Raw genomic sequence first — 112,407 nt, forward strand, 5'->3', positions numbered from 1 at the left:
GGATGCGTCCACGACGCGGGTGTATGGCGGTTCGGGTCTGGGGTTGGCGATCAGTCAGGCCCTGGTCGAGATCATGGGGGGCCGGATCGAGGTGACGAGTACCGTCGGGGTCGGCTCCACCTTCGCATTCACCATCGCCTGGCCGCTCGCCGCTCGCCCGGAGCGGCGAGCGGCGACCGGCGTCGACTGGCTGAGCAGCGGTCGCCCCGAGCGCCGACGCCGGGATGACGCCGCGACCCACGAGAGTGCCGGGCGGGAACGCCCGGGGTCCGGGCCGGCAGACCCGTCCACTCTGCCCGGTCGATCCTCGCCGATTCCCCCCACCCCGGGGCCGCGCATCCTGCTCGCCGAGGACAACGTCATCAACCAGAAGGTCGCTCAGTTGATGCTCGCGCGCGGCGGCCACCGCGTCGACACCGTGAGCGACGGGCTCGAGGCCGTGCAGGCCGTCGGAGCCGTCGCGTACGACGTCGTGCTGATGGACGTGCACATGCCCGTCATGGACGGCCTCGAGGCCGCGCGCCGGATCCGGGGTCTCGGTGACAGCATCCGCCAGCCCGTGATCATCGCTCTCACCGCGAGTGCGACCACGGAGGCGAGGCAGGCGTGCCTCGAGGCGGGCATGGACCTCTACCTCACCAAGCCGATCCGGCCGGCCGAACTCGCGGAGACGCTGGCAACGGTGACGGGGGCGGGAACCGTTCTCGGCGACTGCCCGGATTCAGCCCCCATCGCTTCCCGTCCTGACGATGCCGTTATCGACTACGAAGTCCTCGGCTATCTCGACGACGTCGGCGCGGAAACCAAGGGCTGGCTGCTCCGGAGCTTCGCAGGCCAGGGCGAGAGCAGGCTGCGCGCGATCAGCGCCGGGATCGAAGCCCTCGACCACGAGCACGTGGTGGAGCTGGCGCACCGCCTCCGCGGGAGCAGCGCGACGGTCGGCGCGAGCGCCCTCGCCGCCGTGTGCGCCGAGATCGAGGCGGCGGCGACGCGGCAGGAGCCGATCACCGCGGGGCAGGCCGCCCGGCTCGGCACGGCGATGGACCGCACGCTCTCGGCCCTTGAACCGTTCATGCACCCCGTCCGTGAGCCAGAGCCCGAGCCGGAATCGGCCTGAGCCGAGCCGTCAGCCCGTGCCGATCAGGCCGTGCCGATCAGGCCGTGCCGAGCAGCGCGCACTGCTCCTGCAGGCGCGAACGGATGCCGGCGTCGGCGCACAGCGCGATCGCCCGTTGGTAGGCGACCCGGGCATCCCTCACCCGGCCGGCCTGGGCGAGCAGGTGTGCGCGGGTCGCCCAGACCGGTTGGAAACGATCGGCGCCCGGCAGCACGGCGACGGAATCGAGAGCGGCCAGTCCGGCCGCTGGTCCCTCGACCGCGCCGACGGTCGCCGCGAGCGCCACCCGGGCGCCGAGGGTGGGCGCGATCCGCACGAGCGCGCCGTAGAGGGCCAGAAGCGCCGGCCGGTCGGTCTCGCCCGAGCGAGCCCGGTCGCAGTGCACCGACTCGATGGCCGCCTCCACCTGGAATCGTCCGATCCGGTCGAAACCGTGGGCCCGCCGGAGCAGCATTTCCCCCTGCCGGATCAGCTCGCGATCCCACCTGGCCGGATCCTGGTCGTCCAGGGCGATCGTTGATCCGTCCGGTGCGGCGCGTGCCGGTGCCCGGGACAGCGAGAACGACAGCAGCGCGGCAAGGCCGAGCACCTCGGGCTCGCGCGGAAGCAGGGCCGCGAGCACGGTCGCGAGGTACAGCGACTCCGCCGCAAGCGACTCACGCACACTCGGCCCGGCTACACCCTGCCAGTCGATCGCATAGGCGCCGTAGATCGCCTCGAGCACCGCGGAGAGCCGCCCGGAGAGTTCGCTCAGCCCCGGCACGGTGAAGGGGATCCGCGCGTCCCGAATCCGCCGCTTCGCCCGCACGAGGCGCTGCGCCATCGTGGATTCGGGCAGCGAGAAGGCCACCGCGATCCGGGCCGCGTCGAAACCGAGCACCGTCTGCAGCATCAGGGGCGTGCGAATACCGGGATCAATCGCCGGGTGCGCGCAGACGAAAAGCAGTTCGAGGCGCTTGTCGGGGATCTCATCGGGGTCGACGTCGTCGAGCGAGAGCGGTGCGGGCGGATCGAGCGACCCAGAGAGTCCGAACAGCACGGTCGGGTCGAGCGGCACGGTCCGGCGCACGGCGGTGGACTTCCAGCGGTCGCGGAGACGATTGCGCGCCACCGTGAGCAGCCACCCCTCGGGGTTGCCGGGAATGCCGGCCGCCGGCCACCGGGTCAGCGCCTCGAGGAAGGCATCCGCGAGGGCATCTTCGGCGGACGGGATGTCGCCGCCCGGCGCCGCGAGCAGCGCGAGCAGCCCGCCGTAGGACTCCCGGGCGACGGATTCCGCCCGCGCCCTGGCCGCGTCCCTGGCTGCGTCCGTGGCTGCGCCCGCGGCGGCTGCGTCGTGCGCGCCCGCTGCGGTCATTCCTGGCCGCGCCATGCTCCGTCCCGGAAGATGATTGCCGACGGACGGATCTCGACAGCCCCGTACTGGGCGGCGGGGCACTGTTCGGCCCATGCGATTGCCGCATCGAGGTCTGGCACCTCGATCACGAAGGTGCCGTTGAGGCGCTCCTTGGTGTCCGCGAACGGGCCGTCCTGCACCCGGAGCGCGCTGTCGCGCACGGTGACGGTCGTCGACGCGGACACGGGCTGCAGGATGTCGGCCGAGATGAGTACCCCTGCGGCGTCGAGCGACTTCCCATAGGCATCGAAGGCCGCGCGTCCCCATTCCATCATCTCGTCGCTGATGTTGGCGTCTTCGGCTTCCTGGCTGATCACGAGCAATGAGTAACGCATCAGACTTCCCTTCGTCGTTGTGATACTGACACCACAATGACGAGCGAGCACGCCCCGAATCGACACCTCAGCGGGCGCGCAACCCGATCGACGTCGTGATCGCCTCATGCTGGCCACCGGAATGCACAAGATGCAGGCCGTCGCCGGTGACCGTGAGCTGGCTCCGGTAGCAGCGCAGGGCGGCCGTCGTCACGGCGCGACGGGCCTCGAGGTCGAGCCATTCGGCATCCGCTGCCGGTTCGAGCACGATCTCGGCGAAGGGGGTCTGCCCGGCGAGGCATGCCGCACGGGCCGCCTCGTGCATGCGCACGTGGTCGGGGTGGCCGTAACCGCCGCCGTGGTCGTAGCTGATCACGAGGGCGGGCCGCACGTGCCCGATGAGCGCCACGACATCGGCCGTGACCTCGTCGAGGGGAGCGACATAGAGGGCATCGGCGTCGGCGTCGGCGGCCGGACCGGCGAGTCCCTCCCGGATCCAGCTCATGCCCGAGTCACGGTAGCGGCGCGGCGGCCGTCCTTCGGCGCGCGCGGGAGCCTGGCCGAGCCAGAACCGGTCGGCGATCCCGAGGACCTGGGTGGCCCTGTCCAGCTCGTCTTCGCGAACGCGTGCGAGCGCCGCGGTGCCCTCGAGCCCGGACAGCGGCCCGGCGACGACTTCGCCGCGCTCGCCACGGGAGGCGGTCAGGAGCGACACCCGGGTGCCGCGCGCGACGAGTTCTGCTGCGAGGGCTCCGGTGGTGAGGGTTTCGTCGTCGGGGTGCGCGTGCACGAGCAGGACGACCGGGAGGCCGTCGAGGATGCTCACGCGATCCGCAGCCCGCGTCGGTCGTCGTACTCGTCCGCGGAGCACGGCTCGAGCAAGCCCCGGTACACGTCCAGAAGACCCCGCGCGCTGCGCGGCCAGTCGAGGCGTTCGGCGCGGGCGCGGGCGTCGACGGACAGCCGGCGGGCGAGGTCGGGATCGCCGAGCAGGGTCGTGATCGCCGCGCCCCAGGCCTGCGGGTCGCGGGAGCCGAGCACGATCCCGGTGTCGCCGTCGAGCACGGCTTCGCGGAGGCCCCCTGACGCGGAGGCGACGACGGGCACTCCGCTCGCTGCCGCCTCGAGGGCGACCAGGCCGAAAGTCTCCGAGTGGGAGGGGATCAACACGACCCTGGCGTCGCGGAACAGCGCCGCGAGATCGGCGCGGGTCTGCGGGCCGAGGAATCGTACGGTGTCGGCGATCCCGTTCCGTTCGGCGAGGTCACGGAGGCCATCGATATAGCCGTCGAAGTCGCCGGAGGCGTCGCCCGCGATGATGAGCTCCGGCCGGAGTGCCGCAGGGACCGCCGCTATCGCCTCGACCGCGAGGTCGAGTCCCTTGAGCGGCTGCAGGCGGGCGGCGACGATCGCGTAGCCGGGGTCCTGCTCGGCAGTGCGGATGCCCGGCGCCGGGTGGAAGAGCTCGGCGTCGACCCCGGGGGAGACCACGAAGATCCGCTCGGGCGAGCCGCCGAGCCTGGTCACGATCGTGTCGGCCTCGGCGTTGCTGATCGCGACGAGGGCGTCGGATTCGCGGGCGAGCCAGGCTTCGCCGCGCATCCGCCCCGGTGACTCCGGCCGTTCGCCGGCCGAGAGCGGCGTCGAGGGGTCTGCGGCGATGCTGTGGAAGCTCTGCACGTGCGGGATGCCGCGGCCCTGGGCGAGCGGGAGCGCGGCCATGCCGGAGAACCAGTGGTGCGAGTGGATCACGTCGTAGTCGCCGAGGGCGGCCAGGCCGACCCGGAATTCGTCGATGACCGCCTCGTGCGCCCCCTTGCTGATGGGTTTCGCCGGCCCGGCCTGAAGGAAGCGGAGGGTGAGGCGCGGTGCGAGGACGACGGCGTCGGGAAGTGTGGCCGAGGACCGGCGGGTCACGATGTCGACGGTGTGGCCGGCAGCGGCCATGGCCTCCGCTTGCTGGCGCACCACGACGTTCATGCCGCCGGCGTCCCCGGATCCAGGCTCGTCACCCGGCGAGGTGTGCAGGGAGACGAGGGCGATGCGGAGGCGGGAGGCTGCGGGGGACACCCGTGAATCTTAACGCAGTCGCCTGAACCCGCCCTGCCGAACTCCGTCGAATGGGTCAGCGGGCGAGGGCCGGCACAGATCGCGGCCGCACGAGCCACCACAGGGCCGCGCTCGCGAAGACGGCGCAGGCGAGCATGACCGCTCCCATTCCGAATGCGTCACCGGTGATGAACACCCCGACCAGCGGAGTGACGATTCCCGCGACGGTGAAGTTCATCGCGCCGAGCAGCGACGCCGCGAGTCCGGACTCCGCCCCGTGGGGTGCGAGGGCGAGGCCCTGCACGCAGGGAATGCAGACCCCCACGGCCATGATCGAGAACCAGAGCGGGATGACGACGAGCGGAAGCCCCCAGCCCCAGACGGCTGCGGTGCAGATCACCAGGGCGGACACCACGAGCACGGTCGTGCTGAGGACCAGTAGCCACTGCGGGGCCAGCCTGCCGGCAAGGCGCGCCCCGAGCTGGGTGCCGAGCACGAAGCCGAGGGCGTTCACCGAGAACAACAGCCCGTACTGCGCGACCGAGAACGCGTAGACGCCCTGGAACAGAAACGGTGAACCGGCGAGGTAGGCGAACTCGCCTCCCCAGACGAAACCGCCGACCAGGGCGAGTCCGAGGTAGCGGCGGTCCCGGAGCAGCCTGCCCATCCGACCCGGCAGCGCACGGATGCCCGACTGGATCCGGTTCTCGATCGGCAGGGTTTCCCGGATGCCGATCACCGAAGCGAGGGCGATCACCGCACCGTATGCGGCGAGCACCACAAAAATACCCCGCCAGTCGATCCACTGCAGCAACTGCGAACCCAGGATCGGCGCGACGATCGGGGCGAGCCCGTTGACCATGCCGAGCCGGGACAGCATCCTGAGCATCGGGATTCCGGAGAAGAGGTCACGCACGAGCGCGAGCGACACGACGCCGCCGGCCGCCGCCGCCGCGCCCATCAGGAACCGGAAGGCCGTCAGCGCCTCGACGTTCGGGGCGAACGCGCAGGCAAGAGACGCGAGGACGTGGACGAGGGTCGCGACGATGAGCGGCCGGCGCCGACCGATGACGTCGCTCCAGGGGCCGACAACGAGCTGGCCGACGGCGAGGCCGATGGTCGTGGCCGCGAGGGTGATCTGCACGGCCGACTCGGAGGTGTGCAGTGCCGCCGCGACCGCGGGGAAGGCGGGCAGGTACAGGTCGATCGTGAACGGCCCGAGCGCGGTCAGGGCGCCGAGGATGAACACGTACCGCAGGCGGTGACCCCGGCTGAGCAGTTCGCCCGGGTGCGCGGACGCGGTCATGCCCACTCGTAGTACGACTCGTCGACGCGACGGCCGACCGAGAGAGAGTCGATGGTCGCCATGTCTTCTGCGTCGAGTTCGAAGCCGAGGATGTCGATGTTCTCCCTGATCCGGCTGGCGGACGCCGACTTGGGCAGGGGAACGGTACCGAGCTGCAGGTGCCAGCGCAGGATCGCCTGCGCCTCCGTGACCCCGTGCGCCCGCGCGATCGAGGCGATCTCGGATGTGCCGAGGGCGAGGCCGCGGCCGAGCGGCGACCAGGCCTGGGTCACGATGCCTCGCTCGGCGTGGAAGGCGCGCAGCTCCGGTTGTGAGTGCAGGGGGTGCAGTTCGATCTGGTTCACGCTCGGGACCGTCCCGCCGAGCGCGATCACCTCCTCGACCTGCTCCCGCGAGAAGTTGGAGACGCCGATCGACCGCGCGGCACCGGAGCGGTTGACGTCTTCGAGGCCGTCCCAGGCCCGCAGGTGCGTTCCGCCGGAGGACACCGGCCAGTGCACCAGATACAGGTCGACGTAGTCGAGTCCGAGGCGATCGAGGCTGTTCCTGGCTTCCTGGCTTCCTCGCCCGCGGTCAGGTGGTGCGTGTTCCAGAGTTTCGTCGTGACGAAGAGCTCCCCGCGGGGAATACCGCTCCGGCGGATGCCGATACCGACGCCGCGCTCGTTGAGATAGACGGCGGCCGTGTCGATCGAGCGGTACCCGGCGGCGATGGCCGCTTCGACCGCACGAGCGGTCGCCTCGTCGTCCATGGCGAAGACGCCGAAACCGAGTTGCGGGGTCGTCGCCCCGGTATTGAGAGTGATCCTGGGGAGTCGGGTCGGCGGCATGGGGCGCTCCGTTCGGTCGCATTATTATCGGACGAGCGTCCAATATAACGCGAGCCTAGCGTCTTGCCGCGTGGGCTCAGGCCCGGATGCGGGCAATCAGGTCGTCGGCGAGCTGCTTCTGAAGCTCCGGAGTCATCAGGTCGGGGAACAGTACCGACTGCAGCGAGATCCCGTCGATGAACACCAGGATCTGGTCGACGAGCAGTCCGAGATTCGTGTCGACGGCCAGGTGCCCGCCCGCCGCGGTCGACGTCAGCACCCCGAGCCACCAGTCCCGAGCGACCTGCGCGGACTCCTGCCGGACCAGCTTGAGGCGGGGATCGTTGAGCGCCCTGCCGATGTAGCTGATGTCGATGACGGCCTCGATCCGCCGGTTCTCGTCCATCGGCAGCGTCTCATACAGCGTGGCCCTGAGTGCCTCGATCCCGGTTGACCGGCCGATCTTCTCCTCGACGCGGCGGAAGACCCGGTCATAGGCCAGGCGGTGGGCCTGAACGAGGATGTCGTCCTTGTCTGCGAAATAGTGGGCGAGCACGCCGCTCGAAACGCCGGCTTCCTTCGCGATCTGGCGCACCGTGGCCGCGTCAAGTCCGCGGGTCGCGATGACCCGCCAGGTGGCCTCGAGCACCTCAGCGCGCCGCTCCTCGTGGTCGACAATCTTCGGCATGTGTTGTGTCTCTTCCTCGTTCGCCCCAGTCGACTGCGGGAACCCATCGGCGAGTCCCCGGTTTTTGGACGCATGAGTTAATTTACTCGCTTGTAACAGGGCAGAAACTTATTTCGGACGCGTGTCATAAAAACTGTGAGGACAGCACAGACGAGGAAGTGAGCCAGGGATGACCATCACAGCACCACAACAGATCGAACTGCCCCTTGACGCCGCCCTGCGAGCCCGCGCGGGGAAGGTCATCCCAAGCGGGATGTACGGGCACATGAACGTGACCCTGATGCCGTCGGGGTTCCCCCAGTTCTATGCGGAGGGCAAGGGCAACCGCCTCTGGGACGTCGACGGAAACGAATATCTCGACTTCATGTGTTCCTTCGGCCCGATGATCTCCGGCTACGCGAACCCGGTCGTCGACGCGGCAGCGCTGGCCCAGCAGACGCGCGGCGACGCCCTCGGTGGCCCGACCGCACGCATGGTCGAGCTCGCCGAACTGATGGTCGACACCGTCGCACACGCCGACTGGGCCATGTTCGCCAAGAACGGCACCGACGCCACGAGTCTCGCGGTCACGATCGCCCGGGCGGCGACGGGTCGGAAGAAGCTGCTCAAGGGCGGCACGGCCTACCACGGCGCGAATGCCTGGTTCAATCCGAACCCGCTCGGCAGCACGCCGGAGGACCGCGCAAACATCATCGACTTCGAGTTCAACGACCTCGCCTCGCTCGAGGCTGCCGCAGCCGAAGCCGGCGGTGATGCCGCGGCGATCATCCTCTCTCCATTCCGGCACGACGCCCCCGGCTCCACAGACCAGTACATCGTCGACCCGGCCTTCGCCAGGGGAGTGCGGGCGCTGGCCGACCGGATCGGCGCCGTGCTGATCATGGACGAGGTCCGCACCGGCTTCCGGCTGCACACCGGCGGCGCGTGGGAACCGCTCGGCATCGATCCAGACCTCACCGCCTTCAGCAAGGCAATGGCGAACGGCTACGCGATTTCGTCGGTCGTCGGCATCGACTCGCTCCGGCAGTCGGCCGCCGACATCTTCGCGACCGGATCGTTCTGGTACGCGGGTGCAGCGATGGCGGCCGCGATCGCCAACATCGGCCTGCTCAAGGCGACCGACACCCCCGCCCAGATGAACCGGGTCGGCCAGCTCCTGCGCGACGGACTTCAGAGCCAGGCCGCCGCGCACGGCTTCACGGTCTTCCAGAGCGGGCCGCCCGTGATGCCGTTCCTGCGCTTCGAGGACGACGAAAGCCTCGCGACAGCCGCGGCCTTCACCGACGCGGCGGTCCGGCGCGGCGTGCTGCTGCACCCCGCGCACAACTGGTTCCTCTCCACCGCGCACACCGAAACGGATGTCGCGTGGGCGCTCGAGCGCACCGACGACGCGTTCGCCGAGACGCGCGCCCTATTCGGCTGACCCGTTCGACTGACCCGTTCATCTGCCACCATCGCCACCCTTCCACCATCAGCACCCAGGCTCCGACGCTGCAGCCACCTTGAGAACCGGCGGGACGGCCGGGTCCGCAACCAACAGAGGAGACTCACGTGCACACGAAACAACGCTCCACCCGCTTCAAATGGCGCTCCCTCGTCGCGATGGCCGCGACCGCAACCCTGCTGCTGACCGGCTGCAGCGTCGGAGCGGCCACGACGGCTGTCGCGAAACACGATCTCGTGATCGCGAGGGCGATGGACCTGACGACCCTCGACCCCGACCGCGGCTACTGCGACACCTGCCAGATCGTCTTCACGGCACTCTACGACCGGCTCGTGATCGTGAGTCCAGAGGACTCGAAGACCCTTCAGCCCGGGCTGGCCTCGACCTTCACCGCGAACGCCGACAACACCCAGTTCACCTTCGGACTCGACCCAGCGGCGACCTTCTCGGACGCCTCGCCCGTCGAGCCGAAGGACGTCAAGTGGAGCCTGGAGCGCCTCGCCAACATCAAGGGCAGCGCCTCCTACCTGCTCGCGGGCATGTCCTCGATCGACACCCCCGACGCGAAGACCGTGGTCGTCAACTTCGCGGCGCCGAACTCCGCGTTCCTCGCGATCGTCGCGGCGTCGTACCTGGGCATCGTGAACAGTGACGTCGCCAGCGAGCACGGTGCATCCGCCGCGGCCGACGCGTCGACTGCGGACACCGCAGAAGACTGGTTCCTCTCCAACTCCGCGGGAAGCGGCCCGTACATCCTCGACAGCTACACGGCCAACAGTGCCGTGAAGCTCACGGCGAACCCGAACTACTGGCGCACCAAGCCGACCTTCGACACCGTGACGCTCAAGGAGGTCACCGACTCGAGCTCGCAGCTCCAGCAGCTTCAGCAAGGTGACGTCGACATCGCCATGCAGATCAGCCCAGACGCCCTGGACCAGCTCAAGAACACCCCGACGGTCACGACGGCGGCCGTCGATTCGTTCAACTACACATACATCGCCCTGATGCCAGGTGCAGAGGGCGGGGCTCCCCTCGCCGATGTCCGGGTGCGGGAGGCGATCAAGGACGCCATCGACTACGACAACATCGTCAAGACCCTCGTCGCAGGCTACGGGAAGCTGCAGGGCTCTCCGATCCCGAACGGCTTCGAGGGCAGTGAGAAGGTCGCCCTGCCGAGCTACGACGTCACGAAGGCGAAGGCGCTGCTCGCAGAGGCCGGCTACCCGGACGGCTTCACGATCAGCTCGACGTACCCGAAGATCGTTGCATACGGCGTCGACCTCGACCTGCAGATGCAGGCCATCCAGCAGAACCTCGCTTCGGTCGGCATCACGCTCGAACTGACGCCGGTCGACTTCAGCCAGTGGGCCGACGTCATCGGCGGCAAAGGAACCCCGATCACGGCCGTGTACTTCGCCCCTGACCACACGGACTCGAGCCAGTACGTGCAGTACTTCGGCCTGATCCCGAACGGCGGATACGTCGCCAACTTCGCCTCTCTGGCCGGCAAGACGGTCAACCAGGCCGAGGTCGACGGGCTCACGACTGCGCTCGCCCAGACCGGAGCGGAGCGCACGGCGAGCTACCAGGCGCTCGCCCAACTGATGGCCGACGACGTCAATATCCTGCCGATCGTCAATCCGCAGTTGATCATGGCCCACGCGAGCGACATCACGGGGGTGACGTACAGCCCGTGCTGCAACGTCGACCTCGGGGCGCTCGGGCTCACGAAGTAAGCCACCGCCCAGCGACAGTGCGGGGCGCGGACCCGGTCCACGCCCCGCACTGTCTCCCTGTACCGTCGCCCCGCACTGTACCGTCGCCCCGCACTTTACGGAGTTCCAGATGCTTCGCTTCATCCTCAAACGGATCGCCATCCTGCCGCTGCTCCTGCTCGGCATCGTGACGATCGCTTTCGTGATCTCGCGGCTGTTGCCGGCGAATCCGATCGCCTCGCTCGTCGGCGAACGCAACCTCAACAATCCCGAGATCGTCGCCGCCGCCAAGGCGCGCTGGGGCCTCGACCAGGACCTCTTCACGCAGTACCTGAACTATCTCGGTCACCTTTTCCAGGGCGACCTCGGCACCTCCTTCAGTACCAAATCGAGCGTGACGAGCGACCTGCTCAGCCGTCTTCCGGCCACGATGGAGCTCACGATCGTCGCCCTCCTGATCGGCACACTCGGTGGCATCGCCCTCGGCGTGATCTCGGCGAGCCGGAAGGACCGCTTCGCCGACCACCTGAGCCGGTTCTTCTCCCTGCTCGGATCGTCCCTCCCGGTCTTCTGGACCGGCCTCGTCTTCCTCTTCGTCTTCTACGCCCAGCTCGGCGTTCTCCCCGGCCCCGGCCGGCTTTCGGCCAGGATCGAACCTCCCGCGAACGTCACGGGCTTCTACACGGTGGACTCACTGCTCGCCGGCAATATTCCGCTCTTCCTCGACGCGGTCAGCCACCTGATCCTCCCGGCGTTCATCCTGGGCTGGGGGCTGGTCGGCACGATCAGCAGGCTGGTCCGCGCCTCGATGCTCGATGAGATGCACGCGGACTACGTGCGCACCGTGCGCGCGAAGGGCCTCAGTGACGGGTTCGTAATGCGGCATCATGTGCTGCGCAACTCGCTCACCCCGGTCGTCACCATCGTCGGCTTCGCGTTCGGCGCGCTGCTCACCGGTGCCGTGCTCGTGGAGCAGATCTTCTCCTGGAACGGGATCGGCTCGTACGCCGTCGGCGCCACCCGCACCCTCGACTACCCCGCCATCAACGGGGTCACCCTCGTCGGCGGTGCCATCTTCCTCCTGGCCAGCCTGGCCACCGACATCGTGTACGCCGTCGTCGACCCGAGAGTGAGGCTCGCATGACCGCGATCTCGTTGCCCAGCCTGGCCGGAAACGCCCGCGACCTGTGGAAGCGCGGGTCGGCATCCGCCTGGCTGCGCCCACCGATGATCTTCGGCTACGTCGTGCTCGCCTTCTGGATCGTCGCCGCCGTCGGCGTGCAGTGGATCGCGCCGTACGACCCGATCAAACAGGTGGGCGAACGGCTGCTCGCGCCCAGCGGGACGCACTGGTTCGGCACGGATGCGCTCGGTCGCGACGTTTTCAGCCGCACCCTCTACGGTGCCCGCTATTCGCTCCCGATCGCCGCGGTCGCGATCGTCGTCTCGGTGACGATCGGCAGCGTGCTCGGCGCCGTGGCCGGCTACTTCGGCGGCTGGGTGGATGCCGTGATCATGCGTATCGCGGACATGACGATGGCGTTCCCCGCGATCCTGCTCGCGATGGCGGTCGCCGCCTCGCTCGGCCCCGGCCTGAACAACGCGTTGATAGCGATCGTGATCGTCTGGTGGCCGATCTATGCCTGGCTGATGCGCGGTCAGGTGCTCTCGATCAAGCAGCGGGAGCACGTCGAATCGGCCGTGGCGATCGGGGCGAGCGGTCCACGGATCCTGTTCCGGCACATCGTGCCGCAGTCGCTGACGCCGATCCTGGTCAACGCGACCATGGACCTCGGCCAGGTCATCCTGCTGGTCGCCTCGCTGAGTTTCCTCGGCCTCGGCGCCCTGCCGCCCACGCCGGAGTGGGGTGCGATGATCACTGACGGCGCCAAGAACTTCTATCAGCCGTGGATCGCCGCGGCCCCCGGGTTCGCGATGCTCACGATCGTGCTCGCGATCAACTTCATCGGCGACGGCCTGCGGGACGCCCTCGACGTGAAGGCCACCCGCCGCTGAGTCGCCGGCAGCACAACAGGAAGCGGCGCCCGGACTGTGTCCGGGCGCCGCTTCGTTGGTCCGGCGGGGGTCAGCTCGCGATGCGGGCGCCGGGGATCGCGGCGAGCAGCTCCCGCGTGTACGACTCCCGGGGCGAGTCGAAGATCTCCTCCGGGGTGCCGCTCTCCACGATGACGCCGTTCCGCATCACGTGCACGAAGTCGCTGATCTGCCGCACGACGGCGAGGTCGTGGCTGATGAACAGGTAGCTCAGGCCGAATTCATGCTGGAGTCGCATCAGCAGGTCGAGGATCTGCGCCTGCACGAGAACATCGAGGGCGGACACCGCCTCGTCGAGCACGATGAGTTCCGGCCGCAGCGCGAGCGCGCGTGCGATGGCGACGCGCTGGCGCTGGCCACCGGAGAGTTCGTGCGGGTAGCGGTCTGCGGTCTCTGCGGGGAGGGCGACCGCGTCGAGTAGTTCGAGCAGCCGGACAGCCCGGGATTCCTTCGTGCCCCAACCGTGGACGACGAGGGGTTCGACGATGGTCGCGCCGACCGTGAAGAGTGCGTCGAGCGAGGCGAACGGGTTCTGGAACACCGGCTGGACCCGGCGACGGAAGTCGAGGAGTTCCTTCTTCGTGAAGCCGCTTGTCTCGGCGCCTTCGAAGGTGATCGACCCGGAGGTCGGTGCGTCGAGCCCGAGCACGAGTCTCGTCGTCGTCGACTTACCCGAGCCGGACTCGCCGACGATCGCGACGGTGCTGCCGCGGGGGATGCTGAAGGTCGAGCCGGCGAGGGCGACGAACCGCTGCGGGCGCGACAGGAACCCGCTGCGCACGACGAACTCCTTGCGTACCTCGGAGAGCTCGATGATGTTATCGACATGGCCCGTTCCTGCGGCCTGATGCGTCGCGTAGGGCGTCGCCGCCCGCGTCTCCCCGCGGCGCACGGCGAGGCTCGGCGCCGCCAGGAGCAGGCGCTTCGTGTATTCGTGCTGGGGATCCTCCAGGATCTGGCGTGCCGGGCCATGCTCGACGATGCTGCCACGGAACATGACGAGCACCTCGTCGGCGCGCTCGGCCGCGAGGGCGAGGTCGTGCGTGATCATGAAGAGCGCTGTGCCCATTTCCTCCGTCAGTGCCGAGAGCTGGTCGAGGACCTGCCGCTGCACGGTGACGTCGAGGGCACTCGTCGGCTCATCAGCAATGAGGAGCTGTGGGCGGCAGGCGAGCCCGATCGCAATGAGCACGCGCTGACGCATGCCGCCGCTGAATTCGTGCGGGAACTGCCGGAAGCGGCGTTCGGGCTCGGGGATTCCGACCATCCTGAGCAGCTCGATCGCCCGGATGCGTGCGGCGGAAGGCGTTGCGCCATGCGCCTCGAGGGCCTCGGTGATCTGGTGGCCGATCCGGTAGACCGGGTCGAGGTTCGACATCGGGTCCTGCGGCACGAGGCCGATGCCGGCCCCGCGCACCCCGGCCATCTGCGCCTCGGAGGCGTGGGCGAGGTCGACGCCGTTGAAGAGGATTTTCCCGGAGGTGATGGTCGCGTTCGGGGCGAGCAGGCGGTTGATCGCCGCGGACATCGTCGACTTGCCCGAGCCCGACTCGCCGACGACGGCGAGCGTGGACCGTGCGGACAGCTCGAGGTTCGCGTCGGAGACCGCGGTGAACACCCCCTGGGCGGTCCGGAAGGAGATGGACAGGTTCTGGATCGAGAGCAGCGGCCGCCCGATGGCGGTTTCCGGGGCTGCAGTCGCCGTGGCAGTTTTATCGGACATGCGTCCAACATAAACGCGTCGCGTTTCGGCGAGTCAATGCAGTGTTTCGGACAGGTTTAATCTGGAAGAGAGGCCGGCGCGGGGTTCTGGTGACTGAAACCGTCATTCATCGGAAACATCCTCGCCACGCGACCTCCCTAGATTTAGGCGCATCCGAATCCGCACCTAGTCGCGGAGCAGCATGCCGTAGCAAAGGGGTATTCATGAGTGGAAACAGCGCCCGCCGTCAAGCGATCAGGGATGTAAGGGCTTATGTTCCTCCGGCCCCGAGCTATACAGCGACTGAGACGCCGGGAGAGATCTTCGGCGAAAACGTCTTCAACAAGGTCGTCATGCAGAAGCGGTTGCCGAAATCCGTCTATAAGTCCGTGATGGCGACGATCGAAAACGGCGCCAGGCTCGATCCGCTCGTAGCGGATGCCGTCGCATCCGCGATGAAGGACTGGGCGCTCGAAAAGGGTGCGACCCATTACGCCCACGTCTTCTACCCGCTCACCGGGCTGACAGCGGAGAAGCACGACAGCTTCTTCGAGCCCGTCGGCGATGGCACGGCGCTCGCCGAATTCGCGGGCAAGACCCTCGTGCAGGGCGAGCCCGACGCATCGAGCTTCCCCAACGGCGGCCTGCGCAACACCTTCGAGGCTCGCGGGTACACCGGCTGGGACGTGACGAGCCCGGCATACGTGCTCGAGAACCCGAACGGCAACACCCTCTGCATCCCGACGGTCTTCGTCTCGATGACCGGCGAAGCGCTCGACCACAAGACCCCGCTGCTGCGCTCGCAGCAGGCGATGGGCGAACATGCCGAACGCATCCTGCGCCTCTTCGGGCACACCGATCCTGCCCGCGTCGTCTCGTTCTGCGGCCCCGAGCAGGAGTACTTCCTCGTCGACCGGCACTTCTTCCTCGCCCGCCCCGACCTGCTCAACTCCGGCCGTACCCTGTTCGGCGCGAAGCCGCCCAAGGGCCAGGAGTTCGACGACCACTACTTCGGCGCCATCCCCGAGCGGGTGCTCGGCTTCATGATGGACACCGAGCGGGAGCTCTTCAAGCTCGGGATCCCCGCGAAGACCCGGCACAACGAGGTCGCCCCCGGCCAGTTCGAGATCGCGCCGATGTTCGAGCGCGGAAACATCGCCGCCGACCACCAGCAGCTGCTCATGACGACTTTCAAGTCCGTCGCCAAGAAGCACGGGATGGCCTGCCTGTTCCACGAGAAGCCCTTCCAGGGCGTCAACGGCTCGGGCAAGCACGTCAACTTCTCGCTCGGCAACAACGAGCTCGGCAGCCTTCTCGTCCCGGGAGACAACCCGCACGACAACGCCCAGTTCCTGGTGTTCTGCGCCGCCGTCATCCGCGCGGTGCACAAGTACGCCGGACTTCTCCGCGCCTCGGTCGCCTCCGCGACCAACGACCACCGCCTCGGCGCCAACGAGGCCCCGCCGGCGATCATCTCGATCTTCCTCGGCGACCAGCTCGCCGACGTCTTCGAGCAGATCGCCCAGGGCCCGGCAACCTCGTCCAAGGACAAGGGCTCGATGGTGATCGGCGTCGACACGCTCCCGGTGCTGCCGACCGACCCGGGCGACCGCAACCGTACGAGCCCGTTCGCGTTCACCGGGAACCGGTTCGAGTTCCGTGCCCCCGGTTCGATGCAGACCGTCGCCGGCCCGATGGTGACGATCAACACGATCATGGCCGAGTCGCTCGATTACGCGGCGACCGAGCTCGAGGCCGCCGTCGCCGGTGGCACTGACTTCGACACGGCCGTGCAGAGCCTGCTCACCCAGATCATCACCGACCACGGCGCCGTCGTGTTCAACGGCGACGGGTACTCCGATGCCTGGCCGATCGAGGCGGAGAAGCGCGGGCTCGCAAACCTGCGCACGACCCTCGACGCGCTGCCCGAACTCATCACCGAGTCGGCAATGGACCTGTTCGACAAGTACAGGGTCTTCAACCACCGCGAGATGCACAGCCGTTATGAGATCGGCCTCGAACAGTACGCTCTCACCATCGGTGTCGAGGCGCGCCTCACGCTCGAGATGGGGGCGACGGTCATCCTCCCCGCCGCCGTGCGTCACCAGACCGAACTCGCGATCAACATCGGCGCCCTCACGGCCGCCGGCGTTGAACCCGACCACGCCGCACTGAGCGAGGTGTCCGCCCCGATCACCAAGCTCCGGTCCGCGCTCGCCGTGCTCCGGGACGCGCTGGCCGGCGGATCGGAAGAGACCGCACTCGGCGAGGCCGAGCACGCTCGCGACGCGCTGCTTCCGGCGATGTCCGCGGTCCGCGCCGCCGCAGATGCCCTCGAAGAGATCGTCGCGGACGACCTGTGGCCGCTCCCGACCTACCAGGAGATGCTCTTCATCCTGTAACCGCAGAGCACGTACGTCCTCCGCCCGGTCAGCCTGTTTCTGCTGGCCGGGCGGATGCGCGTTCTGACCCGATCAGATGAACAGCGTCGTCGTCGACTCGGCCGCCTCCCCGAGGAAGGTCGCGACGCCGCCGAGTTCGACGCCGTCCATCAGGTCGGTCGGAGCGATCCCGAGCAGGTCCATCGTCATCGTGCACGCGATCAGGCGCGCCCCGCCGGCCTGCGCGGACGTGATGAGATCGGGCAGCGACGAGACCGAGTTGTCCCGCATGACCTTCTTGATCAGTGCCGCACCGGCACCGAGCATATTCATCTGCGACAGCGGCATGCTGCCCGCGCTCGAGGGCATCATGGTGGCGAACATCTTGTCCATCAGTTTGCGTTCCCGCTTGGGCGGGTCCGTGCGGCGCAGGGAGTTGAGCCCCCAGAACGTGAAGAACATCGAGACCTCTTCGCCCATCGCGATCGCCCCGTTGGCGATGATGAAGGCGGCCAGCACCTTGTCGAGGTCGCCGGAGAACACCACGAAGGAGGTCTTGTTGGGTGTCGGCGAGCTCACGATGCCGACGGATGCCGCAGGCCGGGTCGCCAGAGCGGCCCCGCCCTTCCGCATGGTCGCGACGTAGCCAGGGCCCTCCGGCGAAATGGCGACGAGCTCGTGTCCGTTCCGCCTGGCCCAGGCCGGAGCGTCACTGGCGAACCCGGGGTCGGACACGTGCACGACAACCTCGTCGCCGGCATCCAGTGTCTTCATCTTCTCGGATAGCTTCATGATCGGGCCTGGGCAGGCGAGTCCGGAGCAGTCCAGGTCGACCTGCACGCCGGTGCCGTTGGCGAGCAGGGCGGCCTGCGCGGCGGCCTTCGTTGCAGCGGCCGTGAACTCGGCTGCTTCGGCGTAGGTGGTCATCGGCAGCGGGGGTTCGTCGCTTTCGGGCTCGACCTCGTGCCACGACCGGAAGGTGTCCGACCCGCCGGAGAGAGTGGCGACATCCGTGAACCCGCGTTGCACGAGCGCGCGGTAGGCGAGGTAACTGCGGAACCCGACCGCGCAGTACAGGCGCAGCGGCCCGGTGCGGTCCCAGAGCTCGCATTCGAGGCGGATGCTTCCGAGCGGCACGTTCTCGGCGCCCGGCAGGTGCCAGATCGAGAATTCCTCCGGGGTGCGCACGTCGATGAGCCGAGCCCCGGCAGTCGCTTCCGGGTAGTCCTGGGCGTACCAGAGGGTGAGGTCGCCGCGGAGCACGTTGCTCGCGACGAAGCCGGCCATGTTCACCGGGTCCTTCGCGGAACCGAACGGGGGAGCGTACGCGAGCTCGAGCTCCTCGAGGTCGTAGACGGTCTGGCCACCGCGGAGGGCGGTCGCGAGCACGTCGAGGCGCTTGTCGACGCCGTCGAAGCCGGCGGCCTGCGCGCCGAGGATGCGCCCGGTGTCGGGGGCGAAGAGGACCTTGAGCTGCATCATCGCGGTGCCGGGGTAGTAGCCGGCGTGGCCGGAGGGGTGCACGTGCACGGCCCGGTACGGGACCTCGGCGGCGAGGAGTTGCCGTTCGGTGGCGCCCGTTCCGCCGGCGACCATGTCGAAGATCTTCACGATCGAGGTGCCCTGGGTTGAGCGGTATTCGGTGTTTCGGCCGCAGATGTTCTCGGCGGCGACCCGGGCTTCGCGGTTCGCGGGTCCGGCGAGCGGGGCCAGCCAGCGCCCCGGCAGCACGGTGTGCGGCGTTTCGACGGAGTCGCCTGCCGCCCAGATGTGCGGGTCGGAGGTGCGCATGTGCGTGTCCACCGTGATCCCGCCGCGGGCGCCGAGCTCGAGCCCGGCCGCCTTCGCGAGCGTGGTGTTCGGGCGCACCCCGGCGGAGAGGATCACCAGGTCGGCCGCCAGGACGGTCGAGTCCGTGAGCTCGACGTTGAGACCGCCGTCGGGGCGGGCCGCGAATGCGGCGGCCGCAGTCGACAGGTGCAGGGTGATGCCGCGACTGCGGAGGTGGTGTTCGACGGGGACGGACATCTCGTGGTCGAGGGGCGGCAGGATCTGGTCGCTCATCTCGACGACGTCGACGAGGGCGCCGCGGTGCTTGAGGTTCTCGGCCATTTCGAGGCCGATGTAACCCGCGCCGATCACGACGGTGCGCACGGGTCCGCGGGCGCCCGTCGCGGCGAGGGTGATCGCGGCATCCAGTTGGGCCTTGATGGCGTCCATGTCGCCGATCCGGCGCAGCACGTGCACGCCGGGCAGGTCTATCCCCGGCAGGGGAGGGCGGAGTGGTTCGGCGCCCGTGCAGAGCGCCAGTTCGTCATAAGGTTCCTCGTAGCTGCGGCCGCCGTCGACCTCGCGGACGGTGACGGTCTTCGCGGCACGGTCGATTCGCAGCACCTCGTGTCCGACCCGCACGTCGATGTCGAGGGATTCGCGCAGACTTTCCGGCGTTTGCAGGAGCAGGCGGCTGCGATCAGCAATCACTTCGCCCACATGGTACGGCAGACCGCAATTCGCAAACGAGACGTGATGACCGCGCTCGAGCACGACGATCTCAGCGAACTCGTCCAAACGGCGGGCGCGGGCGGCGACGGATGCGCCGGCTGCGACCCCGCCTACGACAACGATCTTCATGGGGTGCCTTTCGTCGGCCGGGACAGCGATTTGGTCGACCCGGCATATACCCCCGTGGGTAATTGGGGGACTGATTCTGACACTACACCCGCGGGATACCGCGGACCGTGCACTCTCAATACCCATGGGGGTATAGTGAGTGCTTTCACCCACGAAGGAGCTGCCGATGTGCCACGCCAAGACCTGTAAGACCTGCGGGAAGACCACCTGGGCCGGCTGTGGCCAACATGTCGACCAGGTCATGCGCGGAGTGCCGAAGTCGCAGCGCTGCCCCGGGCACGAGAACGAACAGGCGTCCGGTGGCTTCCTGTCCCGGCTCTTCGCGGGCCGCTGATCTGTGCCCCTGAGTTCGGCACACGCCTGACAGCGGAAGCGCGCCTGCGTCTCCCTCCTGCCTGCCGTCGCACATCACCCGATCACCGGAGGTCAGCACCTGATTCTTTCCGCTGACCTCGGTATCCTTTGTCGCCCTGCAGCGATTAGGGTCCAGAATAGGACCGCGGAGAAGCGGGGGCACGGTGGTGCCACAAACATTGGGGGATGGCCATGCGTGCTCTAACAGGTTCCGCTGCGTGTGCCGTGGCTTTGACAGTGCTGGTTCTGCTTTCCGGCTGTGCGGGGCCTGGGCCAACCGCGCCGGGCGCTGCTCCGGTCACTGAAATGTCAACCACGACTCCGACGCCGACCGCTTCCACAACAGTGCCCGCCGGGCAGACCCGACCGGTCGGTGTCTTCGGCGGCACGTGCGACGCACTCTTCACCGTCGACGAAGTCAGCGCGGCCGTTGGCGCGGTCGTGACGAGTTCGGAGAGGGCCAGGGCCGTCTCGCTTGTGTTGGATCCCTCCTGGGCAGCGGTGCCCGCACGCGGTGGTATCGACTGCCTCTGGTCCGAAAATGAGAGCCTCACGGGCGCGTACTTCAGTGCCGTCGTTTTGGCTGCTGCCTCGGTGACGACCGTTCACGCGGATGAGGTCTACTGCTATGGAGCCGACGTGGTCGACCCTGCGCAGTCCGGGTCCTGCCGGGTCAGTGCCACCGATGGTGGTTACTGGCTCAGCGCCGTCGTCTACACGGCGGTCGGAACGATCAATGACGACACCCGGACCGCAGTTGCAACGCTCCTCACCACGTTCTCGGGTCGCGCACGGGCCGCGGGCACGCCTGTAGCCGTCGTCACTCCGAGTGGCGCCTGGAAACGCGAGGATTGCGCCGCACTGTCGGATACTGCACACGTCACGGACGCCATTTCCAGTCCCGGACTCACTGTCTCTTCTGCTGACACTGCCAGCGGCGAAGCCGCCGAGGGACGTTACGCGGCCCTCGGGAGCGCAGGCGTATTCGCGTGCAGCTGGTCACAGTCGCCGGCTCCGGCTGGCCAGATTGAATCCTTCAGTATCATCCTGTTACCGGGCGGATCCTGGGCGCAGGAGGATGTCGCGCGGGAGACCGGGGCCGAGACCGTGTCAATCCCCGGGGTTGACCTTGTGACTCGGATTCCGAATGAGGCTGGCGGCTATACCTTCGACGCATTCGACGGAGTCAACTGGCTGCGACTTTCGACGAATGCCTCGACAAAGTCGGATCTGGACCAGTTGACTCCAGCGATCCCGGCTCTCGTCAACGCTCTCAACGCCGCGTGAACGGATAGAGCGGAGGCGAGCCAGAACGGTCCGGTGAATCACGTGTTCAGTCGCGGTTGGGTGGTCCGGTGAGGACCTGGTGGGCGCGGTGCCGGTTCGGTGGCCGCCAGAGTCGTAGCGGGTCGATCAGCCCAGGGGCCCGGACTTGTGGTGAGCCTTTCACCATTCGGATCTCCCACCCGGAGGTGTCGATGCTGTGGTGATGGAACCAGCACAGTAGGACACCGTTGTCGACGGTCGTGGGCCCGTCCTTCGCCCAGGGCTTCACATGGTGTACTTCGGCCCAGTGCGCCGGCGCCTTGCAGCCGGGGATGATGCAGCCGCCGTCCCGGGCGGTGATCGCCCGGCGCTGCGACCGGTTGAAATAGCGCCGCTCCGGCCCGAGCTTGAGGACCTCGTTGTTCACCCCGAAGAGGACCCCTTGGAAGCCGCCGTCACAGATGCGCTGGTGCACCGTCTTCAAAGACACGGGGGCCTCGACGCCGTCGATCCACCCCACCCCGACCCCGGAGGCGAGGTCCGCAGCGTTCACGTGCACCATTACCGTCGGGGCTGACCCGCCCATCGACGGGGTGTCCGTGTCGCGGGCGGCGTGTTCGAACAGGGCCCGGAGGATGTCGGCGCGTTTCTCCCCGCTGGTGCGGGTGTCGGCGCGGCGCTCCCGGAGCTCTGCTTCGATCACGTCCAGATCCGGGCCCGTGTCGGCGCCGCCGTCCGCGGTCTCGGCGCCGGGGATCAGCTGCCCCGAATCCATCAGCGCCTGTTCCTCGGCGGTGGGGAACGCCGGGCGGGCGTGGAAGCTGAGGAAGGCGTCGAAGAGGGTGTTCATCACCCCGAACAGTTCCGGTGTCACCCCACCCTTCACCGGATACAACCCGTTCTTGAGTTGGCCGAAGCCGATGTTCGACTTCGCCTCGAACAGGTCCTCGGTCGGGAGGACCCCGTCGGGGTCCAGGGCCGCCTGCCACTGCGCGACCATGCCCCGGATCAGGTCCGTCGTCACCGGCACACCCGCCCCGGCCAAATCCTCCGTCTCCCGGGTGATCAGCCCGGCCGCAGACGCGACCAGGGCCCGCTCCGCCGTCAACAGGTCATCCGGCGCCACCCGGTGACTGATCACCTGCAACCCCGCCACGATCAACTCCGCCGTCTCCACCCCGATCTGCCCCGCCGTCAGCGCTGCCCCGACGGTGGGGAACAAGGGCGGCAACCAGGCACTGCCGCCACACGGCCGCGGCAACACCGCATCGCCGAGCTTCGTGCGCCGCTTCACCTCCCGGGCCGACACCCGCGTCACCCGGGTGACGACATCCCACGGGCCCGTGCAGCCCATCTTCCACGCCAGGCCCTCCCGGCCGAGGACCCGGGCCCGCCGGTCCACATCCGTCGCGGTGCTCACCCGGGCCGCATCCACCGTCCGACCGATCGCCTCCACGGTGCTCAGCGCCGTCACCGCTTCTGTGTCACTGAGCAGCCCCACCGGGATCGCCGCCAGGGCGTCGGCGAGAACCGCCTGCGCCTCGGCGAGCCGGGCGACAGCATCCGCATGCACCGACGGCACCGACCCGGCCAAACCCTCCGCGCCCTCGAACCCCTCGGCAACCGCGACCGGATGGGCCGACTCGACACCAACGGTGGGCTGATCGCCCGCAGCCCCGGAACCGGGTGTCTGCGGGGCGTGTGACTGGGGATCCGAAGCTCCTGCCATACCCCGATTCTACCCCGAATCGAACACTAATGCGAGATCTGCTCACTTTATTTGGGCTATCGAGCTTTAATTTTCAGACTTAAATATGATGCTGAGCGCAAATTCGAGAGTCTCCTGAGTGGCCGGGAAAGTTTACTTGACGCTTCAAGTAATGCTGCTAGAGTATTGGTTGTCGGTTCAACTAAGCGGGTTGGGCATGACTTGTGAGCCCGACGCGACCGCAGGAGACGAACATGACACTGACCACTGACCTCACCGGATCCCGCGCCGCCACAGGCGACCTCCTCGCGGCGACGACAGGCATGGATGCCGTCACGCTGCGCGTCGGCGACCTCGCGTTGATGTCCTCCTACTATCGCGAGGCGTTGGCGCTCGACCCGATCAGCGCACAGGGCACCACCGTCGTGCTCGGTCGCGGCACGACCCCGCTCGTTGTGCTCGAGCACACCCCTGGCCTGCCGGTTCCCGCCCGCAGTCAGGCCGGACTCTTCCACACCGCCATCCTGTTCGACACGAGCGCCGGCCTGGCCGCGACCGTGCTCCAGGCCGCCCGTGACCAGCGTTCGAGCTTCGTCGGCAGTGCCGACCACATCGTCAGCAATGCCTTCTACTTCACCGACCCTGAGGGTAACGGGATCGAGCTCTACGTCGACAGGGACCGGTCGGAGTGGGTCTACAAGAACGGCCAGGTCCAGATGGACACGCTTGCGCTCGACCCGAGCGCCTTCCTGCAGAAGAATCTGCCCGCCGATGGGGGAGAAGCCGCCGTCGGTCCGGCCAAGGTCGGCCATGTTCACCTCCAGGTCGGTGACCTCGAGATGGCCCGGCGCTTCTACGTCGACGCCCTCGGCTTCGAAACGACCCTCGACTTCCCCGGCGCGCTGTTCGTGAGCGCCGGCGGCTACCACCACCACATGGCGATGAATGTCTGGAACAGCCGCGGCGTCGGTCCGCGTGCCGCGACCCTCGGCCTCGCCGACGTGGCGATCACCGTTCCCGGCCGCGCTGATCTCGATGCTGTGGCCGAACGACTCCGCCACCGCGCGATTCCGCTTCACGACGACGGCACCAGCATCCGCGTCGACGACCCCTGGAAGACCCGCGTCACCCTGACCGTCGGCGAGGCCTCGGCGTGAGCCCCGCCATCGAGATCACGGCCCGCCGCGACGGCGTCGACCCCGCGCTCCCGTCGACCCGCCCACTCCTGCTGCTTTTGCATGGTTACGGTTCGCACGAAGGCGACCTGCCGAGCCTCGCCGCCTACCTGCCCGACGCGTTCGACTGGGTGTCGCTGCGTGCGCCGCTCGGTCTGCCGACCGGCGGGTTCGCCTGGTTCCCGATCACTGTGCCGGGGCGCCCGGGCGCAGAGTCCGTCATCGAGGCAGCGGATGCCGTACTCGCGTGGCTGGACGCCCACGTGCACCCGGGCACGCCCGTCGTTCCCCTCGGCTTCTCGCAGGGCGGCCTCATGGTCACCCAGCTTCTCCGCCAGGCTCCCGGGCGATTCCCCGCCGGGGTCGTCCTCTCGGGATTCACCCTCGACGCCACGCTCCCAGGCGATGAGGTCCTTGCGGCCACACGCACGCCGGTGTTCTTCGGCCACGGAGATGCCGACCGGGTCATCTCCGCGGAGACGACAGCACGGGCGAGCGCCTGGCTGCCCGGCCACAGCACCCTGACCGAGAAGGTCTATGCCGGTCTGCCGCACTCGATCTCCGCAGAAGAACTCGACGACGTGTCGCGGTTCCTGACGGAGGCCCTCGTCTCAGCTGGCTGAACCACCCGCAACGGCGTATGACCACAGCTCGCTGCTCACACCGACCGGGCGCGCAGCGGGCTTCCCGTCCTGCGGGGCCTCGCTGCGGTGCCCGTGCGCGAAGGCGGGCGACGTGGACCACGCCTGGAAGGACTCCTCGTCGGCCCAGCGCGTGATGACCAGCCAGGTGGTGCGATCGTCGGTCGGCTGCAGCAGTTCGAAGCCTTCGAAGCCCGGGGCGTCGTCGACGGCCCCCGCGCGGGCGGCGAACCGGCGAGCCAGCTCATCGCCGTTGTCGGCTGGGACAGTAATCGCGTTGATCTTGATGATCGTCATCGGGCTTCCTTCTGTCGTGAATGCGGTGGTGACCGCGTCGTTCGCCCCATGCTGCCACCGCTGGCTGCATGAACCCTCGGTGGCTCGCCTGACTCCTAGATGATCGCGGCGCGCAGCTCCGCGGCCGAGGCGGCGGGGTCGGCGGCGCCGTAGATGGCGCCCCCGGCGACCGCAACGGTGGCGCCCGCGCGCTGGACTCCCCGAATCGTGGACAGGTTCACGCCACCTGCGACGGAGAAGGGAACCTTCGCGGTCTCGCCGTCGTTGAGGAGGGTCTGGAAGGTGAAGCCAGGCTCCGCCTGCTCGTCGAGACCGGCGTGCATCTCAACGAAGACCGCTCCGAGGCCGGTGACCTCACGGGCCCTGGTGACCTTGTCGGCCACACCGATCAGGTCGACGACGATGCCCTTGCCGTGAGCGGTGGCGGCCTTGACCGCACCGACGATCGTGCTGTCTCCGGCGGTGCCGAGCACGGTCACGTAGTCCGCTCCCGCGGTGAAGGCCAGGTCGGCCTCGAGCTCGCCGGCATCCATCGTCTTCAGATCGGCGAACACGAGCTTGTCGGGGTGCGCGTTCTTGATGGCGGTGACGGCGCGCAACCCTTCGCTCTTGATGAGCGGGGTGCCGAGTTCGATGATGTCGACGTGCGGCGCGACCTGGGCGGCGAGGGTGAGGGCGGCGTCGAGAGTGGTGACGTCCATGGCGACCTGCAGTTTCATTGCTGATTCCTTACTTCGGTTGTGCTGGGTTCTTCCTGGTGCACCGCGGTCGCGGCCCAGGGAGGCATTCGGTGGGTGTTATTCGAGGTTCGCGTGCCGGGGCCAGAGCTCTTCCGCCGTGGCGCCCGACATCTTCCAAAGCGCGTCGAAGAGCGCGTCTCCGACGAGGACCAGCGACTGCTCGAACAGTCCTCCGGAGTACTGGGTAGAGAGAACACCGGCGTGGTCCTGTTTCGTTGCGGCCGGGATCACGACGATCACGTCCGCGAGTTCCCCGAGAGGAGAGGTCCGGTCCGTTGTGATGGCGACGACGCCTGCTCCGACGCCTGCCGCGGTGGAAGCGGCGCGGACGATTCCGGCCGTCGTTCCCGAGCCGCTTGCGACCAGGAGCACGTCCTGGCCAGTGATCGCCGGGCTGGTCGCCTCGCCGACCACGTGCACATCCAGGCCCAGGTGCATCAGGCGCATTGCCGTCATCTGCAGGGCCAGGCCCGAGCGCCCGGCACCGAGCACGAAGACCCGACGTGCGGTGCGGATCCGCTCCGCGGCCCGGTCGAGATCGCCAGGGGACTCCGTGACGATCCGCTTCACTATGCCGTCGACTTCGCCGGAAATCCGGCGCAATGAGTCGGTGGTAAGAGCGAATGAAGTGGAAGGTGTCATCTCTCGATCGTGCGCTGCACCGTTCGCGTCTCAGGCCACCCGAACGAGCGGATGTGACTACTCCTTCGGGTAGGTTGCCGCACTTTGAGTAGGGTTGATCTATGTCAGAAGCGAGTAGGTCCCCTTCGATCGAGTTGCTCATCGAGCTCCGGCAGGTACTCGCGAGCCCGCTGCTCGGCATTGCGGGGGCCTTCTCCGCCCTGCTGCAGCAGCGCATCCCGCACGGAGCCCTGGTGATCTTCACCGAGGACTGCACGGGGCGCCCACAGAAGAAAGCCGGCCAGGCGGAGGTCATCGACCACGTCACCATCGCGGAACTCGACATTCTCCGCGATACCGTTGCGGCGCGAGGCGGATCGATATGGACCGAACGGGCGATGCTGGCCCGGTCGGGGCGAACGATGTCGGCCTGGATCGCTTCGACAGGTGCCCTTCTGGTCCTGACCGATCCCGACCTGACCGGGGCGACCCCGAGGGGAGTTCGTGAAACGAGGGACCTCGTCGCCGCACTCTGGGAACTGGTCGCGTCGGGCATCCGCAACCAGGTCGTCGTGGCCGCGCCGGACTACCTGCGCGATTCGCGGATGGCGTCGCGAGACCGGGCCACGCTCATCGCCGAATTGACGGATGCCCACTCCACGACTTTGGAGCTGCTGCTCGCGGTTCTGCGTTCGCGCCAGACCGGAGACGCGGCCGCGCGGCAGACGGCGATCGACCTGGCCGTCGCCGCCATGGTGCAGCTGCGCGCGGTGAGCGACCGCGACCGCGTCCTGTCCGAGGAGCCGGTCGCCCGGGCGTTCGAGCGGCTCCGAAACGACCTGAGGCCCCTGGCCCGCTTCGGGGACCTCGACGTTCAGTTCATCGAACCGCCCGTCAACGGCCGCGCGTTGCCGGGTGAGGTCGCCCACGCCGGGCGCGCGATCGTCCGCGGTGCCGTCCTCGCCCTGGTCGATCAGCCCGGGGTGGCCCGAGTGCGGGTGCAGTGGGACTGCGACGGCCACAACCTGCTGATCAACATTCGCGATGACGGTCCGGGTGACTTGTCCACTGAGACGCCCAGCGTACGCCAACTCGTCGCCCGGGTGGCGGCACTCGACGGCGACTTCCACGTGGATGCCACGCCGGGGTGGGGCTCGGACATCGTCGTCTCTCTACCCCTCGACCCACCCTCGTCAGCCACTGCGCCGGCGGCCGGATGGGGCCTGACAGTACGTGAGCAGGCCGTGCTCGACCTCGTGGCAACCGGGGCGCGGAACCGCGCGATCGCGGAGGCCCTGTCGATCAGCGAGAACACGGTCAAGTTCCACGTCGCAAACGTGCTGCGCAAGATGGGGGCAGTGAACCGCGCCGAGCTGGCTTCCCTCGTCCGCCAGGCAGAGACGCCATCCGCCCTGGTCTGACCGGGTATTCACGCCCTCAGAATAAAGCGGCATTGACCGGCGATTCGTGTGATGCTTGGCGGACAGTGGTTTCGGAATCGGGGAAGGATTCTTCATGACTGCAGGTGGCTTGATGATTGTGCTGATAGCGGGTGGGGGACTGGTGCTGGCGGTCATCGTTCTTGCCTCGTTCTACCTCCTCTCTGCCCGGCCGCGTGCCAGGGCGGCGGCTCGCGAGCTTAGGGGTTCGAATCCCGAGCTGTCGAAGGCGTTCGCGCAGTTCCAGGCGGATGTCGAAAAAGGCCAGAGAGGCCTGTGAAGGGATCGAGGATGGCCCGCACCCTGACTCCCGCCCGCGGATTCTGGATCGGTCTGGTTCTGACCGTTCTCGGACTTGTCGCAGTCAGGTTGCTGTACACGTCGCTGTTCGGCGCCGTGAACCCGGACTGGCTGTCGAGTGATCTGGTGCGGCTCGTGGGAGTGCTGTTCCCCGGCGTTCTGCTGCCGTTGGGGATGGCCCTGATGGTCGCGTCCGTGGTCGTGCGCGCTTTGGCGGACAAAGCAGTGGTCACCATCAGGGATCCACTGGAAGCCGCGGAAGATGCGCCGACCTGGCCGCTGCGGCTCACGTCTCGCGCCGCACTCATTCTCGGACTCGTGCTCGCGGCGATCGGCTTTGTCGTCCAGCTGAACATCTCGACGTGGACCCAGACGATTCAGGGAGATTCGACCTTCCTGAGAGACTTCGTCGTCTACCTGGGCGGACCGCTGAGCGACCTTCTGCTTCCACTTGGCGTGCTTCTGATCGCCGGAGCCTGGATACTCCGGACGATCGAAGATTGCGAAGGCTCTGACGCGGGGACGCGCGGCGGGGACGAGACCCGCTAGGTCTCCGCGCCAGAAGGTGTATCCCCAGCAACGTCAGGATCGGTCAAGCGGGGCCGGCGACGCCGATGAGGTTTCCGGCGGGGTCCCGGAGGTGTCCGATGGTGATTCCAGCACCCTCATTGCGTTGCGGCCCGAGAGCGACGGTTCCACCCAACTGCTGGGCCGCCTCGAGCGTGTCGCTCACGCTCGCGACGCCGACGTAGAAGATCGAGTGCGGGGCGAATCCCTCGCCCCCGCCGATTCCGCCGGCTGCCGGTGCCCAGCCGGGTTCCGGGGTGATGAACGAGTATTCAGCGGATGCGGAAATCGCGGGTGCCACCGGGGCGCCCGCGGGTGCATCCCAGCCGAACAGCGCCGAATAGAATTCACGCAACCGGGCCGGGTCGGGACCGATGAGTTCGAAGTGCACGACGGGATTGCCCATGCGCTCAGCCTGCACCGGAGGCTCGCCCCGCGCTAGCCTCCGTGCATTCCGTGCATTCCGTGGCTCATCGGGCCAGCGTGTGCCGCTCGCAACGGTTCGAGGACGGTTACGGCTGCTTCACACTGACTCGAGCCAGGCGGCTACGGCGTTCCGTGCTGCTGCTGGCTGTTCATGAAAGAGCAAGTGACCGGCGCCCTCGATGATGGTGACTGTGGCTGCAGGCATTGCGGCGGCGGTCTCTTCGGCAGCGTCGCGGGCGATCAGACGATCCGCGGCTCCATGGATGATCGCCGTGGGACAGGTTATGGACGGCAGTATCGAGCGGAGGTCAGCGCGCTGAACGACGGCACGCTGCTGGCGAAGGAAAGCGGCCGGGCCGACGGGCGCCGTCATGGCTCGCCACGTCGCCAGCAGCGTTTCGTCAGACTCGTTGTCTGCTGAGACGACACCGGGGAAGGCGGCGTCGACGAGAGCGTCGAAATGTCCGTTCTCGACGAGTGTGGACTGCCGGGACCGCGCGGTGATCTGCTCCGGGGTGTCGGCTCGGGCGGTCGTGCTCACAAGGGCGAGGGCAGTGACCCGGTCGGGTGCCTGCCGGACCACTTCCAAGGCGACGTACCCTCCCATGCTTGTTCCGAGAACAGCGATTTCACCGGCGTTCTCGCGGAGGATTCGTTCCGCCATGGCAGCGATCGTATCGTCGTGACGGGTATCGGCCAGGGTGACCTGACCGCGCGACCAGACCGTATTGATCACCGGTGCGTAAGCGAGGGGAGAGCAGAGCAATGGCGGAACCATGACGATCTTCATGTGTCCAGTGTCTACCGGGCCACCGACAGTCGGGTCGGGCTCCGCGCGAGGTCGTGAATCTGACAGCAGTCTTCTCAGGTCATGTCGCCGGTCTCCGGGGTCGAACCCTTCCAGCCGTAGCGCAGGAGAATCGTGCCCTTCTCCGACGGAGTCCCGGCGCCGAGCAGTTCGAGGGACGCAGGCGGCCCGTCGGGTGGGAAGAGGCGCTTGCCCGCACCCAGCACGATCGGGTACACCCAGAGGTTCAGCTGGTCGAACAAGCCGTCCGCGACGAGAGTGCGGGCGAAGTCGATGCTGCCGATCACATGGATCTCCTCGTGCCGCTCGCGCAACACCGCCAGCTCAGCGGCGAGGTCGCGACCGAGCAGGTGCGAGTCGCGCCACGTGAGGTCCGGCGTGCCCCGGGACACGACGTATTTGGGGATCGCGTCGAATTTGCGTGCGATTTCGGACGCGGACCCGTCGAGCTGGTCTGGCCAATACCCGGCGAAAATGTCATAGGTCCGCCGCCCCAGAAGCAGGGCGTCCATGGTCTGGATTCCTGCCATTATCTGGGCACCGTCTGCTTCGTCGATCAGGGGCGCCTGCCAGCCTCCGAACCTGAACCCGCCGTCGGTGTCTTCTTCAGGGCCCCCGGGAGCCTGGGAGACTCCGTCGAGCGTGGAGAACAGGTCGATGTGGATGCGACCGGTCACGAGAACTCCTTCCGTCGCGGCGCTGAGCCGCCTCATCGAGCACCATGCAGGCCAATCGCCACCGTGTCAAGAACCCCCAGGGGGCCGGCCGGCTTGGGGATGAGGTTACAGGTAAGCGCGAGGCGGTTCCGTAACGCCTCGTTGCGTAACTCGACGACTTCAGTTACGTTACTAATAGGAACGTAAAAGGGAAGGCGGTTCTGGTGTCCGAGTCACCGATGGCGCCGCGCCGGCCCGGCGGTCGGGGCAGCGATGTGGGCCGCCCACGCGATCCCGGCACGGACAGGTCGATTCTGCGAGGCACGATCGAATTGCTCGCTGAGGTCGGCTATGCCCGCCTGACCGTGGCGGAGGTCGCCCGGCGGGCCGGCGTGAGTAAGCCCGCCATCTATCGACGGTGGTCGCAGAAGTCGCAGCTCGTCGTCGAGGCGATGGTGACCCAAATGCGTCCGGCACGGAGCAGCGCGACCGGCAACGCCGCCGGCGACCTGCTCTTCTTGACCGAACAGCTCATCGACATCCTGACCCGGACTCCGCTGGGGCGCGTTCTGCCCGGCCTGGTGGCAGAGATGGCCGCCGACCCCGTGCTCGCCACCAGTTATCGCGAGCTGATCATCGAGCCCAACCAACTCGATTGGCGCTCTGCCGTCGAGCGCGGAATCGCCTCCGGCGAGCTCGCCGCCGATACGGACACCGACTTCGTGCTCAACTCGCTTGCCGGGCCGTTGTATTTCAGCCTTTTGATCACGGGTGCGCCGATCGAACCCGGCTACGCGCGCGCGGCCGTCGATCTGGTGCTCGCCCGCTTTGGGACGGGCCCCGGCGAATGACCGGCAACTCGACCACGCGACGTCTGCGCACTCGTGTAGACCCCCTTCCCGTTTACCGAGTGCGGGCGGTGCTCCCGTGAGGACCCTCGCGCGGTGGTTCTTCGTCCTGATCCTGATCGCACACGGATCGCTCCACCTCCTCGGCGCTGCCCACGGTCTTGCCTGGGCCGAGGTGGCGACGCTGACCGAGCCGATCGCGCCGGCGCTCGGCGTGGTGTGGCTCGCCGCCGCGATCATGCTCGTCGCGACAGGAGTGCTGTTCGCGGCCCGCGCACGGATGTGGTGGGTCGCCGGAATCATCGGCCTGCTGATCTCCCAGACCGTGATACTGACTTCGTGGAGCGACGCCAAGGCGGGAACCCTCGCCAACCTCGTGCTGCTCGCGGCGCTCGGCTACGAGTTCGCGTCGAACGGACCGAGAAGCTACCGTGCCGAGTACCGGCGTCGTGTCGCAACCGCGCTGCGTGAAGCCGAACCCGACACGGGCGCGCTGGTGTCGGAATCTGACCTGGCTCATCTCCCGGCACTGGTCGCCGAGCATATTCGCCGCTCCGGCGCTGTCGGCAAGCCCCGGGTTTCGACCCTGCGTGCCACGATCCACGGCCGGATCCGCGCAAGCGCGACATCACGGTGGATGACCTACACCGGCGAGCAGGTGAACACGTACGGCCCAACGCCCAGTCGATTGTTCTGGATGGACGCCACGATGTTCGGCCTGCCGGTCGACGTACTGCACGTGTTCGTCGGCCGGTCCGCCACGATGCGCGTCAAGCTGTGCTCCCTGCTGCGGATGGTGAACGCCGCTGGGCCTGAGATGGACCGGGCGGAGACCGTGACCCTGTTCAACGACCTGTGCATTCTGGCCCCGGCGGCACTCATCGACGCGCCGATTGCCTGGCAGCAGATCGACGACACTCATGCCAAGGGCGTATTCACGAACGGTGCGCAGACCGTGAGCGCCGACCTGACCTTTCGCGACGGCGATCTCGTCGACTTCCGCTCGGACGACCGGATGAGCACCTCGCGCGATGGCTCGACCTTCACGCCGCAACCGTGGTCGACGCCGGTACGGGACTATCGTGCGTTCGGCTCCCGCCGACTCGCCGCCCATGGTGAAGGCCGCTGGCATCCAACCGCCCCGTCGGGCGAGTTCGTCTACCTCGAATACAACCTCGACGCCATCACCTACAACGCCGGTACCGCAGCGACGCGCGTGTGATCTCTCCCGGGAACGCGACCGACCCCGCCCTTGCCGTCCGGTCCTGCTCGGGTATCAAATCGACTACAACGGTGCGGGAAAGTCGAGACAACGACGTCAGGAGCTGCTCATGTCCGGAAAAGGCACACACGGCTCGTCCAACGGGACGACGGCACCACCGGATCGTCCGGAGAAGATCCGAAACGTTGCCCTGGTCGGCCGCTCGGGGGCTGGTAAGACGATGCTCTCCGAAGCGCTCCTTGTGGCCACCGGCACCATCAACCGGATGGGGTCGATCCTCGACGGCACGACGGTGAGTGATTCCGATTCGTCCGAGATCCACCAGCAACGTTCCGTGACGCTCTCGGTGCTTCCGCTGGTTGTCGACCAGGTGAAGGTGAATCTGCTCGATACCCCGGGCTACGCCGATTTTGTCGGCGAACTGCGAGCCGGCCTCCGGGCGGCGGATGCTGCGCTGTTCGTCGTCTCCGCCGTTGACGGTGTCGACGCGGCCACATCCGCACTCTGGGCGGAATGCGAGAGCATCGGGATGCCGCGCGGCGTCGTGATCAGCCGGATCGATCATCCGCGGGCCCGCTACGAGACGGTTCTGACCGAGCTCCAGCGCGCCTTCGGCTCCTCGGTGGTGCCGGTCTACGTGCCGATCCGCACAGCCGGGGAGATCACCGGGTTGCTGGGGCTGCTCTCCGGAACGGTATCGGACTACTCGGCGGGCACCCCGCGTCCCGCCCGTCGGCAGGCGAACGACGTCGAACGCGCCGACTCCGAGTCGGCGCGAGCCGTCCTGATCGAGGGCATCATCGCCGAGAGCGAGGATGAGACGCTGATGGATCGCTATCTCGGCGGCGAAGAGATCCCCCTCGATACCCTGATCGCGGACGTGGAAATCGCCGTTGCTCGCGGGTCCTTCTTTCCCGTGCTGGCGGCATCCGCTGAAACCGGGGTAGGGGTGGCTGAGGTGCTCGACCTGTTGACCGGGGCCTTCCCGTCGCCGGTGGAACGCGGCGTGCCGGCGGTGGCGGAGCTGGACGGTCGGCCGATCGAGACTCTGGCGTGCGATCCCGCTGGGCCGCTGCTCGGCGAAGTGGTGCGCACCACCATCGATTCCTTCCTTGGGCGGGTCTGCCTGGTGCGGGTCTTCTCCGGCACGATCCGGGAGGACTCGACCGTGCACATCGGTGGATCGGGGCTGGTCGATCGGGGCCGAACGGACCACGACAGTGATGAGCGAGTGACGCACCTGCAGTTCCCGATGGGGTCTTCCCTCAGCCCGGCACCGTACTGCGTTGCGGGTGACATCTGCGCGCTCACCAGGATGTCGAGCGCCGAGACCGGCGACACCGTGTCCGCGCCGGAGAGGCCGATGCTGGTCACTCCCTGGGAGATGCCGGAGCCGCTGATGCCCGTCGCCGTGCAGGCGGCGACGCACGGCGACGAAGATGCGCTTGCGAGGAGCCTGGCGAAGGTCGCCGCCGTCGACCCGACACTGCGCGTGGAACGGAACGCCGAAACCCACCAACTGATCCTGTGGTGCATGGGGGAGGCGCACGCCGAGGTCGTGCTCGACAGGCTGCGCGGCCAGGGTGTGAAGGTGCAGACCGTCGGTGTCATCACGCCGCTGCGGGAGACGTTCGCCCGGCCCATTGCCGCGCGGGGACGGTATGTCAAGCAGTCCGGTGGGCACGGGCAGTACGCCATTTGCGACATCGAGGTCGAACCGCTCGAACGCGGTGCGGGCTTCGAGTTCGTCGACAAGGTCGTCGGCGGGGTGGTCCCGAACCAGTACATCGGGTCGGTCGAAAGAGGCGTCCGGGCACAAATGCAGAAGGGCGTTTCCGCCGGGTTCCCGGTCGTCGATATTCGGGTGAGATTGGTCGGCGGCAAGGCGCACAGCGTCGACTCCTCGGATGCCGCATTTCAGGCCGCCGGGGCGCTGGCGTTGCGCGAGGCCGCAGCCGCGAGCCGGATCCAGCTGCTGGAACCGGTCTCCGCGGTGACGATCAACGTGCCGGACAGCTATGTGGGCACGGTGATGACCGACCTGTCCACCCGCCGGGGTCACCTGACCGGGGTTACGTCGGTCGGAGAGGAACGGAGTGAGGTCACCGTCGAGATTCCGGATGCGGAGTTACTGCGGTACGCGATGGATCTCCGGGCCCTGACCGCGGGAAGTGGACGATTCCGTCGCGCCTACCTGCGGCACGAACCGGCGCCGTTGAATGTGGCGGCTGATTCCGTGACCCTGTGAGTCGGTCAGGTCTTCTTCAGTTCTTTTTCAGTTCCTCAGCGAGCATCACGATGATGCCGCTGGGACCGCGGACATAGGTGAGTTTGTAGACGTCCTCATAGGTCGCGACGCCGCGAAGCGGAAAGCATCCGTGCGTCGCGGCTATCGCAAGGGCTTTGTCGAGGCTGTCGACGGAAAAGGCGATGCGATGCATGCCGATCTCGTTGGGACGAGTGGGCTCCGTCTCGATCGCTTCGGGATGGATGTACTCGAAGAGCTCGAGACGCCCGTGACCGTCTGGCGTCTGCAGCATCGCGATTCTGGCGTGGTTGCCATCGAGGCCGACGGCGGTGTCGGTCCACTCGCCACTGACTTCGTCACGGCCCATGACCGTGAGACCGAGGTCGGTGAAGAAGGCGATCGTTGCTTCGAGGTCGCGAACGGCGATGCCGACATTCTCAAGCTTGATGGACATGCGTTTCATGCTACTGAACCGGATCGATCCCGGACCCTGCGGTCTCGTCGGCCACCCTGAACGCCCGTCGTATTCCGCCTCGCGCGAGCATGAGAACGATGATCAGCACAGTGACTTGAAAGAAACCGCCGAGACGGACGGCATCTCCGAATGCCAGGGCGACCAGTTCGAGCACCAGGAGCTTGCTCCCCGGCAGCAGCAGCACCAGAGTGATTACGTTGACGATTCGAACCCAACGAGTTTCCGCCGAGCGGATCCGCGCGACGATATTCTTCTTGACCAAGAGCACGAGTTCAAGGACGACCTTGAGCAGGATCGCCGTCAGCAGTGCCAACAGGAAGCTTTCGGAGATGACGTCGGGAAACAGCTCGATGAACATTCCCAGCACCACGAGATAGACCAGCACGTCGACGAGGTCTATTGGGCGGATCCGCATGCCGCGAGTATAGCGACAGCGCCCGGACCGCCTTCGGACCCGACCTATTCGTTCATCTTTCGCTGAGTTCGCCGATAAGGCGGAGTTCGTCTTCTCTGCTGAGTCCCGCTCGTCGCTCTCGGCCCAGGCCGCGAATTCGTTCGTCTGCGAGTACATCGTGCACGGTCTCGTGGATGCTTCGTTCCATCGCCCCGGATTCGAGGAACCGTTGGCGGCTGCGTTGGAAGAACGCATCCGCGCTGCGGGGAAGCCAAAGGGGCAGGGAGCGGGGCCCAGCCCAATAGTTGACTCCGTGTGCGACCAGCCAGTCGTCGTCCGCCGAGATGAGTTCGCCATCGTGGCCTGCGACCTGCTGTGCGGCAGCAAGAACGTCTGCGAGCTCCCGTTGGACGCCGACAGCGTTGTAGGTGCCCGTGAGACCGAGGTGACCGGCAGCGATGATCCACGCAGCGAGGTCCCTGACGTCGATGAACTGGGCGGCACGGCCATGAGCATCGGGTACGAGAACAGGCTCATGCGAGGCCAGGGCCAGGCGAGCCACCCAGTAGCTGAACCTGTCACTGGTGTCGCCCGGCCCCACGATGAGACCGGGTCTGGCGATGAGGAGACGGTCGCCGACGGCCCGGGATGTGACCCGTTCGGCGGCGACCTTGGCGTGGGCGTACTCAGCCGGGTCGGTTGGTTCGGCGAGATCGGCGTCTTCATCGGCATCCGCTTCACTGTTGCTTGCATACACGGAGACGGAAGATACCAGCGTCCAATGCGGGGTGGTGCCGGCCAGAGCCTCCAACGCCCCGGTTACGAGGCCGGCTTCGCAGCTGAGCTCGATGACGTCATCCCAGGTGCGATTCCTGACTGCATCGTAAGCGTCCGACGCTCGCCGGTCCGTGCGCACGAGGGTCGCGCCCGTGGCTACCGATCCCGACTCGCCGCGCGCCAGGCAGGTGACGTCCTCGCCCGCCTCAACCAGCTGCTGGGCGATCTCGCGGCCGAGCCAGGCCGTCCCGCCAAGGATGAGTGTGTGCGTCACGCTCAACAGCTAAGTGCATCAGACATGCGAAGACCGGGCGGTTCGCCACGAGCGCACAGCTCGGAGGAACCGAAGGCGACCGTGGTTCGGGCCTTCGATAACAACGGAGCATGGGTGGGTTTCCTCCGGGGGCACGCGGAACGCGACAACGGGGGATAGTCGTCAGGTCAGGGCGCTCACTAGAGTGGCCTCATCGTGTCGCTCGCGCAGAGTGCGAGCGCGGGGACTGTGCGATTGCACCGCGGCGGCGTCACGAAGATTTCAACTTTTCTTGGGGGACGAAGTGGCAGAACATGAACCGTGGTTTGGTCCGAAGAATCTGGGTGGCGGCTGGGGTCCGCGCACGTGGCAGGGATGGCTGATTCTTGCCGTTTTCACCGTTGCGGTGGTTGTGGTCACGATCATTGCGACGACGCACACCTAATGCGAATTCAGTTCGCGGAGCATCCGGCTAGGAAGGACAGGCCACAGACGTAACCCGTAGACGGAGCGGACGTCTATAGCTCCGCCACGGTCATCCTCTTCGAATTCAAGGCCGATCTTTTCCGCGACGCCTCTTGAGGCCCGGTTATCGGGGTGGATGATCGCGACCAGGTGAGCTGCCCCCAAGACGTTTCGGGCGAAGTCGAGGCAAGCCGAAGCGGCCTCGGTTGCGTAGCCTCGTCCCTGCATCTTTGCCCGCACGTGGTAGCCGACCTCAAGTTCGGGTCGGCCGTTGACGGCCTGCCAGGTGAGGCCACAGTCGCCGACGAACTCACCCGCTTTCGTCTCGATGACCCACAAACCATAGCCACGCTCGAGGTAGTTGCGCTTGTTCCAGTCGATCCACCCCTGGGCCTCCTCGCGGCTCTTGGGTCGTGGGTAGTACTCCATTACGTCCGCGTCAGCCAGCATGGCGGCCATGTCATCGAGGTCAGCATCGGTCATGTTCCGAAAGATCAGCCGGTCTGAGTGAGGGAAGGACATGCTCCGACCATAGGAGGCATCCGTGCCCGAGGGAAAGGCCGACTAGCTCTTGAGCGGCTTCCAGCGTGGTACTTCCTGCACAGTGCGCGGAGGCGCTTTTCGCAACCGGGTGGAGGACCTGAAGTACAAGAACGCCAGTGATGCGTCGACCATCGCGCTGATCGCGACGTTGAAGATCAACTCCGGTGGCCCTGTGGTCGCAACGAGCACGCCATTGGCGGAGTTCAAAACAAACAGGGATCCGATGATGTACCCGGCTCGTGGCCGGGACGTCATCCTCCACCAGGCGCGGGGTGGTTCTAGCGGTTCGCCCAATCCGCGGAAGGACCGCACCCCTCCGAAAATGAGCAGGATGCTCAGCGAGTTTGCCACCACGGCGTACAGCGGATTCGGCAACCTGAACGGCTGGATCGCAATTTCGATTGCGGCCAGCGCGATCACCCCGATAAGGATGTATGCGACCTTCCAACGCGTCTTACGCAGGCGAATCATGGCTTGAGCCTACTGGCGAGGACGATCGCCCCAGTCCCAGCCTGGAATGCTGGCTCAAGCGCCACCAATCCAACGCGACTGCGGCACACTAGTACCACACGAGAGCGACCTGTTTTCAGTTGGCAGCACTAGCCATCTTTTCGGTTGGTGTTGACAGGCCACCCTCACTCTCGGCCTCGAACACACCCCGCACCATGAGGAGCGATGAACATCTTCACTGGGCTGAGCGCCTTCCCCCTGACCCCGTTTCAGAACGATGCGGTCGACGAGCACGCGTTTGTCGGCTTGATCCAGAGGTTGAGCGTTGCGAAGGTGGACTCGATCACGACGCTGGGCTCGACCGGCTCCTATGCCTATCTCACCCCGGACGAGCGTGCCCGCGTCGTAGGTCTTGCCGTCGAGCATGCTGGCGAGACGCCCGTTTTCGCGGGTGTGGGGGCGCTGCGCACCTCCCAGGTCCTCACGAACATCGACCATGCCGAACAAGCCGGAGTCGCGGGAGTGCTCCTGGCTCCAATGAGCTACCAGCCCCTCACCGACGATGACGTATTCGAGCTGTTTCGCACCGTCACCGAGCACACCGAGCTTCCCGTGATCGTCTACGACAACCCCGGTACCACCCACTTCACATTCAGTACCGACCTCTACGCCCGCATCGCCCGCCTGCCGGGGATCGCGTCGATCAAGATCCCCGGCGTACCTCCCGACCCCGCCGCAGCCCGCGCCCACGTCTCGGCGATCCGGGCCATGGTGCCCAAGCACGTCACGATCGGCGTGTCCGGTGACGCATTCGCCGCGACCGGGTTGAATGCGGGATGTGATGCCTGGTACTCAGTCATCGGGGGTGTCCTCCCTGCGGCCGCACTCAGAATCACGCGAGCCGCGCAGGAAGGCCGGGCGGCGGACGCGGCGGCAGAATCAGAACGGCTCGCGCCGCTGTGGCGTCTGTTTACCGAGTTCGGAGGCAGTCTGCGCGTGGTCGCTGCCATCGCGGAGTACCTCGGCCTCGCCCCGCACGCGTGCCTGCCGCTCCCGATCCTCGGTCTGACCGAGGCGAAACGGGTACGTATCGCCGAGGTGGTACGTGAGCTCCGACTAGACCGATAGACCCACTCATCCGGGCCCGTCCGCGGACCTGAAGTTTTGGTCACGTTAGTGAATGCTGGCGACCTGACGCAGAGGGAAGCCGAATCACTATTCTTGAGTTGAGGTCCTGGGCTTCAGGTACTGGGCTCCCCGGACCTAAACACGGAGCGAGTTATCGCGCCCAAGTATGCACACGCATCAGTCGTTCTGCATGAGTCCTGCAATGCGTCCATCCGGAAGCAATCGGATGTTGCGCGAGGCGGGCACTCTTGGAAGCCCGGGCATGGTCAGTACGGATCCCGTCATCGGAATCAGGAATCCCGCCCCCGCCGAAAGACGAACCTCCCGGACCGTGATGATGAAGTTACGGGGGCGACCGGCAATTCTGGGGTCGTCAGTGAGGGAGAGGTGAGTTTTCGCCATGCAGATGGGGAGATTCGCGTAGCCCAACTCCGCGATTCGGGCGATGTCCATCTCAGCAGTCGGGGTGAACACCACATCGCTGGCGCCGTAGACCACCGTGGCGATCTTGCGGATCTTGTCGTGCGGGGAATCCGATTCGTTGTAAATGAACCGCGGCTGCGGAGGTGCCACGTCGGTGGGATCGACCACTTCGCTCACCACCCGGGCGAGATCCAGCGATCCTTCGCCACCGCGCGCGAAGCCGTCGGCTCGGGCGAATCGAACTCCGCGCTCAGCGACGGCTTCTTCGACCAGTAGAAGTTCCGACTCGGTATCGTTCGGGAAGAGATTGATCGCGACTATCGGCGTGAGGCCGAATGCGCTCGCCGTGGCGAGATGATGCTCGAGGTGTTGCAGTCCTTTGATGAGCGTGGCGGTATCTGGCTCACCGCAGATCGCGACCGGCGCGCCCCCGTGCATCTTGAGAGCCCGCAGTGTGGCCACGATGACGACGGCGCGTGGCCAGATCCCTGCGAGACGGCACTTGATATCGAGAAATTTCTCTCCACCGAGATCGAACCCGAACCCTGCCTCGGTGATCGCGTAGTCGCCGAGCTTCATCGCGAGGCGTGTCGCGACCACACTATTGCAGCCATGCGCGATGTTGCCGAAGGGCCCGCAGTGCACGATCGCGGGGCCGCCCTCCTCGGTTTGCACCAGATTCGGTCGCAACGCGTCGCGAAGCACCACCGTCATTGCGCCCGAAGCCCGGAGGTCTCCTGCTGTGACTGCTTGCCCGGCATGTGTTCGCCCCACCACGATGCGAGACAGGCGGTCCTCCAGATCCTTTAGACCTGACGCGAGGGCCATGATCGCCATGATCTCGCTTGCCGCCGTGATGTCGAAGTGTTCCTGACGCGAGACGTCGTCGGTCTTGGGATCAATGCCAACAATGCTTCGCCGGAGAGCACGGTCGTTCATGTCGAGCGCGCGTCCCCAGGTGACCTGACCGGGATCGATCACGCCCCTGCCAGGGATCTCTTCTCGAAAGAAGATTGCGTTGTCGACGAGCGCCGACAGCAGATTGTGGGCGGTGGTGATCGCATGAATGTCGCCGGTGAAGTGAAGATTGATGTCGTCCGCGGGGGTGAGCGAGGCTCTGCCGCCTCCAGTGCCTCCGCCCTTCGCGCCGAACACCGGACCGAGTGATGGTTCCCGCAGAGCCAGCACGGCGTTCCGTCCCAATCGACGCAGACCCATCGCCAGGCTGATACACACCGTGGTCTTGCCCTCACCCGCAGGCGTCGGGTTAATCGCGGTAACGAGCACGAGTCGACCCTTGCCGTTCGCGGGGCGGTTGAGCAGGTCGAGCGACAGCTTTGCTTTTCCCCGACCATACGGCTCGAGGTCGTCAACTCCGAGACCCAGCTCATCCGCCAGTTCGGCGATGGTCTGGGGAGCGAATTGCATAGCCAAACGTTATCAACGCCGATTGTCAATGGCCAATTCGGATCATCAGGAGCTGGGGATGCACACCCGGGGCCAAATCTGGCCTTGCGAAAGGCATCCGTCGTGCGCACAGGAGCTCGACGCTCAGAGCACTCCACGAGCAGAACTAAGCCACAATTTTCAGCGCCCACTTGTGCCGCGGTCGATGCGTGTGGATCGATACGGGCCTGTGACGCCCACATGCGGTTTGGACAAGATCGTCCGAACTATGTGGCAAAATTCCGAGCTAACGTGCCACGCGACAGTGTGCCCCCAGGCAGATTCGAACTGCCGCCCCTGCCTCCGGAGAGCGAATTGGGCCGTCTCACCGCCTTGCTAATTAAGGGAAAGTCCTGATTGAGGGAACATTATGATCACACCGTATAGGTCTGAATCAGGGTGGTTTTCCCTCAAGTGTTGCCATTTTGTTGCCACAAAACGAGCCTCTGACGAGGACGACTTTGTCTTGCGCCGGGATGAAAGCGGCTGTGGCAACAACGCCTACTCGGGAGGCGCCATGCGTTTCTTCCGGTCTTCTTCAATCTGCGCGAGGGCACTTTGCGTTAACTCTCTGAAGACGACAATGCCCGTCAGCACGGCCGTAAGGGTGAATGGCAACGTCCACGCGATTGAGTAATCGAATACGAACACACCAATCGCAACGAATATGCCGAGAACGTTGAAGCCGAGGAGGGTTGGACGCCACCATGGATGAAGCAACTTTCGCCAGACGGACATGCGCCTAGGATGGGCCGGATCAGTCAGGTTGTCCAGTGGTTTGGCCATCGAGTATCGAATGCTTCCGCCATTGAGATCGGTGCTGCACCGACCGCGAGAACTGGTTGCCTGAGCAAACCGGCCGACTTGCCTCAGAGAGCGAGACTCCGTAGCTCACCGTAGGTTCTTTGGAGCCTCGGGATAGATTGGCGCCATGACTGGCGGACGATTCGTTTCGTGGATACAGAAACACTGGGTCGGATTCTACTTCGCGACCGCCGGCGTCTGGCTCGTGTTCTCCGGAATTCAGATCGCAGCGATTGTCTCTGGTGGTCCGGGAACAAACGGGGTATCCGTCTTTGCGCTCGTCGGTGGGTTTCTTTGTACGGTCCTCTTCGCGGCAGCCGGCGTTCTGACCCTCATCGCCAAGAAGCGAGACGACAGAGTGCGCTCAGGTGATTAGGTGCGTGCCGTTTGCATGACAAGAGGGTGCCGTCTGAGACCGGAAAGGCACCGCCCATGAAGGACCGACATATCTACCTTCGCGTCGCGGGCCTGATTACTCGCCTGGCCGTTTTCGTCGTCGCGCTGTTCGCGTTGTCTACTTGGCCGAGTTTGCCTTGGGGAGTGCTGGTGATCGCGGTGCTCTTGATGATCGCGAGCCTGTCGATCGACGAAATTCTGCGACGAGCCTCGTGAACAAGGCCAAAAGATCCTTCGCGGCCTAAACCAGTCGACGCTGGCCAGTCAAGGCATGAAACCGGATAGGTCGTTCTGCGAGAATCTGCGACGCGAATGATTTAGCTCGAGGGCTGGCATTTCTGTCGAGGACTCGCCATCGCCTTCACGAGAAGTCCGGTCGTGGCGGCCGTGGAAGTGTCGACGGGAGGCCCCGCGCAAAGATTCGTTCGAGGAGCAGCACAGCGCGTCCGGTTAGAGCGTCTCCTGGATAGAAGTCCTCAAAGAGCTGCTCTGCGGCGGCGACGGTGTGGATTTCATTTAGGACGAGGAGGTTAGCGATATCTTCGGTGTCGCGACCGGGCCTCGCGGCGTTGAGCTTCATCGCCAGAAGAGCTTCGATGGGTGCAATCCAGATGGACACGTTCCCGTCGTCGAAGAGCGATTCCCATTCGACTGAGCGCCCCCAGCGTGGGATGAATATGGTCGCTTTGTCATTGAGCCAATCGGCCGGCCAATCCCGTTCGCTGGCGATCTGCCTGATGATGGGCTCGAGCTGCGGTTGGATCTGGGCATCAATGTCGGCGGTCGTCGCACGTTCGAAGTAGGCGATCCGGAGCGCGGCTCCGCCGACGATCCGGATAGACACGTCACGGATGCCGGTCTCACGCGCTCGCTTCACGACCTCACGGAGACCCGAAACCAGGTCATGGAGATCGAATGGGCCAGCCATCTCCCGCCAGACAGCGAGGCTTGTTACCGCCTGCGTCGACCACGTTGTCGAGTCAAGAGCTTCAATCCAGGTAGGCGCACCGGTTCTGGTGAATATTCAACATGATGCGACGGCCCCAATTCGTCTTGGAGTCTTGCAGCGAGCTGAAGGCCATCGGCTACAAATCTTCTTGCTTCCAGCTCAGAGCGGAAGCCACCCATGTCCGGCCAACCCTCGAGCACGGCACGATAAACGGAATTCCACGCTTCGAGGTCAGCCACAAGTTGGGAGCTAATTGGCTCATCCGTCAACATCACATCGGTGTGGCCAGTGTGGCCAGTGTGGCCAGTGTGGCCAGTGTGGCCAGAGTGGGCAACGGGCGAACCCGTAAGGGATGCGCGGACATTGATCCAACGCCGAGGCGTTGGCCGCAGGAGTAGCTCCTCGGCAGCGGCTACGATCAGGCGTTCTAGTGAGGCGCTGCCTTCGGGGTGGTCCTGCAACTCGGATGCCAGCCCAATGAAGATGCGTAAATCGCCACCTTCGTTCACGTCGTATGAAGTCGTTCGCCAAATGTATTCGGCACCAGACGCCGGGCTCTGGGTCCCTGCAACGATCGCCCGCGCCGTTGACCGGGTCAGCTCCCAGAGAGCGTCATCGGTATCAGGAAGGGAGATATTCAGTTCCGTGAGCGTCCTGATGAAGAGATCGCGTGATTCTCGCACATCGCCTTTCTCCTGACCCGCGAGAACTCGAAGGGATGGACTGTCCACACCCCTCACCAGAGCGTCTGAGGCCAGGTCTGGCAAGTCCTCCGACCTAAGGTCTCCCGCGACTAAGTGGCACGCGGCGATCTCGAGAGGATCGACCTCGTTTCTTTCAACTGGTCCGACCATCAGATGCTCGCCAGGGTCGCTTGTTCGAGGAGGACGTTGCGACGTAGGAATGCAAGCGGCACATTCGTCGGATCGGGCTCAAGGTCGTACTCGCCGAGCTGCGGTGACTGCGGGCTCCGAAGAAAACGTTTCGGATCGTTGATCCAGCGCGCCTTGGGCAGCTTGCCCTTACTGAGCCAGTGCTCAGCGACGGCGGCCAGGGTGGCATCCCACACGGCGGACCCGGTCGGGGCTGGCTCGACGAAAGTCAGGATGACACGGTCGGCACCGGTCACGCGTGCGAGCTGGTCGGAGTAATCGAGGAAGGCACGCAAAGCGGCATCTCGGCCCGACCCGCGAAGAGCGCTCGCGATGCGATCGGCTGTCTCGACAGCATCCGGCCCGATGCCCGGGACGGCAACGAGACGGTGGCCGGTTTGCTGCAGCAGACGTTCCAAGGTGTCGACAGTGGGGACTCTGCGGCCGCTCTCGATCGATGACACGTCGGGCTGGCTCGTGAGGGCGCGGGCGGCGAGATCGGCCTGGCTGATGCCGCGACTCTGGCGCGACGCACGGAGCAGAACTGATGCGCTCATTCGATCACGGGCCTTTCCTTCCATATCTAAGTAGATATACCAGTGTAACCGGTCGGGCGTGTTGCTGACCGGAGACCTGTTCGTTTGGGTATTCGTTTGGCTATTCGTTGAGAGCGAATAGGCAAACGAATGGTTTGAGAGGTTATTTACCTGATCAGCCACCACACCCTCGCTGCGCTCGCTTCCCAACCCCCCACACCCAACGGCATTGTGTGGGGGGTTGGGAAGTAAAGGTGTGGTGGCTGATCAGGGAAATGGAAATGGAAAATGAGGAGGGAAATGAGAAGAGAAAAAGAAGAGAAGAGAGAAGAAAGAAGGACGAAAAGAATGGAAGAAAGTAGAGAAATGCGAGTGACGTTATGCGGACGACATGAAAGGCGATGCGGTGTTGATTTTGAAATTGAAGTGAAAAGTTGCGATAGGCAAGCGGGGTGTGTCGGGCTCTATAGCTCCTGACCGCAAACTTGCCGAGACTGGAGGTGGTTACGGGAACTGCGATTGCATCAATGCGAGTGCTGTGTTCGCCCGTGACTTGGCACCGTTCCACCGTTGCTGATGCTTGAGTTCAAGTCCGAACATCAGCATCATGCGGTCCATGACCGTGATGCAAGATGCCGAGATCATTCCCGCATACTCGACGACGAGCTCCCTGGGTATGCGGAACTGGACCAAACCAGGTGCCCCAACCAAGAACATTCCGAGCGCAGCCGTTTCGCCGTGGGCAACTCCAGAGAGCTGCGAGTAAAACTTCCGGCCCATGCCGGTATTCGCGCTGGCGTCAAGGAGAGCCGATGCCAGCTTTGTAACGCCGAGATCAGGACCGGTGATGAGCGGAAGATTCAGATCGCTCAGCAATCGCTTCTGGCCGGCGAGGAACACCTCGATGTCGGCAATTTCGCCGCTCTGTGTGACGAACTTATTGTGCTTTCGCGATGCCGACATCTCTGAAATGGCGAGCGACACTTGTCTGGAGAGTAGCTCGCCAGGATCGTCCGTATTCATGACAAAGTACGATTTTGCAAAGGCCTCGAGCGCGCCTCGTGTCAACGTCGCAAGCGAGAAGCTGAACTTCTTACTATTCACATTGTTGATGAATGCCCGAGCGTGTTCCGTGCCAGCCGAGTTCGCGAATATCAATGAAGCGTGCGCGGCGCGGATCGGAGAGGCTTCCAGGGCAGTCGTTTGATTCCACGCAATTTGCAGCTGTGCGCCGGCGATCGAACCTTCCGGCGGCCAGCTGCCGGTCGCAATATGCGAGAGGTCATCCGCCACGGTGACGAGTTCACTCACCAGACTTCTAACCAGACGGCGATCCGCGGCCGACACCGGACCACCCCTGCTTGCCCCGCCAAACTCTAGGAAATCGCCTTCTGCCTGCATAAACGCAATCTAGCGGGTGATGCGGTGCCTTTCGATCTGGGCGTCGGTCGTTTCGTCCCTTCAGCGCGAGGTCTGGGCCGCTTAGTGGGACCCGATCGTGTCTAGTCTTTGCGGAGTTCGTCGATGAGGCGGAGCTCGTCTTCTCGGGTGAGGCCTGCTCGTCGCTCTCGGTTGAGGCCGCGAGCCCTTTCGTCCGCAAGTACATCGCTCAAGGTCTCATGAAGGCTTCGTTCCGTGCCGCCGGATTCGAGGAATCGTTCGCGACTGCGTTGGAAGAACGCATCCGCGTTGCGGGGGAGCCAGAGTGGCAATGAGTGGGGCCCGGCCCAATAATTGACTTCGTGTGCGACCAGCCAGTCGTCGTCCGCCGAGTTCAAGTCGCCGTCGTGGCCTGTGACCTGTTGCGCAGTAGCCAGCAGGTCTGCAAGCTCTCGTTGGGTGCCGACAGCGTTGTAAGTGCCCGTGAGCCCGCGGTGACCGGCAGCGATGATCCAGGCAGCGAGATCCCTGACGTCGATGAACTGCGCGGCCCGGCCATTGGAATCGGGTACGAGAACAGGTTCATGCGAAGCCAAGGCCAGGCGAGCCACCCAGTAGCTGAACCTGTCACTGGTGTCGCCCGGCCCCACGATGAGACCGGGTCTGGCGATGAGGAGCCGGTCGCCGACGGTCTGGGAAGTGGCCCGTTCGGCGGCGACTTTGGCGTGCGCGTACTCAGTCAGGTCGGTTGGTTCGACGAGAGCGGCGTCTTCATCGGCATCCGCTTCATCGTTGCCTGCGTACACGGAGACGGAAGACACCAACGTCCAATGCGGGGTGGTGTCAGCTAGAGCCGCCAGGGCCCCGCCGACGAGGCCGGCATCACAACTGAGTTCGATGATGTCGTCCCAGTTGCGATTCTTGACTGCATCGTAAGCGTCCGACGCGCGTCGGTCAGAGCGAGCGAGGGTTGCGCCCGAGGCCACCGACCCCGACTCGCCGCGCGCCAGGCAGGTCACGTCATCACCAGCTTCAATCAACTGCTGGGCGATTGCTCGACCGAGCCAGGCCGTCCCACCGAGAATGAGTGTGTGCGTCACGCTCAACAGCTAAGTGCATCAGGCCTGCGAAGAACGGGCGGTTCGCCGTGAGCGCAGCGATGGGTGGAACCGAAGGTCGGCATAGATCAGGCTTTTCGATAACAAAGCAGTTCGCAACGGGTCTCTCGCAGGAACCACTGAGAGCTGTACGACGGGGATAGCAATCTGGTTTGGCGGCTCAGTAGTGTGGCGTCACCGTGTCGGTCGGGCAGCGAGTGCACGCAGGGAGTGTTTGTCTGCACCGCTTCGGCTCGGCACTACCTAATTTCAACTTCAGGGGGACGCAATGGCAGAACATGAACCGTGGTTTGGTCCGAAGAAACTGGGTGGCGGCTGGGGTCCCCGCACGTGGCAGGGATGGCTGATTCTTGCGGCGTTCACTGCTGCGGTGGTTGTGGTCACGATCATTGCGACGACGCACACCGGTTGACTATTCGACCCCGTTCCGGCGATCGATTGAACCCGACTCTTGTCGGACGTTCGGGGGAGGATGTCCTCGACATCGACTCGGACAGGAGCTGGATCGTGGGAAGCATCACCGCCTATCAAGTGGCCTCGGGCAAACGGTATCGGGTGCTCTATCGCCGGCCGGACCATATCCAGACACAGAAGCGCGGATTCCGCACCAAGCGTGATGCGGAACTCTTCCTCGCGAACATCGAGGTCAACAAGAGTCGCGGTGCCTACGTCGATCCCTCGAAAGCGCGGGTGCTCGTGGGGGAGTGGCTCGACCTCTGGATGGACAGCCGCTCGGACTGGCGGGCCACGTCCAGGGAGCGGGCGCGCGGCATCGTCGTTCGGCACATCCGGCCGCAGCTGGGCAACTACCCGCTCGGCGCGCTCAATCACCAGGCCGTGCAGGCGTGGGCGAGTGGGCTGTCCAGAACGCAGGGACCGGCGAGCGTGCGCAAGATCGTCAACGTGCTGTCCGGAAGCCTGCAGATGGCCGTCAAAGACGGCAGGCTCGCGTCCAATCCGGCGCACGGTCTCAACCTGCCGAAGGTGCACAAGGCATCCAAGCGCTACCTGACGCATGAGCAGGTGCGGGACCTGTCCGCGGCGGTCGACGCGATCGGGCGAGGCATGTATCTCGGGCAGTCCAACGGCTACGGGCTGCTCGTGAAGGTCCTCGCCTACTGCGGGCTGCGCTGGGGCGAGGCCTCCGGGCTGCGGGTGCAGGACATCGACTTCGTACGTGGCCGGCTCGAGGTGCAGCACACCGTGGTCGAGATCGATGGATTGCAGATCGAAGGCCAGCCCAAGGACTACGAGGCCCGCTCGATCCCGGTGCCCGCGTCAATCCTCGCGGACCTTCGCGTGCTCGTGGACGGTCGGCAGGGCGGCGAGCCGGTCTTCGCGGCCGCTCGCGGTGGATGGCTTCGGGGGAGGGTGTTCCGCCGGGGCTGGCTCGACGCCGCCGCGGAGCAGGTCGGCATCGCCGGGCTGACGCCGCACGAACTGCGACACACAGCAGCGAGCCTGGCGATCAGCGCCGGGGCGAACGTCAAGGCGGTGCAGCGGATGCTCGGACACGCATCCGCCGCGGTGACCCTCGACGTGTACTCAGATCTCTTCGACACCGACCTGGATGCCGTTTCGTCGGCACTTGATCAGCTCATCGTTGAGAAGAGCGTTGCACGAAGCAGATCCGGCGTTGACGCACGCGATAGGAATTAGATTCTGGTCACGTTTCGGCCGGAAGGCGTGGATGACTTAGTCTGCCGTGCGATAACGAGCTCTGGACAGGGGCAGTGCCGCGCACAATTCCGTAGCGAACGTGTCGCCAGGCTACGGTTTCAGAAGACGACCCAAGGAGTCTCGTGACCCTCACCGAATGGCTAGACCGTCAAATTGACATTGCCTCTGCCAAACACGACGCCGACAATTCCACCGCGAGCGTTGTCAATATCAACCAAACCATGCTGGTCGACGTTGTTATGGCCCTTAAATTTAATGACGCACGTCTTGCTGCTATTGAGGCAGCTCTCGACCTGCCTAAGTTCGACCTCACTGCACAGGGACGGACGGTGCGTCGCAACAGCTAGTGACGTCATCCTCGATGCGTCGCGCAGAAGGCAAGGACACAACCGTCTGTGGCGGCCGTGGAGGTGTATTCCAACCTCCTCGACAGTCATATGGAGACTATTTCGACGGCGCTCGATCAGCTCATGGCTCAGAAAAGTGTTGCCAAAATGTTGCCACGAGCGGTTTCTGGCTGAAATCACCTGAGAAGAACAAGCTTCTGATCAGGAATTTATTGGTGTGCCCCCAGGCAGATTCGAACTGCCGCCCCTGCCTCCGGAGGGCAAAACGAGCCCGGAGAACAGCGGGATTTCTGTCCGTATCCCAATGATTTACTGGCCACTTGGGTCATGCGGAGGTGATGGAATCACCTCGAAATTGCACCAATTGAAGTCAAATTGAAGTCACGCGGTAGGTCTCCGACACGCAGCATTTGAGGCTCCCTCCTAGGTAATGCGACGGTCCTCCCGTTGGTTGCTATTGCTGGGAAGCATTAGGCAGCGCGCTGTTGCCAGCCGAGGAACGCGTGGCGTATTTCGCCGAATACGCGGCGCAACTGGCAACCGTCCTGTTGGGTTCAACTGTCGAGATTCCATCCTGCTGATACTAGGTATGACGTGAGCTGGGCGATGCGGCGGTTGATGTCGTCGAGTCGTTGTTGGGTGGTGTCCCACGCCCGGCTCTCGTCGTCGAGGCCTCCAGGGGCGCTGAGCGCTGTTTCCACGGCCAGGTTGCTTGCGAGGCGTTTGCCTTCGCGGTGGAGGGCGTCGAGTTCGCGCATGGCTTGGAGTTGCGTGCGTTCGGAGCGTTCGTCGGTGGTGGTCCACCGGTAGGCTCCGTCGGTTTCGCCGGAGATCCAGGCGTCGAATTCGATAACGGTCATGCTGTCGAAGGCGTCGCTGAGGTTGGGGAGGTCGAGTTCATTCGTTGGATTGCCGATGGGGGCCAGGAGGAAGAGTGGGGTGACGCCTAGGGCGTGTGCGATGTTGAGGAGCTGGCTGACGGCGAGGTCGGACTTCCGGCCGGCTTCGATGTTCTGCAGGATCGCTTCAGTGACATTACCGCCGGGGATCATGTCCGCGAGCTCCTTGGTGGTGCGGATGCCGCGGTGCTTACGCACGGCTTGGATCCGGGTGCCAATGCTCGCCTCAGTCCGAAAATCTGTCATGCAGACAAGATACTATGCAAACCCTTGTCAAATGTTGGAAGTCACCATATTGTGTTTTCAACATTGGAACAGTCGGAAGGCTGTTAGAGAGACAGGATGATTATGGACGACGACTATATCCTCCCGGCCGCCGTGGGCGAGATCACCGGTTTGAAGGTGGGCGCTCTGGCTCAGCTGCGCTATCTGGGGCGGGGGCCCCGGTTCTACAAGCCCACACCCCGCACGGTGCTCTACAAAAGGTCCGAGGTACTCGCCTGGGTCGAGGCCAGCGCCACGACCAGCACGTCGGACCCGGTCCGTAACCGCTAACCGGCCTCACGTCACCGAAGCCCACGCCGGTGACGTGGAAGGGCCCCGGGTAGCCGCCCGGGGCCCGAGATCGTCACCAGCAGAGGAGTCGATCCATGCACATGCTATCGAGCACCTCCGACACTGCACTGGCGTCGCCGCGTGAATTGCGGTGAGGACCCGGTGGGCCTGTTCGCGGCGAAGAACGCCGTCCTGGTCGCTGCCCGGCGGGGACTGGGGAACACGGCGACCCGGTTGCTGCTGCACATGGCCTTGGAATGCTGGGATGACGCCGACAACCCGGGCGAGCAGCCTCCGCGACGCTATTTCGGCGGACGGGAGTCCTCGGCGATCGCACTCGGGTTCGTGGCGCCATCGAACGCGTCCACGCCCGCTCATCGGGCCGTCAAGCGTGCGGTGAAGGAACTCGTCGACGCGGGCGTCATCACTCGCCTCAGATCCGGGGGAGTGGGTATGACCGCCGAGTTCGAATTGAACCTGAACAGCGCCAAACCCCCGGCCCCGCATCGTCCGTATCCCGAGATCCTACTGTTCCCCGAGGACCCGTTAGGGGGTCAATAAACCGCCCCCTGAGGGGACCAATTAGTTGCCCCCTTAGGGGACCAAAAAGTTGTCAATTCGGGGACCAATTATTGGCCCCCTTAACAGTAAAGAACAGGAAGAACAGAACAGAAGCAGTACGCGCGCGCGAGACCAGCCTGTGGATAACTCCGCTGGCACCTCATGACTTGACGCCGAAAGGCACACCGAGATGGTTCGACAAGGAGAACACCATGAATGGCATCGTCACCGTCTACAGCAAGCCCGGCTGCGTGCAGTGCGCCGCCACCTTCCGGAAACTCACCCAGGCCGGGATCGAATACACCCAGGTCGACGTCTCCCAGGATCCGGTCGCGCTCGAGTACGTCACGGGCCTCGGTCACGTCCAGGCGCCCGTCGTAGAGGCGCCAGGGTGTCCTGGAGCGGATACAGGCCCGACCTAATCAACTCCCTCAGAACGCGTCTCGACCTCTCAAACGGCGAAAGTCGGCCCACCCGGTCCGACTCCAAGTAGTACCCACGTACCACCCATCGAGAAGGAGCACACCATGTCCACGCGCACTATCACCGGCAACCTGGCAGCCGATCCGGAGGTCGTACCGGCCGGATCGATCCTGATCACGAAGTTCCGGGTGATCGAGAACACAGGCGAGTACCGTGCCGGCACCTGGCACGCACACGAGGCGGCGACGACGCACTTCGTCGAGGCCCGCTTCGAACTCGGCGAGAACGTCGCCGCGACCCTGCACCGGGGCGATCCGGTCGTGGTCGTCGGCCGTGAACACACCGAGATCTGGGGCGACCCTGAAGCCCGGCGCTCCGGCCGTGTTCTGCACGCGGACGTCGTCGGACCCGATCTGAACCGTGCCGTCGCCCAGGTCCGCCGCACCCGCACACCCGACACCGACGAATAAGCACACCGAAAGAGACCTATTGGTGGGCGGGCCGTCCAGTCCGCCCGCCCCACCTGTGAAGGAGATTCTGATGGACATCAGCGCCGAGAGCGCACAACTGATCAGCGCGGAGCAACTCCGCCGGGCCGCCCGCGAACTGGCCCACAGCACCCGAGTTTTTGAGTATCCGGGGGACTCCTACGAGCTGCTCGGCCGGCTGATGAACGCCCAATGCTTGCTGGGGCAGGTCTTCGAGCAGCTCGCCAGCTGGCACGCACGCACCCAGGATGGTATCCAATACGACGGTGAAGACGGTCGCGGAGCCGGCCAGGTCGCCGGCGTGATCCGGGCCGAGCTGGCCCTCCGGGACGCGGCCGACCTCGCCGATAAGGCCGACGACGCCCTGATGCTGGCGCTGACTGCGAACGGCGTCATCCGCTGGTACGACTACTCCTAGAACCGATCCTGAGGCCTCCGAAGCGGGTTGCAGGGTGATTTCGACGCACGAATTCCGGGCCGGAAACAGCGGTCTGGGAGACCGGTTTTTGGGGCTGCCTATTCGTTTGGGTGTTCGTTTGGGTATTCGTTGAGAGCGAATACCCAAACGAATAGGTAACGGGCCTCTTTCCCTGTCCCACCGCGACCCCCTCGCTGCGCTCGCTTCCCAACCCCCCACACCCAACGGCTTTGTGTGGGGGGTTGGGAAGTAAAGGGGTAGTGGTGGGACAGGGAAAGAGGAAGAAGTGTATGAGAGAGGTAAGTAAAAGAAAAAAACAAAAACAAAAAACAAAACTAAGTACAAAAAACAAGAACAAGGAACAAGAAAAACAGGACGAGCTAGGTCAGAAAATCAGGCGTTTCAGGAGCGGACGGAGATTGCGACGATGGTGCAGTGGACAGACCGTGACGAGGCAATGGTCAACTGGCTACTGGTCGTGCGACTTGCAGAAATGGATGCAATCCGCTGGGCCCTCGGGGCACTGTCCGGGTCCGGGGTTCCCGTGGGCACTGAAGGCACAGCAGTGTTGCGCCCCGGGTTTAATGGAGGTTCTTGATCCCTTGGAAGGTTGAGAATCATGACTCCACATCGGAAATATCCGGACGAGTTGCAAGAGCGAGCGATCCGGTTGGTCCTGGATTCCCGTGACGAGCCGGGCGGACGTCGAGGCACGTGCGCCCGGGTGAGCCAGCAGTTGGGCATCTCGTCGGAGACGTTGCGGAAGTGGGTCGCCCAGGTCGAGATCGACGAGGGCACCCGCCCGGGCGTGCCGACGGACCAGACGGCCCTGCTCGCCCAGCTCGAGCGGGAGAACAAAGAGTTGCGGCGGGCGAACGCGATCTGGCGGAGCGCGTCGGCTTTCTTGGCGGCGGAGCTCGACCGCCCCGAGATCAGGTAGTTATGTTCATCGACGAGAAGAAGAGCGAGTTCGGGGTCGAGCCGATATGTGGGAGTTGCAGGTCGCCCCGTCCAGCTACTACGCGGCAACGTCCCGGCCGCCATCGAAACGGTCCGTGTCCGATGAAGTGACCGCCGCCCGGATCCACGCCGTCCATAAGGACAACTACGGGGTCTACGGGGCCCGGAAGGTGCACGCGCAACTCCACCGCGACGGGCACCCGGTGGCCCGCTGCACCGTCGAACGCCTGATGCGCCGCGAAGGCCTGCGCGGGGTGCGACGCTCGAAAGGCCCCCGGACTACGATTCCCGGGCCCCTCGCGGAGCGCCCCGAGGACCTCGTCAAACGGCACTTCACCGCGCCGGCACCGGCCTGCCTCTGGGTGGCGGACATCACCTACATCCGCACGGCTGGGTCTACGCCGAGTTCGTGCTCGACGTGTTCTCCCGCCGGGTGGTTGGCTGGCAACTGTCGACCTCCCTCCACACAGACCTCGCCCTCGACGCCCTTGAGATGGGTTTCTGGACCCGCCGCCGCGCCGGCCGGGACCTGTCCCAGCTCGTGCATCACTCCGACCGCGGCGTCCAATACCGGGCGATTCGCTACACCGAACGCCTTGCCGACCGCGAGGCCGTGGCCTCGGTCGGGTCCAAGGGCGAGAGTTACGACAACGCGATGGCCGAAGCCTTCAACTCGCTTTTCAAAGCAGAGCTGATCCGGAACCTCGGGCCCTGGCAGAGCATCGACGTCCTCGAGTTCGCCGTCGCCGAGTACATCGACTGGTTCAACAACCGCCGACTCCACGGCGAGATCGGCCTGATCCCGCCCGTCGAAGCTGAGACAAACTTCTACTCACACCCGGACATCACACCGATGAAACGGGCCCAATAGAGCCTCTACAAAACCCGGGGCTTGCCACAGTGGGTCGTCCGGCTCGAGGGCGCGGGACTGGTGGAGCCGGCCCGGCCGACGTACCGGGACTCCTCAATCGTGTGACCAACGTGCGAAGGTTAGAGCCAGTCGGCGTCGTGCTGACTCGTGACTACACTCGCACCGAATTCGCTGGCGAGGAGCTGGTAGCCGGCCACCGTCGAGTCTGACCCCGACCCGGGCACTGCACCGAGGGGACGGCCTAGCTCGACCGCGTACTCGGCCGCAGTGAGAGCATCGGATGAAACGCTTGCTTCGACGACGATGGTCTTCGACGACACGGCGGCCATCAGCTGGCCGCGCCGAGCGAACTGCCACCAAATCGGCGTCGCCCCCGGTGGCACCTCACTGATGACGGCACCGCTCTCTGCGACGTCGTCGAGGAGTGCGCCGCGGTCAGAGGGGAAGCGGGTGTTGACGCGGCCGGCGAGTACGGCGATCGGGTGCCCGCCGGACGCGACGGCCGAGGCCAGGGCGGCGTGGTCGATGCCGCGGGCAGCACCGGACACGATCGCATACCCGCGGGCCCCGAGCCCGGACGCTAAGTCAATCGCCATGTGACGCCCGTACCCGGTCGAGTCGTGATCCCCGGTCACCAGAACGCTCCGCATCGAGAGCACCGCAGGGTCGCCGCGCACCCACAGAATCAGTGGCGACGCCAGACGTAGGTCCTCGAGCTGGACCGGCCAGTCAGGGTGGGACGGGGTGAGCACGTGGTACCCGGACTCGGCGCTGGCTCGGATGCTCTCAACGGCCGCCGCACGGTCAAAGCACGCCCGGAGCTGCGCGCGGAGCCCGGAAATGCCGAAACCCACCACCGCACTGCTGGGCCCGTCCACGAGTAGCTCCAGGGCTGGCTCGGCCCCGATTGCAGCGACGAGGGCGCCGACGCGGGGGTCTCCGGGTTCGGCCAGGGCAGCCCAGATAATCCGGGCGGCTGTGTCCCGGGTTAGGGAAGTGCTGGTTGTGGTGCTGAGTGTTTCGACAACGCTGGTGTACGTCATGATCTCGCTCCCTCTGGTCAACCGACAATTTTGTTTGCCTTCCGGCGAGAGAATCGATAGCGAGCGAGAGAGCCGGAGTGCCCAGAATTTCGGGCGAAATAAGGGAGCTTGCGACCGCGCCCGAAAATCTGGGAACGCAGGATCGAAGCGAGCTACGATCGGCAGCCGAAAGGTCAACAAAACAAGAAAAACCCGGCCGCGCAGCGGCTCCGATCAAGTCGTCCGGGCGGCCGTGGCCGCTTCTAAGGGAGTCGTCTGGCGCGCATTCGCTCCCTCTTCTCAAGGGTTCAGCAATCGAAAGGGCGCGACGAAAAGCAACTCAACGGCGTAGCAAATCACTCGCCCCGTCGGCGCGAAGCCGTTGACTTATATATCGAAACATTTTGTTGGCCACTCGGGACTCATCGTGCAATAATCTGCGTATGGATGCAGATAAGCAGATTTGTGGCCGCGAACCCGACAGCCAGTTCGTGGAGCTCGCGGTCGAAGTATTCGGCATGCTGGCTGACGCCACCCGCGTGCGGATAATTCTTGGTCTGCGCAACGGTGAGCTGTCCGTGAATCAACTGGCGGATGCTGTCGACAAGTCGCCGGCAGCCGTATCTCAACACCTGGCCAAACTCCGCCTGGCGCGGATGGTCACCACTCGCCACGAGGGGACCCGAGTGTTCTACAGGCTAGAAAACGAGCACGCGAGTCAGCTCGTGTCGGATGCTATCTTCCAAGCGGAACACACCCTGGGAGGCACCCCTCGTCATCATCACACCCGGGACGAGGCCAGCGCATGAATACCCCGCACCTGCATCCACATGAGGATGATCGTCCGCGTGACGCCCAAGCCCAATCCCACGAGCACGAGCACGAGCATGACCATGACCATGACCATGACCATGACCATGACCATGACCACGACCATGACCATGACCACGACCATGACCATGACCACGACCACGACCACGACCACGAACACGAGCATCCGACCGGGTTCACAGGGTTCTTATACGGGCTTTTCGTGCCTCACAGCCACGATGCCGCAGACTCGATCGATGACGCATTGGAGGCAAGTACCCAGGGAATTCGAGCGGTCAAAATCAGCCTGTTCATCCTCCTCGGCACGACCATACTGCAGTTCGCGGTTGTACTCGCGAGCGGTTCAGTGGCGCTGCTTGCCGACACGATTCACAACTTCTCTGACGCCTTAACCGCAATACCTTTATGGATCGCGTTCATCCTCGGACGGCGCATTGCGTCCCATCGCTACACGTACGGTTATGGGAGGGCCGAGGATCTCGCTGGCCTCTTCATCGTCGGCGTGGTTGCCCTTTCGGCCGTCGTAGCTGCGTGGCAGTCGATCGACCGCCTCTTCCACCCCCAGCCCCTGCACAACCTGTGGTGGGTGTTGGCCGCCGGCCTGATCGGCTTCGCCGGCAATGAGATCGTTGCTGTGTACCGCATACGCGTGGGACAGCAGATCGGGTCTGCGGCCCTTGTCGCCGACGGCGTGCACGCTCGGATCGACGGGTTCACTTCCCTTGCCGTGGTTGTTGGTGCGCTCGGGGTGATGCTGGGTTTCCCGCTCGCCGATCCAATCGTCGGGCTGGTAATTTCCGCGGCGATTATCGTTTTGCTCTGGGGGACAGTGCGAAGCATTGGACGCCGCATCATGGACGGTATTGAACCGGAACTCGTGGACCGAGCCCGTTCGGCACTAACCAGCACTCCCGGCGTTTTGGACGTTTCGACAGTCCGGCTGAGATGGGTGGGGCACCGCCTTCACGGCGAGGGGTGCATCGTGGTCGCCGATACGTCCTTGTCCGTGGCGGAACGCGTTGCCGACGCCGCCCAACACCGCCTGAAGCGAACGATGGCGAATGTAGATCATTTTGCGATCCAAACGGTCACTGCGGGATCGCGGCCTGTGGAGAGGTAGGGCACGAGTATCTCACCTGGATTGACCCACGACTACCGCGTCAATGCTGGATGTCGTTGATCCGGCGGTAGAGCGTGGAGCGGGACATGCCGAGACTACGGGCCACCTGTGAGGGGTGTTCGCCGGATTCGATGAGTTGGAGAGCGGTCCGGATTTGTTGTTCGGTGAAGGTCGCCCTGCGGACGACGCGGCGCGTGCCAGAAGGACGTCGTTTGAAGACGCTGTCTCGGATGCGTGCCCGTGCGACCTCGAATTCCATACCAGCGAGAGCTGTCAGGACTGTGAGGACAGCGGTCGCGTCGAGGGTGCTGGCTTTGTCTGGGGCTCGGTGATGTCGAGAACTCGGAATCCGGCCCCGCTCGCCCGCAGCCTCTCCGCAATCGTCAGGAGGTCGGGAGTGGATCGACCTAGGCGGCTCAAGGTGGTGATGATAAGGGTGTCTCGCTTCTGGAGGGCGCCGATGGCGTGGTCCAACTGGGACTGCTCCGTGCGAAAACCACGGTCGACATACAGGTCCTCTACACGAACGCCCACAGCGACGAGGGTACGTTCCTGATGGTCGACCTTCTGGTCTCGCGGTATTACTCGGGCGTACCCGATCAAGGTGCCCACGATCGTCGCTCCGCTAACCGCCGTTGAGGGTTTCGCGGCGCTGTCGATATTCGTTTTCGTCGATCTCACCGCGGGCGTAACGTTCATCCAGGATTGTTCGAGCCGAGCTGTGTCCGGCCGTCTTGCCCTGCTCGGGGCGATCTCCACGGAAGAGACGGTAGACGACGAAAGCCAAGGCGACGATGCCCCCGATTGCGAATATCCACGCAAAGATCATCCACGGTCCTGTCCAGCCCATTCCGCCGTATCCCATCATGGTGTGCTCACTTTCTCGTGACGTTTAATCGTGGATTTGGTGTTCACTGGCGGCGCCGCACGTCAGAACACCTTGCCCGGTCCGTCCAGGCCTCCGGTGCAGGGGGAGCCGGGTTCTGGAGCAGTTGCGGCGCCCCGGTACTTGGCGATGAATGCCGCGAGTCGGGGATCGGCCGGGTCGCTGATGTCGAGCTGCGTGCCCCATGCCGATGCGACGATCGACGACGGGAGACCGGCGAATGGAGACAGGATCGCGTATGTCGATGGGATCTCTTTGCGCAGAGCTGCGAGCTGATCACCCCTCACTTTTGAAGCGTCGTAGGTGACCCACACGGCGCCGTGCTCGAGCGAGTGCACTGCGTTTTCGTTGGGGACGTTGTCGGAATACACGCCACAGTTCAGGAGCGTGACGGAGTGGTCTCCGCCCACCGGTGGCAGCGGATTGTATTTCACCGTGCCGGTGACGTGCTGGGAGGTCTGGTTCGGGAAGGTTTGTACGCCGTCAACGGATGTCGGTGCTGCCGCGTTCTTGGGGGCGCCGCTGGTTGTGACGACGAGGACGATGACGAGCACGACGATCCCTGTAGCGGACCAGGCTGCGGCGATTCCGATCTTTCGGTTCCGTTTCGCTTTTGATTGTTCGCGCTTGAGGGTGGCGACTTTTTCTGCCCGGCGCACGGCTCGTTGCTGTTTGACTGTTGCGGGCGCGGATTCGCGACCTCCGCCAGCTGAGTGGTCGTCCGAGTGTGGGGGTGTTTCACGAGCCATGTCAGCGGTCCTTCGGTTCAGGTGAAATATACCCGACGGTGACCTGTAACGACTTGAGTTCGGCTCGGGCGGCCTGAATGTCCGCCTGGACGTCCGTCGCCGGCTTAGAGCAGCACCCGGCGTCACCCGGGGCGGTTCGGCTGCGCAGCATGGGGCGCATGCAGAACCGCCAGGTCAGAGCCGCGGCAACGACGGTCGCGACCAGGGAGATCAGAATGGGGATCACGCGGTCGGTCCGGTACCGGGGTGGCGATCATCGAATGCCGCGGCCTGTGGACGAAGGGCGGCCACTTCGGCGCGCAGGCGGGCGAGTTCTTGTTCTTCGGGACCGTCGACGGTTTTACCGTGGCCGCGTCCGCGCATCATGAACCACATCATCAGGCCCATTCCGACGGGGCAGATCAGGGCGGGGAGGATATAGAGGAATTGCTGCATGTCAGGATCCTTCTGGTTGGGTTGATTGGGTGGTTTCGAGCATGGTGGTGAATTTTCGCCGGAGGGCGCGGGTAGATAGGCGCCCGTGCGCGATCAGCCGGCCGTTGGCGACGAGCCCGGGGGTGAAGGCCAGGCGCTGTTCACGGGCGATCGCACGACCGGTGTCGCTGTTCACGTCGACCTCGTCGATCTGGAGGGGGAATTCGGCGGACAGTTCGGCCAGCACTCGTTTTCCCGCGATACAGGAGGGGCAGTCGCTTTGAGTGAGCAGGGTCAGGGCGATCATGAGGTGGTATCGGTCTTCAGGTCGAGGAGGAGTTGGTCGACCGGAACGAACATGGTGTATTTCGGAGCCCCGCCGTAGTCGGCGCGCCACTTGATGGTGCCGTCGGGGCCCACGAGGATGAAGCTGTGTCCATCGGTGCTGGTGCCCATCATGCCGAATTCGTTGGCCTGGTACTTTTTCGAGGTGACCAGGTCGGGGTCGGATAGGACTGGGGTTTTCAGGCCCATGTCGGTGGTTTTCCGGGCGATTTGCTGGGCCGGGTCGGTTGTGATGGACACGACGGCGTCGATTCCCGCTGCCTGGAGCTTCGCGGCGTCCGTCTCCAGGCTGGTGATCTGCGTCCAGCAGGGTTCGCAGGCCAGGCCCTCCTGGAAGAAGAGCAGCACATTTTTGCCGGAGTAGTCGGCGAGGGAGATCTTCCCGCCGGAGTTGTCGGCGAGCGTGAAGTCGGGGGCGCGCTGACCGATTCCGGGGGTTCCGACGTCGTAGGTGGACTGCGTCGTCGTACCGGCGGCTGCCGTCTTCGGGGTGTTCGCGCTGGCGAAGACGCCGTATAGCCCGGCGAGGACGATACCGGCAATCAGGAGCCCGGTGATCCAGCCGAACCAGCCGGGGCGGCGCGATCGGGCTGCGGGAGCCTTTTGCGTGTTTTTGGGGGCGGAACTCATTTGGTGGTGTCCTGTCCTGTGAGTGTCGGGGTTTCGAGGGCTGCATCGCTGCAGCAACTGGAGTCAGATTCCGTTGGTTCAACCGGCTCGCCAGTCGACGCCCGGCGTGGTTCCTGGGGTTTCGGTTCGGTGTGGTGGGTGGCGCGCCAGACGAAGTAGCCGACACCGGCAACCAGCACGATCGCGACGACCCAGCCGGGAAGCCAGCCGAGGGCCTTGGTCGCGACGGAGACACTGTGTTGGAGGTCGGCGCCGAACTGGGCGAGCCAGCCGCCCGAGGTCATGCCGGGTCCGACCGCGGCCTGGATATAGGTGAGGATGGCCATCACGATGAGTAGGACGGCGGAGGCGGCACTGCCGACGGCGAGGCTGCGGCGGTACCGGCCCAGGTGCAGGGTGATCTGGCGTCCCTGAAGCCACTTGCTTGAGCCCCAGTCCCTGCGGTCCCAGACCAGCGCCAGGACGGCGAGGGGGGCGACCATTCCGGCCACATACGTGAGGCCAACGGCCAGTGCCGCGGGGAACGAAGCCGTTGCGCCGGAGAGGACCGCTACGCCGATCAGTACCGGAGCGCAGCACGAGCTGGCCGCACCGGAGAACACTCCGAGTCCGTAGACCGAGGCAAGGCCGTGACCGGCGGGAACGCGGCGGGCGAGCATCGGAAGCTGCAGCTTCCAGCCGAACAGCATCGCAATGCCTCCGATCAGCATCGCCGTGGCGGCGATCGTGAAGACGATCGCGTGCTGGCCGGAGATCAGGCCGATCAGGGCCGTTGCTCCCAAACCGATCGGCACGATGATGGTCGCGACCCCGGCAGCGAAGACCAAGGTCGCTCCCACGATGCCGGAACGCCGACGCATGCCCGACGCCAAGTAGGCGGGCAACATCACCGACACGCAACAGGGCGCGAGCAGGGCAACCAAGCCCCCCAGGAAAGCGGCGAGCAGAGTGCCGCCGAACAGTAGATTTTCCATTAATTCTTCGCCTTCACCCGGGCCGCGTCCTGCGCGGACATTCACCTATCCTCCTAAGGAGATTAGGTGATTGTGAAGCGATTGTCTAGCCGGCCTGCCGAAGCTGGGAGTCAGCTGGAGAAGCGACCCTCGTCCATGCTGTCGACGGCACACGGGGTGTGCATGGTGGGAGTTGCCGGCGCGGGCGCGCTGCCGGATCTTGGAGAAAGGGATGCCGACAGGCTGGTTGCCGGCTCGGCGGGGCAAAACGCGTGATCTGCGCTTGTGACGGCCGGCCAGCCGAGGGCCAGTCCGGGCGCGATCAGCAGGAGCGCGATCGCTACCGACACCGCACACACAGGGAAGCGGCCCACTGACTGGCGCGGAGGAAGGAGCCGGCGAACCCGGGCCGCAGCCCCAGGTCCTGCCGCTCCGAGTGCGACGGCCGGCACCGCGTGCGGGGGCACGGCAACGACGGCCAGGAGCGCTGCCGCAACCGTGAGCCGGTGGGTTCGTTCAGCCGCGACATCATCGGCACGAAGTTCGACCAGGCGGGCCGTCTCGCGCGCGGCCAGCTGGAAAGGCGGGAGCCTCAGAAACGCTTGGGACAGTGCCACGGAGAAGGCCAGGGCGAGGTCATGCCGCTCAGCGAGGTGTGCGCGCTCGTGCGCCAAAACCGCGACGAGTTCTTCGTCGGTCAAGGCATGCAGTGCGGCCGTGGTGACGACGGTGCGCCGGTGGATTCCCGGCATGCAGTAGACGGCCGCTTCCGCCGATTCGAGGATGACGATGTCGCGATCGGCATCCGGGCGCCCGACCATGTCGAGAACGCGACGATGTGCATTGCGCTCTCGGGACATCCGGGCGCCCGTAGAGGCCAGGCCCCAGAAACTGCGGGTGACAACAGTGCCAGCCAGCAGCGCCCCGCCGATACCGACGGCGGCTCCGGTCGGTGTCGAATACTGCTGCTGCAGCGCCATTGCGCAGGATTGCAGGACCTCGATTGGGCCCTTCCCGCCGAGGCCGGCGATCGGAATCGCAAAGGACAGGCCGGCGAGGGCGAGAGAACCCACGACCGCGACCGTCAGGGCCTGCCAGGTTGCGATAGCCAGCCGGGGGGCGCGATCAACCCAGTTCGCTCGCAGCAGGAGTGGGGGTGCGGCGACGGAGAGCGTGATCGCGTAGAGGGTCAGGGTGATCGCGACAATCACGGCTGCGGCTCATTCTCATGCGCAGCGGCCAGCAGCCGGCGGAGTTCTGCTGCTTCGTCGTTGGGCATTTCGTCGACGAAGCCTACGAGTGCTGCCGCCCGGTCGTCGGCGAAGGACAGCGCCTCGCGGATGAGTCCTGACACATAGTCGTCCCGGGTGGCGGCGGGACCATAGCGGAATGCGCGGCCGTCCCGTTCCTTGCTGAGCCAGCCCTTGCGATTGAGGATCTCGGTGACCGTCTGCACGGTGTTGTAGGCGAGCCCGCGATCGAGCCTGTCGAGGATTTCCCGCACCAGGAGCGGGTTCTCGGCCTGCCAGACCTCGTTCATGATCGCGTTTTCCAGATCACCGAACTTCGCCATGGTCGAGCCCCTTCAAAGTGTTGGTGTAACTCGCGAACGGACCAGAAAATGAAGGTCAATCTAATCCTAGTCACCTAAGGGAATTAGGCGCCCGGGGCCGCGGAGCGCCGATGACGCTCCGCGGCCTGTCAGTGGGTCGGCTACAGGGTGGCGAGGATGTCCTGCATCTGCTTGATCTGCGCCGTCTGGTCGGCAATGATCTTCGTGGCCAGCGCCTGTGCTTCCGGGTTCTGCCCGTCCTTGAGCTCGACGTTGGCCATGTCAATCGCGCCCTGGTGGTGCTGGATCATCTGCTGAAGGAACAGCTTGTCCGCGGCCGGGCCGGTCGCAGCGTCCAGTGCGGCCATGTCCCCATCGGTCATGGAACCTGAACTCATGTCCATTCCAGGCATGTTGGTGGCGGTCGCACCCCAGGCCGTGACCCAGGAGCTCATCATCGTGATCTCCGGCCCTTGGGCCGCCTTGATCTGCTCGGCGAGAGCGGTGACACGAGGATCGACCCCGGTTTTGTCGAGCATGGTCTGGGCCATGGTGATCGCCTGCTGGTGGTGGTCGACCATCGGCATGGCGAACGAGACGTCGGCATCGTTGAACACCGCTGTCGATGCGGCGGGGGCGGAGGATGTGGATGCACTGGCGCCGCCGGCCGTGGTGGCGCCAGCCGAGCACGCGGACAGGGCGATTGCCGCGGCTAGCGCGGTGGCGGCCAGGAGGGGAAGGCGAAGGGAAATCATGGGAGTCCAATCTGTCAGACAGGGGGGGAATCTGGTCCACGAGGGGAGATCCGGAGGTTAGGAAGGTGCTCGCGGGCAGAGCGAGTCACGGAAAAGTCGGGAACGGAGAGTGTGCGCCCGTGCCGGGTGCAAACGCGCTGCTGGCCGTTGATCAGACGCGACTGATCGACAGGACTGTCAGCGAGGGTGGTCGCTGTAGAGGCAGGCGCCGCGCCAGAGCGGGAACTGCGCGCTCAGCAGGGCGGTCAACAACGATGGGAATTGCGTGCTGGGCTGCAGAATTGGGGGAGTGCGCGATAGGGCCGGCAGTACAGGCGGACCCTGTCATGAGGCAATCGGCGGTGCACATGCCGAGGCACGTCGACGGCAGGTTCGACGTCCCGTGGAAAGAGGCCAATTCCGAATCGAGTTTTGAGTCCTCGGTGCTTGCGGCTGAAGGGTCTGAATGCGCAGCAAGCATGGCGTGGGCATTTGGTGAGGCTTCGGATTCGACCGCCATTTCCGCATGCATCGCCACCAAGCCGAAGACAACGGCTGCAAGGGAGAGGATTCCGAGGAGCGCACGGCGCAGCCGCGCGGCCGAGAATGCGCGCACACGTGCCTGGGCGTCCACCACGCTGTCCCCTTTCTTCCCGTCGCTTTCTTCCCGTCGCGGTTCGGACGTGGCAATCCTCACACTGTAGCCAACGGATGCTCCCCGTGGCCTGAGAGAGCCGACCAAATTCCCCGAAGAAACGCCCAGCTTCGCAACGCGGAGAAAAGCGCCCCGTTGCTTCATCGAGGTGGTCGCATGAACGCGGATACCCTTAGGGGGTATAAGATGGTGGGTATCGGCAGCCGGGGACACAGCGAACCGGCGCCGGGCACTATCTATGTTTCAGAGAGGATCGTTCGAATGAGCCAGTCGACCGAAACCACGATCATGCAAGTACGGGGCGTGGGGTGGGCGTCATCCAAAGCCGTCGCGGATGCGGTCCTGTCGCGACGCCCCGGCGTGCTGGGCGTTGACACGAACGTCGTCGCGCAGACGGCGACAATCACTTTCGACCCGAGGCAGACATCGGTCGATGACCTCGCCCAATGGGTGCGCGAGTGTGGATACCACTGCGATGGGAAGTCCGTGCCCGATCACATCTGCGACCCGCTGGCCGCCAGCAGTGCCGCCCCGGACCAGGTCGTGGGCCGTGCAAATCCCGCGGTCACGGCGCCAGCACACCCCAGCCCGCCACGAGACATCACTCAGCCGCCCTCGGATGCGCACACCGCACACGCGACTCCGACTACGACGAAGCAGGACGCCATGGGGCACGGCGGCGGCCATGGCACCATGACGATGGCCAGCATGATCAGGGATATGCGCAACCGGTTCCTGGTGGCCGCGATCCTGTCCGTTCCGATCACACTTTTATCGCCGATCGGCCGCGAGGTCATTGGGTTCACGCTCCCGGCACCCTTCGTGCTCCGTGACGACGTTGCGGCCCTGATCCTTTCATTACCGGTGATCTTCTACTCCGCATGGATCTTCTTCGACGGCGCCTACCGGGCATTGCGGGCGAGAACGCTCGACATGATGGTGCTTGTGGCCGTCGGCGTCGGAGCGGGCTGGCTCTACAGCGTCGTGGTCACCCTCACCGGCGGCGGCGACGTCTTCTACGAGGCCGCCACCGTGCTGGCCAGTTTTGTGTTGCTGGGGCACTGGGTCGAGATGCGGGCACGGGGCGGCGCCAATGACGCCGTCCGCACCCTGCTCGAGCTGGCCCCCTCGCAGGCCTTCGTGATCCGCGACGGCGAACCCGTTGAAATTCCCACGGCTGACGTTGTTCCGGGTGACCTGATGCTTGTGCGTCCGGGATCCAAGGTCCCCACCGACGGCGCGGTCGAGTCCGGTGATTCGGATATCGATGAGTCCATGGTCACCGGGGAGAGTCTTCCCGTGGCCAAGACGGCCGGCTCCACGGTGATCGGCGCGACCGTGAACACCACGGGCACCCTCCGGGTCCGGGCGACGAAGGTGGGCGCGGACACCGCACTGGCCCAGATCGTCGCGCTCGTGCAAGAGGCGCAGAATTCCAAGGCTCCCGGCCAGCGCCTGGCCGACCGGGCGGCGTTCTGGCTCGTACTGGTGGCCTTGATCGGCGGAATCGTGACCCTGGCAGTGTGGCTGCTGGCAGGCGCAACAGTGCCGGCAGCGATGCTGTTCGCGATCACCGTGGTCGTCATCACCTGCCCGGACGCGCTCGGCCTGGCGACCCCGACGGCGATCATGGTCGGGACCGGCCTCGGCGCCAAACGCGGCGTCTTGTTCAAGACCGCGACCGCGCTGGAAACAGCCGCACGGATCGACACCGTCGTGATGGACAAAACCGGCACCCTCACCCAGGGCAAGCCGGAAGTGACCGACTTCGTCGCAATCGGCATGGACGAGGACGAGCTTTTGGCACTCGTTGCCGCCGTGGAGCGCGAGTCGGAGCATCCGCTCGCCGCCGCCGTGGTCAGCTACGCCGCAGGTCGGGGCGTGACCGTGGGCGACGCCGTGGACTTCGAGAACGTACCCGGGCACGGGGCTGGGGCGACGGTGAGTGGGCGTCGGGTGCTGGTCGGAAACCGCAAATTGATGATCGCGCAAGGCGTCGATATCGAACCAGTCAAGGACCAACGCGATGCGCTCGCGTCAACGGGACGCACCGCGGTCCTGCTCGCCGTGGACGGCAAGGCTGCCGGCGTCGTTGCACTGGCGGATGCCGTGCGCCCGACCGCTGCTGCCGCCGTGGCGGCCCTGCATGACGCCGGCATCCAGGTCGTCATGCTCACCGGAGACAACGAAGCCACTGCCGCACGCATCGCCTCCCAGCTCGGGATCGATACCGTGATGGCAGAGGTACTGCCCGAAGACAAGTCCGCGAAGATCACGGAACTCCAGGCCGCCGGCAAACGCGTCGCCATGGTCGGCGACGGCGTCAACGACGCCCCGGCATTGGCGCAGGCCGACCTGGGGATCGCAATCGGGGCAGGCACCGACGTCGCCATCGACACGGCGGACGTGGTCCTGATGCGCTCCGATCCGTTGGATATCCCTGTCGCGTTGCGCATCGGAAAGGGAACCGTGCGGAAGATGCGGCAGAACCTCGGCTGGGCGATCGGATACAACGCCATCGCCCTGCCGATCGCCGCCGGTGTCTTCTTCCCCGGGTTCGGCATCCGGTTGACCCCGGAGATCGCGGCGATCTCGATGTCCGGTTCCAGCGTGATTGTCGCTGTCAACGCGCTGATGCTGAAGCGCCTTCGCCTGCCACAGCCCGCTGAAAGCGCCAAGGAGTGAGTTGTCTGTGACCCGCATCCCTACTACCCGTGACGCGGTTCGCACGATTTGGGATGCCGGAAAGCCTCAGTATGACGGCGTCACGGACGCGGTGACCGCGGGCAAGGTCCTCACCGACCTGGTCCGTGCCATCCTCGATATCCTCGCCTATCGCCAGCTGGCGTGGGCGCCCGACGCCATCCAACTCGTATCCAACGATCGGGAGAGCTACCTCCGCTACGAGGCCGGTGACGACGTCACCGCGGACCTCGCAGTGCTCCTGTCGCTGGCACTGTCGGGCCACGCGGCAGACGGCATCGCCCTCGGAGACATCATGGGCGGCATGCCCCCGTGGATCTCCGTGCGCATCCTCATCCTGGCCTCGCCCGAGGGAGCCTCGATGAACCGCCTGGACCTTGACCCGGAAGGACCGTGCACGGTGTCCTGGTACGGGCCGTTCGACGGAACCCAATTCAGCGAAATCGCAATCGGATTCGCACTGTTCCTCACCCACCTCGTCGCCAACGTGTTCGATGACGACGAGGGTCGGGAAACGTTCGAGGAATCCTTCGCATGGGTCCACTAATAGATCCGGGACTGACCTGGAACGGCCGAGCTGGGCCCGGGCCGGCATCCATTCACTTGGGTTTGTGCGATGACAGGTTGGCGCCGATGATCACAACAACGGCCGCTACCGGATAGTTGACCAGGAGCTCAATCCAGACCGGGGGATGCGTCACTGTCGCCGGGTCCAGGTGCCCGAGCCAGTGAGTCACAGCAATCAGGACCCCCGCAACCATCACCAGCTGCCCTGATCTCAGAAAGAGGCGTCGTCGACGCTTGAGGCTGTCTGACCTGTCCTGGGCGGTACTGTCGGGCGTCATGGGTTCCCCGTGCCGTCCGGTGACGCGGGGCCGGCCGGGGCGCTGGGTGCCGGGTCGCTCGTGCCGGGCGTCGGCGGCGTCCAGGCTCGCCCCGGAAGGTACGGGCTGTTCTCGGGACCTGGATGGCGTCGCGACTGCACGACGATAAGTACGATCCCGATGAGGGCGATGACCATCGCCGTGATCATGTTGATCTTCAGGCCCACGAGTTGGAACTCGGTCGGGTCGAGGCGAAGTGCCTCCAGCCAGGTGCGACCGATCCCGTACCAGAGCAGGTACAGGCCGATCGCTTTCCCCCAGCGGAGGTTGAACTGTCGTTCGACGAGCAGGAGAACGGCGACGCCGAAAAGATTCCAGAGGATCTCGTAGAGGAAAAGCGGCTGGAACAGGGTTCCGGCCGGCAGTCCGGCCGGAAACGCCGGGTTGGTCGATTCGATCTGCAATCCCCACGGAAGCGTGGTGGGAGCCCCGAAGAGTTCATGGTTGTGGTAGTTGCCCAGGCGCCCCATGGCTTGCGCCAGCAGCATCCCCGGTGCGAGCGCATCGGCGAACGAGAGGAAACGCAGCCCGGAGCGGCGACACGCAATGTACGCCCCGGCCGCCCCGAAGAGTACCGCCCCGAAGATGGCCAGGCCCCCCTCCCACACGTAGAGAGCTTTCCAGAGGTCGGCGCCGGGAAAGAAATAGTCTCCCGGATGAGTCACGACATGGTACAGACGGCCGCCCACGATGCCGAGGGGCACCGTCCACAGCGCGATATCCAGCACGAGGCCGGGCTCGCCTCCGCGTCGGGTGAGGCGCCGGGACGTCAGCCACACCGCGGCCGCGATCCCGGCGAGGATGAACAGGGCATAGAAGTGGATCCGGAGCGGACCAATGCTGAAGAAACTGATGTCGGGGCTGGGGATGCTGGCGAAGAGAATCATGGACTCGTTCGGCTTTCTCGGGGTGGTGATGGTGCGCGGGGAACATTCGAAACAGATAGGTGCGGGAGGCTCGGGAAGTGTTAGCCCAGGGTCACGCCTCGCGCGCTCATGAAGGGTTGCGGATCAATGCGTGCGCCATCGACGCGAACTTCGAAATGGAGATGGCAGCCACTTGACGCGCCGGTCGTGCCCACGTCAGAGATCACTTCGCCGGCGCCGACGCTCTGGCCGACGCTGACGTGGAGAACGCTGTTGTGGGCGTAGCCGGTTTGAACGCCGTTGCCGTGATCGATCAGGATCCAATTGCCGTAGGAACCGAGGTACCCGGCGTACACGACGGTCCCGCCCGTCGCCGCACGCACAGATCGGCCACACGCTGCTGCCAGGTCGGTTCCGTAGTGAAAGGGGCCAACCCCGGCCACCGGCTTATTCGGTCGGGGTCCAAAGGGGTCGCTGATCCAACCGGAGACGGGAAGAGCCCAGCCCTGAGCGCTCAGCTGCCCCGAATCGCGCCCGCTGCCGGTCCCACTGCCATGTGCTTTCGCGTTCGCAGCGGCGCTAGCGGCTGCCGCCTCGGCTGCTGCCGCTGCCGCCGCTGCCGCAGCCGCAGCCCGGGCTTGTTCGCCCTTGGTGAAGTCCGCTTCGGTCGCCTGACGGTTTTCTTGTAAAACCACGAGTTGAGCCGCCATCGTGGTCGCATTGTCTTGCTGTTCAGCAAGTTTCGCCTGCAGTGCGGCGTCGGCCGCCGTGGCTTCTACCAGGGCCGTCTGGGCCTTTTCGGAGAGGCTAGCGAGAATGCTCTTGGCCACGGTGGCCTGGTCGGTCAAGGCTTGCGCGGAATTCCTCTCGCTGGCCGCCTTCTTGTAGATCCCGTCGGTTTGCTCGGTGAGTTTGCCCATCCGGGCCAATTCGGACAACAACTCGTCCGCTTTCCCACTATTGAGGAGGAGCGTCAGGCTCAGGTCGGCGCCACCGGAACGGGACAAGGACGATGCCAGCCGCCCCGCCTGTTTTTTGGAGGCGTCGGCGCGCTGAGTGGCGTCGTCGGCCTGTCCCTGGAGCTGGCCGGCACGGTAGTTCGCCTGGTCGAACGCTCCCTGGGCAGCCTCGAACTCGCTGCTGCGCTGGGCCTGAAGTAATTTCGCGGTCTCTACTTGCGTGTTCAACGCCGAGATAAGATCCGTGAGCTGAGTGATCTGGGCTTGCTTGGCGGTTTCACTATTTCGGGCGTTCTGGACGTCTCCCCACGAGGGGTACTCGGTTGCTTGGGCTGGCGCCGGAATGCCCGTGAAGGCAATAAGGACCAGTGCCGTCAGGACCGCGACCCATCTCGGGCGGCCCGGCTTGGAAGAGCGACTCTGAGCCGCGGGTTCACGAGAAGCCAGGCGACCACCTCGACGTGCGGCCGAGTCAACCAAGAGTGACTCCTCGCGCGCTCATGAACGGCACCGGGTCGATCTGGGTGCCATCGACGTGGGTTTCGAAGTGGAGGTGGCAGCCGCTGGACGCACCGGTAGTGCCCACTAGGGAGATGGTTTCGCCCGCGGTGACGTTTTGTCCGACACTGACGAGCATTTTGCTGTTGTGGGCGTATCCGGTTTGGACGCCGTTTCCGTGGTCGATGACAATCCAATTCCCGTAGCTGCCATTCGAAGCAGCGAACACGACGGTGCCACCGGTGGCGGCGACGACCGGGGTGCCGCACGAGGCGGCCAGGTCGGTTCCCTCGTGGAAAAGCCCGACGCCTTCGACGGGTCGATCCAGTCGCGGTCCGAAAGGGTCGCTGATGAATCCGGCCACGGGGAGCGCCCACGCCTGACCGAGGAGCTGGCCGGTATCGCGGCCGCCAAGCGACCGCACCGAGAGCCCGGCGCTCGACGATTTCTTAGGGACGACTTTGGGTATGACTTGAACGGAGTAACCGTCGCGCGTGATCACGCCGGCTGCGACAGTGCTGCTGACTTCCGAGTACTGAACACCCTGCTGTGCAGCACTGGGAACAAAGGGCCCCGTGGTCGATGCCTCCGTTGAGACCGCCACCGCCGGCAGAGACGTCGTGACCGCAAGAAGGGCGACAGCGAGGAGCGCTGACCGGGCTACGACTCGGTGTCGAAGGGACGGGTGCGGGCGCCTGGGAGCCGTGGATTGTTTCGGCGGTGCAGCCCGGCGCGGACGCTCCGACTCGCGACGAGCGCGGCGGGTACCCGGCTCAGCCGGCGCGCCGAAGGCGGTTGGACGGCCCGAGTCGTGAACTCGAGCACGATGGGTGTGGGAGCGCGGGGACGCTGAGGAATGCATAAGACGTGTCCGATATCTCGCCGAGGGCGGGGAGCATGTGAAGACCAAAGATGTGGGGTCCGCTCAGGGTTCGAGGGACCGGACCCGTGACAGTGACGGGTCAATCGGGACGTGATCCGGGTGTACGCACACAGCAGTGCGGATCGTCGCCGAAGGCGAACGGGGACCAATATCCCCGCCAATGACCGTGATCAGATACGGCTAATCGACAAAAGTGTCAGTGAGGGAAAGTACACATGATTGCGGATCTCGGCGACGACGCGGACAAGACGTCCGCCACCGTCCTTGAGCGTCTGAAAGAGAGCAGGGCGCCGCAGAAGGAGGACGATGGCGACGACCGTGATCAGGACGATGCACCCTGCCGCCATCAGAGCGCACCCCACTGCGCAGTCCGTGCCGCAGGTATTGAGCGCCGACAGCGGGCCGACCCGATCCTCCGGCCCCGCCAAAACGTTGTCCGCAACGGCCGGGGTCTCGCCGCTCTGCGCCGAGAATTGAGTGACTCCGGCGACCGCTCCCTGAACACCGTCATGGGCGTCGAGCATCGAATGCAAGGCGAGCAGGCTAACCAGCACGCCAACGAGGGCCAGCGAAACGGCGAGGGCCTGACTCAGAGTGCGTGGTCGGGGACCGGAAATGCCGGAGCGTCGAGACATGCGCGACTCTCCTCTCCCGTGCCCGCGTCGCCGGCGAAAGGCCAGCACATACCCCCCTAGCGTACGCGGTGAAGTTGCAGCCAGCTGGCAACTTCCTGAGCCGGGCGGCAGCCGCAGGAGAATTCAGGCTGATGGGTGTGGTGGTGGTGGTGCCTGTCCGGGGAGTGTCCCGGTTGTGGATGATGGCCTTGTGAACGCGTTCCCGCCGGTTACCTTGTCGTTGCGTGGGGGAAAAGAAGTCTGTAGAACCACGATCCGAGGCACCAATGAGTGGTGGTGAGTATCGTGCCTCCCAGAGCGACCGCTCCTCCCAGGACGAATCCCAACGCTGACACTCCGTAGTAGAAGGACAAGGCTGAACCGGCAATGAGCACGGTGGACAGGAGGTAGGAAAACTGCCGGGGACGCGGCGTGGGGGGAAGCGGGGGCGCGCGAAACATGTGGCGTACGCCCAAGTTGTAAACCAAATCGAGAATCATGCCACGAGGGAATAACGCCCCGGTGAGGGGAACGATTGCCCCCACTCCAAGAAAGATAGGCGACTGTAAAGCCAATCCGACAAGGATTAGGACGGTGCCTACTGCCGGAGTGAATCGTAGGGGCCCTGCGTAACAGGACTTGGCGTCATCATCGAGACCTCCAAATCCCTGTTTATTCAGGTTGGTCTTCGTGAATTCTCTCAAGGCCGCCATTTCAATTCCTTAGTGTTGGACATAGACAGTCCCATGCGGTTATGGACAGTGAACACTTGCGCCGCTTTGAAGGTCTGCCGTGTCGCTAGGCTAGTGCCGCTCGGTCACAGGATCATGCAAAGGGTTCGGTCCCAGACTGGAAAGCCCCCGGTCATCGGATCTCCTGCGGCAGGCCGACAAGCCGCATCCTGAGCCTGAGATCGAAAATCAGCGATGCGTCGTATGGTGTGGCGCGCAGGCAGGTGCGCGGGTTTGTCTCCAAAGTCGCATGCTCACGGCCCGTGCGCGCAGTGCACTCGCAAGCCATCCCTGACCGCGGCGATCGCCAGGTGTGAGGCGGCATCAGCGATCTTCTGGGCTGTGTCCACGGTCGTCATGCCCGACGCTCTGAGACCCGTATTGGGGATCCAACGTCCTGTACCATAGGGGGGTATGAACGATCGTGCGAAGGAAGGGTAAACCAGCCATGACAAACGTGAGCGCAACACCTGCGGGTGCGGAGCTCCATAGCGGACCGCACGGCTACATCTCCAACAAGGACGACTATCTGAAGCGGCTGCGTCGAATCGAGGGCCAAGCCCGCGGGCTCCAAGGCATGGTCACTGACGAGAAATACTGCATCGACATCCTCACCCAAGTGTCTGCGATGACAAGCGCGCTGCAGTCAGTGGCTCTCGGACTCCTCAACGACCACCTCAACCATTGTGTGCTCGACGCCGCGGTGCGCGGTGGAGACGAGGCAGAGGCCAAAATCAAGGAAGCCTACGACGCCATCGCCCGCCTAGTGCGTTCGTAATCGTCGCGCGTACCGGACCCGGTGGCATTTTGGTACCCCCAAGGGGTATAGTGGGAATATACCCCGTTGGGGTAACCGAAAGGACGTATCACTCATGAGCGAAACCACAGTAAACGACCTGGGCCTGACCGACGCCTCCTGCGCCTGCGGGACACACACTCAGTCCAGGGCCAATCAGGCCGCCGCTCCGGCCGACGGGGCGACGAACACCTTTCGGGTGCTGGGAATGACGTGCTCACACTGTGTGGCCAGCGTGACGAAGGAAATCGGCAAGTTGGCTCGCCCTGAGGATGTGAACGTTGACCTCGTCCCCGGCGGAGTCTCCCTCGTCACTGTTACCGGCGCCCCGCTCGATCGCACGGCTGTCGCCGCGGCCATCGACGAGGCCGGCTACGAGTTGGTCGCTGAGTCCTGATGAGCGGCGTCCGGATGGGCGGCGAACACGTCGACCTTCTTGTTGGCGGGATGACGTGCACCTCGTGTGCTGCGCGCATTGAGAAGAAGCTCAACCGCATGCCCGGGGTCGAGGCCACGGTGAACTATGCGACCGAGAAGGCCAGCGTATTCGTGCCGGAGGGCACGACCGTCGCTCAGGCGATCGCCGTGATCGAAGAAACCGGATACACGGCCGAGCGTCCGAAACCGCCGGAGGCAGTTGCCGACGAGGCCCCGAGCCAGCAAGACCGAGACGTCGCCAGTCTCCGCCAACGTCTGATCATTTCCGCGATTCTGGCAGCGCCGGTCGTCGCGATGTCGGCAATTCCGCCGCTACAACTCATCAACTGGCAATGGCTCGCCTTGACCCTGGCCGCACCCGTCGCCGTCTGGGGCGCCTGGCCGTTCCACCGGGCGGCGTGGACGAACCTCCGGCACGGTGCGGCCACGATGGACACACTGATCAGCATCGGAGTATTGGCCGCCTTGGGCTGGTCGCTCTTCGCGCTTTTCTTCGGCACCGCGGGCATGCCCGGTATGACCATGGCATTCAGCTTCACGGCCCGAGCTGATGGTGGCGCGAGTGAGATCTACCTCGAGGTCGCATCCGCGGTCACCGTCTTCATACTTGCTGGACGCTACTTCGAAGCACGCGCCAAAAAACGATCCGGCGCGGCACTACGTGCGCTGCTCGAGCTGGGAAGCAAGGAAACCGCACTCCTCCGCGACGGCGTCGAAACCATCGTGCCGACCTGCTCGCTCATCGTCGGTGACCTGTTCGTGGTGCGCCCGGGCGAGAAGATTTCAACGGATGGTGTCGTGGTCGAGGGCGTGTCGGCGATCGACGCGAGCATGCTCACCGGCGAAGCCGTGCCGGTCGAAGTCGGCCCGGGCGCCGTCGTCGTCGGGGCGACCCTCAACTCGGGCGGACGGCTCGTCGTCCGGGCCACCCGAATCGGCGCCGACACCGAACTCGCCCAACTCGGGCGCCTCGTCGAGCAGGCCCAGACCGGCAAAGCGGACGTCCAACGCCTGGCGGACCGGGTATCCGCAGTGTTTGTGCCCATCGTGATCGCCCTTGCCCTGGGCACCCTCGTGGTCTGGCTGAGCCTGGGCGCCGGACCGGTCGTCGCCTTCACCGCCGCCGTCGCGACCCTGATCATCGCCTGCCCGTGCGCGCTCGGGCTGGCCACCCCGACGGCCCTGCTCGTCGGCACCGGCCGTGGCGCGCAGCTCGGCATCCTGATCAAAGGCCCGCAGGTCCTGGAGTCCACCCGGCGCGTCGACACGATCCTGCTCGACAAGACGGGCACCGTGACCACCGGGCAAATGACCCTCGTCGCGGTCGTACCCATCGGCGTCCTCAGTGAAGTTGAGCTTCTCGGCTTCGCGGCCGCCGCAGAAGCGGGCTCCGAACATCCCATCGCCCGCGCCATCGTTTCCGGCGCGCGTGACCGGATCGCCGTACTTCCCACGGCGGAATCGTTCCAATCCGCAGACGGCCTCGGTGTGCAAGCTGTCGTCGACGGCCGGATTGTCTTGGTCGGCCGCCCGCAGTGGCTGACCGACCACGCCGCCATCGCCTTCCCGCCCGAACTGGCTAACGCTCTGGCCGCCTGTGAGAATCAAGGTCAGACGAGTGTCGCCGTGGCCTGGGACGGGGTGGCCCGCGGCATCCTCGCCGTCGCCGACACGGTCAAGGACACGAGCGCGGCCGCGATCACCGAGTTCCGCCGCCTGGGCCTGACCCCGGTGCTCCTGACCGGGGACAACGCGACCGTCGCCCGCAGCGTCGGCACCCTGGTCGGCATCGACGACGTACGCGCCGGGGTTCTCCCCGCCGAGAAGGCCGAGGTCATCCGTGCGCTCCAGGCGCAGGGCCGGGTTGTGGCCATGGTCGGCGACGGCGTGAATGACGCCGTCGCACTCGCCACCGCCGACCTCGGTATCGCGATGGGCACCGGCACCGACGTCGCGATCGAGGCCAGCGACCTCACCCTGATCCGCAGCGACCTCGTCGCGGCAGCGGATGCGATCCGGCTGTCCCGGCGCACGCTCGGCACGATCAAGGCGAACCTGTTCTGGGCATTCGCCTACAACGTGGCCGCGATCCCGCTCGCCATGCTCGGCCTGCTCAACCCCTTGATCGCTGGCGCCGCAATGGCGCTGTCCTCGGTCTTCGTGGTCAGCAACAGCCTCCGGCTCCGCGGATTCCGCGGGCTTGACGTGGCCATTGACCCCTCTCGCTCCACGAGTACGGCAGCGGAGCGGTCGACTACCCACGCCTGATGGCCAGCGCAGCATCAGAGTGATCGCGTGATATCAGACCGGTGCGGCACCGCTCGACTTGGCGGGTGGTGCCGCACTCTCACGGATGACAAGAGCCGGACCGTCCGAGGCAAACCCTCGCCCGAGGGAACCCGCTATCAACCCCTCAAGTACCAAGAAAGCGCGATTGCCCACTCCGGCGAAGTCTTGTTTCACTGTCGTCAGCGCGGGACACCACAACGCCGAAAGCGGATGGTCGCCGAAACCAACGACACTGACCTCAGCAGGGACAGATCTTCCGCCTTCGGCGAGACCGCGCATGACTTCCATGGCGAGAACGTCACTGCCACAGAAGACCGCTGTGACGTGAGGCGAGCGGGCCAATTGGCGTCCAATGGCGCATCCCGAGTTCGGTTCTTCACTGGAATGAATGACCTCCGGAATCGCGGCCCCCGCTGCACGAAGGGCACGGCGCCAGCCCACGATCCGTTCGTCCTCATTCGGCGAGGCGCGAACGCCGACACAGTGCACCGTCGTATGACCGAGCCCCAGGAGGTAGGCCACGAGTTCCTCCGCTGCTCCAGAGTCATGCAGTGGAATGTGCGGTACGACTGTTTCGGGCGATCCTGCCGCAGCGACCGTGAAGATTCCTTCTGGGATTCGGTGGAGCGTGGCAACCCCTGCCGCATCGGAGGTGAGCACGATCACACCCGCAATTGCCTGGTCAAGGACGAGCGACAGCGACTGATCGATGCTGTCGTCGTCGGCATCGCCGACCGCGGTGAGGCTCATGAGGTAACCCGCTTCTCGAGCACTCTCCTCGATGCCTCGGATGATCTCCGCTTGTTCGAAGGCCAACGTGGTTCCGGCCAGTACCGCAACAATGCTGGCACGGCGGCTTGCCAAGGAACGGGCTGCTGAGTTCGGCCGGAACCCGAGTTCGTTAACCGCGGCGTGAACCCGCGTCAGCCTGTCGTCACTGACGCGGGCGGACCCGTTGAGAACACGAGACACGGTCGCGATGGAAACGCCGGCCAGTCGAGCTACGTCATCGACTGTTGGATTGCTTACGTTGTTCTGGGACATTAGGCCCCACTTTAGGTCACACAAATTCAAGAACGCGCGCCGGCTCACTCAGGGAACCGTGTTAACAGAGACGTCGGTGGTTATCGGGCCCCGATTCCGGGAGCCCGTGTTCCCGGCAGCCGAATGGTGATTCCCGTTCCCGTTCCCGGCGCGGATGTCGCATCGACGGTGCCACCGTGCCCGGTGACGAGTTCGCGGACCAGGGCGAGGCCGATACCCGAGCCGGACACGTGTGCCGCCTCCCGGCCCCGCCAGAGCCGGTCGAAGATGTGCGGGAGCTCGTCGGCGGCGATGCCGGGGCCGGTATCGCCGACAGTGAGTACCGCCCGGTCGTCGTCGATCGCCACGGTCACGGTCACGTAATCGCCCGGCCGGCAGTAGCGGGCGGTGTTGGCAAGCAGGTTGCCGACGGCCTGGTGCATCCGGTCGGCGTCTGCGCGCACCCAGGCCGGCCCGACCGGCTCCGCGATGACGGTGAGACCGGCAGCCCGCAGCCGCGGCTCCCATTCCGCGAGCGCATCGCGGGCGACCTGGGCGAGGTCGACGGTGGCGAGGTGCAGTGACAGTCCTGCCGTCTCGACGGCCGACAGTTCGGCCAGGTCCGCGACGATGCGTCCGAGCCGCATCGACTGGTCGTGCAGCCCCGCGAGGCTTTCGGGTGTCGGCTCCACGAGGCCGTCACGCAGTTCCTCGAGGCCGGCCTGCAGGGCCGCGAGCGGGGTGCGCAACTCATGGGCCACGTCCGCGGTGAGAGTGCGCCGATCACGATCGGAGCGGACGACCGCGTCGGCCATGCCGTTGAACGCGGAGGCCAGCTCGCCGAGCTCACCCGGAGCCGGCCCGGTGGCCCGAGCCTGCCGGTCTCCGGTCGTGAACGACCGGGCGGCATCCGTCATGGCCCGGATCGGGCGGACGAGCAGCCGGGTGACGAACCAGCTCGCGCCGAGCGCGATCACGAGGGCGACGACGGCGGCGACGGCGATCCAGGACCAGGTGACGTCGAACACGGTTGTCCCGGCCATCATGCCGAACGTCATCCGAACCGTGCCAACCTGGGCGCCGTCGACCATGACCGGTGCCGAGGCCACGGTCTGGCCCATAGCCGACCCCATTCCCATGCCCTGCCCGTCGGCGTTGCCGCCCATCATTCCATCTCTCGACTGGACAGGCGTACCCGTCATGTCCACGACCGTGAGCCCGGCGGATGCGGCGTCACCGATTGCGAGGGTGCGGCCCAGTTCCGCTGTCGCCCAGTCTCCGGCCGATCGATAAGCATCGGCGGCTGCTGCGGCCGCGGAGTCCGCGATCTGCTGTCGGTCGGCCTGCTGCGTGACGTGCACGCCTCGATCCACGCCGACCAGGGCGGCGACGCTGAGTACGAGCACCGACGACACGGCCACGAGCGCGAATGCGAGCAGGAGCCGGCGTCCCAGCGAGCCGAGGCCCAGGATCCTCATGACGGCTCGTCCTGACGGAGCGCAAGACGATAGCCGACGCCGAGGACCGTCTCGATGATGTCGGCGCCGCCCGGCCCGAGCTTGTGGCGCAGATTCTTGATGTGGGAGTCGATGGTGCGCTCATACCCGGCGTATTCGTAGCCGCGCACCCGATTCACCAGCTCATACCGCGAGTAGACCCGCCCAGGAGCGGTCGATACCGCCGCGAGGAGTCCCCATTCGGTCGGAGTCAGGTCGAGCGCGGCGCCGTCGAGCCACGCCTGGTGGGCACTGTCATCGATTCGCAACCGTCGGCCGCCGTAGCTTGTCGGCCCCGTCGTGGTCGTCGAACCGCCATACCGATGTAACACGGCCTGCACGCGCAGCACGACTTCGTGGGGGCTGAACGGCTTCGTCACATAGTCGTCTGCACCGAGTTCCAGCCCCTGGATGCGGTCCTCCGTCGTGCTGCGCGCCGTGAGGACGATCACCGGGAGAGTTCCGAGAGTGTGGATTTCCCGGAGGATGTCGGTTCCGTCGATATCGGGAAGACCCAGATCGAGGAGCACCAGCTCGCACGCGGACAGGAGGCGCAGTGCCTCCACACCAGACGTTGCCGTGAGCACCGCGAAGCCGGCTCGTTCAAGGTAGCGGCGAAGGATGTCGCGGATGTCACGCTCGTCCTCGACGACCAGCACGGTGGGCATACCTCACCCTAACGCGCGTCCTTTGGGCGAAGACTCCGTCGCCGCAAACCTCCACACCATCTCCACACGCACGCCAGTCGAACTGCACAGCGGACGCGCAGAGTGGAGAACATCAACCCACTCGATGGAGGAGAAACACCATGCGCAGGAGCACACTCACCGCTACCGCGATCGCCGGCGCGGCCGCGACGATCATCGGTCTCACCGGGCTGTCCGTCGGTGCCGTCAGCGCCATGAGCGGCAGGGGGCCGGATTCTGGTTCGGCGGCCGGATCGTCCTGCACAACGCCACAGCTTGCTGGCACCATCGTGAACGTGTCGCTGCGGAACATGGGCGGTTCCATGATGGGGGGCGACAACGGGATGATGGGTGGCAACACCGGGAACGGAATGATGCACCGCGGTGCCATGAATCTCAGCCTCGACCGGTCGAGCGTCAGTTCGGGAACCGTATCCTTCCTCGCCACCAATGACGGCAGCATCAGCCACGAGCTCGTCATACTTCCGCTCGCGGCTTCGCAGGTCGCGGGTAGCCGGTCGATCTCCGGCGAGCACAAAATCGACGAAACCGCCAGCCTTGGCGAAGCCTCCGCCACGTGCAAGGCCGGTGAAGGTACCGGTATCGCCCCAGGCAGCGCCGGCTGGGTGACCCTCGACCTCCCACCGGGACGCTATGAAGTCATCTGCAACCTGCCAGGCCACTACGCCGCCGGGATGTACCAAGAACTCACCGTCACCTGAAAGTGACGGGCTCAGCGGAAGCCGCGGAGACTCTCAATCAATCAAAACCGAACAAACGAAGGAGACAAAATGATGTGGGGCAACGGAATTAACATGGCGTGGGGTTGGCCGTTTGGGCTACTGGTCATCGTAGGCATCGTGCTGCTCGTTATTTGGGCGGTTCGCTCCGGTGGTGGCTCGGCGCAGCGCAACGGTCAGCAGGCGGCGTCGATGCCCGATGTGGGAGCCGCGCAGCCGAGCAAAGCCCGTTTGATTCTGGACGAGCGCTTCGCTGCTGGCGACCTGAGTGCGGAACAGTATCGGGAACAGCTGAAGGTGCTCGGTATTCCAACTCCCGGCGTCGACGAGGGCAACCGAGAGAATTAGATCAAGATCTCCTGTTCAGGAGGGCGCCCTTATGTTTTCATCGAGCGACGAGCTAGCGGCCGGCGTGAGCTATTAAGTGCCGACGCGGAGTATGGCGTAAAGGACGTCATAGCGACGTCGGGCGAGGGAGACGAGGGCGTGGTTGTGTTATTGCCTTGGGCGACCTTGCGATGGTCGTAGGTCCGTCAGACCGGATCTCGATGCGCGGTGAGCGCAGAGAAAAACAAGGCCCATTTGAGGATCCTCTTTTCGACGGGATGGGTGATAGCCATGGATGGATGTACCGGAGAGCCGGGTTACTGGGGCGAGTCCGGCGTAGGCGGCGAGTTGGATGGACCGCAAGCGTATGGCAGGGCCAGCCGTTTACGCGACGATGGCCCCATCCCGGGCGTCGGTCTTCGCTTCAGCAGTGTGGAGGTCCGCGATCCGGCATATGGTGAAGCCCGCCCGAACCCACGAGCACTTTGTCGGCCTGCGCGACACCGATCGGCAACGCGCCGATCGTGGCTGGTCGGTCCATGGTGAACAGGATCTGGCCGTGTCTCTTCTGCCGCCCGACCGGGTCCCGCAGCTTGGCTTCCTCGTTGGGCACGGCCTTGGCGAAAAGGTGCCTGCCAGCCCGGTTGAGGGCGACCGCACTGTCATGAGTGCTCCCATCCCTGGCTTCGCTAGCCTGGAACCGCGGCATCAGGTCTTGGCATCCAAATGGCGAACGGTCTGGGACGAGTCCCGACCCAGCCCCTCTCAGCGATCACTTGATGCCAGTCAGGCCCGGTTACAACGCCCGCACAGGTCACGCCGATTGAGGCTGCGAAGAAGACTACGAAGAAAGTAACGGGGCATAAGTGCCATTTACGGATGCCGCTTTCGAAGCTCAAATTGAATTCGCGCCCATTTGACCGTTCGATTTTGTATTCGCGCTCTCCGTCCAGAGCCGCACCGACACGTAGAGATTTCTGCGCAACTCGGGTTCGCCCTTCGCTCTGTTTGCCGAGGATCGGCAACGCTTCACCTTAGACACGATTGGCGCGTTCCGGAATTGCCCGTTCAACTCGCTTCGAGCACCCCTACACGCCATTAAACGAGCGCGCCAGTAGAGGATCGTTCGGTTAACCACATGCGTGTGCGTGATACCAGCGCGAAACCCGCAGAGTCCCGACGAGCCATTGCTCTGGCACCTGTTCGAAACTAAGACTGAGGCACCGGGCACCTTTCTGCGTCTCACCTCACGTCAACTCCCGGGATAGCGCGTCACCGTCGACCAGCTGCCGAACACCATTGAGGAGCACAGACATCATGTATGAACTTTCAAGTCGCCGCCGAATGCTGCTGCGCAACATGGCTGTACTCACCGGGGTCGGGCTGGCTCTATCGCTCGGGATGGCGCCCGCGCAGGCCGCGATCACAGATCCTCCCACGGTCGTGAGTTTCACTTTTGATGATGGCAACGCAGACCAGATGGCCGCGCTGCCGATTTTCGACTCCGCCGGCATGAAGGGCACATTCTTCATCGCTACCGGTTGGATCGGCGCCCAAGATTACATGACCCAGGCTGACCTGGCCACTCTCAAGGCCGGAGGCCACGAGATCGGGGGACACACCGTCAGCCATCCCGACCTAACGCTCGTCCCAGCGGATGAGGTCACGAAACAGATCTGTCAGGGCAGGAATACCCTCGCCGGCTGGGGCTACCCCACCACGGACTTTGCCTACCCGTACGCGAGTCTGAACCCGGCCGTCTCCGCTGCTGTGCAAGCCTGCGGCTTCAATAGCGCCCGCAACCTCGGTGACACGTTCACGCGGTTTGGCGGTACTGCCGGTCTCTTCGCTGAGACGATACCGCCGCTGAATGCCTTCGAGACTCGTGCCCCCGACGAGATCGACTCAACGTGGACGCTCGCGGACCTGCAGAAGACTGTGACCGATGCGGAGACGGCGGGCGGTGGCTGGGTTCAGCTGACTCTGCACCACGTCTGCACCGGGGCATGTGACCCGCTGAATCTGACGATCACCCCGACGCTGCTCCAGCAATTCGTTGACTGGCTCAAACTCCGCGCCGCCACGAACAACACGACCGTCAAGACGGTCGCGCAGGTCATCGGCGGGGCTGTCAAGCCCCTCGTCACCTCGACCAACACTTTCCGCGCCGCTCCCGGCCCAGGCGAGAACGCTGTGCTCAACCCAAGCCTCGAGACGCCCGGAGCCGTTGGACAGACGCCGCAGTGCTGGCAGCCGGGTGGATTCGGTATCAGCACGAGGACGTTCAGTACCGTGACCGCCGCACACACAGGAACCGCCGCTGAACAACTGGTCGTGACAGGTCTGGTCACGGGAGACGCGAAGCTCGCACTCACGCAGGACCTCGGCACCTGTGCGCCGACGGCCACTCCCGGTCATACCTACTCGCTTCGGGCGTGGTACACCTCGACGGCCAACACGCAATTCGATGTTTACTACCGAAATGCCGTCGGTGGCTGGATCTATTGGACGTCTGGTCCTCAGTACTTGCCCTCGACGACATATACCCAGGTGGCTTGGGACACGCCCCCGGTCCCGGCAGGATCCACCGGGCTCAGCTTCGGGCTCAACCTTGTCTCGAATGGCACTCTGGTCACCGATGACTACGCCCTGTACGACACCGTTGGCGCACCGGCGACCGCCGTGACGTCTGCAATCCCCACCATTTCCGGAGTGCCTGGGGTCGGTCTGGTTCTCACGGCCCTTCCTGGCGTTTGGGCTCCGGCTACCGTCACCTTCGCATACCAGTGGTTCGTGGCTGGCGTTGCTGTCGCTGGAGCCACGACGGCAACGTACACGCCGGTACTGGGGGATGTCGGCAAGGCGGTGACCGTAACGATCACGGGCTCGCAGACGGGCCTGCCCTCGGTGGCAGCATCGAGCCCTGCGACTACCCCGGTTGCCCCGGCTGCCGCGGCCACCGTCGCACGGTTGTGGGGTCCTGACGCTTACGGAACCTCGGCGGCCGTGTCCGCGGGTTCATTTGCCGCGGGGGTTCCCGTGGCGTACGTAGCAACCGGAGAAACCTACCAGGACGCGCTGTCTGGTGCGCCTGCGGCGGGGGTGAACAAAGGGCCTGTCCTTCTCGTTCAACAGAACGGGATCCCGGGCGTGATCGCCGCGGAGCTGGCGCGACTCCGACCGGCTCGCATCGTCGTGCTCGGCGGAAACCTTGCCGTCTCGGACGGAGTGTTCGCGACCCTGTCAGGGCTTGCGCCGACGACCAGATTGTGGGGTCCTGACGCCTACGGCACGTCAGCCGCGGTATCGGCAGGTACGTTCGCCCCCGGCGTGCCGGTCGCCTACATCGCCACTGGGGACACCTACCAGGATGCCCTGTCGGGCGCGCCCGCGGCTGGCATAAACAAGGGGCCGGTCCTGCTGGTTCAACCGAACGGAATTCCAGGCGTGATCGCAACTGAGCTGGCCCGGCTTCGTCCCGCACGGATAATCATCTTGGGTGGAAACCTGGCCATTTCAGACGGTGTTGCGGCGGCGCTGGCAGGAATCGCACCGACGACCAGACTTTGGGGACCTGATGCGTACGGAACGTCAGCGGCCGTATCGGCCGGAACCTTTGCAACCGGGGTTCCGGTGGTGTACCTCGCAACTGGGGCCACCTACCAGGATGCTCTTTCGGGCGGGTCTGCAGCGGTCGTGAATGGCGGTCCAGTGCTCCTCGTCCAGCCGAACGGTATTCCCGCAGTGATCGGCGCCGAGCTAACGCGGTTGAAGCCAACGAAGATCGTGATCCTCGGTGGGAATCTGGCGATTTCCGATTCCGTCATGGCGCAGGCGCTATCGCTCGCAAAATAGGACGACCATTGTCCTGCAGCTGAACAGCAACATTTTTGATGCCCAGGCGGTATCACCGTCTGGGCATTCCTCGAAGAAAATGATTTCGACATCTGTTGGGAGAGGGGTTGCGAACGTGGGAAGTGTGACTTCATACACGACTGCGTCGGGAAAGAAATATCGCGTTCAGTACCGGAAGCCCGACCACAGCTCTACCACCAGACGTGGGTTCTCAACGAAGAAGGAAGCAACGCTGTTCCTCGCCTCGGTTGAAGTGTCGAAGAGTCGCGGCTCCTACGTAGATCCCACGCGCTCTCGGGTAACTGTGGCCGAGTGGATGGATCGCTGGCTCGCGACGCGTAGCGATCTCCGACCTTCCACCATCGATAGGGCCCAAGGCATAATCCGGCGCAATATCGCTCCCGACCTCGGGGGCATTCCCCTCGGCGACTTGGAACGGATGACCGTCCAGGAATGGGCCTCAAGGCTCTCTGAAACCCAAGCGCCTTGGTCCGTGCGCAAAATCGTCAATACGCTGGGGGGCGCGCTGCAGATGGCCGTCGACGATGGCCGGATCACTACGAATCCTGCCGCCCGCCTGAAGCTCCCCAAGGTTTCCAAAGTTTCCAAGACGTACTTGACTCACGAGCAGGTCCATGACCTCGAGGAAGCCGTCGAGGGTCGAGGCGTTGGATATGGACTCGTGGTCCTCGTGTTGAGCTATTGCGGCCTTCGCTGGGGCGAACTGGCCGGACTCACCGTTGCTGATGTTGATGTAAAGCGCGGCCGGCTCGAGGTGCGGCACACGATGATCGAGATCAACGGCTACCTCGAGGAATCCACGCCCAAAGACTATGAGGAGCGATCAATCCCGGTTCCCGCATTCATTCTCTTGAGACTGGAACAGGCAATCGCGGACCGGAAGCCAGGCGACCACGTCTTCGTCGGACAACGAGGCGGAGGTGTGCTCCGCAATCGCATCTTCCGCCGTGGCTTCCTGACTGCGGCAGCCGCGGAAATCGGCGTCCCGGGCCTGACTCCGCATGAGCTCCGTCATACATGCGCAAGCCTTGCTGTATCGGCCGGTGCCAACGTCAAAGCACTCCAAAGAATGCTGGGTCACGCCTCCGCGAAGGAGACTCTCGACACCTACGCGGACCTCTTTGATTCGGACCTCGACAGTGTTGCAGTCGCGCTGAATCAGGTGGCCGTGAAAGTAATTGAAGTCAAATCGAAGTCAAACGACGATCTTGAGAACCTCGGGACTGAGACAGATTAGCCGCTGGTCTGGACTTTTATTGGTGTGCCCCCAGGCAGATTCGAACTGCCGCCCCTGCCTCCGGAGGGCAGTGCTCTATCCCCTGAGCTATGGGGGCCAGGGAAAACACTAGGTTACCAGCATCCGGGAGGCCGGTGTTCCCATCGGCACCTTGCCCGGCGAATCGGCCAGGTCGGGCGAGCTACTTCAGGTGGCCGAGGGCCGCGGAGACGAGGGACTCGGCGTCGCCGGGCTCCAGGAAGTTCGATGAGCTGATCGTGAGCCAGTACGTGTCGGTGAAGACCTGAGCCTCGCCGATGCCGTTGGTCACGGCGAAGAAGCCCTGGGCGGTCGGGGGAGTGCCATAGGTCGGGACGATCTTCGACGACGCGACGGCTTTGTCCTGCTGCTGCGTCATGAGCTGAGCGTTGGGCTGGGTGAGCGAGATTTCGATTGTGCCGTCGCTCGACTGGTTGAGCAGGCCGCACGTGAGTCCCTGGAAGGAGGCCGCGGTCTTGGCCGATGCGGATGTCGGCTTGTAGGAGGGGTCGGTGCCGTAGTTCGGGTTGAACGCGTAGACGTCGTCCAGGGTGAGCAGGTCGGTGCACGTCATCGCGACAGCGGTCCCTGCCGGGGTCGGCGTGGGCGTCGGTGTTGCCGTCGCGGCGGCCGATGCGCTCGCTGACGAGGAAGAACCCCCGGTCGCGGGGGCGCTCGCCGAACCGGAGGCCGAGGGCGCTGCATCCGCTGCGCAGCCGGACAAGCCAATGAGACTCAGCGCGCCGACGCAGAGGAAGACTCCGGCGCGCAAGCGCCGGGCGGACGGGGAGGCGGGCGAATCGAAGAGAGTCACGGGTTGACCTTACCAAGCGAGGTCCTCGAAACCGGGCCGGTAAGCTTGGTTTCCGTGACCCCCGCCGAGCTTTCCGAATCCCTGTTCGCCCTGATCCAGCAGTTGGGTGAGCGCCGACGCGCAGAAGGCATCGACACCGGTGGGCTCGACCTCGTCCTGGCCAACGCCGGCGACGTCACCCTTGAACGCCCGCGCAACCGCGACCACGGCGACTGGGCCTCGAGCATCGCGATGAAGATCGCCAAGCCGCTCGGCTACAAGCCGCGCGAGGTCGCCACCGAACTCGCGGCAGGGCTCGAGGCGCTGCCCGACGTCGCCTCCGTCGAAATCGCCGGCCCCGGCTTCATCAACATCCGCCTCGAAGCGGCATCCGCTGGCGCGCTCGCGAAGACCATCGTCGAAGCCGGCCCGGCATACGGCACCGGCCACCTCTACGACGGCATCAAGATCAACCTCGAGTTCGTCTCGGCCAACCCCACCGGCCCCATCCACATGGGCGGCGTCCGCTGGGCCGCCGTGGGCGACAGCCTCGCCCGGGTGCTTCAGGCGGAGGGTGCGGATGTCACGCGCGAGTACTACTTCAACGACCACGGTTCGCAGATCGACCGTTTCGCCCGCAGCGTCCTGGCCGCCTATCTCGGCGAGCACACCCCCGAGGACGGCTACGGCGGAGCGTACATCGGCGACATCGCCGACCAGGTCGTCGCGAAGTACGACGGAACAACCCCGATCGCCGACCTGCCCCGCGAGGAACAGCAGGAAACCTTCCGCTCGATCGGCGTCGACCTGATGTTCACCGAGATCAAGGAGAAGCTGCACGGCTTCGGCGTCGACTTCGACGTCTACTTCCACGAGGACTCGCTGCACGAGTCCGGCGCGGTCAACCGGGCCATCGAGCGCCTGCGCGGCCTCGACCACATCTTCGAAGCGGATGGCGCCATCTGGCTCCGTACGACGACCTTCGGCGATGACCGTGACCGGGTCATCATCCGCTCGAACGGTGAACCGGCCTATATCTCCGGCGATCTGGGCTACTACCTCGACAAGCGCGAGCGCGGCTTCGACCAGAACCTGATCATGCTCGGTGCAGACCACCACGGCTACGTCGGCCGCATGATGGCCATGGTCGAGGCCTTCGGTGACGTTCCAGGGGTCAACCTGCAGATCCTGATCGGCCAGATGGTCAACCTGCTCAAGGACGGCGAACCGTTGCGGATGTCCAAGCGCGCCGGCACGATCGTGACCCTCGACGACCTCGTCGACGCCGTCGGCGTCGACGCCGGCCGCTACTCGCTCGTGCGCTCCTCGAGCGACACCGCGCTCGACATCGACCTCGACCTGCTCGGCAAGCACAGCAACGAGAACCCGGTCTTCTACGTGCAGTACGCCCACGCGCGCACCTGCTCCGTCGCCCGCAACGCCGCGGCAGCGGGCGTCGAACGCACCGACTTCGCCCCTGAGCTGCTCGTGCACGACAGCGAGTCCGCCCTGCTCGGCGTGCTCCAGGAATACCCGCGCATGGTCGCCCTCGCCGCCGAACTGCGCGAGCCGCATCGCATCGCCCGGTACATCGAAGAGGTCGCCGGCTACTACCACCGCTGGTACGACAACTGCCGGGTGATCCCGCTTGGCGACGAGCCCGTCACGGAACTGCACCGCACGCGCCTCTGGCTCAACGACGCGACCGGCCAGGTCATCCGCAACGGCCTCGGCCTCCTCGGCGTGGCTGCTCCCGAGCGGATGTGACCGTGGACCGCGACGCCGCAACGGGCAGGGGAGCCGCAACGCGCAGGCGCCGTGGCCTGAGCGGTTTCATCATCGCGACGATCGTGGTGCTCGCCCTCGTCGCCGCCTTCTTCATCGCCGATGCCGGCGTGCGCAACTACGCCGAGAACCGGGCGAAGGCCGAGATCGCGGCGCACCTGCCCGATTCGGTCACGGGCGATGTGTCCGTCTCGATCGGCGGCCTGTCCGTGATCGCGCAGTACCTGCTGGGGAGCTTCGACCGGGTCACCCTGGTCGCTCCCGCCCTCACGGTGAACGGCGTGCCGGCATCCGTTCACCTTGTCGCGACCGACGTGCCCGTCGACCAGGCCAAACAGGTCGGCGACGTGCGCGGAACGGTCGACCTCGACCAGGCGGCGCTCAACACCCTGCTCGCGGCGTCCCTGCCGAAGGGGGCGCCCGCAGCCAACCTCGTGCTCGGCGACGGCACCGTGCAGTACGAGGGCAGCGTGAGCGTCTTCGGCCTGGACATCGGCTACCAGGCCACCGCCACCCCGACCGCTGCGGCCGACTCTCTGCTCTTCACACCGAGCACTGCGACGATCACCACCGGGGCGGGCAGCCTCGATGCGACGGCAATCCTGCCGCTCGTGCTCGGCCAGCAGCCGGTCCGGGTGTGCGTGGCCGGGTATCTTCCCGAGGGCGTCAACCTCGCCGGAGTCGACGTCACACCGGGGCGGGCGCGCATTACGCTGGAGTCGAGCACCCTGATGCTCACCGCGCAGTCGCTGACCACCCTCGGCACCTGCTCCGCCGGCTGATTCGGCGCGCGCACCCCTTGCTCGCTAGAATCGGTGCAGGTTCGCTGTCATACCGGCGGAATCTTCACTGGCTTCAGGGACCAATCCGGGTTCGCTCGCCACTCAGTGAGACACCCACTCGACTTTCCCGTGAGGTTTTCACCCGTGGCTACCAACCCGCTCGCCCCCGACTGGCTCGTCCTGCCCGGAGACGCCAACGCGCTCTCGGCCGGCCTCTGGCCCGCGACCATGCACCGCGCGCCTGCCGGCGACCTCGTCATCGGCGGCGTCTCCGCGCCTGACCTGGCCGCCCGGTTCGGCACCCCGCTCTACGTCATCGACGAAGCGGATGCCCGCGCCCGCGCATCCGCCCTCCGTTCCGCCTTCGAGGCAGAATTCTTCCGCATCGGCACCACGGTCAAGGTCTACTACGCCGGCAAGGCCTTCCTGTCGAGCGAGGTCGCCCGCTGGATGCTCGCCGAGGGACTCAACATCGACGTCTGCAGCGGCGGGGAACTCGCCGTCGCCCTCGCGGCCGGCGCGCCCGGCGCCCGCCTCGGCTTCCACGGCAACAACAAGTCCCTCGCCGAGATCGACGAGGCCTGTGCCACCGGCGTCGGCACGATCGTGATCGACTCGACCGTCGAGATCTCCCGTGTCGCCGCGGCAGCGGCCCGGCACGGCATCGTGCAGAACGTGCGGCTCAGGGTCAACAGCGGCGTGCACGCGCACACGCACGAGTTCCTCGCCACCGCGCACGAGGACCAGAAGTTCGGCATCACGCTCGAGGATGCCCCGCGCCTCGTCGCCCTGATCCGTGCGGAGCCGGCCCTGCGCTTCATCGGCCTGCACTGCCACATCGGTTCCCAGATCTTCGGAGCCGACGGGTTCGCAGAGTCCGCCTCCCGCCTGCTCGCCGTGCACGCCGCGCTCCTCGTCGGCGGGCCTGTTCCCGAGCTCAACCTCGGCGGCGGCTTCGGCATCGCGTACACCGACGCGGACACGCCCACCCCGATCCACGAACTCGCCGCCCGTCTGGCCGACATCGTCGCGGCAGAGTGTGCGGCGCGCGGCATCCCGGTGCCCATCGTCGCCTTCGAGCCCGGCCGCTTCATCATCGGCCCGGCGGGCATCACCCTGTACGAGGTCGGCACCACCAAGGCCGTCGACGTGTCGGGTGCGCCGCGGCTCTACGTGAGCATCGACGGCGGCATGAGCGACAACGCCCGGCCGGCGCTCTATGGCGCCGACTACTCTGTGCGGCTCGCGGGCCGCTCGAGCACCGCGGAGCCCGTGCTCGTACGCGTCGCGGGCAAGCACTGCGAGAGCGGCGACATCGTCGTCGACGCCGACTACCTGCCCGGCGACGTCGGCCCCGGCGACCTCGTCGCCGTCGCCGCGACCGGTGCGTACTGCTACTCCCTCGCGAGTAACTACAACTACCTTGGCCGCCCGCCGGTCGTCGCCGTGCTGGACGGCGCCGCCCGGTTGCTCGTCCGCGGCGAGACGATCGCCGACCTGCTCTCCCGCGACACCGGGATCACCGCCGTCGTCGCGGCCCCCGCCGGCACCGATCAACCGAAGGAAGCCATCCGATGATCGAATACCGCAACCTGCGCGTCGCCCTCCTGGGCGGCGGCAACGTCGGCGCCCAGGTCGCCCGGCTGCTGCTCGAGCAGAGCGAGGAATTCGCCAACCGGGTCGGCGCCGGCCTCGAACTCGTCGGCATCCTCGTGCGCGACGTCAACGCCGAACGCACCGTCGACCTGCCGCACGAGCTCTTCACGACCGACGCCGAGTCCCTCATCCTCGGCGCGGACGTCGTCATCGAACTGCTCGGCGGCATCGAACCGGCCCGCAGCTACATCCTGATGGCGATGAACTCAGGGGCGGATGTCGTCACCGCGAACAAGGCTCTCCTCGCGACCCACGGGCCCGAACTCTTCGCCGTCGCAGACCAGGTCGGCGCCCAGCTCAACTACGAGGCCGCCGTCGCAGGCGCCATCCCGATCCTGCGGCCCTTGCGCGACAGCCTCGGCGGCGACCAGATCAACCGCATCCTCGGCATCGTCAACGGCACCACGAACTTCATCCTCGACCGGATGGACACCGATGGCGACACCCTCGAGGAAGCCCTCGCGACCGCGACCGACCTCGGCTACGCCGAAGCCGACCCGACCGCGGACATCGGCGGCTACGACGCGGCGCAGAAGGCGGCCATTCTCGCGAGCCTCGCCTTCCACACCCACGTGCCGCTCGCATCCGTCTACCGCGAAGGCATCACCGAGGTCACGCCCGCGCAGATCGAGTCCGCCCGCAAGGCCGGCTACGTGGTCAAGCTCCTCGCCATCTGCGAACGCATCACGGATGCCGCGACCGGCCAGGCCGGGGTCTCCGCCCGGGTCTACCCCGCGATGGTGCCGCGCAGCCACCCGCTCGCGGCCGTGCACGGAGCGAACAACGCCGTCTTCGTCGAGGCCGAATCCGCGGGCAGCCTGATGTTCTACGGCGCGGGCGCCGGGGGAGTCGAGACCGCATCCGCAGTGCTCGGCGACCTGGTCTCCCTCGCCCGCCGCCACATCGCCGGCGGCCCCGGAGTCGCGGCCTCGATCCACGCCGACCTGCCCGTTTTCGACATCGGCAGCATCACGACCCGCTACGCGGTCACCCTCGAGGTGACCGACGAGCCGGGCGTGCTCGCGACCCTGGCCGGGGTGTTCAGTGACCATGGCGTCTCGCTGGCCCTCGTCGAGCAGTCGATGACCCCCGCACGTCCCCTCACGTCCAGTCACGCGGCCGTCCCGTCCACGGCTACCCTTGTGATCGGAACCCACGAGGCAACGGAGGCGGCACTCGCCGCCACCGTGACCGACCTCGCCGCCAACAGATTTGTCACCACCGTCGCATCCGTTTTGAGAGTTGAAGGAGCCTGATGTCCAGCGAACGAGAGTCCACGCAGGCCGTGAAGACCCAGTCCCGTCAGTGGCGGGGAGTGCTGCGTGAATACGCCGACCGCCTGAACATCACCGACGCGACCCCGATCATCACGCTCGGCGAGGGTGGCACGCCGTTGATTCCCGCCCCCGCGCTGTCGAAGCGCACCGGCGCGAAGGTCTGGATCAAGTACGAGGGCATGAACCCGACCGGCTCCTTCAAGGACCGCGGCATGACGATGGCGATCTCGAAGGCCGTCGAAGACGGCGCGAAGGCCGTCATCTGCGCCTCGACCGGCAACACCTCTGCCTCGGCCGCCGCATACGCGACTCACGCCGGCATCCTCGCGGTCGTGCTCGTGCCGGAGGGCAAGATCGCCCTCGGCAAGCTCAGCCAGGCCATCGCGCACAACGCGCAGCTCCTGCAGGTGCAGGGCAACTTCGACGACTGCCTCGACATCGCCCGCGACCTCTCGGCCAACTACCCGGTGCACCTCGTCAACTCTGTCAACCCCGACCGCATCGAGGGCCAGAAGACGGCGGCCTTCGAGGTCGTCGAGGTGCTCGAAGACGCGCCGGACATCCACATCGTCCCCGTCGGAAACGCCGGGAACTACACCGCGTACACCCGCGGCTACACCGAAGAACTCGAGCGCGGCGCGACCACGAAGCTCCCGCGCATGTTCGGCTTCCAGGCCGCCGGCAGCGCCCCGATCGTGCTCGGCCACCGCGTAGACCACCCCGAGACCATCGCGAGCGCCATCCGCATCGGCAACCCGGCGTCCTGGGACCTCGCCCTCGCGGCGCAGAAGCTCACGAACGGCTACTTCGGCGCGATCAGCGACGCCAAAATCCTCGAGGCCTACCGCATCCTCTCCGCAGAGGTCGGCATCTTCGTCGAACCCGCCTCCGCGATCAGCGTCGCAGGCCTGCTCGAGCGTGCCGAAGCCGGGCTCATCCCCGCCGGCGCGACGGTCGTGCTAACGGTCACCGGCCACGGCCTCAAGGACCCGCAGTGGGCGCTCCGCACCGCGGACGGCGCCGAGATCACTCCGACCGTCGTGCCCGTCGACACCGCCGAAATCGCCAGCGTCCTCGGTCTGGCCAAGAAGTGACCCTGGCCGAAGCCGTGTCCGGTCCTTCCCTCCTCGCCGGACGTTCGGTGACCGTCCAGGTTCCCGCGACGACCGCGAACCTCGGCCCCGGCTTCGACACCCTCGGCCTCGCCCTCTCCTACTACGACCGCCTCGACGTGAGCGTGCGTGAGGAACCCGGCGTGTTCGTCGACGTGCAGGGCGTCGGCGCCGGCGTGGTGCCGACCGACGAGACGAACCTCGTCGTGCAGGCCATCGCGCACACCTTCGCCGCCTATGGGCAGCGGATGCCGGGCCTCGCGCTCGTCGCCCACAACAAGATCCCGCACGGCCGCGGCATGGGATCCTCTGGGGCAGCGATCGTCTCCGGGATCATGGCCGCCAAGGGCCTGCTCGAGGGCATCGTCGACATCGACTCCGAAGCACTGCTCACCCTCGCCACCGAGATGGAGGGGCACCCGGACAACGTCGCGCCCGCACTCTTCGGCGGCCTCACGATCGCGTGGACGACCCCGGAGGGCCCCCGGCACAAGAAGCTGATGGTGCACCGCGGCGTGAAGCCGCTCGTGTTCGTGCCTGAGCAGGCCATGTCGACCGCGCTCGCCCGCAGCCTCCAGCCCGAGACCGTGCCGCACGAGGACGCCGTCTTCAACCTGTCCCGCTCCGCGCTGCTCATCGCCGCGCTCATCCAGAGCCCGGAGCTGCTGCTCGCCGCGACAGAGGACAAGCTGCACCAGAGCTACCGTGCCGCCGCGATGCCCGAGACCAACCGGTTGATCACCCTGCTCAGGGAGCACGGCTTCGCGGCCGTCGTCTCCGGAGCCGGCCCGTCGATCCTCGTGCTCGCGAGCGACCCCGGCCAGCGCCTCGTCGCCGCGGAGCTCGTCGCCGCGAACTCGGAGACCCCCTGGCAGGCACTCATGCTCGCCGTGGACTTCCAGGGCGCGACCGTCACCCGCACGGACGCGGCAGTCGCCGCCTGACCTGAAGCGCGCGAACGGGGGGTGCCGCGGCAGGGGATGGCGCGGCATCCGTTCTCGGAATGCTCTGCTAGAGTCGATGGCGTACCCGAAGAAATCGCCTAACGACCGGTTCCTTTCGATGGTGCATTTCCCGTAACTCACTGCTATCGCGACATCTGTGCGTGGCTGTGTGTGTTCACTTCAATCCACTTTCTGTGGGATTGAACCACCCGCAGCGCCTCCGACGTTGCCACAGCTTCCCCGGTTTTCGTTAATGTTCGTGCCGGGGGAAAGGACAAATTTTCGTGACTGACGTCAACCTCCGCGCAAGTGCCGCGGATTCATCCCGCCTGGGAACCCTCCGTGTCGCAGAGCTTCAGGCTCTCGCGCTCGAACTGGGCATCCCCGGCTCCTCCAAGCTCCGCAAGGGCGAGCTCGTCTCCGCCATCACCGCCGTCCAGGCCGGTGGCGACACCGTGAGCCCCGAGCTCGAAATCCCCGCCTTCGCCGCGACCGAGCCGGTCGTCTCCGAGCAGCTCGTTTCCGAGCCGGCCGTCGCCGAGCCGGCCGCGGCAGCAGCCGCGACCGCGACTCTCGTCGAAGCCCCGCCGCGCAAGCGTGCGCCGCGCCGCGCCACCACCGCGACCGCTGCCCCCGCCGCCGCGCACGTCAACGCTGACGGCGACCTCGGCATCGGCCTCATCCTCCCGGACGCCGCCGCGACGACCCGTCGCACGACGGCCCCCACCACCTACGCCGGTGGCACCGGCACCACGGAGGCCCCTGTCGCCGCCGAGAAGCCGGTCCGCCAGGCGCGCAAGCGCGCCACGTCCGTGTCGGTCAAGGCCGCCGCGGAAGCAGCAGCGACCGAGGCCCCGACCGAGGCGCCTTCCGCCGAAGCTCCCGTCGTCGAGGCTCCCGTCGTCGAGGTTCCCGTCGTCGAGGTTCCCACGAGCGAAGCGCCCGCGTCTTCCGCCGCGACGGATGCCGCAGCGACCGACACCGAGACCGCCGAGGTCACCGAGGCCCCCGTCACCACCGGCCGCTCGCGCCGCAGCAGTGCCCGCGGCAACGGACGCAACGGTTCCGCCCGCAACAGCATCGACGCGCGCAGCCGCATCGACGCCCTGAACGACGAACTCGCACAGGGCACGGCGGGCATCCCCGTCGCGACCGATGAGGACGTCGCGACCGCCGAGGCATCCGCAGACGCTCCCGTCGACCACTTCGCCGGCAACCGCACGGCGGACGCCGAGACGGTCACCGCCGACACGGACACCGACACGGACTCCGACGAGTCCACCGAGCAGGCCGAACAGCCGCGCCAGGGTCGCAACCGTAACCGCAACCGGGGCGGCAACCAGAACCAGGCGGGCGGCGAGCAGGACGACAACTCCCGTCAGCAGAACGGCCACCAGTCGAACCGCAACCAGAACCAGCAGAACCAGAACGCCGAGCGCGGCCAGGACAACCAGGACCGCAATCAGGACCGCAACCAGGACCGCAACAACGCGGCGCAGCAGGACCGCAACAACGCGGCGCAGCAGGACCGGAACAACCAGTCCCAGCAGGACCGCAACCAGGACCGCCAGGCGCAGCAGGACCGTAACCAGCAGGACCGCCAGGCCCAGCAGGAGCGCAACCAGGAACGTAACCAGGAACGCAACCAGGACCGTCAGGCCCAGCAGCAGGAGCGCGGCCAGCAGGACCGCAACCAGCAGGACCGTGGCCAGGACGACGACCTGAACAGCCGCAGCAACCGCAACCGGTTCCGTGACCGCAAGCGCCGCGGCGTCACCGCCGGCGACGACTTCGAGCCCGAGCTGAACGACGACGACGTGCTGATCCCCGTCGCCGGCATCCTCGACGTCCTCGACAACTACGCGTTCGTGCGCACCTCCGGCTACCTGCCCGGTGCGAGCGACGTGTACGTCTCCCTCGGCCAGGTCAAGAAGTACAACCTGCGGAAGGGTGACGCCGTCGTCGGTTCCATCCGCCAGCCGCACGAGGGCGACCAGAACGGCCGCCAGAAGTACAACGCGATCGTCAAGGTCGACTCGATCAACGGTCTGTCCGTCGAGGAAGCCGCCAACCGCGTCGAGTTCCAGAAGCTCACCCCGCTGTACCCGCAGGAGCGTCTCCGCCTCGAGACCGAACCCGGCAAGCTCACCCAGCGCATCATCGACCTCGTCGCCCCGATCGGGAAGGGCCAGCGCGGCCTCATCGTCGCGCCGCCCAAGGCCGGCAAGACCATCGTCATGCAGCAGATCGCGAACGCCATCGCCACCAACAACCCCGAGGTCCACCTCATGGTCGTGCTGGTCGATGAGCGGCCGGAAGAGGTCACCGACATGCAGCGCACGGTCAAGGGTGAGGTCATCGCCTCCACCTTCGACCGCCCGGCCGAGGACCACACCACGGTCGCCGAGCTCGCCATCGAGCGTGCCAAGCGCCTCGTGGAACTCGGACACGACGTCGTCGTGCTCCTCGACTCGATCACGCGACTCGGGCGGGCGTACAACCTGACCGCGCCGCCGTCGGGCCGGATCCTCTCCGGTGGAGTCGACGCATCCGCCCTGTACCCGCCCAAGCGCTTCTTCGGCGCCGCGCGCAACATCGAGAACGGTGGCTCGCTCACCATCCTCGCGTCCGCGCTCGTCGAGACCGGCTCCAAGATGGACGAGGTCATCTTCGAGGAGTTCAAGGGCACCGGCAACATGGAGCTGCGCCTCTCGCGCCAGCTCGCCGACAAGCGGATCTTCCCGGCGGTCGATGTCAACGCATCGGGAACCCGTCGTGAAGAAATGCTGATGAGCTCGGACGAGGTCAAGGTCACCTGGAAGCTCCGTCGTGCGCTTGCCGGACTCGACCAGCAGCAGGCACTCGAGGTCGTCCTCGGTCGCCTCAAGGAGACGTCCTCCAACGTGGAGTTCCTCATGCAGGTTCAGAAGTCGATGCCGTCCCTGAACGGGTCAGACAAGGACAAGTAATGTTCGAGTCTGTTCTGACTCTGCAGGCCGAATTCGACGAGCTGCAGTCTGAACTGGCCGACCCGGAGTTGCACTCCAACCCGGCCCGTTCGAAGAAGGTCAACCGGCGCTACGCCGAGCTGAGCCGTATCATCGCGGCCTGGAACGAGTGGAAAGAAATCGGCGAGAACCTCGACGCCGCCCGGGAGCTCGCGGAGGAGGACTCGTCCTTCGCCGAGGAGATCCCCGGGCTCGAGGTCCAGCTCGAGGACACCTCCGCGAAGCTGCGCCGTCTGCTCATCCCACGCGATGAGCTCGACGCCCGCGACGTGATCATGGAGATCAAGATGGGGGAGGGCGGTGCGGAGTCCGCACTGTTCGCCGCCGACCTGCTCCGGATGTACCTGCACTACGCCGAGTCGAAAAAGTGGAAAACCGAGATCATCGAGCAGACCACGAGCGACCTCGGCGGTATCAAGGACATCCAGCTCGCGATCAAGAGCAACACCAACGACCCCGCTGAGGGCGTCTGGGCGCACCTCAAGTACGAGGGCGGCGTGCACCGCGTCCAGCGGGTGCCGGCGACCGAGTCGCAGGGACGCATCCACACCTCTGCGGCGGGCGTGCTCGTGTTTCCAGAGGTCGATGAGCCCGAAGAAGTCGAGATCAACCACAACGACCTCAAGATCGACGTCTACCGGTCGAGCGGCCCCGGCGGCCAGTCCGTCAACACGACGGACTCCGCGGTGCGCATCACCCACCTTCCGACCGGAATCGTGGTCGCGATGCAGAACGAGAAGAGCCAACTGCAGAACAAGGAAGCCGGGATGCGCGTCCTGCGCGCCCGCGTCCTCGCCCGGCAGCAGGAAGAGATCGACGCGGCCGCGTCCCTGGTCCGCAAGGGCCAGATCCGCACGATGGACCGGTCAGAGCGCATCCGCACGTACAACTTCCCGGAGAACCGTATCGCCGACCACCGCACCGGCTACAAGGCGTACAACCTCGACACCGTGATGAACGGCGCCCTCGACGCCGTCATCGAGTCCTGCATCCTCGCGGACGAGGCCACCCGCCTCGCCGAAATCGGGGACCACGACTAACCGGTTTCGCGCCCGAGTGTCGCAGAAGATGCCCAGAATCGCCGGTCGAACGGCGATTCTGGGCATTTCTGGTGACTCTGGGCGGCGGCGGCGGCAGATGCCGCGAGCCGGCTAGTCCTCGTCGGAGACCGGGAGACCGCGCGCGCCCTCGATCGTCTGCGCGCGCACCGGCTGGATCGTCGCGGGGATGCCGAGCAGCAGGGACTTCGGCGGGGCGTCCCTCGTGACGACGGCGTTCGCGCCGATCGTGCTCCAGGCGCCGATCGTGATCGGGCCGAGCACCTTCGCGCCCGCGCCGATCGTGACGCCATCGCCAAGGGTGGGATGCCGCTTCTCACCGCGGACGACGCCGTGCCGGGTCTTCCCGCCGAGAGTGACGCCGTGATAGAGCATCACGTCGTCGCCCACATCGGCGGTTTCCCCGATCACGACGCCCATGCCGTGGTCGATGAACAACCGGCGCCCGATCCGGGCGCCGGGGTGGATCTCGATCCCGGTGAGGAACCGGGTGAACTGGGAGACCAGCCGGGCGGGCAGGTACAACCCGGCCACCCACATCCGGTGCGCGATGCGGTACGACCAGACGGCGTGCAGCCCGCTGTACGCGAGGAAGACCTCCACGTTGCTGCGGGCTGCCGGGTCGTGGGCGCGCGCCATCGCCATGTCCTCACGGATGCGTGAAATGACTCCCATGTCGGTTTTCAGTTGTTCCCGTTCTTGTTAGTCGAGCAGGTCCTCGTACAGCACGGTGGAGATGTAACGCTCTCCGAAGCTCGGGAGGATGGCGACGATGGTCTTGCCGGCGTTCTCCGGCTTCTTCGCCTGCTCGATGGCCGCCCAGACGGCGGAGCCGCCCGAGATGCCGGAAAGGATTCCCTCGTCGGTCGCGAGTGCGCGAGCGGTGGTGAGGGAATCGGCGAGGGTGACATCGGTCACCTCATCGTAGAGGTCGGTGTCGAGAACGGACGGGATGAAGTTCGCGCCGATGCCCTGGATCTTGTGCGGACCCGGCTTGCCGCCGGTGAGGATCGGGGAGTCGATCGGCTCGACGCCGACGATGTGTACGGAGGGCTTGCGTTCCTTGAGCAGTCGTCCGGCGCCCGTGATGGTGCCGCCGGTGCCGATGCCCGCGACGAAGATGTCGACGGCGCCTTCGGTGTCGTCCCAGATCTCAACGCCGGTCGTCGCGAAGTGGATCGCCGGGTTGGCGGGGTTGTCGAACTGACGGGCGAGAATCGCACCGGGCGTGTTCGCGACGATCTCTTCGGCCTTCTCGACGGCGCCGCGCATGCCGGCGGCCCCCGGGGTCAGCACGATCTCGGCGCCATAGGCGCGAAGGAGGACGCGGCGCTCCTTGCTCATGGTCTCCGGCATCGCCAGGATGACCTTGTAGCCGCGGGCCGCTCCGACGAGCGCGAGCGCGATGCCGGTGTTGCCGCTCGTGCCCTCGACGATGGTGCCGCCGGGCAGGAGTTCACCGGAGGCCTCTGCGGCATCGACGATCGCGATGCCGATCCGGTCCTTGACGCTCGCGGAGGGGTTGTAGAACTCGAGCTTGACGAGCACGGTCGCGTCGAGGCCCGCCGTGAGGCGGTTGAGCTTGACCAGCGGTGTCCCTCCAACTGCCTTGGTGATGTCGGAGTAGATGCGTGCGGTCATCGCAGTGCCTTTCGGTCGGGTCATCGGGTCATTCGGATCGGGAACCTCGCCCAGCCTACGGCTCCGGCATTGGGAGAGCGCGCTTCATTACGTTACATTCCAAGGTGTGACAACTGAAGACGACGACCATTCCATTCCCGGCACTTTTTCCGCCCCCGACGCGGGCGAAGCGGTCCCGGACGCGGTGGACACGATCCGTGCCCGCACCATCGGCATCCTGGCCGCCGCGGGCATCGCCGACCCCGAGGTCGACGCCGACCTCCTGATCGGCCACGTGCTCGGCCGGAGCCGCGGAGAGGTGCAGGCCGCCGTCATCCTTCGCACCGGTGTCACGTCGGCGGATGCCGCCGCTATCGACGTCCTCGTCTCTCGCCGCGCCCTGCGCGAACCGCTGCAGCACATCACCGGGCGAGCCCCGTTCCGGTCGATCGAACTCCTCGTCGGCCCGGGCGTCTTCGTACCCCGACCCGAGACCGAGCAGGTGGCCCAGTTCGCGATCGACGCCCTCCGCTCCGTGCCAGACCCTGACCCTATCGGCGTGGACCTCGGCACCGGGAGCGGCGCGATCGCGCTCTCCCTCGCCGTCGAAGTGCCGAACGCGCGGATCTGGGCCGTCGAGAACTCGCCGGAGGCCTTCGCCTGGACGACCCGCAACTTCACGGCGGTGAACGCGGCCAATGCGACCCTCGTCTTCGGCGACCTCGCAGACACGGGCATCCTCGCCGAACTCGACGGCACCGTCGCCGTCGTGATCTCGAACCCTCCCTATATACCGGCGGATGCCGTGCCGCGCGACCCCGAGGTGCGTCTCTTCGATCCCGCGCACGCACTCTTCGGCGGGGCGGACGGCCTCGACGTCGTCCGGCACGTCTCGCAGACGGCCCTGCGCCTGCTGCGCCCCGGCGGAGTGCTCGTGATCGAGCACGGCGAACTGCAGGGCGGCGACATCCGTGCCCTGCTGGCCGGCGACGGCTGGCGCGCGACCGCGACCCACCGCGACTACACCACCCGCGACCGGGCGACCACGGCCATCCGCCCTACGCCCTGACCCCCCACTCCCAGCCTTGGGAAACACCCCTGCACTAGAATTGGGCGCAATGACACGCATCTACGACTGCACGGTTGTCTCGGACTACGCAACCGGCATGAGACTGGCACGCTCGGCGATCGCTCGCGGCGCGCTCGTCGTCATCCCCACCGACACGGTCTACGGCCTTGCCGCCGACGCGTTCAGCCCAGAGGCCGTGCAACGCCTGCTCGACGCGAAGGGCCGCGGCCGGCAGTCGCCGCCGCCCGTGCTGATTCCGGGTATCGGCACCCTCGACGCGCTCGCGGTCAATATTCCTCAGCCCGTGCGGGAGCTCGTCGCGGAATTCTGGCCGGGCGGGCTGACTGTGGTGCTCCACGCCCAGCCCTCCCTGGTCTGGGACCTCGGCGACACCCGCGGCACCGTCGCCCTGCGGATGCCGAGCAACCCGATCGCCCTCGACCTCCTCGCCGACACCGGCCCCCTCGCCGTCTCGAGTGCTAATACGAGCGGCCTGCCGTCAGCGGTCGACGCGGCGACCGCCGCCGAGATGCTCGGCGAGAGCGTCGAGGTCTACCTCGACGGGGGAGCGGCCGGCACCGGCTACGAGCCGATCGGCGACCGGGCCGGCGACACCTCCTCGACGATCATCGATGCGACCGGCTTCGACACAAATGGCGGCAAGCTCGTGATCGTGCGGAAGGGCGTGATCTCCCGGGAGGCCCTCGCAGCCGTCGTCGGCGACGCGCTCGCACCGGAAGGCTTCGTCGCCCCCGTTGCCGCGACTCCGCAGGACGAGGTGCCCGCAGCATCCGCCCGCGAAGACGCGACCGGCGATTCGACCGAAACGGATGTCGCGGGCTAGCCATGACCGTATTCGTCCTGCTGGCCATCGTCTCGGCTGTTGTCACGGCCGTCCTCTCCTGGGTCGTGCTCAAGGTCAGCCACCGCTACAAGATCTATCCGAAGATCCGCCTGCGGGACGTGCACACCCGGCCGACCCCCCGGCTGGGCGGGGTCGCCATCTTCTTCGGCGTTGTCGCGGCCTTCGGGGTCGCCTACCTCATCTCGGCCCAGTTCGCGCCGCTCCGGCTGGTCTTCTCCGATCCTGAGCAGATCCTCGCCATCGTCGGCGCCGCCCTGATGATCGTGCTGCTCGGCGTCGCGGACGACCTCTGGGACCTCGACTGGATGACCAAGCTCGCCGGCCAGTTCATCGCGGCAGGGCTCGTCGCCTGGCAGGGCGTCCAGGTGCTCTCCCTCCCGATCGGCGGGCTCACCGTCGGCTCCTCGTGGATGTCGATCCTGATCACCGTCTTCGTGATCGTGCTCGTGATGAACATGATCAACTTCATCGACGGCCTCGACGGCCTCGTCGCCGGGGTCGCCCTCATCGCCAACGGCGTCTTCTTCATCTACAGCTACCTGCTCGTACGGGACACCTCCCCGAGCAACTACTTCAACCTCGCCTCGGTGATCGCCGCGATCCTCGTGGGTGCCTGCATCGGCTTCCTGCCGCTCAACTGGCGTCCCGCCAAGATCTTCATGGGCGACTCCGGCTCCATGCTCGTCGGCCTCCTGATGGCGACCTCGGCGATCGCGATCACCGGCCAGGTCGACCCGACCGCGGTGAACCGGTCCCAGCTCTTCCCAGCGTTCATCCCCATCCTGCTGCCGTTCGCGATCCTGATCATCCCGCTGCTCGATTTCGCACTCGCCGTGTTCCGCCGGGTGCGCGCGGGCAAGTCCCCGTTCAGCGCCGACCGGAAGCACCTGCACCACCGGTTGCTCGACATGGGGCACTCGCACCTGCACGCCGTGCTGATCTTCTACGGCTGGACGGCCGCCGTAGCCGTCGGTTGCCTGCTCTATTTCGTGTTGCCCGTCTACTTCGGCGTGCAGACCTGGTGGGCGACGATCTTCCTGATCTGCGCCCTGGTCGCCTGCACGATCGTGACCCTCGCGCCGCTCAGCCGCTCCAAGAAGATCGAAGCGGCCACCCAGCTCGCCCACCCAGCCACCCTTCCCCACGACATCGTGAAGCTCGATCGCCTCGACGAGGCATCGACGCAAGCCGAGGAGCACGTATGAGCGCCACCCAGCCAGCCGGATCCCTGCAGCCGACGTCCAACCGGGTGTTCCGCAGCATCCTCGTCTACGGCGGCTACCTCGCCGGCGGCATCGCCCTGGTCGGGATGATCGCCGGTGGGCTCGCCGCCGGCGGCATCGGAGTGCTCAGCGCCCTGATCGGCACCGGGATGGCGCTCGTGTTCATGGGGATCACGGCAGGCAGCATCCTGATCGCCAACCGCTTCGCCGGGACCGCAGCGGCCGTCGGCGCGTTCTTCGGAATCGTCCTGGGCGGCTGGCTGCTCAAATTCGTGATCTTCCTCGTGCTCGTCGTGCTGCTCAAGGGGCAGCCCTGGGTGCAGCCTGTCGTGCTGTTCCTGAGTATCATCGCCGGCGTCATCGGATCCCTGATCGTCGACGTGGTGGTCATCCGCAAGAGCCGCGTTCCGTACGTGAGTGATCTGCCCCGCAGCGGAGAACAGAAAAACCGATGAATATTCACCCGCAGGATTCGGCCCGAGGTGGGTTTCTTGGTAGGGTAATGACCGGTTCGCCCCGCAGCGCTGCTTTTGTCGTGCTCGACGTTCCGACCCATTTTTCGTCTTCGCGAGAGCAGAGCTCCCCGCCCCGAACCAGGAGAAAGCGCTGCTAGAAACCGCCGTAAACCTGATGCTCCCGTTGGCTACCGGCGACGGTACCTTCCAAGGTCCATCCATCAATGAGTTCTTCCCCGAGGGCGTCTTCTTCGTTGGGACGCCATTCGAGATCAACCGGATCATGCTCATCCGCTTCATTGCGATGGCCGCCCTGATCCTGCTCTTCTGGCTCGGCACGCGCCGCATGAAGGTCGTACCGACCCGGCTGCAGAGCCTCGTGGAGATGGGCCTCGACTTCGCCAGGGTCAACATCGCGGAAAGCATCCTCGGCAAGAAGGAGGGCAAGCGTTTCCTGCCTCTCCTCACGACGATCTTCTTCCTCGTGCTGTTCATGAACCTCACCGGACCGATCCCGTTCTTCAACATCGCGGGCACGTCGGTGATCGGCGTTCCGCTGCTCCTCGCCGTCATCTCGTACTGCACCTTCATCTACGCCGGCCTCAAGAAGAACCCGGGCAACTTCGTCCGGAACTCGCTCTTCCCGCCCGGCGTGCCGAAGGCGCTCTACATCATCGTGACGCCGATCGAGTTCATCTCGACCTTCCTCGTGCGCCCGGTCACGCTGACCCTGCGACTGCTGATGAACATGATCGTCGGCCACCTGCTGCTGGTGCTGTTCTTCACGGCGACCCAGTTCTTCTTCTTCACGGCCGATGGAGCCTTCAAGCTCTTCGGTGCGGGCACCCTCGTCTTCGGACTCGCGTTCACCCTCTTCGAGGTGCTGATCGCCGTGCTCCAGGCGTATATCTTCGCCCTGCTCACCGCCGTTTACATCCAGCTCGCGGTGGCTGAAGAACACTAACCTCGAACCCGGCACTCGCCGTATTCGTCACAACGGAAGGAAACAAACGTGGACGCAACTACCGTTCTCGCGGCAATCTCAGGAAACATCGCCACTGTCGGTTACGGCCTCGCCGCAATCGGCCCGGCAATCGGCGTGGGTATCGTCGTCGGCAAGACCATCGAGGGCGTTGCTCGTCAGCCCGAACTGGCCGGCCAGCTCCAGGTCCTGATGTACATCGGCATCGCCTTCACCGAGGCGCTCGCGTTCATCGGTATCGCAACGTACTTCATCTTCACGTCCTAATCGTCCTCTTTTTCACCTAGATATGGAGGCATGATGCTTCACGCAGTAATTGCAGCCGCCGCGGAAGAGGCGCACAACCCGCTCCTTCCCGCATGGCCGGACATCATTTGGTCCGCGGTGTGCTTTGTCGTGATTCTGTTCTTCTTCTGGAAGCTCATCCTTCCGAGGATGCAGAAGATGCTCGACGACCGTGCTGAGGCCATCGAGGGCAACATCGCCAAGGCGGATGACGCCCAGCGCAAGGCCGAGGCCGCTCTCGAGCAGTACACGGCCCAGCTCGCCGACGCCCGTGCGGAAGCAGGCAAGATCCGCGATGTAGCCCGTGCGGACGGCCAGAAGATCATCTCCGAACTCAAGGAGCAGGCCGGCGCTGAGGCGGCCCGCATCACCGCGAGTGCCAAGGCCCAGATCGAAGCGGAACGTCAGGCGGCAGTCCTGTCCCTCCGTGCCGAAGTCGGCACCCTGGCCATCGACCTCGCGTCCGGTGTCATCGGCGAAAGCCTGACGGACGACGCGAAGGCGAGTGCCATCGTCGACCGTTTCCTGGCCGACCTTGAGGCCTCGGAGAAAGCAGCTAAGTAATGGGAAGCGCCACCAGGGAAGCTTTGGCCTCAACGAGGGCGGTTCTCGCCGCCCATGGCCGAACGACCGATCTCGCAACGGGCGAAGGCCTGCTCGACTCCGGCCGAGTCATCGGCGACTCTGCGCAGCTGCTGTCTGCCCTGGTCGATCCCGCCGCGGATGCCGCAGCCAAGGCGGCACTCGTTGCCGCCGTGTTCTCCGCGAAACTGACCCCCACGGCACTGGACCTGCTCCAGTCGGTGGCCGCCGCGCGCTGGTCGAGTCACTCCGACCTGCTCGCCGGCATCGAAGAACTGGGGCTGCGGGCCGTTGCGGCCTCTGCCCCGGTCGCGGGTGCCGTGGAAGCGGAATTGTTCGAATTCGGAACGGCCGTCGCGTCGAACGGTGAACTCGAACTGGCACTTGCCTCGAAGCTCGGCGCGGTCAGCGCCAAGGTCGGGCTCATCGATTCCCTGCTCACCGGCAAGGTTTCGGAACAGACCCTCGTGATCGTGCGCCACCTCGTGCAGCAGCCCCGCGGCCGTCGCATCGGTGCACTCCTGCGTTTCTCCGCGACAATCGTCGCGGACGAGGGCGGCACCGCGATTGCGACCGTCTCGACGGCCGAGCTACTGAGTTCCGCACAGCTGGAGCGCCTGCGCACCAGCCTCACGGCACGATACGGACGTACGCTGACGATCAACCAGGTCATCGACCGCTCCCTCGTCGGCGGTGTCCGCGTGCAGATCGGTGACGACGTCATCGACGGCACCATCGCCACCCGCCTCAAGGATTTGCGACTCCAGCTTGCCGGCTGACCTCTGGTCAGACGGAACAGAAAAACCACGAGCGGCAACGCTTCGTTCAAGACAGAACCTGTACAGCCGTACGGGAAAGGGAAGATGATGGCAGAACTAACGATCAGCCCCGATGAGATCCGCGATGCTCTCCAGGACTTCGTCAAGTCCTACGAGCCGAGCAAGACCGCGACCGCGGAGGTCGGCTACGTCACGACAGCCGGCGACGGTATCGCCCACGTCGAGGGCCTGCCCAGCGTGATGGCCAACGAGCTCATCAAGTTCGCCGATGGCACCCTGGGCCTCGCCCAGAACCTCGACGAAGACGAGATCGGTGTTGTCGTGCTCGGCGAGTTCGCCGGCATCGTCGAAGGCATGGAGGTGCATCGCACCGGAGAGGTGCTCTCCGTTCCCGTCGGCGACGGCTACCTCGGTCGCGTCGTGGACCCGCTCGGCGCCCCGATCGACGGCCTCGGCCCGATCGAGAGCGAAGGCCGTCGTGCCCTCGAGCTGCAGGCGCCCGGCGTCATGGACCGCAAGTCCGTGCACGAGCCGATGCAGACCGGCATCAAGGCGATCGACGCGATGATCCCGATCGGCCGCGGACAGCGCCAGCTCATCATCGGTGACCGCCAGACCGGCAAGACCGCCATCGCGATCGACACCATCATCAACCAGAAGGCCAACTGGGCCTCGGGAGACGTGAACAAGCAGGTTCGCTGCATCTACGTCGCCATCGGCCAGAAGGGCTCCACGATCGCCGCCGTCAAGGGCGCGCTCGAGGATGCCGGCGTGATGGAGTACACGACCATCGTCGCCTCCCCGGCGTCCGACCCGGCCGGCTTCAAGTACCTCGCGCCGTACACCGGTTCGGCAATCGGCCAGCACTGGATGTACGCGGGCAAGCACGTCCTCATCATCTTCGACGACCTGTCCAAGCAGGCGGAGGCCTACCGCGCCGTTTCGCTGCTGCTGCGTCGTCCGCCGGGACGCGAAGCGTACCCCGGCGATGTGTTCTACCTGCACTCCCGTCTGCTCGAGCGTTGCGCCAAGCTGTCCGACGCGCTCGGCGCGGGATCGATGACCGGCCTGCCGATCATCGAGACCAAGGCGAACGACGTGTCTGCGTACATCCCGACCAACGTGATCTCGATCACCGACGGCCAGATCTTCCTGCAGTCCGACCTCTTCAACGCCAACCAGCGTCCGGCGGTCGACGTGGGTATCTCGGTCTCGCGCGTCGGTGGCGATGCGCAGGTCAAGTCGATCAAGAAGGTCTCCGGAACGCTCAAGCTCGAACTGGCGCAGTACCGCTCGCTCGAAGCCTTCGCGATGTTCGCATCCGACCTCGACGCCGCCAGCCGTCGCCAGCTCGCCCGCGGCGCCCGCCTGACCGAGCTGCTCAAGCAGCCGCAGTACTCGCCGTATCCGGTCGAGGACCAGGTCGTCTCGATCTGGGCAGGCACGACCGGCAAGTTCGACGAGGTTCCCGTCGAGGACGTGCTCCGTTTCGAGCGTGGCCTCCTCGACCACCTCGGACGCAACACCGAGGTGTTGAAGACGCTGCGCGACACGAACGTGCTGAGCGATGAGACCGTTGAGATCCTCGAGCGTGAGGTCAGCGTCTTCAAGCGCGAATTCCAGACCGGTGAGGGCAAGCCGCTCGCCTCCGTCGGCAAGGAACAGTTCGAAGCGATCACCGCCGACGACGTGAACCAGGAAAAGATTGTCAAGCACCGCCGCTAACCCGCGCGCTGAGACAACCACTATTCACTGAGAAGGAAGCACAGGAGACACATGGGAGCGCAACTTCGGGTCTACCGGCAGAAGATCAAGTCTGCCCAGACGATGAAGAAGATCACTCGGGCCATGGAGTTGATTTCGGCCTCGCGCATTCAGAAGGCGAGGGCGAGGGTTTCGGCCTCGACTCCGTATTCGCAGTCGATCACCCGGGCGGTCTCGGCCGTCGCGACGTATTCCAACGTCGCGCACGTTCTGACCACCGAACCGGAGAAGATCGAGCGCGCCGCGGTCGTCATCTTCACGTCGGACCGAGGCCTCGCGGGAGCATTCAGTTCCCAGGTGCTGCGCGAAGCGGAGTCACTCAGCGAACTGCTGCGCAGCCAGGGCAAGGACGTCGTCTATTTCCTCGTCGGACGCAAGGCCGTCGCCTACTTCGGCTTCCGCCGGCGTGCGTCCGAGCGGGTCTGGACCGGCGGCACCGACCAGCCGCAGTTCGAGATTGCGCGAGAGATCAGCGAGTCGCTGCTCGAGACCTTCCTTCGCGATGCCGAAGACGGTGGCGTCGACGAGATTCACGTGGTGTTCAACCGCTTCGTGAGCATGGTCACCCAGGTGCCCCAGGTCGTCCGACTGCTTCCCCTCGAGGTCGTCGAAGGCGTGGAGGAGCCCGGAGACGGGCAGGTCCTGCCGCTCTACGAATTCGAGCCGGACGTCGAGACGGTCCTGGACGCGCTCCTGCCGGTGTACATCGAGAGTCGCGTGTTCAACGCGATGCTCCAGTCGGCCGCCGCCGAGCACGCAGCACGCCAGAAGGCGATGCAGTCGGCCGCCGACAACGCCGACAAGTTGATCACGACCTTCACCCGGCTGTCCAACAACGCCAGGCAGACCGAGATCACCTCGCAGATTTCCGAGATCGTGGGTGGGGCCGATGCGCTCTCATCCGCCAAGAACTAAACCAGAGAAGAGAGAGCAATGACTGACATCGCAACCGCGCCAGTCCACGCGCCGGCCCCGACCGTTGCCGTCGGCCGGATCGCCCGCGTCACGGGCCCGGTCGTCGACATCGAGTTCGCGCACGACTCGATCCCGGGCATGTACAACGCACTGAAGACCACCATCGTCATCGGTGACGTCTCCACTGAGATCACCCTCGAGGTCGCCCTGCACCTCGGAGACGACCTGATCCGAGCGATCGCGCTGAACCCGACCGACGGCCTCGTCCGCGGCCAGGAGGTCCGGGACACCGGAGCTCCCATCATGGTTCCGGTCGGCGAGGTCACCAAGGGCCGCGTCTTCAACGCCATCGGTGAGGTGCTCAACGCCGAGCCCGGCGAGAAGATCGAGATCACGGAGCGCTGGCCCATCCACCGCAAGCCGCCGCCCTTCGACCAGCTCGAGGCCAAGACCCAGCTGTTCGAGACCGGCATCAAGGTCATCGACCTGCTCACGCCGTACGTCCTCGGCGGCAAGATCGGCCTCTTCGGTGGAGCCGGCGTCGGCAAGACCGTCCTCATCCAGGAAATGATCCAGCGCGTCGCGCAGGACCACGGCGGTGTCTCGGTTTTCGCCGGAGTCGGCGAGCGCACCCGTGAGGGCAACGACCTCATCAAGGAAATGGAAGAGGCCGGAGTCTTCGACAAGACCGCCCTCGTGTTCGGCCAGATGGACGAGCCGCCGGGAACGCGTCTCCGCGTCGCCCTCTCCGCGCTGACCATGGCCGAGTACTTCCGCGACGTCGCCAAGCAGGACGTGTTGCTCTTCATCGACAACATCTTCCGCTTCACCCAGGCCGGCTCCGAGGTGTCGACCCTGCTGGGTCGCATGCCGAGCGCCGTGGGCTACCAGCCGACCCTGGCCGACGAGATGGGCATCCTCCAGGAGCGCATCACCTCGACCCGTGGCCACTCGATCACGTCGCTGCAGGCCATCTACGTGCCCGCTGACGACTACACCGACCCGGCACCGGCGACGACCTTCGCCCACCTCGACGCCACGACCGAGCTGTCCCGCGAGATCGCGTCGAAGGGCCTCTACCCGGCCGTCGACCCGCTCACCTCGACCAGCCGTATCCTCGACCCCCGTTACCTGGGCGTCGACCACTACAACACGGCCGTCCGCGTCAAGGCGATCCTCCAGAAGAACAAGGAACTCCAGGAGATCATCGCGATCCTCGGTGTTGACGAACTCTCCGAGGAAGACAAGGTCACCGTTTCGCGGGCCCGTCGCATCCAGCAGTTCCTCTCGCAGAACACCTACATGGCGAAGAAGTTCACCGGTGTCGAGGGCTCGACGGTTTCGCTCAAGGACACCATCGAATCCTTCACCGCGATCGCCAATGGTGACTTCGACCACGTCGCCGAGCAGGCATTCTTCAACGTCGGTGGCATCTCCGACGTCGAAGAGAAGTGGGCGAAAATCCAGAAGGAGAACGACTAGCCATGGCAGGAGCCCCGCTCACCGTCAGCGTCGTCTCTGCCGACCAGGAAGTCTGGTCCGGCGAGGCGACCATGGTCGTCGCGCGCACCGTCGAAGGCCAGATCGGCATCCTGCCTGGCCACGAGCCGTTGCTCGCCATCCTGGCGAGCGGCGAAGTGCGCCTGACCCTGCCCGGCGGCGAGAAGATCGTCGCGCAGGCGGAGGACGGCTTCCTGTCGGTCGCCAACAACCAGGTCACGATCGTCGCGCGCAAAGCGGGGCTCGTCTAGCCGTGTCGATCTAGCCCGTGCTGCTCCTGCTGCCGCCGTCCGAGACGAAACGCACAGGCGGTACCGGCGAACCGCTCGATCTGAATCACCTCAGGTACCCGTCGCTGAACGCTCAGCGGCGGGTACTCGTGCGTGAGCTGCGCTCACTCGCCCGGCACCCCGAAGCCATGATGGCCGCCCTCAAGCTCGGCCGCACCCAGTCCGGCGAGGTCGCCCACAACCGGGCGCTCACAACCGCCCCGACGACGGCGGCCCTCGACCGGTACACCGGAGTGCTCTACGACGCGCTCGACGCCCCGACCCTGACCCTCGCCGACCGCGACTGGGCCGCGGCCCACGTGCTGGTCCACTCGGCCCTGTTCGGTCCGATCGGCGCCCTCGATCCGATTCCGGCCTACCGGCTGTCGACGACGAGCCGGCTGCCCGGCCTCGTGCTGAAGCAGCACTGGGGCCCGCGCATCGCGGCACTGCTCGCCCAGGAGCCCGGCCTCGTGCTCGACCTCCGCTCCGCGGGCTACGTCGCCCTCGGTGCCGCACCGGCCCGGGTCGGCTCGGTCGTGCTCCGCGTCGTGACGGAGACCCCCGACGGGCAGGTGCGCGCCCTCAACCACTTCAACAAGACCGCGAAGGGCCGGTTCACCCGTGCCCTGATCCGGAGCGCCCCCGAGCTCGCGACCCTCGACGACTTGCTGGACTGGGCTCCCGGCGCCGGCTTCACCCTGCGTGCGGCGGGGCCCGCCTCGCTCGAGCTTCTGGAAGACGCGCCGCTCGCCAGGGCCCTCGCCTGACGAACCCCGGCACCCGGCCGTATGCTGGCAGCGTGTCCACTCCAACGATGAATGTCACCGTAACCGGCGCCGGCGGCCAGATCGGCTACGCGCTGCTCTTCCGGATCGCGTCCGGCCAGATGTTCGGCCCGACGACTCCGGTCAACCTCCGGCTCCTCGAAATCCCGGCCGGGCTCGCCGCCGCGGCGGGGACGGCCCTCGAACTCGAGGACTGCGCCTTCCCACTGTTGCGGGACGTGATGGTGACGGATGACCCCACGCGCGCCTTCGACGGGGTGAACGTCGCCCTCCTCGTGGGCTCCCGTCCGCGCGGCATCGGCGAGGAACGCGTTGCGCTTCTCGAGGGGAACGGCCGCATCTTCGGGCCGCACGGCACCGCCATCAACGCGGGGGCGGCATCCGACGTTCGCGTGCTCGTCGTGGGCAACCCGGCCAACACGAACGCGCTCGTCGCCGCCGCGTTCGCACCGGACATTCCCGCCGAGCGCTTCACCGCGCTGACCCGGCTCGACCACAACCGCGGCGTCGCCCAGCTCGCGGTGCGGCTCGGGGTGCACGTCTCCGAGATCGACGGCCTCGCCATCTGGGGCAACCACTCGGCGACGCAGTATCCGGACGTCTTCCACGCGACGGCCGCTGGGCGACCGGTTCGCGAGCTCGTCGACGAGGACTGGCTCGCCGGAACCTTCATTCCGCGGGTCGAGAAGCGCGGCTACGAGATCATCACCGCGCGCGGCGCCTCCTCGGCGGGGTCGGCAGCCGAGGCGACGATCGACCACGTCTACGACTGGGTGCACGGCACCGGCGCGCGCTGGACATCCGCCGCAATCGTCTCCGACGGCTCATACGGGGTGCCGGAGGGCCTGGTCTGCTCCTTCCCGGTGCGGTCGGTCGACGGCCAGTGGCAGATCGTGCAGGGCCTCGAACTGAACGCCTTCTCCCGGACCCGGATCGACGCATCCGTTGCCGAACTCATCGAGGAACGCGACCACGTGCGCGCCCTCGGCCTTCTTCCCGCCGCCCGCTGACCGCCTCTTCACTCCCGGCCAGGGTTACCTTTCCGGTCGAAAGTGCCAGATGCGTCGGTCACTCTCGACCGGAAAAGGAACTCTCGCTCGGTCAGGGGGCGCGGTGGCAGCCGGCGATGTGGTCGTCGACGAGGCCCGCGGACTGCATCAGCGCGTACATCGTCGTCGGGCCGACGAAACGGTAGCCGCGGGTGCGGAGATCCTTGCTGAGCGCCGTCGAATCCGGGGTGATCGCCGGGACGTCTCCGAGTTCCCGCGGCCGGATGGCGCGGGCGGGCGGAGCGAAGCTCCAGATCAGGTCGCTGAGACTCTCGCCGAGGTTCTGGGTGACCCTGGCATTGCCGATCGCGGCCTCGATCTTGCCGCGGTGCCGGATGATGGCGGCGTTGTCGAGGAGC

General features: G+C 65.8%; 114 protein-coding genes, 1 tRNA gene, 3 pseudogenes and 1 other annotated feature (1 of these 119 only partly in view). Of the genes and pseudogenes, 61 read left to right on the plus strand and 57 right to left on the minus strand.

Annotated elements, in window-relative coordinates; translation table 11 throughout:
* Positions 1-1,117: hybrid sensor histidine kinase/response regulator (locus E3O50_RS16790; protein ID WP_134558711.1), on the plus strand; the 1,117-nt coding region annotated here is incomplete at its 5' end.
* Positions 1,118-1,154: 37 nt separating this feature from the next.
* Here the strand turns inward: E3O50_RS16790 and E3O50_RS16795 are convergent.
* The 8 genes and pseudogenes from E3O50_RS16795 to E3O50_RS16825 form a co-directional block, all read right to left on the minus strand.
* Positions 1,155-2,474 (minus strand): DUF6596 domain-containing protein, encoded by a 1,320-nt coding sequence (locus E3O50_RS16795; RefSeq protein ID WP_174774599.1) that lies wholly within the window; start codon positions 2,472-2,474, stop codon positions 1,155-1,157.
* Entirely contained in the window at positions 2,471-2,848 is a 378-nt protein-coding gene (locus tag E3O50_RS16800) for a YciI family protein (protein WP_134558712.1), read from the minus strand. The genes E3O50_RS16795 and E3O50_RS16800 overlap by 4 nt, the downstream gene beginning before the upstream one ends.
* 67 nt (positions 2,849-2,915) lie before the next feature.
* Complete coding sequence (locus tag E3O50_RS16805; protein ID WP_134558713.1) at positions 2,916-3,653, minus strand: PIG-L family deacetylase; 738 nt, start codon at positions 3,651-3,653, stop codon at positions 2,916-2,918.
* Positions 3,650-4,897, minus strand: coding sequence for a glycosyltransferase (locus E3O50_RS16810; protein ID WP_241975308.1), 1,248 nt, complete (start codon positions 4,895-4,897; stop codon positions 3,650-3,652). Before E3O50_RS16810 ends, E3O50_RS16805 begins: the two co-directional genes overlap by 4 nt.
* A 55-nt stretch (positions 4,898-4,952) precedes the next feature.
* Positions 4,953-6,182, minus strand: a complete 1,230-nt coding sequence (locus tag E3O50_RS16815; protein ID WP_134558714.1) for a multidrug effflux MFS transporter — start codon at positions 6,180-6,182, stop codon at positions 4,953-4,955.
* Positions 6,179-6,682, minus strand: coding sequence for an aldo/keto reductase (locus E3O50_RS19860; RefSeq protein ID WP_277870839.1), 504 nt, complete (start codon positions 6,680-6,682; stop codon positions 6,179-6,181). The genes E3O50_RS16815 and E3O50_RS19860 overlap by 4 nt, the downstream gene beginning before the upstream one ends.
* A 143-nt stretch (positions 6,683-6,825) precedes the next feature.
* Positions 6,826-7,011: pseudogene (locus E3O50_RS19935) on the minus strand (aldo/keto reductase); the annotation flags it as partial.
* Positions 7,012-7,087: 76 nt separating this feature from the next.
* Positions 7,088-7,678 carry a TetR/AcrR family transcriptional regulator gene (locus tag E3O50_RS16825; RefSeq protein ID WP_134447203.1) on the minus strand — a complete coding sequence of 197 codons (591 nt, stop codon included), beginning with the start codon at positions 7,676-7,678 and terminating at the stop codon, positions 7,088-7,090.
* A gap of 169 nt (positions 7,679-7,847) precedes the next feature.
* Here E3O50_RS16825 and E3O50_RS16830 point away from each other — a divergent pair, with 169 nt between their 5' ends.
* The 4 genes from E3O50_RS16830 (at position 7,848) to E3O50_RS16845 (ending at position 12,853) form a co-directional block, all read left to right on the plus strand.
* Positions 7,848-9,101, plus strand: coding sequence for an aminotransferase class III-fold pyridoxal phosphate-dependent enzyme (locus tag E3O50_RS16830; protein WP_174774600.1), 1,254 nt, complete (start codon positions 7,848-7,850; stop codon positions 9,099-9,101).
* A 128-nt stretch (positions 9,102-9,229) separates the two neighbouring features.
* Positions 9,230-10,858 carry an ABC transporter substrate-binding protein gene (locus E3O50_RS16835; RefSeq protein WP_134558715.1) on the plus strand — a complete coding sequence of 543 codons (1,629 nt, stop codon included), beginning with the start codon at positions 9,230-9,232 and terminating at the stop codon, positions 10,856-10,858.
* A 109-nt stretch (positions 10,859-10,967) separates the two neighbouring features.
* Positions 10,968-11,981 carry an ABC transporter permease gene (locus tag E3O50_RS16840; protein WP_134558716.1) on the plus strand — a complete coding sequence of 338 codons (1,014 nt, stop codon included), beginning with the start codon at positions 10,968-10,970 and terminating at the stop codon, positions 11,979-11,981.
* Positions 11,978-12,853 carry an ABC transporter permease gene (locus E3O50_RS16845; RefSeq protein WP_134558717.1) on the plus strand — a complete coding sequence of 292 codons (876 nt, stop codon included), beginning with the start codon at positions 11,978-11,980 and terminating at the stop codon, positions 12,851-12,853. The genes E3O50_RS16840 and E3O50_RS16845 overlap by 4 nt, the downstream gene beginning before the upstream one ends.
* A gap of 70 nt (positions 12,854-12,923) precedes the next feature.
* On the opposite strand, the gene E3O50_RS16850 is transcribed toward E3O50_RS16845, so the two are convergent.
* Positions 12,924-14,615: an ABC transporter ATP-binding protein gene (locus E3O50_RS16850; protein WP_134558718.1), complete on the minus strand. Its 1,692-nt coding sequence runs from the start codon at positions 14,613-14,615 to the stop codon at positions 12,924-12,926.
* Positions 14,616-14,818: 203 nt separating this feature from the next.
* Here E3O50_RS16850 and E3O50_RS16855 point away from each other — a divergent pair, with 203 nt between their 5' ends.
* Positions 14,819-16,996 (plus strand): glutamine synthetase III, encoded by a 2,178-nt coding sequence (locus tag E3O50_RS16855; protein WP_134447193.1) that lies wholly within the window; start codon positions 14,819-14,821, stop codon positions 16,994-16,996.
* A 72-nt stretch (positions 16,997-17,068) separates the two neighbouring features.
* Here E3O50_RS16855 and E3O50_RS16860 read toward each other — a convergent pair whose 3' ends face one another.
* The gene (locus tag E3O50_RS16860) at positions 17,069-19,606 is read right to left on the minus strand and encodes an FAD-dependent oxidoreductase (RefSeq protein WP_134558719.1); all 2,538 of its coding nucleotides are present in this window, start codon (positions 19,604-19,606) and stop codon (positions 17,069-17,071) included.
* 166 nt (positions 19,607-19,772) lie between these two features.
* Between E3O50_RS16860 and E3O50_RS16865 the strand changes: the two genes are divergently transcribed.
* Together E3O50_RS16865 and E3O50_RS16870 are read left to right on the plus strand one after the other, a co-directional pair.
* Positions 19,773-19,940 carry a hypothetical protein gene (locus E3O50_RS16865; RefSeq protein ID WP_134447189.1) on the plus strand — a complete coding sequence of 56 codons (168 nt, stop codon included), beginning with the start codon at positions 19,773-19,775 and terminating at the stop codon, positions 19,938-19,940.
* 326 nt (positions 19,941-20,266) lie between these two features.
* A complete protein-coding gene (locus E3O50_RS16870; RefSeq protein WP_134558720.1) occupies positions 20,267-21,247 on the plus strand; it encodes a hypothetical protein in 981 nt (326 codons plus the stop codon).
* Between the two features lie 46 nt (positions 21,248-21,293).
* On the opposite strand, the gene E3O50_RS16875 is transcribed toward E3O50_RS16870, so the two are convergent.
* Positions 21,294-22,955 carry an HNH endonuclease signature motif containing protein gene (locus E3O50_RS16875; RefSeq protein ID WP_134558721.1) on the minus strand — a complete coding sequence of 554 codons (1,662 nt, stop codon included), beginning with the start codon at positions 22,953-22,955 and terminating at the stop codon, positions 21,294-21,296.
* A gap of 233 nt (positions 22,956-23,188) precedes the next feature.
* On the opposite strand from E3O50_RS16875, the gene E3O50_RS16880 reads away from it, so the two are divergent.
* Both E3O50_RS16880 and E3O50_RS16885 read left to right on the plus strand, forming a co-directional pair.
* Entirely contained in the window at positions 23,189-24,091 is a 903-nt protein-coding gene (locus E3O50_RS16880; RefSeq protein ID WP_134447183.1) for a VOC family protein, read from the plus strand.
* Positions 24,088-24,732 (plus strand): phospholipase, encoded by a 645-nt coding sequence (locus E3O50_RS16885; protein ID WP_241975309.1) that lies wholly within the window; start codon positions 24,088-24,090, stop codon positions 24,730-24,732. The genes E3O50_RS16880 and E3O50_RS16885 overlap by 4 nt, the downstream gene beginning before the upstream one ends.
* Here E3O50_RS16885 and E3O50_RS16890 read toward each other — a convergent pair.
* The 3 genes from E3O50_RS16890 to hxlB form a co-directional block, all read right to left on the minus strand.
* The gene (locus E3O50_RS16890) at positions 24,721-25,047 is read right to left on the minus strand and encodes an antibiotic biosynthesis monooxygenase (RefSeq protein WP_134558722.1); all 327 of its coding nucleotides are present in this window, start codon (positions 25,045-25,047) and stop codon (positions 24,721-24,723) included. The genes E3O50_RS16885 and E3O50_RS16890 overlap by 12 nt on opposite strands.
* A 95-nt stretch (positions 25,048-25,142) precedes the next feature.
* On the minus strand, positions 25,143-25,766 hold the full coding sequence (hxlA, locus tag E3O50_RS16895; protein WP_134558723.1) for a 3-hexulose-6-phosphate synthase: 624 nt from the start codon (positions 25,764-25,766) through the stop codon (positions 25,143-25,145).
* A 78-nt stretch (positions 25,767-25,844) separates the two neighbouring features.
* On the minus strand, positions 25,845-26,429 hold the full coding sequence (gene hxlB, locus E3O50_RS16900; RefSeq protein WP_134558724.1) for a 6-phospho-3-hexuloisomerase: 585 nt from the start codon (positions 26,427-26,429) through the stop codon (positions 25,845-25,847).
* A 101-nt stretch (positions 26,430-26,530) separates the two neighbouring features.
* Here hxlB and E3O50_RS16905 point away from each other — a divergent pair, with 101 nt between their 5' ends.
* The 3 genes from E3O50_RS16905 (at position 26,531) to E3O50_RS16915 (ending at position 28,696) form a co-directional block, all read left to right on the plus strand.
* Positions 26,531-27,829 (plus strand): LuxR C-terminal-related transcriptional regulator, encoded by a 1,299-nt coding sequence (locus E3O50_RS16905; RefSeq protein WP_134558725.1) that lies wholly within the window; start codon positions 26,531-26,533, stop codon positions 27,827-27,829.
* A 94-nt stretch (positions 27,830-27,923) separates the two neighbouring features.
* A complete protein-coding gene (locus tag E3O50_RS16910) occupies positions 27,924-28,127 on the plus strand; it encodes a hypothetical protein (protein WP_134447171.1) in 204 nt (67 codons plus the stop codon).
* Between the two features lie 11 nt (positions 28,128-28,138).
* Positions 28,139-28,696 carry a hypothetical protein gene (locus E3O50_RS16915; RefSeq protein ID WP_134558726.1) on the plus strand — a complete coding sequence of 186 codons (558 nt, stop codon included), beginning with the start codon at positions 28,139-28,141 and terminating at the stop codon, positions 28,694-28,696.
* A gap of 43 nt (positions 28,697-28,739) precedes the next feature.
* On the opposite strand, the gene E3O50_RS16920 is transcribed toward E3O50_RS16915, so the two are convergent.
* The 3 genes from E3O50_RS16920 to E3O50_RS16930 form a co-directional block, all read right to left on the minus strand.
* Positions 28,740-29,120, minus strand: coding sequence for a VOC family protein (locus E3O50_RS16920; RefSeq protein ID WP_134447167.1), 381 nt, complete (start codon positions 29,118-29,120; stop codon positions 28,740-28,742).
* A gap of 117 nt (positions 29,121-29,237) precedes the next feature.
* Positions 29,238-29,930 carry an alpha/beta hydrolase gene (locus E3O50_RS16925; RefSeq protein ID WP_134447165.1) on the minus strand — a complete coding sequence of 231 codons (693 nt, stop codon included), beginning with the start codon at positions 29,928-29,930 and terminating at the stop codon, positions 29,238-29,240.
* A gap of 74 nt (positions 29,931-30,004) precedes the next feature.
* On the minus strand, positions 30,005-30,625 hold the full coding sequence (locus E3O50_RS16930) for a dihydrofolate reductase family protein (RefSeq protein WP_241975310.1): 621 nt from the start codon (positions 30,623-30,625) through the stop codon (positions 30,005-30,007).
* 203 nt (positions 30,626-30,828) lie between these two features.
* Between E3O50_RS16930 and E3O50_RS16935 the strand changes: the two genes are divergently transcribed.
* The 3 genes from E3O50_RS16935 to E3O50_RS16945 all read left to right on the plus strand — a co-directional run bounded on the left by E3O50_RS16935 (position 30,829) and on the right by E3O50_RS16945 (position 34,922).
* Positions 30,829-31,455 carry a TetR/AcrR family transcriptional regulator gene (locus E3O50_RS16935; protein WP_134558728.1) on the plus strand — a complete coding sequence of 209 codons (627 nt, stop codon included), beginning with the start codon at positions 30,829-30,831 and terminating at the stop codon, positions 31,453-31,455.
* Between the two features lie 76 nt (positions 31,456-31,531).
* Positions 31,532-32,674, plus strand: coding sequence for a DUF6544 family protein (locus tag E3O50_RS16940; protein WP_134558729.1), 1,143 nt, complete (start codon positions 31,532-31,534; stop codon positions 32,672-32,674).
* 109 nt (positions 32,675-32,783) lie between these two features.
* Positions 32,784-34,922 carry an elongation factor G-like protein EF-G2 gene (locus tag E3O50_RS16945; protein ID WP_134558730.1) on the plus strand — a complete coding sequence of 713 codons (2,139 nt, stop codon included), beginning with the start codon at positions 32,784-32,786 and terminating at the stop codon, positions 34,920-34,922.
* Positions 34,923-34,938: 16 nt separating this feature from the next.
* On the opposite strand, the gene E3O50_RS16950 is transcribed toward E3O50_RS16945, so the two are convergent.
* The 5 genes from E3O50_RS16950 to E3O50_RS16970 all read right to left on the minus strand — a co-directional run bounded on the left by E3O50_RS16950 (position 34,939) and on the right by E3O50_RS16970 (position 38,300).
* A complete protein-coding gene (locus tag E3O50_RS16950) occupies positions 34,939-35,376 on the minus strand; it encodes a VOC family protein (RefSeq protein WP_134558731.1) in 438 nt (145 codons plus the stop codon).
* Positions 35,377-35,386: 10 nt separating this feature from the next.
* Positions 35,387-35,812 (minus strand): hypothetical protein, encoded by a 426-nt coding sequence (locus E3O50_RS16955; protein ID WP_134558732.1) that lies wholly within the window; start codon positions 35,810-35,812, stop codon positions 35,387-35,389.
* A gap of 52 nt (positions 35,813-35,864) precedes the next feature.
* Positions 35,865-36,842: an NAD-dependent epimerase/dehydratase family protein gene (locus E3O50_RS16960; protein WP_134558733.1), complete on the minus strand. Its 978-nt coding sequence runs from the start codon at positions 36,840-36,842 to the stop codon at positions 35,865-35,867.
* A gap of 420 nt (positions 36,843-37,262) precedes the next feature.
* The gene (locus E3O50_RS16965; RefSeq protein ID WP_134558734.1) at positions 37,263-37,808 is read right to left on the minus strand and encodes a GNAT family N-acetyltransferase; all 546 of its coding nucleotides are present in this window, start codon (positions 37,806-37,808) and stop codon (positions 37,263-37,265) included.
* A gap of 42 nt (positions 37,809-37,850) precedes the next feature.
* Positions 37,851-38,300 carry a hypothetical protein gene (locus E3O50_RS16970; protein WP_134558735.1) on the minus strand — a complete coding sequence of 150 codons (450 nt, stop codon included), beginning with the start codon at positions 38,298-38,300 and terminating at the stop codon, positions 37,851-37,853.
* A gap of 210 nt (positions 38,301-38,510) precedes the next feature.
* Here E3O50_RS16970 and E3O50_RS16975 point away from each other — a divergent pair, with 210 nt between their 5' ends.
* Positions 38,511-39,407, plus strand: a complete 897-nt coding sequence (locus tag E3O50_RS16975; RefSeq protein ID WP_198413626.1) for a dihydrodipicolinate synthase family protein — start codon at positions 38,511-38,513, stop codon at positions 39,405-39,407.
* 177 nt (positions 39,408-39,584) lie between these two features.
* Here E3O50_RS16975 and E3O50_RS16980 read toward each other — a convergent pair whose 3' ends face one another.
* A complete protein-coding gene (locus E3O50_RS16980; protein WP_134558737.1) occupies positions 39,585-41,258 on the minus strand; it encodes a formate--tetrahydrofolate ligase in 1,674 nt (557 codons plus the stop codon).
* A 519-nt stretch (positions 41,259-41,777) separates the two neighbouring features.
* The gene (locus E3O50_RS16985) at positions 41,778-42,062 is read right to left on the minus strand and encodes a hypothetical protein (protein ID WP_134558738.1); all 285 of its coding nucleotides are present in this window, start codon (positions 42,060-42,062) and stop codon (positions 41,778-41,780) included.
* Positions 42,063-42,207: 145 nt separating this feature from the next.
* Between E3O50_RS16985 and E3O50_RS16990 the strand changes: the two genes are divergently transcribed.
* Together E3O50_RS16990 and E3O50_RS16995 are read left to right on the plus strand one after the other, a co-directional pair.
* Positions 42,208-42,456, plus strand: coding sequence for a hypothetical protein (locus tag E3O50_RS16990; RefSeq protein WP_134558739.1), 249 nt, complete (start codon positions 42,208-42,210; stop codon positions 42,454-42,456).
* Between the two features lie 56 nt (positions 42,457-42,512).
* On the plus strand, positions 42,513-42,692 hold the full coding sequence (locus tag E3O50_RS16995; RefSeq protein WP_134558740.1) for a hypothetical protein: 180 nt from the start codon (positions 42,513-42,515) through the stop codon (positions 42,690-42,692).
* A 145-nt stretch (positions 42,693-42,837) separates the two neighbouring features.
* On the opposite strand, the gene E3O50_RS19355 is transcribed toward E3O50_RS16995, so the two are convergent.
* The 4 genes from E3O50_RS19355 to E3O50_RS17015 all read right to left on the minus strand — a co-directional run bounded on the left by E3O50_RS19355 (position 42,838) and on the right by E3O50_RS17015 (position 47,313).
* Positions 42,838-43,404: a DUF6036 family nucleotidyltransferase gene (locus tag E3O50_RS19355; RefSeq protein WP_174774601.1), complete on the minus strand. Its 567-nt coding sequence runs from the start codon at positions 43,402-43,404 to the stop codon at positions 42,838-42,840.
* Between the two features lie 874 nt (positions 43,405-44,278).
* Complete coding sequence (locus E3O50_RS17005) at positions 44,279-44,854, minus strand: helix-turn-helix transcriptional regulator (RefSeq protein WP_166790629.1); 576 nt, start codon at positions 44,852-44,854, stop codon at positions 44,279-44,281.
* A 483-nt stretch (positions 44,855-45,337) separates the two neighbouring features.
* Positions 45,338-46,234 carry a hypothetical protein gene (locus E3O50_RS17010; protein WP_134558742.1) on the minus strand — a complete coding sequence of 299 codons (897 nt, stop codon included), beginning with the start codon at positions 46,232-46,234 and terminating at the stop codon, positions 45,338-45,340.
* A gap of 101 nt (positions 46,235-46,335) precedes the next feature.
* Entirely contained in the window at positions 46,336-47,313 is a 978-nt protein-coding gene (locus tag E3O50_RS17015; RefSeq protein WP_134558743.1) for an NAD-dependent epimerase/dehydratase family protein, read from the minus strand.
* A gap of 286 nt (positions 47,314-47,599) precedes the next feature.
* Here E3O50_RS17015 and E3O50_RS19225 point away from each other — a divergent pair, with 286 nt between their 5' ends.
* The 3 genes from E3O50_RS19225 to E3O50_RS17025 all read left to right on the plus strand — a co-directional run bounded on the left by E3O50_RS19225 (position 47,600) and on the right by E3O50_RS17025 (position 49,358).
* Positions 47,600-47,743, plus strand: coding sequence for a hypothetical protein (locus E3O50_RS19225; RefSeq protein WP_166790991.1), 144 nt, complete (start codon positions 47,600-47,602; stop codon positions 47,741-47,743).
* 95 nt (positions 47,744-47,838) lie between these two features.
* A complete protein-coding gene (locus E3O50_RS17020; protein WP_166790630.1) occupies positions 47,839-48,990 on the plus strand; it encodes a tyrosine-type recombinase/integrase in 1,152 nt (383 codons plus the stop codon).
* Positions 48,991-49,133: 143 nt separating this feature from the next.
* On the plus strand, positions 49,134-49,358 hold the full coding sequence (locus E3O50_RS17025; protein WP_134558745.1) for a hypothetical protein: 225 nt from the start codon (positions 49,134-49,136) through the stop codon (positions 49,356-49,358).
* Between the two features lie 554 nt (positions 49,359-49,912).
* Here the strand turns inward: E3O50_RS17025 and E3O50_RS17030 are convergent.
* Positions 49,913-50,503 carry a helix-turn-helix domain-containing protein gene (locus E3O50_RS17030; RefSeq protein ID WP_134558746.1) on the minus strand — a complete coding sequence of 197 codons (591 nt, stop codon included), beginning with the start codon at positions 50,501-50,503 and terminating at the stop codon, positions 49,913-49,915.
* A gap of 102 nt (positions 50,504-50,605) precedes the next feature.
* Here E3O50_RS17030 and E3O50_RS17035 point away from each other — a divergent pair, with 102 nt between their 5' ends.
* From E3O50_RS17035 to E3O50_RS17060, 6 genes and pseudogenes are all read left to right on the plus strand, one after another.
* The gene (locus E3O50_RS17035) at positions 50,606-50,812 is read left to right on the plus strand and encodes a hypothetical protein (RefSeq protein WP_241975312.1); all 207 of its coding nucleotides are present in this window, start codon (positions 50,606-50,608) and stop codon (positions 50,810-50,812) included.
* A 162-nt stretch (positions 50,813-50,974) separates the two neighbouring features.
* A complete protein-coding gene (locus E3O50_RS17040) occupies positions 50,975-51,373 on the plus strand; it encodes a hypothetical protein (RefSeq protein ID WP_134558748.1) in 399 nt (132 codons plus the stop codon).
* A 212-nt stretch (positions 51,374-51,585) separates the two neighbouring features.
* Positions 51,586-51,795: a glutaredoxin domain-containing protein gene (locus tag E3O50_RS17045; RefSeq protein ID WP_347233263.1), complete on the plus strand. Its 210-nt coding sequence runs from the start codon at positions 51,586-51,588 to the stop codon at positions 51,793-51,795.
* A 105-nt stretch (positions 51,796-51,900) separates the two neighbouring features.
* Positions 51,901-52,266 carry a single-stranded DNA-binding protein gene (locus E3O50_RS17050; protein WP_134558749.1) on the plus strand — a complete coding sequence of 122 codons (366 nt, stop codon included), beginning with the start codon at positions 51,901-51,903 and terminating at the stop codon, positions 52,264-52,266.
* Between the two features lie 70 nt (positions 52,267-52,336).
* The gene (locus E3O50_RS17055) at positions 52,337-52,702 is read left to right on the plus strand and encodes a hypothetical protein (RefSeq protein WP_134558750.1); all 366 of its coding nucleotides are present in this window, start codon (positions 52,337-52,339) and stop codon (positions 52,700-52,702) included.
* A gap of 619 nt (positions 52,703-53,321) precedes the next feature.
* Positions 53,322-54,533: pseudogene (locus E3O50_RS17060) on the plus strand (IS3 family transposase).
* Positions 53,600-53,712 (plus strand) — a sequence feature (AL1L pseudoknot). Its footprint overlaps the pseudogene before it by 113 nt.
* A gap of 119 nt (positions 54,534-54,652) precedes the next feature.
* Here the strand turns inward: E3O50_RS17060 and E3O50_RS17065 are convergent.
* Positions 54,653-55,576, minus strand: coding sequence for a DNA-processing protein DprA (locus tag E3O50_RS17065; protein WP_134558751.1), 924 nt, complete (start codon positions 55,574-55,576; stop codon positions 54,653-54,655).
* A 422-nt stretch (positions 55,577-55,998) separates the two neighbouring features.
* Here E3O50_RS17065 and E3O50_RS17070 point away from each other — a divergent pair, with 422 nt between their 5' ends.
* Positions 55,999-56,364: a metalloregulator ArsR/SmtB family transcription factor gene (locus E3O50_RS17070; protein WP_134558752.1), complete on the plus strand. Its 366-nt coding sequence runs from the start codon at positions 55,999-56,001 to the stop codon at positions 56,362-56,364.
* On the opposite strand, the gene E3O50_RS19750 is transcribed toward E3O50_RS17070, so the two are convergent.
* On the minus strand, positions 56,337-56,552 hold the full coding sequence (locus E3O50_RS19750; RefSeq protein WP_174774602.1) for a hypothetical protein: 216 nt from the start codon (positions 56,550-56,552) through the stop codon (positions 56,337-56,339). The genes E3O50_RS17070 and E3O50_RS19750 overlap by 28 nt on opposite strands.
* Before the next feature lie 36 nt (positions 56,553-56,588).
* Here E3O50_RS19750 and E3O50_RS17075 point away from each other — a divergent pair, with 36 nt between their 5' ends.
* On the plus strand, positions 56,589-57,506 hold the full coding sequence (locus tag E3O50_RS17075; protein ID WP_166790631.1) for a cation diffusion facilitator family transporter: 918 nt from the start codon (positions 56,589-56,591) through the stop codon (positions 57,504-57,506).
* Positions 57,507-57,546: 40 nt separating this feature from the next.
* Here the strand turns inward: E3O50_RS17075 and E3O50_RS19940 are convergent, their stop codons facing one another.
* The 12 genes from E3O50_RS19940 to E3O50_RS17130 all read right to left on the minus strand — a co-directional run bounded on the left by E3O50_RS19940 (position 57,547) and on the right by E3O50_RS17130 (position 64,406).
* Positions 57,547-57,765, minus strand: a complete 219-nt coding sequence (locus E3O50_RS19940) for a helix-turn-helix domain-containing protein (protein ID WP_322136291.1) — start codon at positions 57,763-57,765, stop codon at positions 57,547-57,549.
* 14 nt (positions 57,766-57,779) lie between these two features.
* On the minus strand, positions 57,780-58,205 hold the full coding sequence (locus E3O50_RS19945) for a recombinase family protein (RefSeq protein WP_322136290.1): 426 nt from the start codon (positions 58,203-58,205) through the stop codon (positions 57,780-57,782).
* Entirely contained in the window at positions 58,132-58,374 is a 243-nt protein-coding gene (locus E3O50_RS17085) for an SHOCT domain-containing protein (RefSeq protein WP_198413625.1), read from the minus strand. Before E3O50_RS17085 ends, E3O50_RS19945 begins: the two co-directional genes overlap by 74 nt.
* Before the next feature lie 62 nt (positions 58,375-58,436).
* Positions 58,437-58,946 carry a DUF3105 domain-containing protein gene (locus tag E3O50_RS17090; protein ID WP_241975313.1) on the minus strand — a complete coding sequence of 170 codons (510 nt, stop codon included), beginning with the start codon at positions 58,944-58,946 and terminating at the stop codon, positions 58,437-58,439.
* 417 nt (positions 58,947-59,363) lie between these two features.
* Entirely contained in the window at positions 59,364-59,576 is a 213-nt protein-coding gene (locus E3O50_RS17095) for a hypothetical protein (RefSeq protein WP_134558755.1), read from the minus strand.
* Between the two features lies 1 nt (position 59,577).
* The gene (locus tag E3O50_RS17100) at positions 59,578-59,862 is read right to left on the minus strand and encodes a thioredoxin family protein (RefSeq protein ID WP_134558756.1); all 285 of its coding nucleotides are present in this window, start codon (positions 59,860-59,862) and stop codon (positions 59,578-59,580) included.
* On the minus strand, positions 59,859-60,530 hold the full coding sequence (locus tag E3O50_RS17105) for a peroxiredoxin family protein (RefSeq protein WP_134558757.1): 672 nt from the start codon (positions 60,528-60,530) through the stop codon (positions 59,859-59,861). Before E3O50_RS17105 ends, E3O50_RS17100 begins: the two co-directional genes overlap by 4 nt.
* On the minus strand, positions 60,527-61,504 hold the full coding sequence (locus E3O50_RS17110) for a cytochrome c biogenesis protein CcdA (protein WP_134558758.1): 978 nt from the start codon (positions 61,502-61,504) through the stop codon (positions 60,527-60,529). The genes E3O50_RS17105 and E3O50_RS17110 overlap by 4 nt, the downstream gene beginning before the upstream one ends.
* A gap of 110 nt (positions 61,505-61,614) precedes the next feature.
* Positions 61,615-62,694, minus strand: a complete 1,080-nt coding sequence (locus tag E3O50_RS17115) for a M56 family metallopeptidase (protein ID WP_134558759.1) — start codon at positions 62,692-62,694, stop codon at positions 61,615-61,617.
* Positions 62,691-63,056, minus strand: a complete 366-nt coding sequence (locus tag E3O50_RS17120) for a BlaI/MecI/CopY family transcriptional regulator (RefSeq protein ID WP_134558760.1) — start codon at positions 63,054-63,056, stop codon at positions 62,691-62,693. The genes E3O50_RS17115 and E3O50_RS17120 overlap by 4 nt, the downstream gene beginning before the upstream one ends.
* Before the next feature lie 140 nt (positions 63,057-63,196).
* Complete coding sequence (locus E3O50_RS17125; protein ID WP_134558761.1) at positions 63,197-63,790, minus strand: DUF305 domain-containing protein; 594 nt, start codon at positions 63,788-63,790, stop codon at positions 63,197-63,199.
* A gap of 151 nt (positions 63,791-63,941) precedes the next feature.
* Complete coding sequence (locus E3O50_RS17130) at positions 63,942-64,406, minus strand: hypothetical protein (protein WP_134558762.1); 465 nt, start codon at positions 64,404-64,406, stop codon at positions 63,942-63,944.
* 279 nt (positions 64,407-64,685) lie between these two features.
* Between E3O50_RS17130 and E3O50_RS17135 the strand changes: the two genes are divergently transcribed.
* Complete coding sequence (locus tag E3O50_RS17135; protein WP_134558763.1) at positions 64,686-67,109, plus strand: heavy metal translocating P-type ATPase; 2,424 nt, start codon at positions 64,686-64,688, stop codon at positions 67,107-67,109.
* 7 nt (positions 67,110-67,116) lie between these two features.
* Positions 67,117-67,674 carry a hypothetical protein gene (locus tag E3O50_RS17140; RefSeq protein ID WP_134558764.1) on the plus strand — a complete coding sequence of 186 codons (558 nt, stop codon included), beginning with the start codon at positions 67,117-67,119 and terminating at the stop codon, positions 67,672-67,674.
* Between the two features lie 52 nt (positions 67,675-67,726).
* On the opposite strand, the gene E3O50_RS17145 is transcribed toward E3O50_RS17140, so the two are convergent.
* The 5 genes from E3O50_RS17145 to E3O50_RS17165 form a co-directional block, all read right to left on the minus strand.
* Positions 67,727-67,972, minus strand: coding sequence for a hypothetical protein (locus E3O50_RS17145; protein ID WP_134558765.1), 246 nt, complete (start codon positions 67,970-67,972; stop codon positions 67,727-67,729).
* Positions 67,969-68,898, minus strand: coding sequence for a prolipoprotein diacylglyceryl transferase (gene lgt, locus E3O50_RS17150; RefSeq protein WP_134558766.1), 930 nt, complete (start codon positions 68,896-68,898; stop codon positions 67,969-67,971). Before lgt ends, E3O50_RS17145 begins: the two co-directional genes overlap by 4 nt.
* 80 nt (positions 68,899-68,978) lie before the next feature.
* Positions 68,979-70,316, minus strand: a complete 1,338-nt coding sequence (locus E3O50_RS17155) for a M23 family metallopeptidase (protein ID WP_134558767.1) — start codon at positions 70,314-70,316, stop codon at positions 68,979-68,981.
* Entirely contained in the window at positions 70,309-70,836 is a 528-nt protein-coding gene (locus E3O50_RS19235; RefSeq protein ID WP_166788284.1) for a M23 family metallopeptidase, read from the minus strand. Before E3O50_RS19235 ends, E3O50_RS17155 begins: the two co-directional genes overlap by 8 nt.
* 551 nt (positions 70,837-71,387) lie before the next feature.
* Positions 71,388-71,852, minus strand: a complete 465-nt coding sequence (locus tag E3O50_RS17165) for a hypothetical protein (RefSeq protein ID WP_134558769.1) — start codon at positions 71,850-71,852, stop codon at positions 71,388-71,390.
* A gap of 1,158 nt (positions 71,853-73,010) precedes the next feature.
* Between E3O50_RS17165 and E3O50_RS17175 the strand changes: the two genes are divergently transcribed.
* The 3 genes from E3O50_RS17175 to E3O50_RS17185 all read left to right on the plus strand — a co-directional run bounded on the left by E3O50_RS17175 (position 73,011) and on the right by E3O50_RS17185 (position 76,064).
* Positions 73,011-73,340, plus strand: a complete 330-nt coding sequence (locus E3O50_RS17175) for a metal-sensitive transcriptional regulator (protein ID WP_134558771.1) — start codon at positions 73,011-73,013, stop codon at positions 73,338-73,340.
* A gap of 94 nt (positions 73,341-73,434) precedes the next feature.
* Positions 73,435-73,755 carry a heavy-metal-associated domain-containing protein gene (locus E3O50_RS17180; RefSeq protein WP_134558772.1) on the plus strand — a complete coding sequence of 107 codons (321 nt, stop codon included), beginning with the start codon at positions 73,435-73,437 and terminating at the stop codon, positions 73,753-73,755.
* Positions 73,755-76,064 (plus strand): heavy metal translocating P-type ATPase, encoded by a 2,310-nt coding sequence (locus tag E3O50_RS17185; RefSeq protein WP_241975314.1) that lies wholly within the window; start codon positions 73,755-73,757, stop codon positions 76,062-76,064. The genes E3O50_RS17180 and E3O50_RS17185 overlap by 1 nt, the downstream gene beginning before the upstream one ends.
* A gap of 33 nt (positions 76,065-76,097) precedes the next feature.
* Here E3O50_RS17185 and E3O50_RS17190 read toward each other — a convergent pair whose 3' ends face one another.
* The 3 genes from E3O50_RS17190 to E3O50_RS17200 form a co-directional block, all read right to left on the minus strand.
* Entirely contained in the window at positions 76,098-77,129 is a 1,032-nt protein-coding gene (locus E3O50_RS17190) for a LacI family DNA-binding transcriptional regulator (RefSeq protein ID WP_134558773.1), read from the minus strand.
* Positions 77,130-77,209: 80 nt separating this feature from the next.
* Positions 77,210-78,586: a HAMP domain-containing sensor histidine kinase gene (locus E3O50_RS17195; protein WP_134558774.1), complete on the minus strand. Its 1,377-nt coding sequence runs from the start codon at positions 78,584-78,586 to the stop codon at positions 77,210-77,212.
* The gene (locus E3O50_RS17200; protein ID WP_134558775.1) at positions 78,583-79,272 is read right to left on the minus strand and encodes a response regulator transcription factor; all 690 of its coding nucleotides are present in this window, start codon (positions 79,270-79,272) and stop codon (positions 78,583-78,585) included. The genes E3O50_RS17195 and E3O50_RS17200 overlap by 4 nt, the downstream gene beginning before the upstream one ends.
* Before the next feature lie 140 nt (positions 79,273-79,412).
* Here E3O50_RS17200 and E3O50_RS17205 point away from each other — a divergent pair, with 140 nt between their 5' ends.
* A complete protein-coding gene (locus tag E3O50_RS17205) occupies positions 79,413-80,012 on the plus strand; it encodes a sulfocyanin-like copper-binding protein (RefSeq protein ID WP_134558776.1) in 600 nt (199 codons plus the stop codon).
* A 69-nt stretch (positions 80,013-80,081) separates the two neighbouring features.
* Entirely contained in the window at positions 80,082-80,378 is a 297-nt protein-coding gene (locus E3O50_RS17210; protein ID WP_134558777.1) for an SHOCT domain-containing protein, read from the plus strand.
* Positions 80,379-80,450: 72 nt separating this feature from the next.
* Here E3O50_RS17210 and E3O50_RS17215 read toward each other — a convergent pair.
* A pseudogene (locus tag E3O50_RS17215) lies at positions 80,451-81,066 on the minus strand (transposase).
* A 635-nt stretch (positions 81,067-81,701) separates the two neighbouring features.
* Here E3O50_RS17215 and E3O50_RS17220 point away from each other — a divergent pair.
* Together E3O50_RS17220 and E3O50_RS17225 are read left to right on the plus strand one after the other, a co-directional pair.
* A complete protein-coding gene (locus E3O50_RS17220; RefSeq protein ID WP_166787328.1) occupies positions 81,702-84,212 on the plus strand; it encodes a cell wall-binding repeat-containing protein in 2,511 nt (836 codons plus the stop codon).
* Positions 84,213-84,336: 124 nt separating this feature from the next.
* Positions 84,337-85,470 (plus strand): site-specific integrase, encoded by a 1,134-nt coding sequence (locus E3O50_RS17225; RefSeq protein ID WP_166787329.1) that lies wholly within the window; start codon positions 84,337-84,339, stop codon positions 85,468-85,470.
* A gap of 25 nt (positions 85,471-85,495) precedes the next feature.
* Here the strand turns inward: E3O50_RS17225 and E3O50_RS17230 are convergent.
* Together E3O50_RS17230 and E3O50_RS19240 are read right to left on the minus strand one after the other, a co-directional pair.
* Positions 85,496-85,567: transfer RNA gene (locus E3O50_RS17230), tRNA-Arg, on the minus strand.
* A gap of 84 nt (positions 85,568-85,651) precedes the next feature.
* Positions 85,652-86,302 carry a hypothetical protein gene (locus E3O50_RS19240; RefSeq protein WP_166790632.1) on the minus strand — a complete coding sequence of 217 codons (651 nt, stop codon included), beginning with the start codon at positions 86,300-86,302 and terminating at the stop codon, positions 85,652-85,654.
* 54 nt (positions 86,303-86,356) lie between these two features.
* Between E3O50_RS19240 and argS the strand changes: the two genes are divergently transcribed.
* From argS to prfA, 8 genes are all read left to right on the plus strand, one after another.
* A complete protein-coding gene (gene argS / locus E3O50_RS17245; protein ID WP_134558779.1) occupies positions 86,357-88,048 on the plus strand; it encodes an arginine--tRNA ligase in 1,692 nt (563 codons plus the stop codon).
* A gap of 2 nt (positions 88,049-88,050) precedes the next feature.
* A complete protein-coding gene (locus E3O50_RS17250; protein WP_166790633.1) occupies positions 88,051-88,848 on the plus strand; it encodes a DUF2993 domain-containing protein in 798 nt (265 codons plus the stop codon).
* A 144-nt stretch (positions 88,849-88,992) separates the two neighbouring features.
* On the plus strand, positions 88,993-90,426 hold the full coding sequence (gene lysA, locus E3O50_RS17255; RefSeq protein ID WP_134558781.1) for a diaminopimelate decarboxylase: 1,434 nt from the start codon (positions 88,993-88,995) through the stop codon (positions 90,424-90,426).
* Complete coding sequence (locus tag E3O50_RS17260; protein ID WP_134558782.1) at positions 90,423-91,760, plus strand: homoserine dehydrogenase; 1,338 nt, start codon at positions 90,423-90,425, stop codon at positions 91,758-91,760. The genes lysA and E3O50_RS17260 overlap by 4 nt, the downstream gene beginning before the upstream one ends.
* Positions 91,760-92,875 carry a threonine synthase gene (thrC, locus tag E3O50_RS17265; protein WP_134448137.1) on the plus strand — a complete coding sequence of 372 codons (1,116 nt, stop codon included), beginning with the start codon at positions 91,760-91,762 and terminating at the stop codon, positions 92,873-92,875. The genes E3O50_RS17260 and thrC overlap by 1 nt, the downstream gene beginning before the upstream one ends.
* 14 nt (positions 92,876-92,889) lie before the next feature.
* Positions 92,890-93,837, plus strand: coding sequence for a homoserine kinase (gene thrB, locus E3O50_RS17270; protein WP_134558788.1), 948 nt, complete (start codon positions 92,890-92,892; stop codon positions 93,835-93,837).
* Positions 93,838-94,121: 284 nt separating this feature from the next.
* Entirely contained in the window at positions 94,122-96,806 is a 2,685-nt protein-coding gene (gene rho / locus E3O50_RS17275; protein ID WP_134564584.1) for a transcription termination factor Rho, read from the plus strand.
* On the plus strand, positions 96,806-97,885 hold the full coding sequence (gene prfA, locus E3O50_RS17280; RefSeq protein ID WP_134448141.1) for a peptide chain release factor 1: 1,080 nt from the start codon (positions 96,806-96,808) through the stop codon (positions 97,883-97,885). The genes rho and prfA overlap by 1 nt, the downstream gene beginning before the upstream one ends.
* 111 nt (positions 97,886-97,996) lie before the next feature.
* Here the strand turns inward: prfA and epsC are convergent, their stop codons facing one another.
* Positions 97,997-98,578 (minus strand): serine O-acetyltransferase EpsC, encoded by a 582-nt coding sequence (gene epsC / locus E3O50_RS17285; protein ID WP_134558685.1) that lies wholly within the window; start codon positions 98,576-98,578, stop codon positions 97,997-97,999.
* Between the two features lie 27 nt (positions 98,579-98,605).
* A complete protein-coding gene (gene cysK / locus E3O50_RS17290) occupies positions 98,606-99,544 on the minus strand; it encodes a cysteine synthase A (protein ID WP_134448145.1) in 939 nt (312 codons plus the stop codon).
* A 184-nt stretch (positions 99,545-99,728) separates the two neighbouring features.
* On the opposite strand from cysK, the gene prmC reads away from it, so the two are divergent.
* The 14 genes from prmC (at position 99,729) to E3O50_RS17360 (ending at position 112,009) form a co-directional block, all read left to right on the plus strand.
* On the plus strand, positions 99,729-100,592 hold the full coding sequence (gene prmC / locus E3O50_RS17295) for a peptide chain release factor N(5)-glutamine methyltransferase (protein WP_241975304.1): 864 nt from the start codon (positions 99,729-99,731) through the stop codon (positions 100,590-100,592).
* Between the two features lie 49 nt (positions 100,593-100,641).
* On the plus strand, positions 100,642-101,436 hold the full coding sequence (locus tag E3O50_RS17300; protein WP_134558687.1) for an L-threonylcarbamoyladenylate synthase: 795 nt from the start codon (positions 100,642-100,644) through the stop codon (positions 101,434-101,436).
* Positions 101,437-101,438: 2 nt separating this feature from the next.
* Positions 101,439-102,662 carry an MraY family glycosyltransferase gene (locus E3O50_RS17305; protein WP_134448150.1) on the plus strand — a complete coding sequence of 408 codons (1,224 nt, stop codon included), beginning with the start codon at positions 101,439-101,441 and terminating at the stop codon, positions 102,660-102,662.
* On the plus strand, positions 102,659-103,135 hold the full coding sequence (locus E3O50_RS17310) for a hypothetical protein (protein WP_134558688.1): 477 nt from the start codon (positions 102,659-102,661) through the stop codon (positions 103,133-103,135). Before E3O50_RS17305 ends, E3O50_RS17310 begins: the two co-directional genes overlap by 4 nt.
* A 175-nt stretch (positions 103,136-103,310) precedes the next feature.
* A complete protein-coding gene (gene atpB / locus E3O50_RS17315; protein WP_134448157.1) occupies positions 103,311-104,099 on the plus strand; it encodes a F0F1 ATP synthase subunit A in 789 nt (262 codons plus the stop codon).
* A gap of 48 nt (positions 104,100-104,147) precedes the next feature.
* On the plus strand, positions 104,148-104,384 hold the full coding sequence (gene atpE, locus E3O50_RS17320; protein ID WP_134448159.1) for an ATP synthase F0 subunit C: 237 nt from the start codon (positions 104,148-104,150) through the stop codon (positions 104,382-104,384).
* A gap of 33 nt (positions 104,385-104,417) precedes the next feature.
* Positions 104,418-104,966: a F0F1 ATP synthase subunit B gene (locus E3O50_RS17325; RefSeq protein WP_134558703.1), complete on the plus strand. Its 549-nt coding sequence runs from the start codon at positions 104,418-104,420 to the stop codon at positions 104,964-104,966.
* Positions 104,966-105,763, plus strand: a complete 798-nt coding sequence (locus E3O50_RS17330; RefSeq protein ID WP_134448161.1) for a F0F1 ATP synthase subunit delta — start codon at positions 104,966-104,968, stop codon at positions 105,761-105,763. The genes E3O50_RS17325 and E3O50_RS17330 overlap by 1 nt, the downstream gene beginning before the upstream one ends.
* Positions 105,764-105,850: 87 nt before the next feature.
* Positions 105,851-107,488 carry a F0F1 ATP synthase subunit alpha gene (gene atpA / locus E3O50_RS17335; protein ID WP_134448325.1) on the plus strand — a complete coding sequence of 546 codons (1,638 nt, stop codon included), beginning with the start codon at positions 105,851-105,853 and terminating at the stop codon, positions 107,486-107,488.
* Between the two features lie 51 nt (positions 107,489-107,539).
* A complete protein-coding gene (locus E3O50_RS17340) occupies positions 107,540-108,442 on the plus strand; it encodes a F0F1 ATP synthase subunit gamma (RefSeq protein ID WP_134448163.1) in 903 nt (300 codons plus the stop codon).
* Between the two features lie 18 nt (positions 108,443-108,460).
* Positions 108,461-109,924 (plus strand): F0F1 ATP synthase subunit beta, encoded by a 1,464-nt coding sequence (gene atpD / locus E3O50_RS17345; protein ID WP_134448164.1) that lies wholly within the window; start codon positions 108,461-108,463, stop codon positions 109,922-109,924.
* 2 nt (positions 109,925-109,926) lie between these two features.
* Positions 109,927-110,193: a F0F1 ATP synthase subunit epsilon gene (locus E3O50_RS17350; RefSeq protein WP_134448166.1), complete on the plus strand. Its 267-nt coding sequence runs from the start codon at positions 109,927-109,929 to the stop codon at positions 110,191-110,193.
* 17 nt (positions 110,194-110,210) lie between these two features.
* Positions 110,211-110,981 (plus strand): peroxide stress protein YaaA, encoded by a 771-nt coding sequence (locus E3O50_RS17355; RefSeq protein WP_134558689.1) that lies wholly within the window; start codon positions 110,211-110,213, stop codon positions 110,979-110,981.
* Positions 110,982-111,013: 32 nt separating this feature from the next.
* Entirely contained in the window at positions 111,014-112,009 is a 996-nt protein-coding gene (locus E3O50_RS17360; protein WP_174774596.1) for a malate dehydrogenase, read from the plus strand.
* Positions 112,010-112,100: 91 nt separating this feature from the next.
* Here the strand turns inward: E3O50_RS17360 and E3O50_RS17365 are convergent, their stop codons facing one another.
* Positions 112,101-112,407, minus strand: partial view of a DNA-3-methyladenine glycosylase I gene (locus E3O50_RS17365; RefSeq protein WP_134558704.1) — the 3' portion only. Its footprint extends 269 nt past the window's final position; 307 of the gene's 576 nt are visible here — the last part of the coding sequence; its start codon lies beyond the right edge, outside the window; its stop codon occupies positions 112,101-112,103.

It is taken from the genome of Cryobacterium sp. MDB1-18-1 (assembly GCF_004402735.1).
Lineage (GTDB): Bacteria > Actinomycetota > Actinomycetes > Actinomycetales > Microbacteriaceae > Cryobacterium > Cryobacterium glucosi.

What these genes read in the sequence shown, in the direction of transcription:
- E3O50_RS16850 (WP_134558718.1), bottom strand. Translation starts at nt 14,615, where the DNA reads ATGTCCGATAAAACTGCCACGGCGACTGCAGCCCCGGAAACCGCCATC.
- E3O50_RS19750 (WP_174774602.1), bottom strand. Translation starts at nt 56,552, where the DNA reads ATGCTCGTGTTCGTGGTCGTGGTCGTGGTCGTGGTCATGGTCATGGTC.
- atpB (WP_134448157.1), top strand. Translation starts at nt 103,311, where the DNA reads ATGCTCCCGTTGGCTACCGGCGACGGTACCTTCCAAGGTCCATCCATC.
- thrC (WP_134448137.1), top strand. Translation starts at nt 91,760, where the DNA reads ATGTCCAGCGAACGAGAGTCCACGCAGGCCGTGAAGACCCAGTCCCGT.
- E3O50_RS16800 (WP_134558712.1), bottom strand. Translation starts at nt 2,848, where the DNA reads ATGCGTTACTCATTGCTCGTGATCAGCCAGGAAGCCGAAGACGCCAAC.
- E3O50_RS17325 (WP_134558703.1), top strand. Translation starts at nt 104,418, where the DNA reads ATGCTTCACGCAGTAATTGCAGCCGCCGCGGAAGAGGCGCACAACCCG.
- E3O50_RS16970 (WP_134558735.1), bottom strand. Translation starts at nt 38,300, where the DNA reads ATGATTCGCCTGCGTAAGACGCGTTGGAAGGTCGCATACATCCTTATC.
- epsC (WP_134558685.1), bottom strand. Translation starts at nt 98,578, where the DNA reads ATGGGAGTCATTTCACGCATCCGTGAGGACATGGCGATGGCGCGCGCC.
- E3O50_RS16925 (WP_134447165.1), bottom strand. Translation starts at nt 29,930, where the DNA reads ATGAAGATCGTCATGGTTCCGCCATTGCTCTGCTCTCCCCTCGCTTAC.
- E3O50_RS16920 (WP_134447167.1), bottom strand. Translation starts at nt 29,120, where the DNA reads ATGGGCAATCCCGTCGTGCACTTCGAACTCATCGGTCCCGACCCGGCC.
- E3O50_RS17340 (WP_134448163.1), top strand. Translation starts at nt 107,540, where the DNA reads ATGGGAGCGCAACTTCGGGTCTACCGGCAGAAGATCAAGTCTGCCCAG.
- E3O50_RS16875 (WP_134558721.1), bottom strand. Translation starts at nt 22,955, where the DNA reads ATGGCAGGAGCTTCGGATCCCCAGTCACACGCCCCGCAGACACCCGGT.
- E3O50_RS16815 (WP_134558714.1), bottom strand. Translation starts at nt 6,182, where the DNA reads ATGACCGCGTCCGCGCACCCGGGCGAACTGCTCAGCCGGGGTCACCGC.
- E3O50_RS17350 (WP_134448166.1), top strand. Translation starts at nt 109,927, where the DNA reads ATGGCAGGAGCCCCGCTCACCGTCAGCGTCGTCTCTGCCGACCAGGAA.
- E3O50_RS17030 (WP_134558746.1), bottom strand. Translation starts at nt 50,503, where the DNA reads ATGACAGATTTTCGGACTGAGGCGAGCATTGGCACCCGGATCCAAGCC.
- E3O50_RS17035 (WP_241975312.1), top strand. Translation starts at nt 50,606, where the DNA reads ATGGACGACGACTATATCCTCCCGGCCGCCGTGGGCGAGATCACCGGT.
- E3O50_RS16845 (WP_134558717.1), top strand. Translation starts at nt 11,978, where the DNA reads ATGACCGCGATCTCGTTGCCCAGCCTGGCCGGAAACGCCCGCGACCTG.
- hxlA (WP_134558723.1), bottom strand. Translation starts at nt 25,766, where the DNA reads ATGAAACTGCAGGTCGCCATGGACGTCACCACTCTCGACGCCGCCCTC.
- E3O50_RS17085 (WP_198413625.1), bottom strand. Translation starts at nt 58,374, where the DNA reads ATGATGGGATACGGCGGAATGGGCTGGACAGGACCGTGGATGATCTTT.
- E3O50_RS19940 (WP_322136291.1), bottom strand. Translation starts at nt 57,765, where the DNA reads ATGGAATTCGAGGTCGCACGGGCACGCATCCGAGACAGCGTCTTCAAA.
- E3O50_RS17330 (WP_134448161.1), top strand. Translation starts at nt 104,966, where the DNA reads ATGGGAAGCGCCACCAGGGAAGCTTTGGCCTCAACGAGGGCGGTTCTC.
- E3O50_RS17050 (WP_134558749.1), top strand. Translation starts at nt 51,901, where the DNA reads ATGTCCACGCGCACTATCACCGGCAACCTGGCAGCCGATCCGGAGGTC.
- E3O50_RS17095 (WP_134558755.1), bottom strand. Translation starts at nt 59,576, where the DNA reads ATGCAGCAATTCCTCTATATCCTCCCCGCCCTGATCTGCCCCGTCGGA.
- E3O50_RS16855 (WP_134447193.1), top strand. Translation starts at nt 14,819, where the DNA reads ATGAGTGGAAACAGCGCCCGCCGTCAAGCGATCAGGGATGTAAGGGCT.
- E3O50_RS17065 (WP_134558751.1), bottom strand. Translation starts at nt 55,576, where the DNA reads ATGACGTACACCAGCGTTGTCGAAACACTCAGCACCACAACCAGCACT.
- E3O50_RS16795 (WP_174774599.1), bottom strand. Translation starts at nt 2,474, where the DNA reads ATGACCGCAGCGGGCGCGCACGACGCAGCCGCCGCGGGCGCAGCCACG.
- E3O50_RS17045 (WP_347233263.1), top strand. Translation starts at nt 51,586, where the DNA reads ATGAATGGCATCGTCACCGTCTACAGCAAGCCCGGCTGCGTGCAGTGC.
- E3O50_RS19355 (WP_174774601.1), bottom strand. Translation starts at nt 43,404, where the DNA reads ATGGCTGGCCCATTCGATCTCCATGACCTGGTTTCGGGTCTCCGTGAG.
- E3O50_RS17300 (WP_134558687.1), top strand. Translation starts at nt 100,642, where the DNA reads ATGACACGCATCTACGACTGCACGGTTGTCTCGGACTACGCAACCGGC.
- E3O50_RS16865 (WP_134447189.1), top strand. Translation starts at nt 19,773, where the DNA reads ATGTGCCACGCCAAGACCTGTAAGACCTGCGGGAAGACCACCTGGGCC.
- E3O50_RS17310 (WP_134558688.1), top strand. Translation starts at nt 102,659, where the DNA reads ATGAGCGCCACCCAGCCAGCCGGATCCCTGCAGCCGACGTCCAACCGG.
- prfA (WP_134448141.1), top strand. Translation starts at nt 96,806, where the DNA reads ATGTTCGAGTCTGTTCTGACTCTGCAGGCCGAATTCGACGAGCTGCAG.
- atpD (WP_134448164.1), top strand. Translation starts at nt 108,461, where the DNA reads ATGACTGACATCGCAACCGCGCCAGTCCACGCGCCGGCCCCGACCGTT.
- E3O50_RS19945 (WP_322136290.1), bottom strand. Translation starts at nt 58,205, where the DNA reads ATGAACGTTACGCCCGCGGTGAGATCGACGAAAACGAATATCGACAGC.
- lgt (WP_134558766.1), bottom strand. Translation starts at nt 68,898, where the DNA reads ATGATTCTCTTCGCCAGCATCCCCAGCCCCGACATCAGTTTCTTCAGC.
- E3O50_RS17005 (WP_166790629.1), bottom strand. Translation starts at nt 44,854, where the DNA reads ATGAGCGCATCAGTTCTGCTCCGTGCGTCGCGCCAGAGTCGCGGCATC.
- E3O50_RS16870 (WP_134558720.1), top strand. Translation starts at nt 20,267, where the DNA reads ATGTCAACCACGACTCCGACGCCGACCGCTTCCACAACAGTGCCCGCC.
- E3O50_RS17165 (WP_134558769.1), bottom strand. Translation starts at nt 71,852, where the DNA reads ATGTCTCGACGCTCCGGCATTTCCGGTCCCCGACCACGCACTCTGAGT.
- E3O50_RS16955 (WP_134558732.1), bottom strand. Translation starts at nt 35,812, where the DNA reads ATGCGGATCCGCCCAATAGACCTCGTCGACGTGCTGGTCTATCTCGTG.
- E3O50_RS16985 (WP_134558738.1), bottom strand. Translation starts at nt 42,062, where the DNA reads ATGGCCAAACCACTGGACAACCTGACTGATCCGGCCCATCCTAGGCGC.
- E3O50_RS16915 (WP_134558726.1), top strand. Translation starts at nt 28,139, where the DNA reads ATGGCCCGCACCCTGACTCCCGCCCGCGGATTCTGGATCGGTCTGGTT.
- E3O50_RS17110 (WP_134558758.1), bottom strand. Translation starts at nt 61,504, where the DNA reads ATGGAAAATCTACTGTTCGGCGGCACTCTGCTCGCCGCTTTCCTGGGG.
- E3O50_RS16840 (WP_134558716.1), top strand. Translation starts at nt 10,968, where the DNA reads ATGCTTCGCTTCATCCTCAAACGGATCGCCATCCTGCCGCTGCTCCTG.
- E3O50_RS16880 (WP_134447183.1), top strand. Translation starts at nt 23,189, where the DNA reads ATGACACTGACCACTGACCTCACCGGATCCCGCGCCGCCACAGGCGAC.
- E3O50_RS17205 (WP_134558776.1), top strand. Translation starts at nt 79,413, where the DNA reads ATGCGCAGGAGCACACTCACCGCTACCGCGATCGCCGGCGCGGCCGCG.
- E3O50_RS16890 (WP_134558722.1), bottom strand. Translation starts at nt 25,047, where the DNA reads ATGACGATCATCAAGATCAACGCGATTACTGTCCCAGCCGACAACGGC.
- atpA (WP_134448325.1), top strand. Translation starts at nt 105,851, where the DNA reads ATGGCAGAACTAACGATCAGCCCCGATGAGATCCGCGATGCTCTCCAG.
- E3O50_RS16910 (WP_134447171.1), top strand. Translation starts at nt 27,924, where the DNA reads ATGACTGCAGGTGGCTTGATGATTGTGCTGATAGCGGGTGGGGGACTG.
- E3O50_RS17105 (WP_134558757.1), bottom strand. Translation starts at nt 60,530, where the DNA reads ATGAGTTCCGCCCCCAAAAACACGCAAAAGGCTCCCGCAGCCCGATCG.
- E3O50_RS17260 (WP_134558782.1), top strand. Translation starts at nt 90,423, where the DNA reads ATGATCGAATACCGCAACCTGCGCGTCGCCCTCCTGGGCGGCGGCAAC.
- E3O50_RS17220 (WP_166787328.1), top strand. Translation starts at nt 81,702, where the DNA reads ATGCTGCTGCGCAACATGGCTGTACTCACCGGGGTCGGGCTGGCTCTA.
- E3O50_RS17190 (WP_134558773.1), bottom strand. Translation starts at nt 77,129, where the DNA reads ATGTCCCAGAACAACGTAAGCAATCCAACAGTCGATGACGTAGCTCGA.
- E3O50_RS16995 (WP_134558740.1), top strand. Translation starts at nt 42,513, where the DNA reads ATGAAGGACCGACATATCTACCTTCGCGTCGCGGGCCTGATTACTCGC.
- hxlB (WP_134558724.1), bottom strand. Translation starts at nt 26,429, where the DNA reads ATGACACCTTCCACTTCATTCGCTCTTACCACCGACTCATTGCGCCGG.
- E3O50_RS16905 (WP_134558725.1), top strand. Translation starts at nt 26,531, where the DNA reads ATGTCAGAAGCGAGTAGGTCCCCTTCGATCGAGTTGCTCATCGAGCTC.
- E3O50_RS17010 (WP_134558742.1), bottom strand. Translation starts at nt 46,234, where the DNA reads ATGCAGGCAGAAGGCGATTTCCTAGAGTTTGGCGGGGCAAGCAGGGGT.
- E3O50_RS17175 (WP_134558771.1), top strand. Translation starts at nt 73,011, where the DNA reads ATGACAAACGTGAGCGCAACACCTGCGGGTGCGGAGCTCCATAGCGGA.
- E3O50_RS17135 (WP_134558763.1), top strand. Translation starts at nt 64,686, where the DNA reads ATGAGCCAGTCGACCGAAACCACGATCATGCAAGTACGGGGCGTGGGG.
- E3O50_RS17055 (WP_134558750.1), top strand. Translation starts at nt 52,337, where the DNA reads ATGGACATCAGCGCCGAGAGCGCACAACTGATCAGCGCGGAGCAACTC.
- E3O50_RS16965 (WP_134558734.1), bottom strand. Translation starts at nt 37,808, where the DNA reads ATGTCCTTCCCTCACTCAGACCGGCTGATCTTTCGGAACATGACCGAT.
- E3O50_RS16830 (WP_174774600.1), top strand. Translation starts at nt 7,848, where the DNA reads ATGACCATCACAGCACCACAACAGATCGAACTGCCCCTTGACGCCGCC.
- E3O50_RS16950 (WP_134558731.1), bottom strand. Translation starts at nt 35,376, where the DNA reads ATGTCCATCAAGCTTGAGAATGTCGGCATCGCCGTTCGCGACCTCGAA.
- E3O50_RS16945 (WP_134558730.1), top strand. Translation starts at nt 32,784, where the DNA reads ATGTCCGGAAAAGGCACACACGGCTCGTCCAACGGGACGACGGCACCA.
- E3O50_RS17145 (WP_134558765.1), bottom strand. Translation starts at nt 67,972, where the DNA reads ATGACGCCCGACAGTACCGCCCAGGACAGGTCAGACAGCCTCAAGCGT.
- E3O50_RS17195 (WP_134558774.1), bottom strand. Translation starts at nt 78,586, where the DNA reads ATGAGGATCCTGGGCCTCGGCTCGCTGGGACGCCGGCTCCTGCTCGCA.
- E3O50_RS16980 (WP_134558737.1), bottom strand. Translation starts at nt 41,258, where the DNA reads ATGCAATTCGCTCCCCAGACCATCGCCGAACTGGCGGATGAGCTGGGT.
- E3O50_RS19225 (WP_166790991.1), top strand. Translation starts at nt 47,600, where the DNA reads ATGGCAGAACATGAACCGTGGTTTGGTCCGAAGAAACTGGGTGGCGGC.
- E3O50_RS16825 (WP_134447203.1), bottom strand. Translation starts at nt 7,678, where the DNA reads ATGCCGAAGATTGTCGACCACGAGGAGCGGCGCGCTGAGGTGCTCGAG.
- E3O50_RS17120 (WP_134558760.1), bottom strand. Translation starts at nt 63,056, where the DNA reads ATGGCGAAGTTCGGTGATCTGGAAAACGCGATCATGAACGAGGTCTGG.
- E3O50_RS16860 (WP_134558719.1), bottom strand. Translation starts at nt 19,606, where the DNA reads ATGAAGATCGTTGTCGTAGGCGGGGTCGCAGCCGGCGCATCCGTCGCC.
- E3O50_RS17100 (WP_134558756.1), bottom strand. Translation starts at nt 59,862, where the DNA reads ATGATCGCCCTGACCCTGCTCACTCAAAGCGACTGCCCCTCCTGTATC.
- E3O50_RS17125 (WP_134558761.1), bottom strand. Translation starts at nt 63,790, where the DNA reads ATGATTTCCCTTCGCCTTCCCCTCCTGGCCGCCACCGCGCTAGCCGCG.
- E3O50_RS17305 (WP_134448150.1), top strand. Translation starts at nt 101,439, where the DNA reads ATGACCGTATTCGTCCTGCTGGCCATCGTCTCGGCTGTTGTCACGGCC.
- E3O50_RS17180 (WP_134558772.1), top strand. Translation starts at nt 73,435, where the DNA reads ATGAGCGAAACCACAGTAAACGACCTGGGCCTGACCGACGCCTCCTGC.
- E3O50_RS17185 (WP_241975314.1), top strand. Translation starts at nt 73,755, where the DNA reads ATGAGCGGCGTCCGGATGGGCGGCGAACACGTCGACCTTCTTGTTGGC.
- E3O50_RS17210 (WP_134558777.1), top strand. Translation starts at nt 80,082, where the DNA reads ATGATGTGGGGCAACGGAATTAACATGGCGTGGGGTTGGCCGTTTGGG.
- E3O50_RS16990 (WP_134558739.1), top strand. Translation starts at nt 42,208, where the DNA reads ATGACTGGCGGACGATTCGTTTCGTGGATACAGAAACACTGGGTCGGA.
- E3O50_RS17200 (WP_134558775.1), bottom strand. Translation starts at nt 79,272, where the DNA reads ATGCCCACCGTGCTGGTCGTCGAGGACGAGCGTGACATCCGCGACATC.
- cysK (WP_134448145.1), bottom strand. Translation starts at nt 99,544, where the DNA reads ATGACCGCACGCATCTACTCCGACATCACCAAGGCAGTTGGAGGGACA.
- E3O50_RS17070 (WP_134558752.1), top strand. Translation starts at nt 55,999, where the DNA reads ATGGATGCAGATAAGCAGATTTGTGGCCGCGAACCCGACAGCCAGTTC.